Source organism: Paenibacillus sp. FSL H8-0280, assembly GCF_045040665.1.
GTDB lineage: Bacteria > Bacillota > Bacilli > Paenibacillales > Paenibacillaceae > Paenibacillus > Paenibacillus xylanexedens_A.
On sequence record NZ_CP150296.1, the window covers coordinates 6,805,231 to 6,920,573 of the forward strand.

The 115,343-nt window shown below is 46.0% G+C and carries 92 protein-coding genes (1 of these 92 running past the window's edge); 30 read left to right on the forward strand and 62 right to left on the reverse strand.

The features are described from left to right. Positions 1 to 231 carry the 3' portion of a winged helix-turn-helix transcriptional regulator gene (locus MHI12_RS29635; RefSeq protein ID WP_405171085.1) on the forward strand. The gene continues 144 nt to the left of window position 1, outside the view, so 231 of the gene's 375 nt are visible here — the last part of the coding sequence; its start codon lies beyond the left edge, outside the window; the stop codon is at positions 229 to 231. Between the two features lie 132 nt (positions 232 to 363). Here the strand turns inward: MHI12_RS29635 and MHI12_RS29640 are convergent, their stop codons facing one another. Both MHI12_RS29640 and MHI12_RS29645 read right to left on the reverse strand, forming a co-directional pair. Further along, positions 364 to 1,521: a glycerate kinase gene (locus MHI12_RS29640; protein WP_405171086.1), complete on the reverse strand. Its 1,158-nt coding sequence runs from the start codon at positions 1,519 to 1,521 to the stop codon at positions 364 to 366. A 3-nt stretch (positions 1,522 to 1,524) separates the two neighbouring features. Beyond that, complete coding sequence (locus tag MHI12_RS29645) at positions 1,525 to 1,959, reverse strand: Lrp/AsnC family transcriptional regulator (RefSeq protein WP_405171087.1); 435 nt, start codon at positions 1,957 to 1,959, stop codon at positions 1,525 to 1,527. Positions 1,960 to 2,120: 161 nt separating this feature from the next. Here MHI12_RS29645 and MHI12_RS29650 point away from each other — a divergent pair, with 161 nt between their 5' ends. After that, a complete protein-coding gene (locus MHI12_RS29650) occupies positions 2,121 to 2,588 on the forward strand; it encodes a VOC family protein (RefSeq protein ID WP_405171088.1) in 468 nt (155 codons plus the stop codon). 91 nt (positions 2,589 to 2,679) lie between these two features. On the opposite strand, the gene MHI12_RS29655 is transcribed toward MHI12_RS29650, so the two are convergent. Continuing rightward, complete coding sequence (locus tag MHI12_RS29655; RefSeq protein ID WP_076252008.1) at positions 2,680 to 3,234, reverse strand: hypothetical protein; 555 nt, start codon at positions 3,232 to 3,234, stop codon at positions 2,680 to 2,682. A gap of 96 nt (positions 3,235 to 3,330) precedes the next feature. On the opposite strand from MHI12_RS29655, the gene MHI12_RS29660 reads away from it, so the two are divergent. Beyond that, a complete protein-coding gene (locus MHI12_RS29660; RefSeq protein ID WP_405171089.1) occupies positions 3,331 to 4,248 on the forward strand; it encodes a phosphatidate cytidylyltransferase in 918 nt (305 codons plus the stop codon). 354 nt (positions 4,249 to 4,602) lie between these two features. Here MHI12_RS29660 and MHI12_RS29665 read toward each other — a convergent pair whose 3' ends face one another. Then, on the reverse strand, positions 4,603 to 5,181 hold the full coding sequence (locus tag MHI12_RS29665) for a hypothetical protein (RefSeq protein ID WP_405171090.1): 579 nt from the start codon (positions 5,179 to 5,181) through the stop codon (positions 4,603 to 4,605). Between the two features lie 177 nt (positions 5,182 to 5,358). Further along, entirely contained in the window at positions 5,359 to 5,736 is a 378-nt protein-coding gene (locus MHI12_RS29670; RefSeq protein WP_076252012.1) for a LysM peptidoglycan-binding domain-containing protein, read from the reverse strand. A 304-nt stretch (positions 5,737 to 6,040) separates the two neighbouring features. On the opposite strand from MHI12_RS29670, the gene MHI12_RS29675 reads away from it, so the two are divergent. The 3 genes from MHI12_RS29675 to MHI12_RS29685 all read left to right on the forward strand — a co-directional run bounded on the left by MHI12_RS29675 (position 6,041) and on the right by MHI12_RS29685 (position 8,513). Then, the gene (locus MHI12_RS29675) at positions 6,041 to 7,093 is read left to right on the forward strand and encodes a bifunctional transcriptional activator/DNA repair enzyme AdaA (protein ID WP_133386327.1); all 1,053 of its coding nucleotides are present in this window, start codon (positions 6,041 to 6,043) and stop codon (positions 7,091 to 7,093) included. Positions 7,094 to 7,170: 77 nt separating this feature from the next. Continuing rightward, a complete protein-coding gene (locus MHI12_RS29680; protein WP_405171091.1) occupies positions 7,171 to 7,944 on the forward strand; it encodes an isocitrate lyase/phosphoenolpyruvate mutase family protein in 774 nt (257 codons plus the stop codon). Between the two features lie 50 nt (positions 7,945 to 7,994). Continuing rightward, a complete protein-coding gene (locus MHI12_RS29685; RefSeq protein ID WP_405171092.1) occupies positions 7,995 to 8,513 on the forward strand; it encodes a hypothetical protein in 519 nt (172 codons plus the stop codon). Between the two features lie 164 nt (positions 8,514 to 8,677). Here MHI12_RS29685 and MHI12_RS29690 read toward each other — a convergent pair whose 3' ends face one another. The 7 genes from MHI12_RS29690 to MHI12_RS29720 form a co-directional block, all read right to left on the reverse strand. Continuing rightward, positions 8,678 to 9,376 carry a hypothetical protein gene (locus MHI12_RS29690; protein ID WP_341009603.1) on the reverse strand — a complete coding sequence of 233 codons (699 nt, stop codon included), beginning with the start codon at positions 9,374 to 9,376 and terminating at the stop codon, positions 8,678 to 8,680. Continuing rightward, positions 9,373 to 10,248, reverse strand: coding sequence for an ATP-binding cassette domain-containing protein (locus MHI12_RS29695; protein WP_405171093.1), 876 nt, complete (start codon positions 10,246 to 10,248; stop codon positions 9,373 to 9,375). The genes MHI12_RS29690 and MHI12_RS29695 overlap by 4 nt, the downstream gene beginning before the upstream one ends. Next, complete coding sequence (locus MHI12_RS29700; protein ID WP_036611682.1) at positions 10,245 to 10,625, reverse strand: GntR family transcriptional regulator; 381 nt, start codon at positions 10,623 to 10,625, stop codon at positions 10,245 to 10,247. The genes MHI12_RS29695 and MHI12_RS29700 overlap by 4 nt, the downstream gene beginning before the upstream one ends. A 99-nt stretch (positions 10,626 to 10,724) precedes the next feature. Next, positions 10,725 to 10,895, reverse strand: a complete 171-nt coding sequence (locus MHI12_RS29705) for a Spo0E family sporulation regulatory protein-aspartic acid phosphatase (protein ID WP_405171094.1) — start codon at positions 10,893 to 10,895, stop codon at positions 10,725 to 10,727. Positions 10,896 to 11,139: 244 nt separating this feature from the next. Then, positions 11,140 to 12,522: a transcriptional regulator gene (locus MHI12_RS29710; RefSeq protein ID WP_405171095.1), complete on the reverse strand. Its 1,383-nt coding sequence runs from the start codon at positions 12,520 to 12,522 to the stop codon at positions 11,140 to 11,142. Positions 12,523 to 12,794: 272 nt separating this feature from the next. Further along, positions 12,795 to 13,712, reverse strand: a complete 918-nt coding sequence (locus tag MHI12_RS29715; protein ID WP_076213731.1) for an aldo/keto reductase family oxidoreductase — start codon at positions 13,710 to 13,712, stop codon at positions 12,795 to 12,797. 147 nt (positions 13,713 to 13,859) lie between these two features. Continuing rightward, positions 13,860 to 14,750: a diacylglycerol/lipid kinase family protein gene (locus tag MHI12_RS29720; protein WP_405173072.1), complete on the reverse strand. Its 891-nt coding sequence runs from the start codon at positions 14,748 to 14,750 to the stop codon at positions 13,860 to 13,862. Positions 14,751 to 15,129: 379 nt separating this feature from the next. Here MHI12_RS29720 and MHI12_RS29725 point away from each other — a divergent pair, with 379 nt between their 5' ends. The 3 genes from MHI12_RS29725 (at position 15,130) to MHI12_RS29735 (ending at position 19,790) form a co-directional block, all read left to right on the forward strand. Further along, positions 15,130 to 16,647: a leucine-rich repeat domain-containing protein gene (locus tag MHI12_RS29725; RefSeq protein WP_405171096.1), complete on the forward strand. Its 1,518-nt coding sequence runs from the start codon at positions 15,130 to 15,132 to the stop codon at positions 16,645 to 16,647. A gap of 309 nt (positions 16,648 to 16,956) precedes the next feature. Next, on the forward strand, positions 16,957 to 18,297 hold the full coding sequence (locus tag MHI12_RS29730) for a glycoside hydrolase family 30 protein (RefSeq protein WP_405171097.1): 1,341 nt from the start codon (positions 16,957 to 16,959) through the stop codon (positions 18,295 to 18,297). A 320-nt stretch (positions 18,298 to 18,617) separates the two neighbouring features. Next, positions 18,618 to 19,790 (forward strand): MFS transporter, encoded by a 1,173-nt coding sequence (locus MHI12_RS29735; protein ID WP_405171098.1) that lies wholly within the window; start codon positions 18,618 to 18,620, stop codon positions 19,788 to 19,790. A gap of 183 nt (positions 19,791 to 19,973) precedes the next feature. Here the strand turns inward: MHI12_RS29735 and MHI12_RS29740 are convergent, their stop codons facing one another. Next, positions 19,974 to 20,936 (reverse strand): endo-1,4-beta-xylanase, encoded by a 963-nt coding sequence (locus tag MHI12_RS29740; RefSeq protein ID WP_405171099.1) that lies wholly within the window; start codon positions 20,934 to 20,936, stop codon positions 19,974 to 19,976. 261 nt (positions 20,937 to 21,197) lie between these two features. Between MHI12_RS29740 and MHI12_RS29745 the strand changes: the two genes are divergently transcribed. Beyond that, positions 21,198 to 23,492: a 5'-nucleotidase C-terminal domain-containing protein gene (locus MHI12_RS29745; protein ID WP_405171100.1), complete on the forward strand. Its 2,295-nt coding sequence runs from the start codon at positions 21,198 to 21,200 to the stop codon at positions 23,490 to 23,492. Between the two features lie 90 nt (positions 23,493 to 23,582). Here the strand turns inward: MHI12_RS29745 and MHI12_RS29750 are convergent, their stop codons facing one another. Beyond that, positions 23,583 to 24,521, reverse strand: coding sequence for a macrolide 2'-phosphotransferase (locus MHI12_RS29750; RefSeq protein WP_341009614.1), 939 nt, complete (start codon positions 24,519 to 24,521; stop codon positions 23,583 to 23,585). 432 nt (positions 24,522 to 24,953) lie between these two features. Between MHI12_RS29750 and MHI12_RS29755 the strand changes: the two genes are divergently transcribed. Together MHI12_RS29755 and MHI12_RS29760 are read left to right on the forward strand one after the other, a co-directional pair. After that, on the forward strand, positions 24,954 to 25,310 hold the full coding sequence (locus MHI12_RS29755) for a hypothetical protein (RefSeq protein ID WP_405171101.1): 357 nt from the start codon (positions 24,954 to 24,956) through the stop codon (positions 25,308 to 25,310). A gap of 352 nt (positions 25,311 to 25,662) precedes the next feature. After that, a complete protein-coding gene (locus MHI12_RS29760) occupies positions 25,663 to 27,108 on the forward strand; it encodes a DEAD/DEAH box helicase (RefSeq protein ID WP_405171102.1) in 1,446 nt (481 codons plus the stop codon). 54 nt (positions 27,109 to 27,162) lie between these two features. Here the strand turns inward: MHI12_RS29760 and MHI12_RS29765 are convergent, their stop codons facing one another. Continuing rightward, on the reverse strand, positions 27,163 to 28,575 hold the full coding sequence (locus tag MHI12_RS29765) for a DKNYY domain-containing protein (protein WP_405171103.1): 1,413 nt from the start codon (positions 28,573 to 28,575) through the stop codon (positions 27,163 to 27,165). Between the two features lie 245 nt (positions 28,576 to 28,820). Between MHI12_RS29765 and MHI12_RS29770 the strand changes: the two genes are divergently transcribed. Further along, positions 28,821 to 30,689, forward strand: coding sequence for an AbfB domain-containing protein (locus MHI12_RS29770; RefSeq protein ID WP_405171104.1), 1,869 nt, complete (start codon positions 28,821 to 28,823; stop codon positions 30,687 to 30,689). A gap of 138 nt (positions 30,690 to 30,827) precedes the next feature. Here MHI12_RS29770 and MHI12_RS29775 read toward each other — a convergent pair whose 3' ends face one another. Continuing rightward, complete coding sequence (locus tag MHI12_RS29775) at positions 30,828 to 31,442, reverse strand: flavin reductase family protein (protein WP_405171105.1); 615 nt, start codon at positions 31,440 to 31,442, stop codon at positions 30,828 to 30,830. A 148-nt stretch (positions 31,443 to 31,590) separates the two neighbouring features. Here MHI12_RS29775 and MHI12_RS29780 point away from each other — a divergent pair, with 148 nt between their 5' ends. Further along, positions 31,591 to 31,947 carry a winged helix-turn-helix transcriptional regulator gene (locus MHI12_RS29780; protein WP_405171106.1) on the forward strand — a complete coding sequence of 119 codons (357 nt, stop codon included), beginning with the start codon at positions 31,591 to 31,593 and terminating at the stop codon, positions 31,945 to 31,947. Positions 31,948 to 32,017: 70 nt separating this feature from the next. Here MHI12_RS29780 and MHI12_RS29785 read toward each other — a convergent pair whose 3' ends face one another. The 5 genes from MHI12_RS29785 to MHI12_RS29805 form a co-directional block, all read right to left on the reverse strand. Next, positions 32,018 to 39,085 carry an InlB B-repeat-containing protein gene (locus MHI12_RS29785; RefSeq protein WP_405171107.1) on the reverse strand — a complete coding sequence of 2,356 codons (7,068 nt, stop codon included), beginning with the start codon at positions 39,083 to 39,085 and terminating at the stop codon, positions 32,018 to 32,020. Between the two features lie 372 nt (positions 39,086 to 39,457). Beyond that, the gene (minD, locus tag MHI12_RS29790; RefSeq protein WP_405171108.1) at positions 39,458 to 40,264 is read right to left on the reverse strand and encodes a septum site-determining protein MinD; all 807 of its coding nucleotides are present in this window, start codon (positions 40,262 to 40,264) and stop codon (positions 39,458 to 39,460) included. A 409-nt stretch (positions 40,265 to 40,673) separates the two neighbouring features. Then, positions 40,674 to 41,372 (reverse strand): response regulator transcription factor, encoded by a 699-nt coding sequence (locus tag MHI12_RS29795; protein ID WP_036671783.1) that lies wholly within the window; start codon positions 41,370 to 41,372, stop codon positions 40,674 to 40,676. A gap of 4 nt (positions 41,373 to 41,376) precedes the next feature. Next, positions 41,377 to 43,518, reverse strand: coding sequence for an ATP-binding protein (locus MHI12_RS29800; protein WP_405171109.1), 2,142 nt, complete (start codon positions 43,516 to 43,518; stop codon positions 41,377 to 41,379). 259 nt (positions 43,519 to 43,777) lie between these two features. Further along, positions 43,778 to 44,323, reverse strand: a complete 546-nt coding sequence (locus tag MHI12_RS29805; protein ID WP_405171110.1) for a hypothetical protein — start codon at positions 44,321 to 44,323, stop codon at positions 43,778 to 43,780. 85 nt (positions 44,324 to 44,408) lie between these two features. Between MHI12_RS29805 and MHI12_RS29810 the strand changes: the two genes are divergently transcribed. Further along, a complete protein-coding gene (locus MHI12_RS29810; protein WP_405171111.1) occupies positions 44,409 to 45,269 on the forward strand; it encodes a GNAT family N-acetyltransferase in 861 nt (286 codons plus the stop codon). A gap of 51 nt (positions 45,270 to 45,320) precedes the next feature. On the opposite strand, the gene MHI12_RS29815 is transcribed toward MHI12_RS29810, so the two are convergent. The 4 genes from MHI12_RS29815 to MHI12_RS29830 form a co-directional block, all read right to left on the reverse strand. After that, positions 45,321 to 45,866, reverse strand: coding sequence for a hypothetical protein (locus MHI12_RS29815; RefSeq protein ID WP_405171112.1), 546 nt, complete (start codon positions 45,864 to 45,866; stop codon positions 45,321 to 45,323). Positions 45,867 to 46,050: 184 nt separating this feature from the next. After that, on the reverse strand, positions 46,051 to 46,320 hold the full coding sequence (locus MHI12_RS29820; protein ID WP_405171113.1) for a CD3324 family protein: 270 nt from the start codon (positions 46,318 to 46,320) through the stop codon (positions 46,051 to 46,053). A 267-nt stretch (positions 46,321 to 46,587) separates the two neighbouring features. Continuing rightward, positions 46,588 to 47,514 (reverse strand): oxidoreductase, encoded by a 927-nt coding sequence (locus tag MHI12_RS29825; RefSeq protein ID WP_405171114.1) that lies wholly within the window; start codon positions 47,512 to 47,514, stop codon positions 46,588 to 46,590. Between the two features lie 60 nt (positions 47,515 to 47,574). After that, complete coding sequence (locus tag MHI12_RS29830; RefSeq protein WP_405171115.1) at positions 47,575 to 48,483, reverse strand: helix-turn-helix transcriptional regulator; 909 nt, start codon at positions 48,481 to 48,483, stop codon at positions 47,575 to 47,577. 69 nt (positions 48,484 to 48,552) lie between these two features. Here MHI12_RS29830 and MHI12_RS29835 point away from each other — a divergent pair, with 69 nt between their 5' ends. Further along, entirely contained in the window at positions 48,553 to 49,119 is a 567-nt protein-coding gene (locus MHI12_RS29835; RefSeq protein WP_405171116.1) for a dihydrofolate reductase family protein, read from the forward strand. 118 nt (positions 49,120 to 49,237) lie between these two features. Here the strand turns inward: MHI12_RS29835 and MHI12_RS29840 are convergent, their stop codons facing one another. The 6 genes from MHI12_RS29840 to MHI12_RS29865 all read right to left on the reverse strand — a co-directional run bounded on the left by MHI12_RS29840 (position 49,238) and on the right by MHI12_RS29865 (position 57,533). Next, the gene (locus tag MHI12_RS29840) at positions 49,238 to 50,362 is read right to left on the reverse strand and encodes an SGNH/GDSL hydrolase family protein (RefSeq protein WP_405171117.1); all 1,125 of its coding nucleotides are present in this window, start codon (positions 50,360 to 50,362) and stop codon (positions 49,238 to 49,240) included. A gap of 64 nt (positions 50,363 to 50,426) precedes the next feature. Next, positions 50,427 to 50,795, reverse strand: a complete 369-nt coding sequence (locus MHI12_RS29845; RefSeq protein WP_036611747.1) for a DUF4180 domain-containing protein — start codon at positions 50,793 to 50,795, stop codon at positions 50,427 to 50,429. A gap of 86 nt (positions 50,796 to 50,881) precedes the next feature. Continuing rightward, entirely contained in the window at positions 50,882 to 51,775 is an 894-nt protein-coding gene (locus tag MHI12_RS29850; RefSeq protein WP_405171118.1) for a response regulator, read from the reverse strand. Then, positions 51,747 to 53,066, reverse strand: coding sequence for a sensor histidine kinase (locus tag MHI12_RS29855; protein WP_405171119.1), 1,320 nt, complete (start codon positions 53,064 to 53,066; stop codon positions 51,747 to 51,749). Before MHI12_RS29855 ends, MHI12_RS29850 begins: the two co-directional genes overlap by 29 nt. 168 nt (positions 53,067 to 53,234) lie before the next feature. Further along, positions 53,235 to 56,372 (reverse strand): ATP-binding protein, encoded by a 3,138-nt coding sequence (locus MHI12_RS29860; protein ID WP_405171120.1) that lies wholly within the window; start codon positions 56,370 to 56,372, stop codon positions 53,235 to 53,237. A gap of 3 nt (positions 56,373 to 56,375) precedes the next feature. Further along, a complete protein-coding gene (locus tag MHI12_RS29865; protein ID WP_405171121.1) occupies positions 56,376 to 57,533 on the reverse strand; it encodes a response regulator in 1,158 nt (385 codons plus the stop codon). A gap of 175 nt (positions 57,534 to 57,708) precedes the next feature. Here MHI12_RS29865 and MHI12_RS29870 point away from each other — a divergent pair, with 175 nt between their 5' ends. Both MHI12_RS29870 and MHI12_RS29875 read left to right on the forward strand, forming a co-directional pair. Beyond that, positions 57,709 to 58,206 carry a DinB family protein gene (locus MHI12_RS29870; RefSeq protein WP_405171122.1) on the forward strand — a complete coding sequence of 166 codons (498 nt, stop codon included), beginning with the start codon at positions 57,709 to 57,711 and terminating at the stop codon, positions 58,204 to 58,206. 247 nt (positions 58,207 to 58,453) lie between these two features. Then, positions 58,454 to 59,524, forward strand: coding sequence for an SDR family oxidoreductase (locus MHI12_RS29875; RefSeq protein WP_405171123.1), 1,071 nt, complete (start codon positions 58,454 to 58,456; stop codon positions 59,522 to 59,524). Between the two features lie 60 nt (positions 59,525 to 59,584). Here the strand turns inward: MHI12_RS29875 and MHI12_RS29880 are convergent, their stop codons facing one another. The 9 genes from MHI12_RS29880 to MHI12_RS29920 form a co-directional block, all read right to left on the reverse strand. Beyond that, complete coding sequence (locus MHI12_RS29880; protein ID WP_405171124.1) at positions 59,585 to 59,959, reverse strand: winged helix-turn-helix transcriptional regulator; 375 nt, start codon at positions 59,957 to 59,959, stop codon at positions 59,585 to 59,587. A 31-nt stretch (positions 59,960 to 59,990) separates the two neighbouring features. Next, the gene (locus MHI12_RS29885; protein ID WP_405171125.1) at positions 59,991 to 60,410 is read right to left on the reverse strand and encodes a MarR family winged helix-turn-helix transcriptional regulator; all 420 of its coding nucleotides are present in this window, start codon (positions 60,408 to 60,410) and stop codon (positions 59,991 to 59,993) included. Between the two features lie 66 nt (positions 60,411 to 60,476). After that, entirely contained in the window at positions 60,477 to 61,211 is a 735-nt protein-coding gene (locus MHI12_RS29890; protein ID WP_405171126.1) for an SDR family NAD(P)-dependent oxidoreductase, read from the reverse strand. Positions 61,212 to 61,568: 357 nt separating this feature from the next. Next, complete coding sequence (locus tag MHI12_RS29895) at positions 61,569 to 62,534, reverse strand: SMI1/KNR4 family protein (RefSeq protein ID WP_405171127.1); 966 nt, start codon at positions 62,532 to 62,534, stop codon at positions 61,569 to 61,571. Between the two features lie 214 nt (positions 62,535 to 62,748). After that, the gene (locus tag MHI12_RS29900; protein ID WP_405171128.1) at positions 62,749 to 64,374 is read right to left on the reverse strand and encodes a rhamnogalacturonan lyase B N-terminal domain-containing protein; all 1,626 of its coding nucleotides are present in this window, start codon (positions 64,372 to 64,374) and stop codon (positions 62,749 to 62,751) included. Positions 64,375 to 64,726: 352 nt separating this feature from the next. Further along, a complete protein-coding gene (locus MHI12_RS29905) occupies positions 64,727 to 65,599 on the reverse strand; it encodes a GyrI-like domain-containing protein (protein ID WP_405171129.1) in 873 nt (290 codons plus the stop codon). A gap of 179 nt (positions 65,600 to 65,778) precedes the next feature. Next, positions 65,779 to 67,887 carry a cytoplasmic protein gene (locus MHI12_RS29910; protein ID WP_405171130.1) on the reverse strand — a complete coding sequence of 703 codons (2,109 nt, stop codon included), beginning with the start codon at positions 67,885 to 67,887 and terminating at the stop codon, positions 65,779 to 65,781. Between the two features lie 339 nt (positions 67,888 to 68,226). After that, complete coding sequence (locus tag MHI12_RS29915) at positions 68,227 to 72,438, reverse strand: S-layer homology domain-containing protein (protein WP_405171131.1); 4,212 nt, start codon at positions 72,436 to 72,438, stop codon at positions 68,227 to 68,229. A gap of 154 nt (positions 72,439 to 72,592) precedes the next feature. Beyond that, positions 72,593 to 73,729 carry a response regulator gene (locus tag MHI12_RS29920; protein WP_405171132.1) on the reverse strand — a complete coding sequence of 379 codons (1,137 nt, stop codon included), beginning with the start codon at positions 73,727 to 73,729 and terminating at the stop codon, positions 72,593 to 72,595. Positions 73,730 to 73,906: 177 nt separating this feature from the next. Here MHI12_RS29920 and MHI12_RS29925 point away from each other — a divergent pair, with 177 nt between their 5' ends. Next, complete coding sequence (locus MHI12_RS29925) at positions 73,907 to 76,996, forward strand: ATP-binding protein (RefSeq protein ID WP_405171133.1); 3,090 nt, start codon at positions 73,907 to 73,909, stop codon at positions 76,994 to 76,996. A 243-nt stretch (positions 76,997 to 77,239) separates the two neighbouring features. Here MHI12_RS29925 and MHI12_RS29930 read toward each other — a convergent pair whose 3' ends face one another. The 9 genes from MHI12_RS29930 to MHI12_RS29970 form a co-directional block, all read right to left on the reverse strand. Then, positions 77,240 to 78,745, reverse strand: a complete 1,506-nt coding sequence (locus MHI12_RS29930; RefSeq protein WP_405171134.1) for a malate:quinone oxidoreductase — start codon at positions 78,743 to 78,745, stop codon at positions 77,240 to 77,242. A gap of 378 nt (positions 78,746 to 79,123) precedes the next feature. Further along, positions 79,124 to 80,095 (reverse strand): ABC transporter ATP-binding protein, encoded by a 972-nt coding sequence (locus tag MHI12_RS29935; protein ID WP_405171135.1) that lies wholly within the window; start codon positions 80,093 to 80,095, stop codon positions 79,124 to 79,126. Then, a complete protein-coding gene (locus tag MHI12_RS29940; protein ID WP_405171136.1) occupies positions 80,092 to 80,892 on the reverse strand; it encodes an ABC transporter ATP-binding protein in 801 nt (266 codons plus the stop codon). The genes MHI12_RS29935 and MHI12_RS29940 overlap by 4 nt, the downstream gene beginning before the upstream one ends. Then, complete coding sequence (nikC, locus tag MHI12_RS29945) at positions 80,889 to 81,743, reverse strand: nickel transporter permease (RefSeq protein ID WP_405171137.1); 855 nt, start codon at positions 81,741 to 81,743, stop codon at positions 80,889 to 80,891. The genes MHI12_RS29940 and nikC overlap by 4 nt, the downstream gene beginning before the upstream one ends. Next, positions 81,740 to 82,687 (reverse strand): nickel ABC transporter permease, encoded by a 948-nt coding sequence (nikB, locus tag MHI12_RS29950; RefSeq protein ID WP_405171138.1) that lies wholly within the window; start codon positions 82,685 to 82,687, stop codon positions 81,740 to 81,742. The genes nikC and nikB overlap by 4 nt, the downstream gene beginning before the upstream one ends. Beyond that, the gene (nikA, locus tag MHI12_RS29955) at positions 82,687 to 84,237 is read right to left on the reverse strand and encodes a nickel ABC transporter substrate-binding protein (protein ID WP_405171139.1); all 1,551 of its coding nucleotides are present in this window, start codon (positions 84,235 to 84,237) and stop codon (positions 82,687 to 82,689) included. The genes nikB and nikA overlap by 1 nt, the downstream gene beginning before the upstream one ends. 241 nt (positions 84,238 to 84,478) lie before the next feature. After that, positions 84,479 to 84,985, reverse strand: coding sequence for a hypothetical protein (locus MHI12_RS29960; protein WP_405171140.1), 507 nt, complete (start codon positions 84,983 to 84,985; stop codon positions 84,479 to 84,481). 12 nt (positions 84,986 to 84,997) lie between these two features. Further along, positions 84,998 to 86,284, reverse strand: a complete 1,287-nt coding sequence (locus MHI12_RS29965) for a WXG100 family type VII secretion target (RefSeq protein ID WP_405171141.1) — start codon at positions 86,282 to 86,284, stop codon at positions 84,998 to 85,000. A gap of 404 nt (positions 86,285 to 86,688) precedes the next feature. Then, positions 86,689 to 87,030, reverse strand: coding sequence for a DUF3221 domain-containing protein (locus tag MHI12_RS29970; protein ID WP_405171142.1), 342 nt, complete (start codon positions 87,028 to 87,030; stop codon positions 86,689 to 86,691). Between the two features lie 113 nt (positions 87,031 to 87,143). Here MHI12_RS29970 and MHI12_RS29975 point away from each other — a divergent pair, with 113 nt between their 5' ends. The 3 genes from MHI12_RS29975 (at position 87,144) to MHI12_RS29985 (ending at position 89,433) form a co-directional block, all read left to right on the forward strand. Further along, on the forward strand, positions 87,144 to 87,569 hold the full coding sequence (locus MHI12_RS29975; RefSeq protein ID WP_405171143.1) for a hypothetical protein: 426 nt from the start codon (positions 87,144 to 87,146) through the stop codon (positions 87,567 to 87,569). A gap of 232 nt (positions 87,570 to 87,801) precedes the next feature. Next, positions 87,802 to 88,959: a WXG100 family type VII secretion target gene (locus MHI12_RS29980; RefSeq protein WP_405171144.1), complete on the forward strand. Its 1,158-nt coding sequence runs from the start codon at positions 87,802 to 87,804 to the stop codon at positions 88,957 to 88,959. A 15-nt stretch (positions 88,960 to 88,974) separates the two neighbouring features. Then, complete coding sequence (locus MHI12_RS29985) at positions 88,975 to 89,433, forward strand: hypothetical protein (RefSeq protein ID WP_405171145.1); 459 nt, start codon at positions 88,975 to 88,977, stop codon at positions 89,431 to 89,433. Between the two features lie 83 nt (positions 89,434 to 89,516). Here MHI12_RS29985 and MHI12_RS29990 read toward each other — a convergent pair whose 3' ends face one another. Together MHI12_RS29990 and MHI12_RS29995 are read right to left on the reverse strand one after the other, a co-directional pair. Next, positions 89,517 to 90,239 carry an NPCBM/NEW2 domain-containing protein gene (locus MHI12_RS29990; RefSeq protein ID WP_310338756.1) on the reverse strand — a complete coding sequence of 241 codons (723 nt, stop codon included), beginning with the start codon at positions 90,237 to 90,239 and terminating at the stop codon, positions 89,517 to 89,519. Between the two features lie 120 nt (positions 90,240 to 90,359). Further along, the gene (locus MHI12_RS29995) at positions 90,360 to 91,160 is read right to left on the reverse strand and encodes a DNA-binding protein (RefSeq protein ID WP_405171146.1); all 801 of its coding nucleotides are present in this window, start codon (positions 91,158 to 91,160) and stop codon (positions 90,360 to 90,362) included. A gap of 163 nt (positions 91,161 to 91,323) precedes the next feature. Here MHI12_RS29995 and MHI12_RS30000 point away from each other — a divergent pair, with 163 nt between their 5' ends. After that, a complete protein-coding gene (locus tag MHI12_RS30000) occupies positions 91,324 to 91,671 on the forward strand; it encodes a helix-turn-helix domain-containing protein (RefSeq protein ID WP_405171147.1) in 348 nt (115 codons plus the stop codon). 76 nt (positions 91,672 to 91,747) lie between these two features. Here MHI12_RS30000 and MHI12_RS30005 read toward each other — a convergent pair whose 3' ends face one another. From MHI12_RS30005 to MHI12_RS30025, 5 genes are all read right to left on the reverse strand, one after another. Further along, positions 91,748 to 93,442: a diguanylate cyclase gene (locus MHI12_RS30005; protein ID WP_405171148.1), complete on the reverse strand. Its 1,695-nt coding sequence runs from the start codon at positions 93,440 to 93,442 to the stop codon at positions 91,748 to 91,750. Positions 93,443 to 93,778: 336 nt separating this feature from the next. Further along, positions 93,779 to 94,549: an AAC(3) family N-acetyltransferase gene (locus MHI12_RS30010; RefSeq protein ID WP_405171149.1), complete on the reverse strand. Its 771-nt coding sequence runs from the start codon at positions 94,547 to 94,549 to the stop codon at positions 93,779 to 93,781. 164 nt (positions 94,550 to 94,713) lie between these two features. Next, positions 94,714 to 96,132, reverse strand: a complete 1,419-nt coding sequence (araA, locus tag MHI12_RS30015) for an L-arabinose isomerase (RefSeq protein WP_175397017.1) — start codon at positions 96,130 to 96,132, stop codon at positions 94,714 to 94,716. 311 nt (positions 96,133 to 96,443) lie between these two features. Next, a complete protein-coding gene (locus MHI12_RS30020; RefSeq protein ID WP_289390746.1) occupies positions 96,444 to 97,139 on the reverse strand; it encodes an L-ribulose-5-phosphate 4-epimerase in 696 nt (231 codons plus the stop codon). Between the two features lie 213 nt (positions 97,140 to 97,352). Further along, positions 97,353 to 98,978: a xylulokinase gene (locus MHI12_RS30025; RefSeq protein WP_405171150.1), complete on the reverse strand. Its 1,626-nt coding sequence runs from the start codon at positions 98,976 to 98,978 to the stop codon at positions 97,353 to 97,355. Between the two features lie 617 nt (positions 98,979 to 99,595). Here MHI12_RS30025 and MHI12_RS30030 point away from each other — a divergent pair. From MHI12_RS30030 to MHI12_RS30055, 6 genes are all read left to right on the forward strand, one after another. After that, positions 99,596 to 100,687 (forward strand): GntR family transcriptional regulator, encoded by a 1,092-nt coding sequence (locus MHI12_RS30030; RefSeq protein WP_405173073.1) that lies wholly within the window; start codon positions 99,596 to 99,598, stop codon positions 100,685 to 100,687. Between the two features lie 610 nt (positions 100,688 to 101,297). Next, positions 101,298 to 102,596: a PIN-like domain-containing protein gene (locus MHI12_RS30035; RefSeq protein ID WP_405171151.1), complete on the forward strand. Its 1,299-nt coding sequence runs from the start codon at positions 101,298 to 101,300 to the stop codon at positions 102,594 to 102,596. A 317-nt stretch (positions 102,597 to 102,913) separates the two neighbouring features. Beyond that, positions 102,914 to 103,996: an iron-siderophore ABC transporter substrate-binding protein gene (locus MHI12_RS30040; RefSeq protein ID WP_405171152.1), complete on the forward strand. Its 1,083-nt coding sequence runs from the start codon at positions 102,914 to 102,916 to the stop codon at positions 103,994 to 103,996. Continuing rightward, complete coding sequence (locus tag MHI12_RS30045) at positions 103,989 to 105,029, forward strand: FecCD family ABC transporter permease (protein WP_405171153.1); 1,041 nt, start codon at positions 103,989 to 103,991, stop codon at positions 105,027 to 105,029. The genes MHI12_RS30040 and MHI12_RS30045 overlap by 8 nt, the downstream gene beginning before the upstream one ends. Next, complete coding sequence (locus MHI12_RS30050) at positions 105,026 to 106,057, forward strand: FecCD family ABC transporter permease (RefSeq protein WP_405171154.1); 1,032 nt, start codon at positions 105,026 to 105,028, stop codon at positions 106,055 to 106,057. The genes MHI12_RS30045 and MHI12_RS30050 overlap by 4 nt, the downstream gene beginning before the upstream one ends. Next, positions 106,057 to 106,857: an ABC transporter ATP-binding protein gene (locus MHI12_RS30055; protein ID WP_405171155.1), complete on the forward strand. Its 801-nt coding sequence runs from the start codon at positions 106,057 to 106,059 to the stop codon at positions 106,855 to 106,857. The genes MHI12_RS30050 and MHI12_RS30055 overlap by 1 nt, the downstream gene beginning before the upstream one ends. A 275-nt stretch (positions 106,858 to 107,132) precedes the next feature. On the opposite strand, the gene MHI12_RS30060 is transcribed toward MHI12_RS30055, so the two are convergent. The 5 genes from MHI12_RS30060 to MHI12_RS30080 form a co-directional block, all read right to left on the reverse strand. Beyond that, the gene (locus MHI12_RS30060) at positions 107,133 to 108,272 is read right to left on the reverse strand and encodes a 5-methyltetrahydropteroyltriglutamate--homocysteine S-methyltransferase (RefSeq protein ID WP_339298655.1); all 1,140 of its coding nucleotides are present in this window, start codon (positions 108,270 to 108,272) and stop codon (positions 107,133 to 107,135) included. Positions 108,273 to 108,463: 191 nt separating this feature from the next. Then, a complete protein-coding gene (locus tag MHI12_RS30065; protein WP_405171156.1) occupies positions 108,464 to 110,317 on the reverse strand; it encodes a hypothetical protein in 1,854 nt (617 codons plus the stop codon). Between the two features lie 11 nt (positions 110,318 to 110,328). After that, entirely contained in the window at positions 110,329 to 112,620 is a 2,292-nt protein-coding gene (locus tag MHI12_RS30070) for a glycosyltransferase family 2 protein (protein ID WP_405171157.1), read from the reverse strand. Next, positions 112,620 to 113,714 carry a GtrA family protein gene (locus tag MHI12_RS30075; protein WP_405171158.1) on the reverse strand — a complete coding sequence of 365 codons (1,095 nt, stop codon included), beginning with the start codon at positions 113,712 to 113,714 and terminating at the stop codon, positions 112,620 to 112,622. The genes MHI12_RS30070 and MHI12_RS30075 overlap by 1 nt, the downstream gene beginning before the upstream one ends. 163 nt (positions 113,715 to 113,877) lie before the next feature. Continuing rightward, the gene (locus MHI12_RS30080) at positions 113,878 to 114,072 is read right to left on the reverse strand and encodes a hypothetical protein (RefSeq protein WP_405171159.1); all 195 of its coding nucleotides are present in this window, start codon (positions 114,070 to 114,072) and stop codon (positions 113,878 to 113,880) included. A gap of 94 nt (positions 114,073 to 114,166) precedes the next feature. Between MHI12_RS30080 and MHI12_RS30085 the strand changes: the two genes are divergently transcribed. Then, the gene (locus MHI12_RS30085; protein ID WP_405171160.1) at positions 114,167 to 114,889 is read left to right on the forward strand and encodes a YheC/YheD family protein; all 723 of its coding nucleotides are present in this window, start codon (positions 114,167 to 114,169) and stop codon (positions 114,887 to 114,889) included. 84 nt (positions 114,890 to 114,973) lie between these two features. On the opposite strand, the gene MHI12_RS30090 is transcribed toward MHI12_RS30085, so the two are convergent. Then, positions 114,974 to 115,312, reverse strand: coding sequence for a hypothetical protein (locus tag MHI12_RS30090; protein ID WP_315938951.1), 339 nt, complete (start codon positions 115,310 to 115,312; stop codon positions 114,974 to 114,976). Positions 115,313 to 115,343 lie beyond the last annotated feature (31 nt).

Genomic DNA, 115,343 nt, shown 5'->3' on the forward strand with positions numbered 1-115,343 from the left:
GCCCAAGGCACGTTAACGAAACAACTGCGTGAGCTGGAGCAGGATCAAATAATTGTGCGCACGCTCTATGGTGATGTTCCACCAAAGGTAGAATACAGCCTGTCCGAACACGGCCAGACCATCGGTACGTTATTGGACGGCATGTGTGGTTGGGGCAAAAGACATCTAAACTACCTGAACAGCACACAAGGTGCCATCAAGGGTAAAAATAACGCGAACGAAGCAACCTGAACGACAACTATACAATGGAACTTCACAGCAAAAAAAACGAGAGACAGATCACCTGATATCAGGCATATCCGTATCCCGTCTTTGTCACATTACATTTCAATCCAGCCCCATGCGATCCCGAGGGTCGCTGACCTAAGAAAGTAACCCCAGCTTCAGTACTCTTGCAATATTCTCGGCGGTACGTTCCACATTCTCCGGGCCTTCTCGCAATAGTCGATCCAGATCTGCTGCCCCAGGCACAATACCAAATATGGCATCGATGCCTTCCACATAGAGGGTGTCAATCCCTTCGCCAACACAGCCTGCAAGAGCAATCACAGGTTTACCCGCTTCCTTGGCTGCTCGAGCAACACCATAGGGGGTCTTGCCAAATTTCGTTTGGAAGTCGATACCGCCTTCGCCTGTAAATACCACATCCGCAGCAAGCAACTTTTTACGCAACTCAGTATATTCAATGACAATCTCAATCCCTTTACGTAATACAGCCTGTGTAAAAATCAAGAGTCCTGCGCCCAATCCACCAGCCGCTCCCGCTCCTTGTACATCTCGGATATCATTATGAAGTTGCTGTTTCACCACATCTGCATAATGGGATAGATTCGTATCCAGCTGTTCAACCATCTCTGGAGTCGCCCCTTTTTGTGGTCCAAACACCCTTGATGCGCCATGCTCCCCACATAGAGAATTGGTCACATCACAGGCCACAATGAACTCCACTTCCTGCAAACGCTCATCCAGACCAGATACATCAATCTGAGCCAGTTGATCCAAAGCCCCGCCCCCACGTGCAAGCGGACGACCCTCTGCATCCAGAAACTTCGCACCAAGCGCTTCAGCCATACCAGCCCCACCATCGTTGGTCGCGCTACCACCAATGCCAATGATGATCTTGCGTATGCCAAGGTCCAGACATGCGCGAATCAACTCGCCTGTTCCATAGGTTGTCGTCCGGAGCGGGTCCCGGGTGTCCTTGGCAACCAAGTGGATGCCGCTGGCCGACGCCATCTCGATGGCCGCCGTTGTTCCGCCACCCAGAATGCCATACTGTGCAGTGACTGTCTGACCCAATGGTCCGCTGACCTCTTGCTGGTGAAGGACACCGCCGGAAGCGTCCACAAGGGACTGCACCGTACCTTCCCCACCATCTGCCATAGGTACATGAATATAGTGGGCCGTCGGATATATTTTACGCAAACCTTTTTCCATCGCGATACATACTTCTTTCGCTGTCATGCTTTCTTTGAACGAATCCGGTGCCAGAACAAATGTCTTCTCTCTAGTCTCTCTCATATCTTAAAGGAGAACACGGTTTTCCATAATATTTTTCATGCTGATATGGGATTTGGAGGGTCCCAGCTTCACCAGTGAATCCTGGAACTCGGCAAGCTCTTCAATAGACGCCGTCTGTACCTTGATCAGATAGTTATATTCACCGCTAATCCGATAGACATCCGTGACTTCGATGGCCTGTTCACAGAACTGGACCAACTCTTCGCAATACTCTGTTTTGAGTAAAATAAACGTTGTGGTTCCACGGTTTAACCGGGCCAGATTATAGATGGTTGAATAGCCCGTTATTACACCTCTCTCCTCCAGTTTCAGAATTCTTTCCTTAACCGAAGGTTGGGACATGTTAATTTCTTTGCTTATCTGTGCAATGGGGATACGTGCATGATGTTGCAGCAAGCGCATAATCTGCTGATCGATTTCATCTATCATGTGTTCCATTTGTAAGACCTCCGAGTCGTCGACTTATTTAATAAGGTTATTCTAATGAATTAGCTAAAAATAGTTAGATTTCATCTCATTATATCCTTTGATATTGTATGGTTCCAATGCGATATCAACCCTATAATTTAGAATACAATCTGAAAAAGGAGCGATGTAATGTGAGTGTTATTGGACTTGCACATGTAGCCATTCAGGCTCGTAATTACGAAGATACTCTGGCGTTTTATACAAAAGTATTGGGATTCAAGGTCGGTCACTCCTGGAGTTTGCCTTCCTTTCACATTACCGAGGCATGTATGCTGATCTCTCCGGATCAGCGCACCTGTATTGAGGTATTTGACCCAAAAGCCGTCATTCCCGCCGAGGGTGAACCTGCCACCTCTCCTGAAGCGGTCCGGCACGGCGCACTGTTACATTTCGCCTTTTACGTGCATGATGTAGAAGATATCTATCAGCGAGCGCTCGCCCATGGAGCCAAGGCCTACGTTGAACCGGATTGGATATCGCTTGGCGAACCTGCACTTCGGGTTAGAAATGCGCTCGTCCACAGTCCGAATGGTGAAGTGATCGAATTCCTTGAAGAGGTTAATTTTGACCGATCCTCATCCTCACCATCATCTATATGAAGTACACAAACAGCCTGTTGCCTCGTCATTCGTGGCAGCAGGCTATTTCATGGTTCGATTTCCTTGGCAAGCATCAGCACACACACCTACCCTACTCTTGCTCTGCATTCCCCAGCGTATACTCGCTTAATTTCCCTTCATAAACCAGTTGCAATCGTTCACTCTGGCGAAAATCATCCGGTGTCACCAGCGCAGGCAGCTTGTTCCACAGTTTGATTCCCGAACGCTGTAGAATCTCGGCTACAAATTGGGAGCAGAAGTAGGAGTTGCTGAACTCCACCGGCTCCTTGAGCGTAATGCCGATCACGCCGAGCAGATTGTACATATATTTCTGGCGGCTGCGGATGAAGATGTGCAGCACACGTTTCATCTTTTCCACTTCCCGATCCGTCACCTGAAGCTTGTATATGACACATGTGGTATTGGGATACTTGCTGTATGTACCTGTCTGAATATTTTCCTTCACAAACCCGCCATTCAGCGGATTGCTCGGATGCTTGCGGCCGAAGCTGTAAAGCTCGGTTAACTCCCGGTCAAATGAGATCGATGCGTGATTATATGGCGCTCGGGTATAACTCTGAATAACCTTGGTAAACAGCGTTCCTGTATTCGTAAGCAGGATATAGATGGAGCGTTCATCTGTCATAGCAAAATTTCCCCTTATCAAGTTGGTACTATTCCTTCATAATAACATAGGTACCCTATAATGGAATCTTACTTTGAATAAGCAGGTGATTGGTACGTGAGCAGTTCACTCTTTACACTAACGTTAATCTTTACAGCTTTACTTGTGATACATATCGTGTACAAAATTATTGCAAAGCTTCAGCCAAGCAAAGACTATTCAGGCATCGGCCAAAAAATCAAAACCTGGTGGGGCATGTTCGTGATCTTCTGCCTCGCTACCCTCTTCAACCCCATCGTGTCCCTCATCTCCCTCATGGTGCTTGCATTCTTCTCACTCAAAGAATACTTCTCCATGATTCGCAGTACACGCAAAGCCGACCGCAGGCTGTTCCTCTGGGCCTATCTGGCGATTCCGGTTCAGTTTTACTGGATCTACATTGGATGGTATGGCATGTTTATCGTGTTTATTCCACTATATGTGTTCCTGGTGCTGCCCTTGCCACGCCTGATTAACAAAGGTACGGTCGGTTTCCTGCGCAGTGTCAGCTCCACACAATGGGGACTAATGCTGATGGTGTTTGGACTGAGCCACCTGGCCTATTTCCCATTTGCCTCACCGGAGTACGGCTCCAGGCTGGTGCTGTTCTTGGTCGTGTTAACACAGCTTAATGATGTGGTGCACTATCTGGTCTCTCTCTATCTGGGCAAACGAAAAGTGGTGCCTACCGCCAATCCATTTGTCACCTGGGAAGGGTTTGCGTGTGCGTTTATTGTAACGACAGCTACGTCTTATTTCATCCATCCCTACCTGACGCCATTTGATTGGAAATTCTCGCTGTTCATCGGGGTGTTGATCAGTCTGGCCGGATTCTTTGGCAGTCTGACGGTGTCTGTACTGAAGCGCGATCTGTTAATTGGAGATGACAACAAGTTCGATTCGCTCAAAAAAAGCTACCTGAGCCGGGTCGATAGCCTGACCTATACCTCTCCGGTTATGTTCCATGTGGTCCGTTATTTCTTTGACTTTATGTAGCAACTATATAAATTGAACTAAAAAGTAATTTTTACACTTGCCACTCCGATGACAGAACAACCTTCAGATCGCTGTTATCCCCCGATTTTTTAATTACTTTTATAAAGGTGAAAATCAGGGTATAAAGGCGAAGTTTATGCTTCCGAAGCAGCTTTCCTTTAGAAAGCTTTTAGCTCCGCTTCTTCCGATTGTTTCTGTCCTCTACGTTCTCGTGTAAATCTTCAGTTCAATCTTTATAGATGTAGCAACAGATAGATCGGCGATCTTGTAATTATGTATGTCAAAAAAAGCAGCCCAAGCGGCTGCTTTTCCTGTTCAACAGGCTCTGGACGGAGCCTTCATGATATGCCTGCGCTACTTCAACGTAATTTCTTTTTCGGACATGATTTCGTTCCCCTCATCATTCGTGAACACAAACGTGGCTTTACCGCGCTCGCCCTTCATCTCATCCGAATAGATAAATCCGGAGAATTGTCCATTGCCGCTAAAGTAAAATCCCTCTTCACCATTTCCACCATGCTCAATGGCTTCCTGTAGCGAATTTACAATCGTCACCGTGTTAGACGTCCATCGCATCTCCGTTAATGCATAACCCTTCGGAACCTGTTTAATTCCAAAATCAAAGCTATTGCCCTCCATCGGTTTCTCCGACTGGTCAATGACGATATCAATCTGCTCAGACGGTTCAGTGGATTCGGATTGAGCCGTAGGCTTGCCCTCATCACCACTGGTACTGCCTTGGTCATTGTTATTCTTCGCATCCGCATTCGGAACAGAGTTTTCTCCAGCTTCCTCTACGGGTTGCTTCGATTGCGGATAGGCGTGCTCCTGAACCGATTCATTATTATTCTTGGCGCCACAGGCACTAACTAATAGCGAAATACAGAGCACAGACATGCAAAGTACAGATTTCTTTATATTTATTCTCATCATCTAATTCTCCCTTCATCCATCTTCGGCACGTATATCCAACACACCACTTATTAATCACTACACCATATCGTCCCACATGAAGCTCCATTATATGTAAATGATTAATAAATTCAGTATGTAACTGCACCTCGATGAGTAAAAAAAGAACTCTGTTCATGACGTCATGCACTGTTTAACTTATCGATCAAACCCAGGCAAGACCAACACTTGTCCAATCTGAATGGCGTTATGCTCAATTTTGTTCACTTTCTTGATTGCTTCTACATACACACGAGTGTCCATCTGCTGAGGTTTATGTGCCAATGAAATGCCCCACAGTGTATCTCCCTGAGATACAACGATTTGGTCCCCCGACAACAATTGCTCATCCCCGGCAAATGCAGTGAATACAGCACTACATCCTATGATTATAATTAGAGTTATAGTGACGATTTTCATTAGCCAGGTTGGCGTCTTCACACGCTGCATGAATTGATCTTTAACATACATGGTGCGGGACTCGGACGTTTTGGTATAAACGGATTCATAAATACTTTTGTACGTAGAATATCTCATTCTAGTCGACCTCCAGACTTTCATTCCGCTAATCTTTAATTTCATGATTACCTATGTATTTTTCCTATAACAATGAATGATCAATAATTATATTTTTCACTATATAGGTATCTTTGCCTAAGTCTCCCTAACCTGATAGGTCTATACTACCAGTTCACTCTAAACAAATTCTGAACAACCGAATTTCAATGTGATATCCGAATTAATCTATCCAATATTCATGCCTGATTTTCGGCGATGCTTGCTGCAACGTTTTTCTATAATAGGTATAGATAAAGATTCTAAGGAGTAAGGACGTGCCCCCATGATTTCTGCTGATCTGAAGGAACAATATTACGAGGCGCTTGTGGCCAAGGATTCGGAATACGAGGGTTTATTCTATGTTGGAGTCCGAACCACAGGTGTGTTCTGTCGTCCCACATGCCCTGCGCGAAAGCCAAAATTCGAAAACTGCGAATTCTATGAGACGGCTCAACAAGCACTTCTGGCCTCTTATCGCCCTTGCCAGCGCTGTCGCCCGCTCTCTCACCCCAACCAAGTATCCGATGTCGTTCGCATATTAGTGGAAGCTGTGGAGAAAAATCCGGAGAAACGCTGGAAAGGACAGGATTTCAAGGCCCTCTCCATCGATGAATCCACGGCGCGCCGTCAGTTCAAAAAGCGGTTCGGCATGACCTTTGTAGAATATGCTCGCGCTCGCCGCATGGGACTTGCCCTGAAAAACATTCGCTCCGGCCGCACCGTGATTGATAGCCAATTATCTACCGGATATGAATCAAGCAGCGGTTTCCGCGATGCCTTTTCACGGATCATGGGTGCTGCCCCTACACAAGTCGATGAAGGACATATCCTAAAAGCGTCCTGGATTGACACCCGCCTCGGTCCGATGATGGCCATTGCAGATGAGGAGTCGCTATATTTACTGGAATTTGTGGACCGCAGAGGTCTGGAGCGCGAAGTTGAGCGTCTGCGCAAACGAACCAAATCAGCGATTGTACCCGGCACTACAGCTCCCATCCAGTCCATTGAGCGTGAACTAAACGAGTACTTTCAAGGTATTCGGACAGCATTCGACACACCGTTGTTCTGTTTAGGAACACCATTCCAAAAGCGTGTTTGGGACGAGTTGCTGGCCATTCCGGCTGGTGAAACGAGGTCATATCAAGAGATTGCAAATGCACTGGGAAAACCGACTGCTTGCCGAGCTGTGGCACAGGCGAATGGGGCCAATCAGCTTGCGATTGTGATTCCTTGTCACCGTGTAATTAATGCCAGTGGCGAACTGGGTGGATACGGCGGGGGATTAACTCGTAAAAACTGGCTGTTGACTCACGAGAAACAAAAACAGGGTAGCTGAAAAACAGAAGGAAGTAATGAAGTACGTATCAAATGTCCGAAGGAATGCATGATATAACAAAGGAGAGTCAACATAATATGAGTACCTTAGAAGAAAAAGCAGCGTTGTTCCAACAATACCATGTGAAAGGAAAACCACTTGTTCTGGTCAATGTGTGGGATGCCGGAAGCGCACAAGCCATCCAATCCGCTGGAGCAACGGCCATTGCTACCGGAAGCTGGTCCATTGCTGCGGCCCACGGTGAACACGATGGTGAAGCCATGTCATTCCATCTGGTGCTTGCCAATCTCGCACGGATTACAGCGAGTGTGGATCTGCCTGTAACGATCGATATAGAGGGAGGGTATGGGAGGTCTGTGTCAGAAGTGAAGCAAAGTATCCTACAAGTCATCGATCATGGTGCTGTAGGAATCAACATTGAAGATCAACTTCCCGCTGGCTTGGGATTGTACACTGTGGAGGAGCAATGCCCGAGATTGTCCGCCGCCCGGGAAGCTGCGGAGCAGGCAGGCATACCGTTGTTCATTAACGCCCGCACAGATATTTTTCTGCAACATGCCCCTGAACACCATAACCACTCTCTCCTGGAGGAAGCACTTATACGTTCGAGCCATTATGCAGATGCAGGAGCCAGTGGTCTGTTTGTACCCGGTTTGCAGGATCACCAACTGATTCAGGAATTGTGTGAGCGTTCACCGCTGCCAATTAACGTTATGGTTACGTCTCCTGAGCCTTCACCAAAACAGCTTGCCACACTGGGTGTAGCACGTGTAAGCTACGGCCCATATCCCTATCTGCAAGTTATGGAACACCTAAAAGAACTGGGGAGAAACATTTTGTCGGGAAATTAACAGGAGGGCATGTTATAATCACCTCTATTGAACATTTACAGGAGGCAATTATGCTTAACGTGGAACAAAAGCTAGAAGTGCTACAATCGTATCCCCAACTGCAACGCAAAGATGTTTCTCTCGGTCGTGTTAATTTCCACTACGAGGATAGTGCGTATGATAAAAAAATTGTTGCTCTCCATATTCATCCTAACGGTAACGGTTATATCTATGCAGGGCTACTGCCTAACTATGAGACCGATGCTAAAGGATTCGTCAATATTCGTGATTACTCCGAAACAGATCTGCGAACCTTGTTAGATGAAACGATCCAAGCGATGTCTCACAATCCCAACGCAGTTGAATTCGAGGAGCCAGAACAAGTAAAAGCTGTTGCTCCTGCCTTGTCTACAACCTCTACGGGTGGCGGAACATGGGTCGATGAAGATGGACATACGCTGACTTTAAAATACGAAGATGACATGTGGTATGTGTATTCCGGTGATAATCTGGATATGGCTTTTGAAACGCGTAGCGAAGCTGGCGAGTATCTCAAAGACGAAGGATTCAAACCGCAGGCTCAGGCTTAAGGGATGCACCTTCATTTGGAACTGCGTATAAAGATTGTTGAATAGGTAAATCCAATGATTTAGGATGATACAAAAAACACGAGGCGTGTTCGCACTCGTGTTTTTCAGATTTACAGGAAGTTTCGCTTAGATTCCTTGCCCAGTTCCTTTATAACTGTTTCCTGTCAGTCTTTTTTGGATTTCATGGTAAGCGGCGCATTCTTCATCATCGGGTACGTAGATAGAAGTAGCGCACCACCAATACATCCCAGAACGGTGAACAGTGTCATCATATTCACACTCGCAAACCACTTCATCCACTCCCCAAAATCTGCGAAGACAACGATCAGAGTGATCATTAGGCCTACCCCAAAGAACATAATGAAGAAGTTACGCATCCCCAATCGCATCCAACAAACCGTTGGGAAGACAGAGATTCCCAGTACAAGAAAGCCGCACATCAGATCGATCCATAGGTAGGATAAGAAATGATAATCGCTTGAATACAACATGCCTGGTTGATAAAGGGTTACGTTAACAATTCCTTTTTCCTGAAGCAGGTGTATGAGGAAATACGCCACATGCAGAATGACCATGGTGCCTGCAACCATCCATACCGAGTTCATATAGAAGGATTTCATGAATTGAATTCGTGTACTTCCCATACCGATCGCAACCGGAAACAGTGTAATAATTCCCCCGATTGCAAACGCACATATCCCTCCGTACATGGGACCAAACAGTTGCGTAGCATACGAGACATCAAATATGAAGCCAATGGCCAAATATACAACGGTGAGCATTAGAGCGATGGATGAAAATATGGTCAGAAACAAACGCATATCATCGCGAATCAGTCGGTTCGTACCTTTTACTGCGTTCATGGTTTAACCCCCTCTTGATTACGGGTTCTGTTAACCAAATAATCTTGTAATGTCGCTTTCTCAATGGAAAGCCCCTGTGAATGAGCGATATCCTTCCACATTTTCGAGTAGGGCTCATCAATCATCACTTTCACAGTCGATCCCATCTGGGAAGACTCGATAACTTTAACACCTGCTGTGACTCGGTTGATATCGTCAATTCCCCCTGTTAGAAGAACCCCTTTTTCACGCATCTCTTCCATCGGTTGATTTAACAACACCTCTCCGGCTTGCAAAACGAAAAGGGACTCACACAAAGGCTGAATCTCCTCAATATGATGGCTGGATATCAGAATCAGACGCGGGTTATCTTCATAACTTTCCAGTAGCGCATTGTAGAAGAATTTACGCTTCTCAGCATCGAGTCCATTAGTGGGTTCATCCAAAATGGTTATCTTTGCATTACTGGCAAGACCTAATATAATCTGGGCAGCAGTCTTCATGCCTTTCGAAAATTTAATGATCTTTTTCTTCGCCGGTAGTTCGAACACATCGATTAAACGTTCCGCCAAATCCTGATTCCACTGCGGATGAAAATATTGTCCCATTTGAACCATATCACTAACTGTCCAGTTTTTCCCCAGGGGATGATTCTCCTGGATGTAACACAGATGCTCTTGGGCAGCCAGATTATTATAGGGGTCTTGACCCATGATCTGAACGGTTCCACTGTCCGGGCGGTCATGCCCTGCAAGTAACCTCATCAGTGTTGTTTTCCCCGCTCCATTTCTTCCCCAGATCGCACTAATGATTGGCTCACTCTCATGTAGCGTAACCTGGTTCAGAACGGGCGTCTTCTGGTAGCTGTAGTTGACCTGCTCCATATGAATCATAACTCACTCTCCTTATCCTTCTTGCCGCGAATCAGATCAATGATCATGTCTTCATTCATGTGAATCCGTCTGGCTTCTTCAAGTAAAGGCTTGATGTATTCTTCATAAAAATCTTGCTTCCGTTCAACGAGCAATGCTTCTCTTGCTCCCTTTGCAACAAACATTCCAACACCTCGCTGTTTGTATATAATCCCCTTGTCCACGAGTTCCTGCAGTCCTTTGCGGGCTGTAGCCGGATTGATATTGTAGAAGCGTGACAGTTCATTGGTTGAGGGAACCTGTTCTTCCACCTTCAATCTGCCTTCCACAATATCGTCCATAATCATCGTAGCAATCTGATGAAAAATAGGCTGAGATTCATCCAAAGTCGATTTCATGTGCTTCCAACTTTCATACGTATTCATTAGTCAGTTAGTCGGTTAGTTACTCATGTAACTAACTATAGTATACAAAGACGCAAATGTAAATAGGCGAACTTAATTCAATGTCTTTCCTACCTTGGCTCTGTTGTATTGATTAATAAGACCGTCGAGGACTACGGATTGCTGGATCACATCCGGATGAAGCAGACTGCCGTATTCCATATGCATGCGATATAACAACTGTCTGGCATCTTCGATCCGTGATATCAAATCCAGGCGATCCATAGTATCCCTCCTTTTTGTCATATTTTAGTGTATTATGCCAATCATAAGCGCATGTGAGATACGACATACTTATTCTTCCACTTTGATACACAAAAAAAGAACGCTTCTGAAATGAATTCAGAAGCGTCCGTTGGTTCAGGCTTATGTCCCTAAACCGTGATCATTTGTTCGGTAAATTGAAGGGTCTGGATTCTCCACAGTCGGGACAGGTCCAGTAACAGGAGCTACAATGCTCACCACTATACTACATGTAACTATCAGCAAAGCCAGCTTTCTCTTCATTGAGTTTCTGCACCTCACCAATCAAGATTTTGTACTGCTGTATAGCTGTGTCAGACGCATATTCCCTGTATTGCTCAAACAGTCCGACACCTCTAAGCATACCTCGTCCATCGCTAATTTCAATAGAAAATCTCAAGCTGTTCAGTACAAAATCTAATCCCTCCACAAACCTGTCTTTTTTAAGACAATACGTGCCTAATCCAGCTAAAAGACGAACGTAGCGATCATCGGTTACCTGCTTGCTTACTTTCCCAATCCGATTTCTCTGTTCATGATAAGTGAAGTATGGCTCATATTGATTGAGTACATGATCTATGTTCATATCATAACGGTTAGCAGCCGTTACAATATCACAAAGCGCTGGAAATATCTCATTTTCCTTCGTTGAGATATACGCGAGGTAGTCAGGTAATACTTCAAACTGCCCAGCCATTAATTGATATATATAACGATTACCCTCAGCCCATTCCTGAAACTGATGAATAACCACTTTTTCTTCAGGTTCAGGCTCTTTCACCCAACTGTAATCGGAGTATAATGCAACATACTTCAATGCCATTTCATAGTTATTCAAGTGGAAGTGGGCACTTCCACAGGCTAAATACGCATACATAATATAAAAAACGATAGGTCGTTTGGTCTCTTCTTGTTTCCTTCGGCCACTCATCTCATAATGGATGGCTGCTTTCACCTTCAGCTTTTCAGATAGTTCCTGAACTTTGCTCCATCTGTGAAGTGATGCAAATGCATTAATTAGTTCGTTAAGCGCATCCAACTGGTAGCGTTCATCCAGCCGATCCACATAATATTCGAACCGAGATGCAATAATCAGATTCCGGTGCTGGTCATTAGTCAGTCCCAACCGGAACAGTCGATACTGACAGAGTGCAAGCCGCTCGGAATGTTGCATTTTCTCGCTTTCAGCGATATTTTCATATAGAAGAATGGCTGGTTTGAATTTACCCGCTTGGAAGAATTCTTCAGCCACATCAAATAACAAAGGAATATAGGATAGATTATCCATCATCAGACGAATAACCTCTTCAATACAATCCAACTTTTCCAACTCGGCACAGCGATGAAGGAAGGGTCCCAGTCTTCGCCAGTCCGGGGTCGCGTGTACAAAACACTCATCTATGTATAACTCATAGAAGTAACCTTCTTCCAGTCTCATGGCCGAAGTAATACGATCCAACTGCTGCATGGCAATAGGCCGATTTTTATTCAAAATATTGCTGAGCGTACCCGAATTAATCCCTGACGTTTCCGAAAAATGACTAATGGACATCTGTTCACGCTTCAGATAACTTTCCAAGTGATCGCGTATCGTGGTTGTCGACTCCAAACGAACACCACCCTCCAAAATAAAAAACATAAACGGGATTATCGGTATGCAAAAGTAATTATATGTAATTAGAAAGTATCGGTCAATATAATATTTTCAACTAATTTGTATTAAAACCATTTTAATCCTTTTATAAAACGGACAATCCTATCCTTATTTTATATCGGAAACGCGCCTGACATCAAACCTGAAAATAGACAAAAAACACGAGCCATCTACGGGCTCGTGTTCTCAACTGACTCAGCAGTCATCATGCTCACTATAACTTGAATTTAAGGGAGTATATTGCCTGCCGCACGGTAAATTTCATACCACTCTGGACGAGTGAGATGAACATCTCCTGCTTTTACACAGTCTTGCAGACGTTCAATATTCATCGTGCCTGTCACAGGTTGCATCTGCGCAGGGTGACGAAGCAACCATGCGATTGCAATCGTTGTATTGCTCACGTCATACTTCGCAGCAATCTCGTCAATCTTTGCATTCAATTCCGGGAACTTATCGCTACCCAGGAATACACCTTCGAAGAATCCGTACTGGAACGGAGACCACGGCTGAATGGTGATATCATGCAGACGACAGTAATCAAGAATGCTACCGTCACGGTTAACCGCGGCATCGTTCTCCATGTTCACGTTGATGCCACTGTCGATCATCGTCGTATTGGTAATACTCATCTGCAACTGGTTGGCTACCAGTGGCTGTTTCACGTATTTTTTCAACAATTCGATCTGGTTCGGATTCTGGTTGGATACCCCGAAGTGACGCACTTTACCTTCGCGCTCCAGTTGATCAAAGGCTTCCGCCACTTCCTCCGGCTCAACCAATGCATCAGGGCGGTGCAGCAACAGAACGTCAAGATATTCCGTTTTCAGACGTTGCAGGATGCCATCGACTGAATTCAGGATGTGCTCTTTGGAGAAATCAAACATGCCTTTGCGGATACCGCATTTGGATTGAAGAATCATATTTTCACGAACTTGGGGATTCATCTGTACCGCTTCGGCGAAGATCTCCTCACATGTTCCTGTACCATAAATGTCGGCATGGTCAAAGAAATTCGCGCCAACCTCCATTGCAGAACGAACAAAATGTTCGGCTTCCTTACCGTCTAGTGAATTAATCCGCATGCAGCCCACTGCGACTACAGGTACTTCTAGTGCACTGCTGCCCAATTTAATGGTTCTCAAGATGTTTTCCCTCCATATTCGAATATTATCGTGTATCTTACCTTTGATTGTGACATATATCTGCAATCGGTTTCAATAGCTTTATCCTACTTTCATATGGAGAAATGATAGGTTCTTCATTCCAGCCTATAGATCCAAAAGAATAAGTTATACTTCTTCCGGTACAATGACCTCAATATGCCTTGGCAAGACACGGATATGAATCGGCAGGGCAGGACCTTCTTCCCCATCTACATTGGTGCGAATGGCTTCGTCTGAGCGAACATGAACTTCTTTGGCTGTAAAATAGTCCACGTCCTTATGGTCTTTCAGACTACCAAAGAAAAGGGAAGTGCCGAGGGTCAGACTGTTGAACACACTGATATTACGAACAACAAAACAATGTATCAGACCATCGTCCACCTCTGCATCCGGGGACAACTTCTCGAATCCTCCGACCGAATTGGTCAGCGCCGCCAGAAAAAGTGGCGATTCCCCCTCCCAGAACTGTCCGTCATATTCGATGGTTAGATGATTGGCTGGTGTATTCACCAGGTCTTTCAAGCCTTCTTTGAGATATGCGAATGATCCCAACTTCGACTTTTCTTCCGAGGATACGGAGAACAATGCTTCTGCCAAAGAACCTGCAGCCACAACGTTGGCAAACAGGCGATCATTGATTTTCCCCAAATCCACGATATGCGTCTGATTCGAACGTAACTGCCTAATGGCTTCTTCCGGGTCAAGCGAGATATTCAGCGCACGTGCAAAATCATTCACCGTACCTAGCGGTATAACGCCTAATCGGGGACGATGATCCTGATCCATCATGCCGTTAATCGTCTCATGCAGTGTACCGTCGCCTCCGATGGAGATGACCAGATCACAGCCGTCTTTGCAGGCGCTCAGACAGTAGTTGGTGGCATCACCTTCCCCGGCCGTCTCATTAACCACCACCTCATACTGCTGTGACTCCAGAATTTCTCTGACTTGGGACACATACTGCTCGGCCTCTTCCTTACCTGACGATGGATTACTAATGATCATGGCTTGGCGCATACTCACATCTTCCCCTCCAAATTGGCATCTTTACTTCATCTTTACCCGTTTCAAGGGTGGGTTGAATAGGGTCTGCGGGAGATGTTTTATTTTTTTTGATAAACATGTCTCTGAAGAGTGCAGAGCAGGGTTTGTTTCATATAGAATAGAAGTAGTGAAATACCCATTACGAAATTTCTTGTTCCTTTTTCCCGTTGACGGGTTAATAACTATAGATGTGCTTTGAGCCGAACTGCATATATTAAACTCTTCAATTCACACTGAACATTCCATGGGCAGAACAACCTTCCGGTCGCTGTTATCGTGTAAATACTATACTTAAGTAACTCAATCTGTTCGGATTATTTTATAATTCTAAAAATCGGAGGGAATGCATGCAATGAGAAGAATGACGCTACTATTTCTAGTATTCATCCTGAGTCTCGGGGCATCGGGGCAAGCCATGGCTTACACCACTACAGACTTGGGCGAGGGAATCATTGAAGATCCCGCTTTGGAGGACGGACTGAAGCTAATCCTGAACAAACCTCTGGATGTTCCATTGACTTCAACGGATCTGGAGCAGCTTGAGGTGGTGGATCTGAGCAATGCAGGTATTCACAGCCTGACCGGTCTCGAATATGCAACCAACCTGACTCACCTCCGATTATATGGGAATGAGATTGAGGATCTCACACCGCTGGAGCACCTAACCCAGCTTCGCGAGATCGATGTTCGCAATAATTACATTACATCCATAGACGCACTTACTGAATTAAAAGACTTGGGACGGCTCTATATCAGCAACAATTCCATTTCTTCCATAGAGGTTGTACGTGGGTTCAACCGATTACATACGTTCCACGCCAGCGGTAACCAGATTGGCAGTCTTGCGGCCCTCTCGGATGCGGATGCACTGAATTGGCTTGAGATCTCGAACAATACGATTAACGATCTGACACCGCTCATGGGTAAAACCCGGCTCCAACAACTCAATGTAGCAAACAACCAGGTTCAGACGCTGGACGTACTGGCTGAATTGCCAAATACACTGCGGAATCTGAATGTGGCAGGTAATCAAATCACGGATCTGACACCACTGGAGCATATGACACGCCTTCGGACACTTGATATCTCCGGTAACCAAGTACAACACCTCAAGGGGCTTGAGGGACTGACTGGGCTGAAGGAGCTGAATGCAGAATCCAATCAGATCTATGATCTGGAACCTTTACGGCAGCTTTCCAGCCTGGATGTGTTGAAATTATCCAACAACCGGGTGTGGGATCTGACACCGATCGCAGGTTTTACGTTTACCCGTGATCAGTCAGCGACAAATGTTATACAGGATATCTCGGCGTCTACCTCGTTATCCTCCGGTGTTCAGACTTCTGTCTCAGAGGTTGAGCCTGCCGGACTCACAGTGCAGAACAATTATCTGGATGTTGTGAGTGGCAGTCATACGATGCAGCTTCTGAACCGGATGAATGTGCGGGAGCAGAAACGAACGCCGCAGGGCAGCTTTCAGCGTCTGATTGAAGGGTCCACCACCGCCTATGTTGGGGATCGTGCTTATGCACTGGATGCTGCACCTTTTATCGATGAAGGCCGGACCTATGTGCCTCTGCGTTTTGTCTCGGAGCAGTTAAACGCCCGTGTGAACTGGAACAGCGGTACGCGCGAAGCTGTGATCACACAGAATGATAAGACCATCCGCTGGAGCGTGGGTAACAAACAAGTTGTCGTGAATGATTCACTTGCGATAAATGATGCTCCTCTTCTAATGAAAAATGGCAAAGCATTTGTTCCAGTCCGCTTCATTTCAGAGCAATTCAATACCTCTGTTGGTTACATCGGAAGCAGCAAAACAATTCTGATTTTTGAAAATAAACAGCTTGGTGAGAGTGTGCAGCCTTAAGTTGTGTCTCACGTTCATTTTCAGTCATAAGAGAATATGAGAAATATAGCGCAAGTCCCCGTCTGAACAATCAGCGGGGATTTTTTGTGCCATGACAGTTGTGTTATGACATTGGATAATGGCATATGGACATCGCCGATCACAAGTAAATACAGTATAGGATCTGTCTATGCGGATACGAACTCTTGATGCTCTATCTTGGATTAGGGTAAATTTCACACGGTTTAGCACATCTCCTTTTACCGCGGCAGTTGTTATACTGAACGTAATATATATGACAACTGAGGTTCAATTGAGGAGGAAATTCACATGACACTCACGCTCACTGGTTATTCCACAACCCAGCACAACCCGTGGAGAGAGCTATCTTTTGTGCCGACTAATGAAAGCGCTAACTTAAAACTGACGGGTGAACAGCACCAACTTGTGGAAGGGTTTGGCGGATGTTTCAACGAGCTTGGTTATATGGCTCTGTCCCACTTAAATGAGGAGCAGCGCCATGAGGTATTTCACTCTCTCTTCCATCCAGAGGGTGAGCACAAGTTTAACATCTGTCGCCTGCCGATCGGCGCAAGTGATTATGCAGAGCAGTGGTATAGCCACAACGAGGTGGACGGAGATGTGGCCATGGAACATTTTTCAATCGAACGTGATTTCAAATATCTGATTCCTTACATTAAGGAAGCTCTGACTTATAACCCAAACCTGCAATTCTTCGCCTCCCCATGGAGTCCACCAACGTGGATGAAATCGCCGAAAGCCTATAACTATGGCACGCTTCGTTGGGAGAAAGATATTCTGGAGGCCTACGCCCTGTACTTCGTAAAATTTGTACAGGCCTACCGTGAAGCAGGCATTACCATCCATCAGGTGCATGTGCAGAACGAAGTGATTGCAGATCAGAAATTCCCTTCTTGCATGTGGACAGGCGAGCAGCTTCGTGAGTTTATCGCCGATTATCTGGGCCCGGCTTTTGACCAACACGGCCTGGATACGGAAATCTGGCTGGGGACAATCAACGCTCCTGACCCATGGGAGGAATTAATCAAGAAAAAAACAAATGACTTCGACGAGTATGCCGGGCTTGTCCTGAGTGATCCAAAGGCCTATTCCTATATCAAAGGTGTTGGGTATCAATGGGCAGGCAAAAATGCCATTCAACGTACCTCGGCGAGTTATCCGGAGCTGCGTTATATGCAGACCGAGAACGAATGCGGTGATGGCAACAACTCATGGAACTACGCCAAATATGTATATAACCTCTACCAGCATTACTTCAGCAACGGAGTGAACGCGTACATCTACTGGAACATGGTTCTCGAACCCAAAGGCCGCAGCACATGGGGCTGGGAGCAGAACTCCATGATCACCGTAGATCCGGACAATAAGGAGGTTACTCTGAACCCGGAGTATTATGTGATGAAACACTTCGCTCATCATATTGTTCGTGGTGCTCGAAGAGTCGGTCTGTCTGGCGCGTGGAGTGGGAAATCCGTTGCTTTCCGCAACCCGGATAACAGTCTCGTGATTGTCATCAACAATCCATTCCAGGACCGTCGTGACCTGTATCTAACCCTTGAAGAAGGACAGACCCTACACATGAAGCTGGAAGCCGATTCATTCAACAGCATGGTTATCCAACCAAAATAACTAATCCAACACATCGTTAAAAACGCGGACATCAATAGCGTCTGGCCCCAAGAATTCCCCGGGCCGGCGCTATTTTTCATGAGCCAGACCATGCTTATTGTCACCATGAATAATCCTGTAGAACACAAGCCGAAGACGACTTAAAGATATGACGTTTCACCTTTTATATTTACAAATCTATAAATCTAGATATAATGTAATCCAGAGAACTTACTCTCATGTCCATCATATTATAGGAGTTATAGGAGGCAAGGCAGGCTCATTTCGACATAATATATCTACTTTTCTGTATATTTAAATTCATTGGAGGTACGCTTTACATGAAATCACAACAGGTCAATCCACTGCTTATCTTGATGCTGGCACTCGGGGTATTCGGAATTATTACAACAGAAATGGGAATCGTGGGGGTACTGCCTCAGGTTGCGAATAAATTCAACATTACGGCTGCACAGGCAGGTTGGCTGGTCAGTATATTTGCGCTGGTTGTAGCCATTGCAGGCCCTTTTCTCACCTTACTGGCATCCGGGATGAATCGCAAAATCATCCTTTTAGCCGCTGTGCTGATGTTTACCATTTCGAACGTCGTCTATGCCTACGCCACAACATTTGATACCATGCTTATCTTCCGTATCATTCCCGCGTTATTCCATCCCGTCTTCTTTTCCGTAGCCCTGGTCACCAGTGCCCAGCTCGTTCCGGCAGGAAAAAGCAGTCAGGCCGTCGCCAAAGTATTTACCGGAGTTACCGCAGGCTTTGCCTTTGGCGTGCCACTGACATCGTATCTTGCTGAACGCCTATCCCTCGAAATCGCATTTCTGTTTGGAGCGTTGGTCAGTGTAGTCGCTTTGATCGGCATATGGATCTGGTTACCCCCGATGCCCGTGAAGGAAAAGATGTCCTATGGTAAGCAGCTCGGTATTCTCCGCAAACCTGGATTATGGCTGAATGTTGCCGCAGTCATTTTTATATTCGCCGCCATGTTCTCCGTATACAGCTATTTCGCCGAGTATCTTGGACAGGTCACCCAAATGAGTGGATCATGGATCAGTGTCATGCTTACGGTCTTCGGTGTCGTCATGATTATCGGAAATTTGGGGTTTGGACAGTTTCTGCGTAAGAGCATGGTCCACACTGTTCTCATGTTCCCGCTGCTGTATGTAGCAGCTTACGCACTCGTCTATTGGGCCGGTCCTCACTTCATGTGGATGATTATTGTAGTCATCCTCTGGGCATCCGTCCATTCAGGAGGATTAATTGTAAGCCAGACCTGGTTAACCGCTGAAGCGCAGGACGCGCCTGAATTTGGCAACAGCTTGTATGTATCCTTTTCTAACCTCGGTATTACCCTGGGTACTGCTATCGGCGGATGGTTCATCGCAAACCTGGGAATACATCAATTGATCTGGAGCGGAATGATCTTTGCACTGATAGCTTTTGTATTGGTTTGGATTAAAATTAAATTCTTCTCTTCACGATCCTCGGTCGCTTAAATTCCAGGACGGCCCTCATACGGATTCTAGGCTCCCTCCACGATTGATTCACCAAACAAGGAACCAAAAGATTCGCACACCAAATAACGCCATATTGCCATGCTTACCATGTGGGACAGGCGCTATCTGGTGTTATATAATTACCGGATTACAAGGGATGCTCAGACTCATTAATACCCGAGCTTAAGGATTGTTCGCCAGGTAATTTCTCAGCCATTGCATAGCCGGGCGTTCTGTACCGTTGCTATTGACCAAATGGGAGCCGCTCACCCAGGTTTGGTTCTGGTTGTATCCCCACAGGGTTACACCCTTAACAGCAGAGTGTTTCCACAGCACAGGGAATTTTTGCTGATAACGCTGCAATTGTGTATTATCGTCACCTGTCATATCCAGCTCGGATACATAGATTGGCAAGCCTGTCGCTGCAAGCTTGTTCAATACCGTATTCATCGTGCTCACAGAGACGTTGTCCATATTGAAGTAATGCGCCTGGATACCAATACCATCAACCAGACCTCTGTTTTTCAGAAGGTTGATAATCTGGATATATTGGTCCGCTTTAGCCGGATCACCGATAATACCATATTCATTGATCAGCAATTTGGAGTTAGGGAAGGCTTGTCTCGCCTGTTGGAATGACCAGATGACCCAGTCCCAACCCGTTGCCCCATCTCCACCAATGGCATTGCGATAGGATGGTTTCGCATGCAGAGGTTCATTCACCACATCAACAAAGGCAGACTTCGAATACCGCTGTCCTGCGGCTTTAATCCATTGTGTCACTTCAGCCTTCTGATCTGCGGCTGAGAGACTGTTAATCCAATTTGGCTGTTGATTTCCCCATACGAGCGTATGGAATTTGAACGGGAATCCGTTGTTGTTAGCATAGTTGTAGGCCATGTCCGCCTGGCCCCAATTCATTACGTTGCGTGTGCCTTCAACAGCATCCCACTTGGTAGAGTTCTCCGGAGTTACCTGATTCCAATACGGGCTAAAATTCGAAGGAACCTGGCTAGCTATAATATTCCCCAGAAATTTGCTGCCTTTTGCCAAACCAGCACTCACACTACCCACCGCAACAGAAGCAGCGAGAATCCCTACCAATGCCAGTGAGCCAACTGTTTTAAACCACTTAGACTTAATCAATGATTTTCCTCCTTAGTATTCATTTTTTGTTAAGCGCTTACAAAAATCATTTTACTGGATAATTTTGGTTTTTAACACCTGTCAAATTATAGTATTTTATTGCAAAAAAGTAGAATTCAGTGCGTTTTCCGAAGTTATTTATCGATTCACTCTCTTAAATCCAACATAACTCTTACATTGAAGTTTACATTCACCACATGTTTATCTAGTATGAAATGATACATATCTTTACACACACTAGATAACAAGGGAGATTACAACATGCGCAAAATTTCAACGAAACGTTTCGCCGGATGGCCTTTATCTTTCCTCTTATGTGCCTCCATTTTGTTTGCCCCTTTTGCTTCTACTCCAGCTCAGGCTGCTGAGGCAGACAAGGAAACCAAGATCACGTTGCTGGGTACATCGGATATTCATGGTCGATTTATGCCGTGGGACTATGCTCTGGACGGTCCAAACCCAACCGGTAGCATGACACAACTCTACACCATTGTGAAAAAAGTTCGTGCAGAGAATCCCAATACGATCCTGCTGGACGCAGGAGACATGATTCAGGATAACTCGGCTGAGTTGTTCAATGATCAACCTCAATCTCCCATGATGGTTGCAATGAACGAGATGAAATATGACGCATGGGTTATGGGTAACCATGAGTTTAACTTTGGGCTGGATGTACTGGAGAAGATCTCTTCCCAATTCAATGGACAGCCTCTCGTGGGTAACATTTTCAAAGAAAACGGCGACCGTTACATGCCTGCCTATACGATTATCGAGAAAGACGGAATCAAAGTGGGTGTCATTGGAATGAACACACCTATGATTACCGAGTTTGAAAAAGGAACGGATCACCTGGACGGTATCATCGTCAAAGATCCTGTGGAAGAGACCAAGAAGGCCATTGCTGAGCTGAAGGGCAAAGTCGATGTCATGGTTGGACTTATGCATATGGGACTGGATAACGAGAACGGGAACCCGGGAACCGGAGTCACGGATATCGCCAATGCCAACCCGGAGCTGGCTGCCATTTTTTCCGGACACATGCATACCTTGATTGAATCCCAAACGGTTAACGGCGTATTGATCTCCGAACCGAATAAATATGGCTCACATATCTCTCGAATCGATCTGACATTTGAAAAAGACGGCGACAAAGTTGTGCTGAAAAGCAAGGAAGCTCAAGCTCTCGCTGTAAAAGCAGCAGACGGAACATATGAAGTCTCTGATCCTGCGCTGGAAGAGACCTTGCATCCATTCCACGAGTTCGCTCGTGCCGATGCCAACATTGAAGTGGCTGAACTGAAAGGAACGAACCTGGTCCCTGCTGATGAGATTAAGGGTATCCCTGCGGTGCAGATCCAGGAAACACCTTTATCTGACTTTTTCACCGAAGTGATGTTGCACTACAGTGATGCCGATGTGGTCGCGCACCAGATTGATAACGACAAGGCCAAGCTGGATGTAGGCCCGATTAAGAAAAAGGATATTGCGTTCAATTACCAATACACCTTTGGTGAAGTGACCGTATATGAAGTAACCGGACGCGATCTGATGGATTATATGGAGTGGTCTGCGGGGTACTTCAACTCCACACGCTCGGGTGATGTGACGATCAGTTTTGATCCGAAACGACGTGCTTCCAAATACAGCACTGATGATTTCTTCGGCGGCGTGACGTATGAGATTGACCTGACCAAACCATACGGCAGTCGGATTACAAATCTCAAGTACAGCAATGGTACAGTGGTCAAAGAAGATGATACGCTGAAACTCGGTATGAACGCCTACCGGATGGAAGCACTGATTGCCAAAGGTGGCGCCATGGAAGGACGTAAGTTCAAGCAGCTCTGGTCCTCCAAGGATGCTTCGGCATTTGGTGAGATTCAAGGTACGATTCGCAATCTGTCCATCGCCTATCTGAAAGATGTCATGAAAGGTGTCTACGAACCGAAGATTCAACACAACTGGAAAATCACCGGCGTAGACCTGACTGCACCAGAGCGTGCAGATGTGGTGGAGTTAATTAACGATGGTATCATGTCTGTGCCAACAACAGAAGATGGCAAGTACACCAACATTGCCTCCATTAACATTTTGGATGCGGTGACTCAAGAAGAGATTGATACACTATCTGCCAAAGCAGGTGTGAGTGCAGCACAATTCGCAGGCGTGAAAAACAAGGGAGCATTCTATCAACAGCTAAACAAGGCTCGCAAAGCAGTAGGTAGTGGTGAGGGAGCAACTACTCCTACACCTGAGAAGCCGACAACGCCAACAGTACCAAAACCAACACCAACTCCAGGCACGTCGAAACCTGGTAAACCATCCACACCAAGCACGGGTAAACCAGGAACTGTCACCAAAGGCAAACAAGCCAAGGTTACAGCGTCTTACCTGAACGTACGCGCTGGCGCTTCATCCAAAGCGAAGGTCGTTGCTGCGGTACCAAAGGGCACCCTGCTTGAGGTGATCAGTACAGACAAGTATGGCTGGGTAAAAGTGAAGCTGGATGGACGTGTAGCATTTGTATATGGGAAATATGTGAGTATTTTGAAATAGATACAATCGTTACGCACCACGCTTAACGAAAAAAAAAGGGCGATTCTCCCATGGAACTCATGGAAGGGATCGCCCTTTGCTATGTTAAGCTCAACCTCTCTTTACATCCCAGTTCGCAAGCATGCCTCTCGCCATCTCCATGTCCGACTCTTTTCCTGTAATCATTGCAAATTTGGCAACAATTGCAGGATAGGCTGCCCACTGCTCCCGAATATGCTCCAGCATTTGGGGCCATGTTCTTCCCCCTGCCTTCTCATAACGACTCAAAAGTTCACGCAGCCCATCCTCCTGAAAGAGTGCATAGTAGATAACAAAATCCTTACCCGGATCTGCAATCTCCGCTTCCGTCCAATCAATAAGTCCAGTTACTCGCTGGGCATCATCGACAATAATATGCGGCGGATGCAGATCACCATGGATGAACGCCGAGTGCTGCGGCCAATAGCTATTTATAGAAAGCCATACCGTCCACCGTTCAACTAGCCTGGTTGGCACCGTAAAGTTCTGCTTAATCTCCTCTATATTGGCTGCAAATTCTTTACGAGCTTCCATAGGTGTCTTGATCCGCACTCCACCTTTCTTTGCCTTGTCGAGATCGATGTTATGCAGCGTGGCGAGAGTCGTAGCCAGTGTATCCAGGAATGTATCCGATAAGCTCTCCTGAGGGAATCGCCATACATACCCTCCCCCTGTGGGATCCACAACTGCGATCGGATCACCATCAAGTAATGGATACGCAATCAACTCTGGCGTGAAGATCCTCCAATCCGGTACTTGTGCGGGTATATTTCCTCGGACCACATCCAGCACCTTGCGCTCATTCTCGGCTCGCTCCCATACGTCTTCGCGTCGCGGCTGGCGCAGAACCCATCTGCGGCCTTCTTCATCCGTGGCGAATGCTACACGAAAATCCATACCCGACTCGTTGATCTCCAAGGATTCCTCAACGATAAAAAGTCCATTCTGTTTTGCTAAAGATAATAGTTCCTTTTGAATTGCCAAATTTTCATTCAAGTTCGGTTTTGTCATATCAGGTACTCCCCTTTTCCTGGATAAAATAAAAAACACAGACATGTTCGCCTGTGCAGTTCATTTCGGATGTTGGCATACCTGAATGCTCACAAAAAAATAGTAGTACATTAAAGAACCACTTCAAAGAGTGATTCTTTCACGACGACTAGCGGCATACGTGTAAAATGGCAAACCGATCCCGATGAACTGCCCACAGGCGAAAACAGCAAGCGTAAACAGACGTTTTTCGCCACACTATCTCAATCGGGAAAAATTTTGCACACGTATCCCTCCGTTCAATAAGTTACCCATATGCTAACATATTCCAAATTCCAGTTCCAGACTGAATCGAATGATTTAGGTTCTTTTTATTGATATACAGGAACTTCGTCGCCTCAGGTAACGTCCATATTTATAGATGTATTAAAAGGATGAGAGGTGAGCAACCCGATGTCCATTGTACGAAGATTATCCTTATTACCAGTCATCATGATCCTGTTAACCCTTGGATGCGCAGAGAAGTCCGTAGAACAAGGGAAAGAGAAGCCACATGTACGAGGAATTATTACGGATTTTGAGGAAGAAAGAGGTCAGGTACTCATCGACAATAAAGAAGATGGCGGTGTTGATTCAGGACCGATTTGGGTCTCGCTCAGCAAGGACGCCGAACTCATCGTCGGAGGAGAGACTGTCACCGTCTCTTTGGATGAGACACTCGTTGGTCGAAGTGCAGAAGTATGGATCGGTAGATTTATCAATCAATCTTACCCTCCCCAAACCAAGGCTGTAAAAATGGTCATTCATTAACACCAAGCAAACTACGCCGATACATTTCGTTTCACGTGGAACGTTATGATACACATACGAATAGCAACGAACGTTGCTCCCTCAAATCAGAAATCATGAAAACAATTTACACACTTGAAGCATTTACTCCGTTAGCCTGCCTGCATATAGAGTATAATGAAGAGGTATACGATAAATGTACGGTGCAATGCTTGTATGTAAGCATATTGCATAATTCAAGATTTCAAACGCTCCCGTGTACAAAATATAGACGAATAAAACCATTTCGCTCTATATTTTGCTGATTTGAAGTCGCTTTAAGGATTTATGCAATATGCTCCTGTATTCAAAACTAACGCAAAAGAGGTAAACGATGAGCGAGCAACAATTTAAAGATTATGGACTTGGTGAAGAGATCGTAAAAGCACTGGACAGTCTGGGCTATGAGACACCAACCGAGGTTCAAACTAAAGTTATTCCGGTAGCACTAGAGAATCAGGATCTTGTGGTCAAATCACAGACAGGTAGTGGTAAAACAGCTGCTTACGGCATTCCACTTTGCGAGCTGGTGGATTGGAATGAGAATAAGCCACAGGCTTTGATTCTTACACCAACCCGGGAACTGGCTTTGCAGGTTAACGAAGATATTACGAATATCGGCCGCTTTAAGCGTATTAAAGCAACCGCACTATACGGACAGCCCCCTTTTCATATCCAAAAAGCAGAGTTAAAACAAAGAACCCACGTGGCTGTTGGTACACCAGGTCGGGTACTGGATCATATCGAACGAGGCACGCTGCCACTCGAACGGATCGCGTATCTCGTCATTGACGAAGCCGATGAGATGCTGAATATGGGCTTTATTGAGACGGTACAGTCCATCATTCAGAAACTGCCGCAGGAGCGAGTAACGATGTTGTTCTCCGCTACATTCCCTGAGGATGTAGCTAAGCTGTCACGCAAATACATGAACAAACCGGTGGAGATCGAGATCAAGGCAAGTGGACTGACAACAGCCACGATTGAACATGCTGTGATTAACGTACCAGAGGTGAACAAAACCGCACTGCTTCAAGACTTGTTCATTGTGGAAAATCCGGATAGCTGCATTGTGTTCTGCCGTACGCAGGAGAATGTGGACAAACTGTTCCGTGTCATGGCTGACCTTGACTACCCCGCAGATCGTATCCATGGCGGTATGGAGCAGGATGAGCGGATCGAAGTCATGAACGCATTCCGACGGGGACAATTCCGTTATCTGATCGCGACGGATGTAGCCGCACGTGGTATCGATATCACGAATATTACTCATGTCATCAACTACGATATTCCTTTGGAAAAAGAGGGATATGTGCACCGCACAGGCCGTACGGGTCGCGCAGGTAAAACAGGTAAAGCCATTACGTTGATTACACCGAAAGATGGCAGACGTCTGGCGGAGATTGAATCCTATATTGGATTCGAAATCCCTGTCGTGAAGGCTCCTTCCGAGGAAGCTGTAGATCGCCGCAGAGAAGATTTTGAAAAACGATTGAAGATCGTTCCTGAACGTAAAAAGGACAAGCGTGAACAGTTGAACCAACAGATCATGAAGCTGAACTTCAACGGAGGCAAGAAGAAGAAACTTCGCGCCGTAGACTTTGTAGGTACCATCGCCAAGCTTGAAGGGGTTACTGCTGACGATATCGGGATCATTACGATTCTTGATAATGTGACGGATGTAGAGATCCTGAACGGCAAAGGCCCTCTCGTACTGGAGCTCATGCAGAATACAACGATCAAAAAGATGCAGCTCAAGGTTCGTAAAGGTCATAAATAAGGAATTCAAACAGGGATAGTGGACTCTTTTCTAAGTCTACCATCCCTTTTTTCATTACCTCTTCTTTTTCCTCACTGCACCGCCTTCCACCGTATACCGAAATAGCGCATCTTCGGCGCCCCCGATATCATCCGTAACCTGAAACGTTGCTACATCTCCCGCCTTATAAACCCCACCCGTCATAAAACTGAACACCACATGGTCATCTTTGCCCCAATATCGATTCAGCATGACAAATGTACTGCCGTTAACTCCCTTAACTGTGCGGTTTCCATTGGCATTATACAGACCATTCTTGTCTTTCGCGAAGCTCTGGGGATCGGCATCGAATAGATGTGTAAAGCTGGCTCGATCGATATGTTTATTCGGTTTACCCCATAGATACACACGATTGGCATCCACCGCCCAACTGCCGGAAGGCGTTATTAACTCAAACGTCGCTGCGTCTGCCCCCTTAATCATCTGAAGCACATTGTCAGGATGACCGAAAGGCTGACTTGTCCGAACAACCTCGGCACGATACACATGTTGCTGATCCTTGGAAAGTCCAAGATGCCCCGTCCCGGCAAACACTTCAAACTGCTGAGCATCTGCCTCGTCGACACGGTATCCGTTGTAATACACATGTTTGCCATCACGACCAAAGGCTCCACCTAGTGACTGGAACGTATCCGGGTCTGCTCCCTTGAGGATACGCCACTGAAAATAAACCCGTTCCCGGTCCCGTGCAAACTGCTCATCAAGCGGTTCAAAGGTAGACCTGTCCACCCCACGAACAAGGTTTAATACGGCTTTTGCTTTTTGACGATACGTACCGCCCCATTCGGTTCTATAAAAAATGGACGACGCAGTCTCAGCCCAATTCCCTGTGATCTGCTTAGCGCCCTCTGCACTGTGGGCATAATTCGCATGCCACCAGCCATGTACGTCGGAATGATGTTCTTGCAGCCATGCCCTCGCCTCGTCCTTTTCCCCATTCGCATAGCGAAGAGAGCTGGACAGATGGAACAGATGGTCCTTGTCAGTGCAATAGTCTTGATGAGCAATCACATTATTCGTATCAATATCCCCAAAAATATGAAAGTGCGTGCTACTCTTCACATATAAATAACGTTGGTCCTGAGCAAAGTAGGGCGTATCCGGCAACAGCCTGAAGCTGTTCGGATCAGAATCAGGCACGGCCTGATCTTCCAGATAGACATACTGAGAGTCGCAGCAGTAATCTTCATCGATCACACGAAAAGCTTCCGTATCCCGACTGAACAAACTCGCCTTGTTCTTGCGAGCATTGAACCACCATATTCCCTGACGATCACGCAGGTAGGCGAATGTCAGCCATCCCTTTTGATACATAGAGATGACTTCAAAATCCTGAGCAGTAATGCCTCCCTTAATCGGAATGTTCGTTCCATCCTCGTCATTATGCGATATCACCTGAAGGTCTTCATCTACAATAAACTTGTTCATGACGGTCCACCCTCCAACCATGATGTGAATTCAGTCTAGCTTTATTTTACCGTGTGTATCTGATCCTCTCTATATCATCGTACTTGATATTTAGGAACATTTCCTCTGCTCTCACCGCTCAGCCACGATGAAATGAAGGTTTGTTCAGCAATGGATGGATTGTTCACTTGAAAAAGAGTCTAGCCGAACTACAATATAAATGAAAGCGCTACATTTAATTTGATATCTTTCGGGAGGTGTATGTAATGGGTAACAGGAAAGCCGTCTGGTTTCTGGTCTTTGCACTCACGTTCACCCTGTTTGGACTTCATCCTGAACGAACAAGCGCAGCAAGTGTCACAATAACCAATGGCACCGATTGGCTTGATACCGCAGGCAACCCCATCCATGCGAACAGTGGCAACATTCTGCAGGTAGGCTCGACGTATTATCTGTACGGTGAACATGCGGTGGGCGGCAGGTTTGACAGCGTGAACGTCTACACCTCCACTGATCTGAAGAACTGGACTTTCAGCAATGCCATCCTGACGAAAGATTCCGCAACCGAGCTGGCCTCCAGCAAAATTGAACGCCCCAAAGTCATCTATAACGCCTCCACCAACCAGTATGTGCTCTGGGCACACTATGAGAACGGTACGGACTACAACCTCGGGCGTGTAGCGGTCGCAACAAGCAATACCCCGAATGGCAAATTTACCTATGAGGGTAGCTTCCGCCCACTCAATTATGAATCCCGTGACATGACCGTCTTTGTTGATACAGATGGCACCGGTTATCTCGTTACTGCTTCACGCAAAAATGGCGGTGCCAATGATACGATGGCTATTTTCAAAATGAATGCAAGTTACACCGGAATACAATCCTTCGAGGGCTGGTTGTTCGAGAACGCCTACCGTGAAGCACCTGCTGTTGTGAAAAATGGAAACCGTTACTACCTCTTCACCTCCCAAGCCGCTGGCTGGTATCCGAATCAGGGCGCTTATGCTACAGCAACTTCCATGACGGGTCCATGGACTGCGCTTACGCCATATGGCAATCCATCTGCCTTCGGCTCGCAGATTCATGATATTGCCACGATTACAGGTAGCAACACCACATCCTTCATCTACATGGCAGATCGCTGGAATCCGATGAACCTCGGAGAGCACAAACATATCTGGCTGCCACTAACCTTAAATGATTCGAACGGAACAGCATCACTGGAATGGTATACCACATGGAATATTGATGCAGTAACAGGTGTAGTAACACCGCCTGCTCTCGTCAATCATGCACAAGGCAAAACAGCTACCGCCAGCTCCACAGCCTCCGGTTCGTCTGCATCCAACGTCAATGATGGCAACTACCAGACTTCATGGGTGGCTTCCTCCAATAGCTGGCCTGCCTGGTGGCAGGTGGACTTCGGCTCACCGAAGACGATCACCGAGATCGACACGTCCTGGTTTATGTATAAAGGTTCCGAAGGATACTACAAATACAAAATTGAAATTAGCAACGATGGAGTTAATTACTCCACCTTGGATCGCACCAATAATCTGACCTATGGCTTCACCACGGATGCCGTGCATTTCACTGCCCGTTATGTACGGATCAATATGGTGAACGCCGTCTTGTGGAATAATCCGGGGAACTGGTACACCCCAACCCTGCACGAGGTCAAAATGTTGGGCCCTGCAACACCTGAAGCCACAGGTTACAGCCGGTTCAGTTCACACAACGTTCCGGATCGATACATCCGTCATGCCAATTACACCGCTCGCGTGGATGCCAACGTCTCTCCTGTTCTGGATTCACAGTTCCGCGTCGTACCAGGCCTTGCCAGCTCCACAGGAATTTCACTGGAGTCTATTAACTTCCCGGGCTACTTCTTGAAGCGCAACACCAGTAATAAAATTGTACTTGAAGCTTATGCCGACACCTCCGCCTATAAGGGAGATGCTACGTTCCTAAGCAGTCCTGGTTGGGCTGACAGCACCAAAGTATCCCTTCAATCGTACAGTCAGCCCGGATATTACATCCGGCATTATGACTACGTGTTACAGCTCGATGCCATCAACGCATCCAGCAGCTCGACTGTGAAGAGTGATGCCACGTTTGGGCGAACCAATTTCTAAGCAAAATAATTGGAGATGAGGATTAGCCACCTACATCTACAATTTAAATCTCGGGAAAGGCCGTTTTTTCAGGGTTCACAACTGAAGAAGCGGTTCTTTCTGCTGCACCATTTCAGATATAGATGACGTAACCCCATCTCAGACTGAAAATGCAGGTTTAATTAGAGCGTAATCGCCAGCCAGACTGGCTAGTGGCTGCCAGCTCTCTATCGCTATTTTATAATGACCAGCATATGCCTCTGCGTCCACTCGCACGTGCTCTACTTTTCCAAGAACCAGATGATCTGTACCCACTTCAATGATACGATCCAGTGTAAGTTCAAAAGCAATCGGAGATTCGAGCACGGAAGGTATATCTACACATATGCCTGCTTTGGGTGTAACCCCCGCCAGTTCAAACTCATTCTCGTCCGATGCTACATCAGCAGATGATCGCTGCATCGAATCCACCAGTGAAGCCGGGACCATATTGATAACGAATTCCTCCGTCTCTCGAATATTGAGGAGTGTATCCTTCACTGTTCCTTCTCTCTCACCTACACCGGGTCCAATGGATAGGAGCAGAGTCGCCGGATTGCGTGAAGCAACGGTAAAAAAACTGAATGGAGCGAGGTTAAGCACACCCTCCTTGCTTCGCGTAGAGACCCAAGCAATTGGCCGCGGCACCACGGAACCGATCATCAATTTATACATTTCATCGATGGTGATATCACCTGTTGCAAACTCAAATACATTGTCTTTTGCCAATGACACTCCCTCCTTTCTACTCTTTCCCTGAGCAGCTCCTTCGGTTTACAAAGCCCCACGGGAAACATATAGTTGGTATAAGAATATACACTTGTTCACCACAAAAAAAGTACGCACTTTGAAGTGCGTACCTGCATAAAGGAGCTTATTCGTAATGGATAACCCGAGTAAAAACCCAGCGGAAACACTCACCCCATTCGACTACACCCTGTCCATTATCGGCGGAAAGTGGAAGATGAAGATCATGTATCAACTTGCCTTTCATGGAGTCACACGTTACGGCGAACTCAAAAGACGTGTATCCGGGATCACGTACAAGGTATTAACCTCTCAATTGAACGATTTGGAACGTGAAGGTGTGATACAAAGAGTTGAGTATGATCAGACCCCGCCCAAAGTGGAGTATTCCTTAACCCCCCGAGGCAAGAGTCTGATGCCCATTCTGGAGGAAATCTGCAAATGGGGTGTGCATAACGTGCCGGAGACGCAAACGCTGCATGAATTACAGTAAATTACGGAATATATGCAAAAAAGCCTACTCCGATGGGAGTAGGCTCTTCTGCCAGTCTGATCTATCCAAGTTATTTGAAATTAGGATCAAACTTCATCACGTTCATTTTACCTTGTTCCTTATAACTCACATAGATGTTATCGATGCTGTCTATGGTGATGTCTAGCTGAAGAACATCACCAGCGGAGAATCCGGCAGACCCTACGGGTCTCCAATCCAAATTCTCGTATTTCATCACAGTCACCCTGTTGCCATTTGCAGCATCTCGATAAGCAACGTAAGGCGTGCCTTCGCTGTCAAAGGCCATATCCATGCTTACTTCTTGAGATGAACCCACCGAGAATCCGGGAGTGCTCACCTTTTCCCATGCTGTATCTTCTGACGAAGTGGAGTGCGGATATTTCCACATTTCAACACCATTGGAACTGCTAAGATAGATCATATAAGGTACGCCAGATGGATCAAGCGCGGATGCAGCATCCATATTCGGAGTTATTTGATATGGATATAATTTAGGATCCAATTGTTTCCATGACCCATCTACCAGGCTATATCCTGTTGCCACAGGGGTACTAGATGACCTGAATGGAGCAAATAAATACATGCCGTTGTTTGGTAATGGTGCGAGGAAGGCTCTTAGACCTGCGAATGCCTGTAATCTCGCTTCTTGTATCCGTCCCCTATCGCTATAATACCTCCATGACATGAGCATTGACGGTTCCGCAGCATTACCGACTAAAGCACCTCTAAACATCAGAAAAGGATTATCATCCTTATCAAAGGTAATGAAGAAGCTGTCTTGAACTGTATCCACTTTTCTGCTCGTCTTACCATCATTCCAACTGAAGTCAGAGACAGTAGATACTGCTCTCCACCACTTATGTTCATCATTATAATTTTTAAAGCTTACTTTACCTGAGCTATTTTTATAAGCAACATAAAGCTTGTCCTTACTGTCTATTCCGAGCGATATAGCTGAGCTCCCCAATCCTCCCGCTTTTTCAAGATCGCTTTGATTGCCAAAGGACTGCCACTTGCCTCCCTTATATTGCATCACAAATACTTCGTAATTGTCCTTTATATAAGCCACGTAAGGAGTCCCTTGACTGTCGAAAATGACATTGGACTTACTATTCAATTCCAACAAGTCACCTACTTGCAGCCACGATGTCATGGTCCACTTCGCGTACAGGGTGATGTTTGACGTCACCGGCGTCATGAAGTCGTAGACGATCTCCAGCTCGGGATCGCTGTACCAACCTTCAAATCGATACCCTGCCCACTTCAGTGCAGCAGGTGCCACAGCTTTGTCGCCAGTAACCACCGTCTGACTACCTACTGCTGCCCCACCGTTACTGTCAAAGTCCACCGTGCGGCTGTTAAATGTCCACTTCGCGTACAACGTGAGGTTACCCATCACCGATGTCGTGAAGCTGTAGGCTTCATTCAGTCCAGCGTCACTGTACCAACCGTTGAACGTGTAACCATCCCTCGTCGGTACGGCAGGCTCCGTAGCATTACCGCCGGTTTGCATATTCTGTTCAGCCACCAGTGATCCGCCGTTACTGTTGAAGGTGACCGTATATATAGCCGTCCACTTCGCGTACAGCGTAAGGTTATTCATCACAGGTGTCATGAAGCTGTAAGATTCATTCAGACCAGCATCGCTATACCAGCCTTCAAATACATGCCCTGCACGGGTCGGTGCGTCAGGAACTGTTGCCGTGTCACCTTCACTCACGGACAGACTGCTCACCGACGATCCGTTGTTACTGTTGAAGCTCACTGTGTAGCTGTTCTTTGTCCACTTCGCGTACAGCATCACATTCGCCATTACACCTTCTGTGAAACCATAAGGTATCATCAATTCGCTATCGCTATACCAGCCGTCGAACGTATACCCTTCCAGCATCGGAGCGCCAGGAGCAGTAGCCACGGCACCTTCATTCACAGTCTGTTCTGTGACCAACGATCCGCCGTTACTCTCGAAATTTACAGTGTAAGTATTCGGTACATATACCGTCCACTTCGCGTACAATGTCAGGTCTCCCGTTACCACCATAGTCGTGAAATTGTAGGCGTTCATTAGCTCACTATCGCTGTACCAGCCGCTAAACACATAGCCGTCTTTCGTCGGAGGGGCAGGAGCCATAGCCTTGACGCCTTCATTCACTGTTTGGGCATCTACTACCGACCCTTCATTACTCTCGAAGCTTATCGTGTAAGGGATCAGCCACTTCGCATACAGTGTGAGATCCGCCGTCACCGCTGCAGCGAAGTCGTAAGCATTCGTCAACGTGTTATCACTGTACCAACCGCCGAATACATAACCATCTTTCGTCGGTTCAGTCGGCGTACTAATCGTGGCGCCAAACCCTACAGTCTGAGCCGGCACTTCTTCGGACCCACCGTTACTGTCGAAATTTACAGTGTAGTCGTTAATTGCCCACTGAGCGGTAAACTGGACATCTTCAGCAGGCATCGTGGTCGGAGGCGTTGGCGACCAACCCGTAAAGCTATATCCCTGCCATGTCGGAGCGCCTAGACGCAACAGCATCGTCGCTCCGAAAGGAACATTATCCGTTTTATTTGTTGCCCCAGAACCGTTATAATCAACCGTCATTTGGTATACATCACGCTTATAATATACCTTCAACGCCGTTTTGCCGTTGCTCGTGATTAGATCCGTCAGTACCGAAATGCTGTCGTCCCGCACGAAGCCATCATAGGATCTCGGCTTGACATCCGCCAAATTCGCCTCGGTACCCGTAACTCCACGATACGATTCCGTATCTGCAACCGTATAGGTGTCACTTCCGATATTTTGCAGCAAGTACACGACCTGATAAGGCGTACCCTCTCTCCCCGTCCACTTCGCTGTATACGTAGTATCCTCAATCGGCATTGTACTTGGAGCTTCTGGCGACCAACCGGCAAACGTATATCCCTGCCTTGTCGGCACAGGTATACGAGCAGCAATGTTCTTGCCAACGGCTTCCGTTAGCGAGATTTGGGGCGCACCGGCATAACCCCCAGCGAAGGTCATCTTTCGATTCTCCGGATAGTAATTAACTCTTACGACTGTCGAGCCGTCTCCCTTGATTAATACGCCGCTTACCGTTCCGGTCGCATAGCCCTGTTCCTTAAACCTGTCGGAGCTGATTCGAATCTCTGTGTCCGTTGTTCCAGTCCTATTTTCAGTATCCACAGGCGGAGCCTGTATTCTGCTGTTCGGGTCTAGCACATAATACTCAACCGTATACGGCGTATTCTTGTTCGCAATCCAGTGCGCGTACAGTTTCCGATCCTCCGCAGCCATTCGGTTCGGAATCGTGATCTTCGTGCCGCCGGAAGCGGCCGTATACCAGCCGTCAAAGGTGTATCCTGGATATACCGGGGTGACCACGCTGATTGGCGCGTTATAAGGAGCCGCCACAACCTGGGTCACTCCGCTGTTCTGTGGATCCAGCTGAAGGATGTAGTCACCCACTCTGGCAAGCCAGCTTAACTGAATCGTACGCTTGAGTGGCTCGGACATGAACGACGCCGGTGCCCCCTTCCAGGTGATAACCAGATTGCCATCACTCACCTGAATGTTCTTGTCCACCACTTCAATCATCCCGTTTGCTGCGTCATACTTGAAGTTTGGATTGTCCACCTGAATATCGAAATTCGAGCGATTATACGCCTGTTCATCCGTATCGCCTGTCTTCAAATCAAAGGTATTCATCGTGACCCACAACTCCGGTACAGCGATGGATGACGCAGAACCCGCCATGTTCACTTTGAGCGACTTATCCTGTGGATAGGCGAAGTCGTAGACGTTCTGTTCTTCTCCAATCGTATACAGTGGCCACTCTTCATCGACCAGCTCCACTCCACCTGAGAGCGCTCCATCTCCTAATTGAGCGCCGAGTTCGACCTCCAAATAGATGCCAATCTCGACGAACAGGGCACCTAAAGACTTCGTGGTCTTCACCCCGCTAATATTTTTCAATTGATAATAAAAATAGCCCCACAGATTCACATACACACCGGGTTCTACAGCAAGCCCGATACTATTCAACTTGACGCTTCCAACCCCCGCTTTGACCTCCATATGAATACCAGCTCGTAAACCGATCGTCCCCATCACATAGAAGGTAAATTGGTAATCTCCGTCTCCCGGCAAGCTGACCGTATTGCTCGAACCACTGAAACTCAATACGCGCAAGCTAACCGAGTAGCGCTTGGCCATCTTATAGTAGAAATCTGCCCCCACCGTCAGGTTCACCTGGGCGCTGACCACAAACTCCGCTTCAAATTTGACTTCCACAATACCTAAAGCCACGCGTACGCTCTTTTCAAAGAGTTCTTTCTTGATTAACGGAACCCACTCCGTGTCTTGCTCCAACATCTCTTGATACTTTTCCTTCAACGATTCCGCATCTACGGCAGTATCCTGCACACCCGCCATTACCGCTTTAATCTGTGTCGCAATGTCCTGAACCTTGCCCAACCTGCCAGCGTTCTTCTCGCCCACCCAGTCATTCACTGCATCATTTAACTTATCGTGTTCAACGAGAGCTATCTCTGCCGTGATGTTCATTCCGGTATAGCTATAAGCATCCAGATTCGCCGTAATTACATAATCATCAATGTTGTACCAGTAAGGAATCCCCCACTTTTTCAGCCAGTGCCCTTTCATATCCCCATTGATACCGAGGTCTAGGCTCATCTCCTGCACGAATGTACCCGTCATATGGATGACAAGATCGCTGTCTTCATTGATATTGACAACAATATCGGCACCCACTTGTAATGTAGCGCTTACGCCTGAGGTTCGGCCGTCAATATTCTTCAGCCTCGTGCCGAGTGAAGCAACAACGGTCAGCTTCTCCACACTTACCCGGCTCCCTTTACCGGACGCTAGGGAGGACTGAGCCTTGATCTGCTGAATTTCCTTTGTCTCCATGGCGATGTCAGACAGATAATCCGCGGCTTCATTGACGAATCCGCTGTCTCTCGCTTGCTGCTCAATTTGCTCTTCGAGCTGTGCAATCTGTTCTTCCGAAAACAGATCATCGCCGTCAATTGCTTGCTTCTGATAGATGTTGAAGGCATTTTCAATATCTTCAATGGTGGCATCTTCATACGTAATTACGTCCATCTCCGCCTCAGACGTAATCGATGTAATACGTCCATAACCCATGATCTCAATACCTTCTTGATCGAATTGTCCATCATAAAAACCAATAAAGTCGCCCACATCAACAGTGGTCAGCTCATCCAAACCGAAGGGCTTGTACAGGCTGTCACTGTAGTTCATGGCAGTGTGCTCAACCGTGATGGAATGGTTATTGGGAATTCCATCCTTATCTGCTTCTATGCTCACCGGTAGAACATCCGGCTTGAACAACACTTGATTGGCATCTGCGTGATCATAAGTGTAGACACTTCCATCTACCGCCGTGATCTGGACATAGGCCACATCACCATCGTCTTCACCAGTCGTTTCGACTGTGCGCAGTTCGGGACTAACTCCCTCATAGATGGCTACGGTATCACCGACTTGAATTACCGTGCCAGTGCTTCCGGTGTACTTGAACGTTCCACTACTCGCATTCACTTCGGCGAGTGCATTTTCGCCACCTACCGTCGTAGTAACGACTGAAATCTCGGGCGATTCGACATCTGCTCCATTGATCACCATATCCGTGACATCCGTGAACGGAATGTAGATCATGTTCGGATTGAGTGGAATATTCATGACTTCTTTTTTAGCAACGCTAAATACATAAATACTTGTCGTCGCGTCTTGGCCTTGGAAGGACAAACTGTCATCCGTCAACGTAAGTTGATATGTGTTACCTTCAACGAACTTGCCGTTTTCGGCTGCTGACGATACCGTGAAAACTCCGTTCCCGCCAGAGACGGTAACCCCTTCGAATTCGGGATTCGCCGTATCCACGAAGGTCATCCTCTCTTTGACCTGGGATTCCGTTAGACTGCCTGATGAATCCTGCACCTTAATGGTGAAGTTCGGCGCGACATCCAGTACCGAATAGCTTGGTACGCTCTGTACGGCACGATCTATGCTATCGGTATACTTCGCATACAACTTCGTATCCGCAGTCAAGGTAGTGCCACTTGCGAAGATAAGTGAAAGATCACTATCCGCAAACCACCCTTGGAATATATATCCTTCTTTTGTTGGAGCAGGTAGATTATTTAGCACCTGGCCTTTTCGTACCGTCTGCGCAGAAATCACCGTGCCTCCGTTGCTCTCAAACGTGAGCGTATACGCAGTGGAACCCGTGCCTGGGTTACCTCCGTTATCTCCAGGCGTTCCGCCACCACTATTACCGCCGGATGTTGGTGTCACCGGCGATGTCGGTGTTGGTGTTGAAGTAGGCGTCACCGGCGTTTGATTCTGATTTTTCCACGCCTCTACAACCGCGTTGTTGCGCATGAAGAGAACTGCAGCTTCCGCGCGAGTCGCTTGCGCACGCGGATTGAAGTTGCCCTTGGCGTCCCCGGTGAACACACCGGCTTGCCACAGCTTGATGACCGCGTCAGCCGCCCAAGACGATACATCCCCGAGATCGCCCGGCTCTGTCGTGACCGGATTCTCGGTCTGATAAGGGATCTGTTCGCTTTCGAAATACCGCAACGTCATCGTCGCCATTTGCTCCCGAGATACGGTAGCATCCGGCGAATATTTCCGATCCCCCGTGCCATCGGTAATTCCCTTCTTAACCGCCCATTCGACATATGGCGCATACCAGCTGCCCGCCTGTACATCGGCAAAGCTCGAAGTGGAGTACGCCCCGGCATCGACTCCGGCCATCCGTCCAAGTGCCGTTACATACATGGCACGTGTCATTGTCCCCTTAGGAGAGAAGCTACTCGCGTTCGTTCCGCTGAATATGCCCTTCTCCTGCACATGGACGACTGCATCATAGAACCAGTCGGTGGGATTCACATCCTGGAATCCACTGGATGTGGTTACTTTTGTCATCTGCATCGGTAGTTCAGCCGCTACTGCCGATTGCGCTGGTAATAGGGGCACGGCAGAAACTACTAAGCTGATCACCAGCATCCACATCAGGATCTGCCGGCTCACCTTCCATCCCTGTCTTACTTTCTTCACTTTCATTCATCCCTTCTATGTATAGATCAAACTAAAAAGACCATCCAAAATTCGACTTCTTTAAGGTACGATAATGCCAACTTTACAGATTGAATTCGTTCACCGACCTTCCTGATCAGTCGCAGTCGAATTGTGACACCGACACAGCAAATTATGTCGTTTTTTCTTCCGTATTTTATCATGCGAGATAGGGGCGCTTGTGAATTATAAAGAAAACTTTAAGTAAGCAACTACTCGCAAGTGAGGACATCAATGACATCAAAAAATAGCGGCGTAGGGAAGGTAACTCCCACACCACTCTTTCATGAATTCTTTAGCTCGTCTGCAATCCATTCCAGATGATTCTCTTCTCAACGATTCATCTACCAGAATCGACTATTACGAACTGCTCTTCCCCCAACGCAGTCTTGGAGGAAGTGAAAAAACACTAATATGCCTCTTGGGTTTCAATGAGATAAAAGGCTCCTGCTGATTCTTCGCCACATTGTGGGCGATATGCCTGAAGCGCAGCCCGCTTTCGAACTCGGGATTAAGCGCAATCGGGATGCCCTTATGTACGGAACGTATAATTTCTACATCGGCATGGATCACGCCAATCACACCGATATTGAGAATATCGATCATATCCTGCATCTTTACCGTTGCCGAACGGGCTTCCTGTCCGTCGGCCATATTAATGATGAGCTGTGGCGGAGCCGGAATCATATCTTCTAATAATCCGATTACGCGATCCGCGTCCTGAAGCGAAGTACGATGAGGCGTAGTAACGACAATAGCTTCATCTGCTGCCAAAGCCGCATTCCAGAATCCATTTTCAATGCCTGCCGGCGAATCGATCAGCACATAATCATAGCCCCGGGCTATTTGCTGTACAACCTCGCCAAAAACTTGCGGATCATCGTGATGCACCGCGTCGTTACTACAGGAGATAAAGGACAAGGTACTGATTCGCTTATCTTTGACGATCACTTGATGTAAAGCACATTGACCCGTCAGAAAATCAGAAATATGATACCTTACCCTATTACTCAAACCAAGCGGAATATCCAGATTTCTCAATCCAAAATCAGCATCGATCAGGCAAACGTTGCTCCCCGATAAGGCAAGGGCAGTCCCGAGATTAGCCGTGACCGTTGTCTTGCCAACTCCACCTTTCCCTGATGTGATACATATAACTCGTGCCATCGGAGCCACTTCCTTCTCTTCAAGTACTAATGCGGGACAGCAAGACAACCATTTCTTCACGTATTACGTTTGATCCGGCTTGAATGTAACGTCCTCGTAGCTAATAATCAGGTACAATTTGATGAAATATGTCGTTATATCGACCACAGTGATTTTATCATGATGGATTATCCTACTTGAGAAACCTAAAGAAAACTTTAAACCCGTGCGTATTGGATCGTTTAATTCTTCGGAGAGATGGCACATCATTTTGACGAGGATGGAAAAGCGCAGACTGGTGTTGAGGAATTCAATATCTTGAGTCGATTATGAAGCTTAGTGGAAAAAACAAAAAATGGGCCAATAGCGTCAGGTACTGCTCCAACGCCATTTTCCCATTTATAATAGACTACCACCCTTACTGCTATATTCATGCTTGTGACGTACTGTTAGAAACCAGCATATATCCGCTCCCCCGAACCGTAATGATTCGCTCGGGGTCGGCAGGGTCAGACTCAATTTTTTTGCGTAAATTACTGATATGTACAGCAACCGTTCTTGTATCCTCCAGACTTTCCATTCCCCAGATGATTTGAAACAACGTATCAACACTGACGACACGATTTACGTTTTGTGCCATATAGGACAGCAGACTGAATTCTTTTTTCGATAAAGAGATAGATGTACTCCCCATGTTGACAGACTGCGTGTAGAAATCCAGTGTCAAACCCGGTAACTCCAGCAGTTGTTCCCTTCTACCCGTCGACACTCTGCGAAGGTGAGCCTTGATCTTGGCCATGAGCACTCCCGGACTGAACGGCTTGGTCACATAATCGTCCCCACCATAGGATAATGCGCTAATTTTTATTTCGTCTTCCTCTTGACTGCTCAGAAACACAATGGGCGCACTGGTGAGATTACGCGCATTCCTGCACCAGTCAATACCGTTTTCATTAGCCAGCAATATATCCAGTATAATTAAATCCGGCTCAAACGATGCAAGCAGCTCCATCGCTTCTGACCCGCTATGACTGCAGGTGGAGACAAATCCCTCCCTATCACAATACACCTGCACGATCTCGCATATATGAGGATCATCATCAACGATCATGATTTTGTGCGTGTCCATCTCATCACCCCTTTCCTTCAATCACCACACAAGGAAACGTTACATAAAATGTCGCCCCCATCTTGCCGTCGCTCTCCGCTCGAACCATGCCTCCGTGCGCTTGTACGATTTCCCTGCAAATTGCCAGCCCCAGTCCACTGCCCTCTATGCCCATTCCCGGCCGATCATATCTGTAATTACGTTCGAAGATTTGCTCAAGCTGATCGGGAGGAATTCCCATGCCAGAATCCTGTATGCTAATGACTGCATGGGGAGCATGATTCACTTCGTCCACAATTAGCGCAATACGTACCAGCCCTCCGCTGGCAGTGAACTTCATGGCGTTGGATACTAGATTAAATAAGGCCTGTTCTACTCTTTTCGCATCCATCTCGACAACAAGCACATTAGACCGTCTATCCTCAGTATCTCCGATATCCAGTATGAAATCTAATCCTGCGTCGCGCACTACCAACTCATATTGTTCAAAAAAACCATGCAAGAAAGGAATCATCTGAACCGGCTCCATACGGTACGAGACTTGTCCGGTCTCCAAATGAGACAAGAAGGACAACTCCTCGATCATACGGTTAATCCTTATCGTGTTCTCCCGGATGTACTTCAGATATTGCTCATTGCGTTCCGGCTTGACCCTGTCCTGTATAGCTTCTACATATCCAAGCATACTGGATAACGGCATACGCAGATCATGCGTAATATAAGCAAGAAGCTTCTTCCTCCCTTGCTCGGAGTGAAGCAGTCGGTCATACGAGGTTTGTAGATCATCATGTACTATAGATAAAGCCTGTGTTCGCTCCTGAACGGTCTGTTCCAGATTCATATTCATTTCAATCAACTTGTCATTAACGTACTGTAATTCACGTGTAATTCTCTCTTCGTTAGATGCCGTCCTCGTAGATCGCGAAGACAGCAAAATCAGCTGCGCGATCGTAAATATCAATAAGCCAAGCGGAGATGTATTTCCAACTAGCGACCATCCGTTAAAATACAAAAAATCGTTGACAACCGTGACCAAAGTAACCACCGACACCAGCAGGAAGATCAGCGCTCCCTCCATACGTCGCACAGCCGCCTGAACCAGCCCGATCATCAGATAGACCATATGTAGAACAACCATAACACCGATCATCAGCAGAAATTTCGTATATATAATTGCAGGGGTTACCACCACAAGGATACAGAATGCACCAGTTACGATCCGGGTGCCAAGACGAAACCATCGCGACACATAATTCGGAAAAATACAATCAAAATACATGGTGATGATATAACCGCTGAGGCAAAGAATCAGATATTCGATCTTGAACTGCAATTCCCAAGGAAAATGAGGCAACCATTGTGTAAAGATAAGCTCGCCGTTGAACAAGGATCGAATACCAAGCAGTACAGTAAACAGGCCAAAATATAACGGAGCTTTATCCTTACGTCGCAGCATGAACAACAGCAGATTATACAAACCGATCACTAGCAAACTTGCCGTGATGAACATATCCCTGGCAAGATTCAGATTGGTCTTGGTCGTTAGTACGTCACTGCCACCCAGCTCGATATTCTTGGTAATGCCGCCCCGATGATGTTGGAAGTTGGAGACTTGCATGACCAGCTCTAACGTGTCGCTTTCAGGCTGAAAATACACCAGCTTTGTTTCCAGTTGCGGGGTCATGCTGTGCTTGTCCTGACCAACCTCACCAACTTCTGCCAGAAGCTCGCCATTGACCCATAATTTGTACGCATTAAAAATGCTAGGCAGCCGCAGAGCAAGCATCTCATCTCGATCCTCCTCGCTTAGATGAACGACCAGTCCAAAGGTTGCATAGCCTGTACCGCTCAGCCGCTGACCTTCTAACGGGTAGCCCAGCCAAGAGCTTGGAATGTTAATCCAGTGGTCCTGATTTCCTTCCCTTGCCGAACGAACCCGCATATCCTCAGGCGACAGCAGTTCTTGCCAATAGAACGCCCACTTTCCTGTTAATTTTTGCGGATTCGTACTAAGTTGAGCCTGCGTTAAATCCAGAATACCTTCTTCACTTTGGAGCCCAGGAGAGTCCGACGAAGAGAGGACGACGTAGCCTGTAACCAAACCAATAACAGCAGCAATGATATACAACCAAACCTTACGAGAACCGACTCGGAGAATCTCCCTCATGATGAACCCAACCCCATTCTACAAGAGCGCAATAAGTAAGTTGATCATCCAAATAATATCATCAATACAGGAGAATGTACCCTGCAAATTTCTAGCAGGTGTCGATAGCTAACATCGCGATGAGACCCTTTTGACGACGCGCGCTTAGCTGGGTAGGCAACCACAAAAAAGTACGCACTTTGAAGTGCGTACTGATATGAAGGAGCTTATTTAATTCGAGCACAATCGCCATGTGCCAAAATCACAGACACTTCATGAACTATAGAGAACTATTGATGATGTCTGCAAATGCATCCCTATTGTACGTATCATCCTGAATGCGCCATTCTCCCTGATCCTGCAAAAAGGTGATATCACCCGATAACGGAATGGACTTGAACTCCTTGCCGTTCTCGTCTGTAAATTTCAGATCTAGCGTATACTCCACCAGAATCCAGTCGCTCTTGTTATCTTTGATCTTGGTTTGTATATTTTCAGGATGCAGTTTCGCTTGTTCGATGTGTGCAACCTGAAGAGGCAAGACAATATATCGATTAGCCATGTAAGCCTCATAATTCCTGGAGGTCAGGAACGGCTTCATCGTCTCTCCTTTGGCCAATAACCCTTCCATCTCTAACGTATCCTCATAGTCCTTGCCATCCACAGTGAGTTCTGTTGTCTTATACTCCAGTGACATTTCGAGCGCTTGTTGCTGGTGGAGTGACGGGTGACACCCAGTGAAATACATCCATTGGGTGTCATCTTTATCATAGATTGTGTTATAGTCATCGGGAAGTGATTTGGAGGAGATAATGATGATGATCAAAATTACAACTGGACCAACTCTCGAAGGATAGCGCCTGCGGGTCCAATAACTGCGTGTTTCCTTCAACAATGAAGGTGTGAAAGCTATGTCAACTTATCAAGTCGTTCCTATGATCTATGATTCCAAGGAACAGATTGAAGCTATTATTTTACTCGAACAACAATGTAAACAGCTTGATTCCATTCATCTGAAAGCAGACCTTGACCATATTAGCAAAAAAGACGGAGACCATGCACTCCTCTGTTATCGCCACGGTGATTTGGCAGGACTCCTCAGTTGGTATCCATCCGACGGCGTAACGGGGAATATTAATGCCATCGTACACCCAGATTTTCGTCGCCAAGGTGTATTCAGCAGCCTACTGAACAGGGCCATCCTGGATATGAAACCACAGGGAATCAACCAACTCAGTTATCGCGTTCCTCAGGGCTTATCTCCGGGTGTTCATACTGCCCAATCCCTTGGAGCCATTTATGATCGTGCGGAGTACTCGATGCAACTTGTGAATGAGGTTCTTTCGGTTGTGGAACCACCTGAACTAACGTTGTCCGTGGCAGAAGCTGAGGATATGGAGTTTATGGTCACTTGCTCCTCCCAAGCCTTTGGAGATTCGGAGGACTGGACACGCGGGTACTTTATGCAAACAAATGAACCCAGCCGAGTCACCTATATTGCATGGCAAAATCAACTGCCTGTTGGGCTGGTACGGGTCAACTCTATTAATGCAACAACCGCATTTATTCATAACTTCTGTATCTTGCCTGCTTATCAGGGACAGAAATTGGGGCGCACTGCGCTTACCATCCTGGTTGATCTCCTAAGGAAACAAAGTTACACAGATATCCGCTTATCCGTTGTTACCGAGAACAAACGTGCTTTGAATCTGTACCGCAGTGTTGGTTTTGAAGTGAATTCTGAGTATCACTATTTCAACGGAAGTTTATAAAAGGCAAAGGAGAGAGAGTTCGTTTTCCTCATTGGGAGACGGTCTCTCTTTTTATATATTGGAGAATTGAAAAATCAATTTATAACCATCGAACGTTTGCCCGTACATCTCCCGATAGTTACCTTTGGTATAATTATTCACTGTTTTCCGCCAGAAAGATTGGCCAATCTTATTTTTCTCCGATGGATTGGTGAACAACTCCCAGTTTCCTATAAACATTCCGAAGATCGTCGATGCCGCGTGTTCAGCAACGCCTACACCTCGAAACGGCTGCATCAGAAAGAAGTCATGTACAAAGAAATCCGTGCCTTGTGAACAATATGGCGGAGTAGCTATGAACGCAAATCCTGCCGGTATACCATCCACAATCATCAGGAACGGATAAAGACACTCCGGTTTTTCCCACCATATGTTCTGGACGTTATACTGATCCTGCAAAGTTATATAATCAGGACTTGGCTCAAAAATGCCATGTTCGTTCGGGGTATGCTCTCCACCCAGACCATAATGTCCAGATAGGTCATGAAGGTATAGCGGGTACATATTTTTAATCACATACGCCTCGTCTTTATTCGTTAATTTCACTTCTATATTCATATTCACCAACCTTACCAGATGATTTAAGGAGTTAATTCATGAACTCTCAACGCATATCCTTGTACCGTCAAATGAATTGTACGCGTAATTAACAACCTCGAATATGTAAAAAAGCTTTAATAACCATTCTTTATTCTTACAGGAAAAAGCCACATTCGATTGTTCGAACATGGCTTCTATAGTTTCATCCCTTTTTGCAATACACAATTTTCTTGATGCTATCAATGGATAAACAGTATTGGTCCGCAAGCTGATCGATGGTTATTCCGGCAGCAAAAAGCTGGCGGATCTCGTCGTTCCGCTCCCGGACAATCCTTCTGCCACCCGAATTCTCGCCCCACTTCTTGTGGGCATCCTTGGGCCTCGGAATATAGATCAGGCCACCAGAGATATGACGCTGTATTTCTTTGAGTAATTCTTCCGGGAAGATTGTATCCGCATTAATATATTTCACGTTGCTCCACTCCTTAAAAGTTAAAATCTTTAAGGCAGCAGAGTCGTACAATGAACACATTGGATATGCACTACAATGATATGGCGGAAAAGAATTTCAAGCTCTATGCAAACAACCGCCGTTGTTCACCACATGGACTCTGCATAGAGCGGGTCGTTAAATTTATTATGAATCGAATCATGGTAGCCCCCCATTCAATCATATTCGTGCTGAAGAATTTTCAACTATCCATACCATAATAAGGTTTATTTTCCTTCATGGCAAAATCTACACATTAAATCTGTAATATACCCCTGTTAATTCTTCTGATACGCTCCATAGCTTGTTTGAAATGTTAGCGTCATATAATTTTTCGATGATCTTAGCGCTCTTGGGATAGCCCTTAGTGCCGCCCATACCGCTGGGAGCAATATACTCCCCTCCCGTGATCGTCGGATCTGCTGCAGCATATAAGGTAGGTAATGCCCCCATATGTGCCGGTTGACTAATGATTTTCAAAAGACTGCGCATGAATATATTGGCCTGTTTCCCCGAACCGAAGGAAAATAGATTGGTATGCGAAATCCCTGGATGAGCGGCGATACTCATAGAATCAATATGGGCGGAATTAAATTTATTCTGCAACTCTCTCGCAAACATCAGATTGGCTAGCTTGCTTTGACTGTAGAACTTCATGGGATTATATCCTCTGGAGCCATCTAAATTATTAAAATCAATCGCACCATTATGAGCTGCCATACTACTTACAGTGACAACTCTCGATTTCGGAGTAGAGATCAATCGAGGCAATAGTAGACCCGTAAGCGCAAAATGGCCTAGATGATTACTACCAAACTGTAATTCAAAGCCATCTTTCGTCAACTGGAATGGAGGGTTCATAATTCCTGCATTATTAACGAGAATGGACAAAGAATCGTATTGCTCAAGAAAAGCGGCTGCGAACTTACGGATACTAGCTAAATCGCTAAGGTCGAGCTGCATAACGATTACCTCTCCAGCTACATGCACAGACGACTTTATTTTATTAGCTGCCTCTTTACCTTTTTCCAGATTACGAACTGCAAGGATAACTTTTGCGCCTTTTTCAGCCAACGCTAATGCCGTTTCATACCCTAACCCGCCGTTCGAACCTGTCACAATCACTACTTTATCGGATACAGTCGGGATGATGTCTTTAGTCCAAACTTCGCTCATTTGTCTACACACCTTTCCTATCTCTTCCTTGATACCCTAATATCCAGCGTTTGAAAGCTCTTATCCCCCACCATACTGACTTAAACTCCGTTCCAGCATCCCTCTAACCTGCTGTTGCAGTTCGAGCGGAGACACCACCTTCACTTCCGGCCCATAGGAGAGTAACTTTCGCGCTGTAAAAGAAAACTCCTCAGGCGGAACCAGTCCGCGCCATTCGTTATCTTGAACCGACTTGAATAACACATCTGACGCAGCAATCCTCGCTCCAAATTCCGTGAAATGCAGCACCACTTCTTCGCTTGCTCTATCTTCTTTGGCATCTAGCCATTCCTTTAGACTTGGAACAGATTCATCCACCGATTCCATAACAGCCAACTGCTGCATGCGATCCACCCGATACAACAATACCCGATCCCTATTTCGGGCTGGCATGTACCAATGTCCCTGCTCATAGTAGATGCCATAGGGAAAGACCTGGACTTTTTTACGCCCATTGCGGGCATGATACATAAATTCGATTTCTCTCTTTTCTACCGCTGCACTCAATATCTCGGTTGTTAAAGGCTCGGCATGCCCACCGGGGTGCTGGACAAAGGTGATATGCTCTCTCATTCGCATAATCAGATCCTGTACATCTTCGGGCAAAGTAGAAAAGTATTGTTCAGCCAGATGCTCACGCATCGATCCATACGGAAAATCCGGGACTTGCTGTAGGTATTCCAGCATCATAAACAGCCCTAATGCCTCCTGCTGTGTGAGTTGAAGAGGTGGCAAAATCCGATTGGGCAGCACCCGATATCCCCCGTTCACACCAACTTCGGTGTACAAAGGAAAACCCAGCGCCTGCAATGCATCCAGGTCACGCTGGATCGTACGAACCGAAACGTCGAAACGTTCTGCCAGTTCCCGGGCAGTAAACTTCTGTCTGGAATCCATCAGTCGCATGATAGCCAGTTTTCGATGATTCATATGTTCAACATCCTAACTACGTCAACTTTTGTCATAGTTTAAGTGTATCATACATTTTAGAAGGGAGCGATGAACATGTCTAATAACAAAACAATTTTGTACATTGCTATGAGTTTAGATGGATATATTGCAAGACTGGATGGTTCGGTAGATTGGTTATTTGATGTGGAGGGTGACGGAGGAGATAACGGGTATGCCGCCTTCTATCAGACGATCGGTAGCCTTGTTATGGGACGTCATACGTATGAAGAGGTGCTCACACTTTCTGAAGAATTCCCCTATGCGGATCGGCCAACATATGTGCTTTCTCGCTCAGAACAGCCGCCCGCTCCGCATGTACAGTTTACAACCGAGACGGTAGATACGCTCATTCCCCGGTTAAAGCAAACTTCTGATGGAGATGTGTGGATTGTGGGTGGCGGTATATTGGTTCAAGCTGTGTTAGCCAAAAAATTACTGGATGAGATTGAGGTTGCCATCATTCCCAAAATTCTTGGTGAAGGCATCCCCTTATTCCCGGCAGGCACGGTGCCAAGTCAATTTAAAATGCTCCGAACACAGACGCTCGGACAGATCATTTCGATCCGTTATGAGGTACAAAACAGCGACACAACGGATAAACCCTCGAATGCCTAGATAAGTAGAAAAGGAAAAAGACCACTCTTATGATAAAGGGACCTCATAAAGTTAGACACCATCTAACCATTGGGGTACATTTCATGAAAGAGTGGTCTTTCCAATACCATGTATCCAGTTATCCTATCAGTCCTCGTACATATTCCGCTAACACCTCTGCCGTCCTACGGTGAGATAACTCGCCTGGATGGGTGCGCGCACCTACCGTCTCTTCGGTTGTATCCGGAAGCTGGATGATTGAGACCTTAGGATCTCCTGTCCCCTTCGTATACGCATCAACCGCGCGGTAGATGGCAGGCATCATGGGAAAACCAAGCATGCCATAAGCCCATACGAGTTGTGCATCCGGATTGTTTTTCCGAAGTTTGAACAGGAACTGTTCCACCCCTTTCTCAAAAGCAGTCAGATCTTCTTCATGATACGTACCATCTTCATTCAAACGCTGCTTGTACACCTTGCCCGTGTCGGGGTCTTTCCACTCCGGTGACTGAAATGCCCCCCCATCATTGCTACCCAGATTCACGACCACCACTTCCGGTTGCCACGAACCAAAATCATACTGATCTCCTGCGCCTAGCGCACCGTTACGCTCACCAGTAAGCAATCCACAGACCTGCTCGTAATACTCGGGGATGTTCCCCTTTGGATTGTTATCCCAACTTGTCAGCACACCCCAGCCACTTTGCGAGATGACCCGATACTCCGCATTCAATGCCTCTGCTGTCATAAACGTATAATTATGTATGGCGCTGAACCACATCGGAATCCAATCTTCCTCCGCTTTCGCTCCAATTGCACCTTCGCCAGATGTAATACTGTCACCAATGAACTCGATCTTGTACGGTTTTTCCTGCACAGGCAGGAACGCTCCATCCGATTTCACCGCATGAATCTGCAAGGCACAACCCGGGTCACCACTCATCGCTTGAACATCTTTGACGATCCGTACATTCTTCACCACATCTGCGTTCATACCTCGGAATACACAGACCCAATACCTTCCAGCCGTTAACATCTGTCTGCTCACCGGAACACCGTTGATCAGAATGCTGATCCATGACTCATACATGTCATACTGTGACTCTACCTCAACCCATAGTTCGGAGCCCCGTACATTGAGTTCAACTGCACTCCCCGTCCAAAATAACGTCAACGGCGATCGCTCTCCAGTTGTTCTGCCATGCACTTTAAGATTTCCGATCTCAGGCAGAGCATATACCTTTAAATTCTCATTAGATATCACGGTGCAAACCTCCTACGTTTGGCTCAAATTATAAGCAGGCTCTCTACATGCCTCGGATGTACGCTTAACTGATATTATGCAACTTTTGAAGCGCTTCCTCTTTGTTTTTCAAAAAGAAAACATGTTTGCCATTGTTGCACTCATAGATGAAATCTCTCAGGCTCTTGCTGTTATGTCCTTCGAAATCTCCCACAATAGCAAGCTTAACATGATAGTTCACATACTTCTGCAAAATCTCGCCTGCAAGCTTGGTTTTCAGTTCGAAGAACTCTTCCGTGATGTTCGATTTGTCGATAATGAGTTTATCAGCATCATCGCTATACCTTACCGAAGCCATCAAATCCAGTGCATCTTGAGCATTATTGATGACGATGCCATCACTTTCAATAATGGCGACCTTGGAATTGCCTTGTTGATCAATAGTTATGTTCATTTCACTTTCTCCTCTTCTGGACATCGGCTTTGGGTTAAGAGATAACATATCTCAGCTAATATTTAGTTATTTAGTTATTTAGTTATTTAGTTATTCATCTTTTCAATCGTCTCCATGTAGAACACATGCAGGAATTTTTTGATATTAACCTTGCCTTTGTCGCCTGCCTGCTCTTCTTCCATGGCTCTCATCTTCATTCTAACATCCTGGAAGTCGAAGTAGAGGGGAGCATAATGTTCAAACTTATGGTTGCTATAATCGGTGAGTCCAATCGAGGCCATGTTTGTTAACGCGGCAATTACCGTTCTGCGAATGCGCTGTTCCATCGCCTTGCTCTCTTTCTCCACATCTTTGGGCGTAGACTTGTAAGTTTGGGCCACCGCTTCATAGGACTCCTTCAGTGGCGGCCACTCCGCGACCTGCTTCTGATCAATCGCATACTCCATGAGAGCCACAATATCCTTGCTACCACTTTCTCCGATGATCCCCAGATCCATCAGAATGCTTCTTGCCGCATCTCGCACCGTCCGACCTTGGGCAGGGGCCGGCGCTTCCACCAGATTCAATCGAGCCATCGACTGCTTGATCTCCAGCACGTAACGTTCGTACTTCCACTGTTCATTCACTTTGCTGAGCACATGCTCCACTTCCACCCGATTAATCGGTTTATGAATGAAGAATTCAATTCCGTTCTGGTAGGCCGCCCCCACCATCTCCTTGTTCTCCACCTGAGAGATCATAATGAATTTCCCGGTATATCCGCTCTGCCTCAGCTTCGCTACCGTCTCAATTCCGTCCTGATCCGGCATCAGCAGATCAATCAGCACCACATCGGGACGCAGATCCATGATCATCCGTGCTCCTTCTATGCCGCCCTCAGCCATGCCCGCAAGCTCGCCGATACCACAGGATTCGATGATATCATGCAGCATGCTCCGGCTCACCACATCATCATCCACGATCATGATAGAAAGTGTCATCGACATCGCCCCCCTTGATTAGATTCATTTTGGGAATAGTTATAGCAAATGTTGTCCCTGTCTCTCCCGGAGGCGCCGACTCTACCTTAATTTGTCCCGCCAACGACTGAACGATATCACGTACATGGGACAGGCCAATACCCGTCGCGGCAATGCCAACTTCATTGAATTTTGTTGTATAGCCCGGTTCGAAGATAACATCCCGTTTGGCTTCAGGTACGCCTTTTCCATTATCCATCACGACGAAATGCACGTCATCTTCTTGCTCATATACATGAATTCGGACCGTCCCGTCATACTCAATCGCCTCTACCGCATTGGCAATCAGGTTATTCATTACCGTGAGAAGAGGAATGTAATACGGAGACTCACAATCATACTGTTGCTCAATATCGATCTCGACCTGCTTATGCAGCATTTCGCTATATTTTCGGTTTGCTTTGCTGGCAAAGTTCAGCACTTCGGACAAGCTCATGTTAACCGCTTTTTCATTATCATACAGCTTCAGCAGACCCGCGAGAATGCGTTGTGAATCCTTCTTCACTTCATGAATCTGCTGAGCAATACCCAGCGTGCGCTGACTATATTGATTCATGTCCTGCTCCCGGAGATCACGATATAGATCATAGCTGTCAGCTGTAATGCCTTCGATCGTATTCATCGCTTTCTTCAGGTAAAAGACCTCGCCATACAGACCCGAGTTCACACTCAGCATCTGCTCCATTCGCTTCTCCTGCTCTGCATGTAATAGCCTCATCTGCCTCACCGCAATGCTGTTATATAGCCCAATCACAAAGTAACTTCGCAGACCACCTACCACAAGCAGATACAACCATTCCTTCATATAAAAGATATTGGTCCCGCTTAACATTCCGCGAAAAAGCAGCTCAACAAGATTAGAGGAGAAATCGATACATGTAATTAACCCGCCGAGCAGAAGAGGCTGCATCTCATGGAATCGATGCTTGAACTTGCTAAGCCCATAGGCAAAGACCACATAATACACACCTGCCCCCAGGTTGTCCCGCATGCTTTCCAGTATGGAGACGGTCTGTACATGATTGATGAGATCTACCGACTGAAACAGCAAATTCGCGATGCCTGTCAGAATTCCTGTCTTCACATAAGACAGGTGTGGCATGATCATCAGCAGAAATAAAAGGATGCTAACCCCCAGCCCGATTCTGAAGTAATCTTCCCGGAACGGATTGATCTTGAATTGCGCCCCTACCGCAGTGGTAAAGGCAATGGCCGTCATCTGCACATTCTCATTTTTGACCCAATTGCGCATCGATCTTTTCACCCACTATAACAACGTTTAGCGCCCAATGCCGGAATCCGCGCTTCTAATGTTAAATATACTAACATATGAAAGAAGCATTAGAAATAATTAAAATTAGGGAATGAACACGCAAGCAGAACAAAAAGGCCGGAAGTTTTCACTTCTGCGGCCTTTTCCTTATATCTCATCCGGAATATCAAATGATACCATCGTTCCCTCACCCGGCTCACTTACGATCGATAATCCCTGACCATACCGTTGCAGCAATCTGCGGTTTGTATTCACAATGCCTATTCCACCTTTTCCTCCTGGCGTAGCATGTAGCAGCTCTGCAATTTTCTCCGGTTCCATACCTTTGCCATTATCCTTCACCTCAATACGGGTGTAACCCTCATGACGAGTGATGGATAGACATAACGTACCGCCTACATTGCGGCTTAATAGTCCGTGTCTGACGGCATTTTCAATCAAAGGCTGAATTGATAGTGGCGGGAGAAGCAACGGAAGGTCCGGCTCTACGTTTAGTACCACCGACAATCGATCTTCAAATCGTGTTTTTTCAATAAAAAGATAGGCTTCAACGAGTTCCAGCTCATATGATAATTTCACCAGTTCCCCTGTGTTGAGATAGTTGAAGCTGATCCGTAAATAGGATGAAAAAGCATCGCCAAGCTTCCGCATATGCTCTGTATCAATATCACTTAAAACCATAAGTGAATTCAACGTATTAAATAGGAAGTGAGGCTGAATCTGAGCCTGTAAATACGCGGCCTCCATGCGCAGTCGCTCTTGGATAGACTGATTTAGCATGGTCAATGCACGTATCCGATATTTCAGTTCCACCGCATCTACAGGCTTCGTGACATAATCATTGGCCCCCGACGCAAAACCGGTATATATATCCGGCGGCTGGCTTCGTGCAGTCAACAATAACACTGGAAGCTCAGACATCGAGAATTGTTCCCTCACCTTCTTGGTTAACTCATATCCGGACATATTGGGCATCATCACATCCGTAATGAGCAGATCCCACTGACGTGTGCCGAGCAATTCCATCGCTTCCTGACCCGAACCTGCTGTAGTTATATCATATGGTTCCGTCGAAAGAATGCTGACCAACACATCCAGATTCACCGGATCATCATCCACAGCCAGAATGGTAGCTCTCCCCTCTTTTAATAACGGAGCCATCTCTGCTGTCGCCAAGACTTCCGCGTCCCCCGTACCTTGGCGGGGTAACAGGAATCCGCTAGGTGCATCTTCCATCATCTCGGCGGCCTGTTCCCATATCAGGGGAAGTTGTGACTGAGCCTGATCGGCGGCTTCATCCGCGAGTGGTAGATCGAAGCTGAATACCGAGCCCTTTCCGAGTTCCGAGCGTACCGTAAGTGCCCCGCCGTGCAGTTCTACCAGCTCTTTGCAGATGTTCAGTCCAAGCCCGATGCCTTGTCCATCACTGATTCCATACGACCCTTGTTCATATGGGAGGAAAATGCGCATCCGTGTATCCTCATCCATGCCAATGCCTGTATCGGTCACATGAATCAGAGCATGTCCTTCACGAATTTCGGCACTTACGGATATCGTTCCTTCCTCTGTATGTTTAAGCGCGTTATGCAGTAGATTATACAAAATCTGAACAAGCCTTTCTTCATCAGCCATCACCTGAGGGAACGATTCCGGAATCTCCATATGAAGGTGGACTGGTTTGCGTTCTGCCATGAATTGCAGCATGGCGATAATGCCAGGCACAACCGACTGTATGGAAAGAGGACTCTGACGTAACACAATGCGGTGCTCCTTCAGTCGGACTACATCCAGTAGATCACCAAGGAGATGTGACATCCGTCGACCGATCGTAATCAGCAACTCCATATCCTCCAGGCTCCGTTCATCCAACCGGTTTTTCTCTCGGGTGACCACGTTGTGAGCGATGTTAATGATCCCGTGCAGTGGGGTCCGCAGTTCATGTGATGTATTTGCCAAGAACTGATCTTTAATTTTGTCGCCCTTCTGCAGCTCTGTATTCAGCTTCATATTCTCCCTGACATTCCTGAAGTATTTCTTGAACCAATAGGCAGAGAAGCCCGTAATCGCAAAGATGATGTCGATAGGATAATAGACAGTTGTCACATCTTTGGCTGTCTCGGCCACACTCCATATCAGGTTGGATGTAATGCCTCCTGCAGTAAGCAGCAGAAAAACAATATCCCGGTCCGCCTGTTTCCTGAAGATCATCGTTCCAACGATGTATAGGAACCAGACCATGGATACAAGAAAGAATAGGTTAATGACGTTGTAATGGATCATGGCATATGTAATATGAATGGGCACCGCCACAATCACGGCCGTATAGATCAAGGTCATGACAACATGCCACTGTAGCCATGCCTTTCGTACATGAACCATCGTTAATCTCTGGAATAACAGAAGGATACAAGCATTTTGCAGCAACAATGAGATCAATCGAATTTTAATGCCCCAGGTATAATTAATTGGAAGCCATAACATCAATATATTGTCATGACCCATCGTAACCGTGATGCCAACAGATAAAGTTAATACGGCTCCAACCAGCAAGGAACGTTCCTGTCGATTAAATGCGTAAAGAATACAGGCATACATGCCGTGGAGGAGCATAACCAGAAAGGTGAGCATCTGAAAACCAATGGAATACCAACGCGAAAAATCAACAGCTGCCTGTGAACCAAAGCGAACAGGTTTGCTAATTCCGCCCATATACGGGCTGTCGTAATTGGCTACACGAATCAATAGTTCAATGGAGGTTGTTCCTTCCTGATCATAGGTCGCTGTATATGAAGTGCTTCGGGGTATATATGTACTGCTATCCGCGGAGACCTCACCCATACCCCCGTCGTTGTATCCATTCATCTCAACCTCGGAGGAACTTCGAATTCCCTTGAACCAGAAGGTAACAGGTGTCTGAAGCGGATCTGTCAAAATGCGCAAGCGATACGTTCCGTACCCGAACGAACTCTCTTGTTCCTGAATCCCTGCACTACCCCAGTCTCCAGGGACCTGAACAGTCTTCGCACCGCCATTCCTCTTCACAATATCTTGTTGGGTCAGCAACTCATCCGGGTAAAGTTCCCATTCCCCATTCAAGTACATGACAGGGGACTGATCCAGATCCACATCTCTCAAATCAAGCACACCGTTAACAGCGCGATGCTCATCTACTGTGTGGAATAGCTCAGACCATACCGAGCGCATGCCAATTAATACTCCAAAAATGATTAGCATGATGATCAAATATTTGTAACGGTCCATACGTTTCGTTTGAAGTAATTTCATTAATTATTTTTTCATGACTTTGGTTAAACCGAGCTTCCAGTCCTGATACCATTCGGTAATGTCCTCACTGATCGGTATCTCCAAATCTAGCTCCATTCTGGTGGTTAAGAGACGATACTGCTCCTCCACACCGAGATCGTTGTGCATTTCATCATATAACTTCATTAGCATAAAATAACTTTCTTCTTCATCCGGAAGCATGTGCTGGATACGTTGTGTACTCTCGACCACTTTCTCCGCCAGCCCATGCTGCTGGTAATACAGACTTAGTTGTCTCATATGATACAGCCACAGATAGCGTAATCTTTCCCGCTCAGGTTCAGCCCACATGTATTCATAATTGCCAAGATAGGTACCCTTATATAGATGAAGCGCTTGCTCATAGGCATGAACGGTACTTGCGTCTACGACTTTCCATTGCCTGATTTCCCGTTCCCACTGCTCACTATCCAACTGAGCCTCACCCAATTCGAGTCGATAACCTGCCTCCAGGTGTCCACTCTGAATCGTGATCATATTCATATTGCAAGTTTTCAGGGTTTGGCGGACATGATAAATCGCAGTGTAGAGTTGGTGTGCCGTCTTCTCCTCTTCCATTCCTGGCCACAGAAGCTCCAGCAGAACACTGCGATGGATGACCTGGTTCCGGTGGTGAAGCAAGTATGCAAACAGCTCCTGCGCCTTGCTTGTACGCCATTTGGCAACCTGGATATCTTTTCCTGGAAGCTTAAACTGAATCTGATTAAAACAGCAAATTAAAGGTACATTTGTATCCTTTGACTGCTGCTCGCGTTTTACGCTCAGTTTCTCTCTTACGCGGCTTACTGTCTGCTTCAATCGATCCTTTTGGATGGGCTTCATCACATAATCCAAAGCCTGTAATTCGAAAGCATGCACCGCATATTGATCGTAACTGGTCACAAATATAATTTCGGTGCCCGGTGTTGCCGCCTGAATCTGTCTTCCCAGATCCATACCATCCATCTCCGGCATATGAATATCCAGAAATACAACATCAGGACGGTGCTCCACAATACCCGCCACAGCCTCTGTTGGATTCATATATGTAGCGATAATTTCAATGCCGCTTACTTCTTTTTCTAGTGATTTTTGAAGGCCTATCAACGCTAGACGTTCGTCGTCAACCAATATCACTTTCACAGGAGCTTCCTCCTCGACCCTGAGGTCTTGAGATTTATTTTCACTATTATATCATAGGCATTTTAAGTATTTAGGGTTCTTGGTTATCCATTTTTAATTTTTAGCAATTTAATTGTATAATACTAAATAGAAGACAGGTTATCAGATCCGGTCTTGGAAGAGAGGAAGGTACCATATGTCAGATGTTAATCAAAGCTTTGGGCAAACCCTTGTCAAATCATTAGTGGGGGAACGCGGTCATATCCGCATCGCCCGTGCTCTACCCGATATCGATGTCACACTTGCTGCTCGTACGCACGATGCCATGCCATATACGATCTATCAGTTGGTGAAGCACATGCATTATTGGCAGCAATTCATGCTTGAACACTTGGAGGGACGCAAGCCACAGCTCCCTGCTAACGTGAGTGAGAGCTGGCCTGAGGAGAAGGGTCCACAGGACGAAGCCACGTGGAAGGCAGATATTCAGGCATTCTTGGATGGAGTTGATCAAGCCGTAGCCATTGCCGAAAATGTACAATTAGATGATCCACTGCTCTATTTCCCGGGTGAAACTAAAGCAGGACTTCTGCGCAATATCGCATCCCATAACTCGTACCATCTGGGTGAGATTGTTCTGCTGCGTCGCTTCTACGGCGCATGGCCGCCTCCAGGTGGCGGATATCCGGCGTAAACCATATTTACGACAGATCTATTGAACGAATATACAGACACATCTAAGCTGTGAAAGGACGGTTGTTCCTTTTACAGCTTCTTGTGGTTATAGGCAAGTAACATCCATTGAAGTGCAATTATAACGCTCATATCCTGTACCAGGCTCATATATTACTTCAAAGTACGTATATGACTTTGAAGTGCGTACTTCTCATCCTTCTTTTTCTGACCCACAATATGAACAGAAGAAGAGAGGAGCATGTCCATTGAAAACCGAACAATTGGTTACCCGTTACACCGCGCTTGTCATCGGTGCTGGAGGTGTCATTGGAAGAAACCTTATTGATTACCTGATGACACTTCCCGAGTGGAATGTGATTGGTGTATCTCGCCGCGGAGGGGAAGATGCCCCTAGGTTACGTTATATATCAGCTGATTTACTGAACGAAGCAGACACACAAGATAAACTGAGTCATTTAACGACCGTTACGCATATTTTCTACGCCGCGTATCAGGATCGTCCAACTTGGGCCGAATTGGTACAGCCCAACTTGGCCATGCTCGTTAATGTGGTGAATACCATCGAACCGATCGCTCCAAATCTCGAACATATCAGTTTGATGCAAGGATATAAAGTGTACGGCGCACATCTGGGTCCTTTCAAAACACCTGCCAAAGAAACGGACGCACATCATATGCCCCCTGAATTCAATGTCGATCAGCAACAGTTTCTCGAGGATCGGCAACCCGGAAGTAGCTGGACCTGGTCAGCTCTGCGCCCTTCTGTGGTATGTGGATTCGCCCTGGGTAATCCAATGAACCTTGCCATGGTTATTGGCGTATATGCGTCTATCTCCAAGGAGCTTAACTTGCCATTACGATTTCCTGGGAAACTAGGAGCGTATCATTCGCTTCTTGAAATGACTGATGCGACATTGCTGGCTCATGCAACCGTATGGGCAGCAACCGAACCTCGCTGTGCCAATCAGGCATTTAATATCACCAATGGTGATCTGTTTCGCTGGAATGAGCTATGGCCCAAAATCGCTGCGTTTTTCGAATTGGAAACAGCACCTCCACTACCCCTTTCACTTGCAACAGTGATGGCAGATAAAGAAAATCTTTGGAATTCCATGATTGAAAAGTATGGTTTGGTAAACACCCCTTATGATGATGTCTCTTCCTGGGCATTTGGAGACTTTGTCTTCTCGTGGGATTACGATTTCTTCGCAGATGGTTCCAAAGCTCGCCGCTTCGGATTCCATGATTTCATTGACACTGAGACTATGTTTATGGATATTTTCAGAAATCTGCGTGATCGCAAGATCCTTCCGTAAAGTAGATAAAATGCATAATAAGCCGATTCCTGAATTCCAGAATCGGCTAATATAAGTCCCTCAACGGTCAGTAGTAGTTGGCGCCTTAAACAGAATTTTTCCTCGATCACCATATACATTCTCCACGTGTATATCGCCCCACCTACACATCAGATGAAGAATCTCTTTAAGGCTACACCCATACTCTGTTAACTCATACTCCACTTTAGGCGGGACCTGGTGATGGGAAATACGGACAATGATCCCCGCCTCCGTTAGTTCACCAAGTTGCTGAGTCAACACTTTCTGGGTGATCGCAGGGATTAGTTTCATCAGCTCACCATTACGTTTCTTGCCAAAGGTAAGATGGAATAGAATAACAGGCTTCCACTTTCCCCCGATCACTTCAAGAAAAGCTTCCACTGCGGTGTTATATACTTTGAGCGGTTCCTCCATATCACCTTCGGTCTCCCTTCCAAGCTATTGATCAATCTTCCCGATTCATCTTCTCAAAAATATGGACTAGTTGCACTCGATCCTCTTCGTTTAATTTCTGGAATAAATTCTTACGCAGCTTCTGGCCCTCCAATATTGCTCTTCCGAGGACTTCGGCCCCTTTATCCGTAATGTTCAAATAAATAATGCGACGGTCCGCTTCATCTACCATTCTGACGACTAATTCCTTGGCTACCATCTTGTCAGATAAATAACTGAGTGTAGGCGGAGTGAACCCTAACATTTTTGCAATATCCGAAGGTCGGCTTTTTCCATTTTGATGGAGATGGCTGAGTACAAGCACATGAGAAACACCGAGGTCCTCATTGAATGATTTATTCCATTGTATGATCAATTTATTAGTGAAATTATCCATGTTGTGTATAAGCTCAAAAATGTTCTGTTCTTCCATTAGATCCTCCTCGAAAAAATAAACAACAGCCCTAATTCAACTTAAGGGCTGTCATCATTTTACACGCTATTGGGCTGAGTAGCCACCATCGATCACCAGTTCAGAACCGGTAATGTACGAAGAATCATCCGACGCTAGGAACAACGCGGCTTTGGCAATATCGATAGCCTGGCCCAGACGCTGTAAAGGCGTTGCCTGAATTAATCGTTCAAGCAGTTCCTTTGATGTGTTCAAGGATTGGGTCATAGGTGTTTCAATGATCCCAGGAAAAAGAGCATTCACCCGAATACCTTGACGTCCGAAGGTGGTCGCAGCGGCTTTGGATAATGCACGTACCGCGCCTTTAGATGCCGAGTAATGGTTAAAGCCTTGTCCAATCAAAGCGGTGTATGATGAGATATTAACGATGGAACCTTTCTTCTGGGCTGCCATATAAGGAGTGACATGTTTCATGCCAGCGAATGGGCCAAAACCATTAATGGAAAGCATTTTCTGCCAATCCTGTGCATTGATTTCCTCAAATGGTTTCTCCGAAGAAATGCCTGCATTGTTGACCAAAATGTCAATTTTCCCAAAACGTTCATTCACTACTTTCGCCAGTGCCTGCCAATCTTCATCCGAAGATACATTCAACTTCAGTCCGTACACATTCTCTTTTTGACTTGCTCTCTCCAGTGCTTCCTCATTAATGTCTGCAGCAATGACGATGGCGCCTTCCTGCGCAAAAAGATCAACCATGCCCTCCCCGATTCCCGAGGCTCCGCCAGTAATAATAGCTACTTTATTATCTAATTTTCCCATGTAAATTGCTCCTAACGTATTTTATTTATTTGTAAGTAACAAGGGCTACTTTGTCTTTCATTCTTAACATGATGCGTAAGCCCCTTTCTTGAAGAAACCAAAGTATTTAGACATGCAATATTTAGATGACTAATTATTATATGTCTAAATACTAGCAAAGTAACTGCCTTAATGCAACGAGTACAGCTCTATATACTTATTTTGGATATCTTAGCGAAGCTAACGCAGTTGAAAAAAAGCTCGGTTTGAGCGACATTTCCGACTTATCGCGCATAACTAGGCAACAAAAAAACTGCATCCGTCATTACGGATGCAGCCTTTTCAACGTTTCGTATCAAGAGAAGCTCATACCCTTACTTACAGTGAACCTTCAAGGTTTGCAGGTTGATTTTCCTCATTCAACAGACCTTGAATAAAGGTTTCAAAATTGGGCGCAAGCCAAGTAATCTTGTAGCTTTCTTTTTTATCCACATGAACAACCTCGGGCTCACCAGCATTGCCGGATTCACGATAATCCAGCATCACCACCTCCGAATCGGAAGGGCACTCACAGATAACAACACCGATTTCGGGGTAACCCCCCTGCTCGATGATAAATCGGCTGCCAGCTTCACCACCTAACGAATGTGCTTTCTCCCGCCCAATACCCAATATACCCGCGACCTCAACGCGGACCTTCTTGGCAGCCTCTGCTTGGCTAACAGGAAAATGCCTATAGTGGGGAACGCCCCCATTATGTAATTTCATCATGTTAATATAGGAAGTTGGCAGCTTGAACACCAACTGCTCCTCCATTGACTCGATCTGTCCATCGGTAGGCGGGGCCAACACATAACGGTCCGCAGCTTCAGCACTGTCATCCCAAAAACCCGTTGGTTCCATATGGCTAACACTAACAGGTGCGATTGAGATTTCAGAGACTGTAGGAACATTATCCACGGGCTTCTCTACGGATACCTCTGAGGGTTCCTCTGCTGTCTTGCTTCGAATCCATTCCAGAAACTCCAACGTATCTTCATCCTCAGGGTCCAATTCATCCGCTCTTTCAAACGCCTGTAGCGCATGCGCATATTGCTCCAGATAATAATAAGCCAGTCCAATCCGATAATGCCAGAGTGGGTCACCTGTGCCCTCTTTAGCAACCGTCAGGAATTGTTCAACCGCTTCTTCATACTGTTCCAAGTTATTTAGCGCTCGTCCCAAATGGTTAACCAGCTCATAATCCCTTTCTTCCACGGGAATCGCTTGGATTGCATCTACAATTTCCTGAAATTCATCTTCTTCATGCCACTCTTGCAATTGAACCAACAGATCGTCTCTCATTCTCTTTTCCTCCCCGTTCATTCACTCATGATTACGTATTGAAAATTATACCACTATCCGGATCACCATCTCCAGCAAAGCAAAATCCTTAGGGATCTCATGAATCGATATCTTTTCATTTCCGATGACAAAGCTAAAAGAGGTAACCTGAACCTGGTTAAGAAAACCAGGCAGGCTACCTCCTATATTCCTTCCACTATATTGCATTCTTCATTCAATTCAGCAATTCAACACAATCGTAGACCCAACCTGCACTTAACCAGTTACCCAAGTCACTTGAACCGCTGATTGGCGTAATCGTGATGGTATTGGAACCATTCACGAAGTAGGATGCTGGAACATTCCAGCTAAAGGTTGTGTTGTTCCCACGATACGTACCAATGGTGAAGCTACGAGAATTGGGCTGTGAAGATGCAGCAGGATTGGTTAAAGCATGTCCATTAACCGTTACACTCGGTCTGCCATTATTGTAAGCTGCGGTAATACCGATGTTGAGCGTATGAGAAGATGCCGCTTGAGATGCATTCAAATTAAACGTTATTGTGGTTGGAGAATTCTGACCACGGAACTGGATTGCCGGGAATCGATTGGTCGCGCTACCGGTGGCATAGGTGACAGGTCCCCAGCTTGGGTTGCGACTATCGGAAGGGTGACGGATCGGAATCGTCTGTCCATTCAGCAACTCCCGTGGTGTACCATCCCAGTTGCCGATTCGCCAGATGTTAGAGGCTTTACTTGGGTCATTGTTGATTGTACGTGTATTCAGAGTCGTCGTTTGCCCTGCCGTGACATTAACCGTTTCCGTATATACGGCTAGTTCTCCCTTATAAGCTGTCATAGTGTACGTGCCCGCGATCATGCTGTATTTGGCTGCCGCCCCACTTGAAGACGTCCCCACCCAATACTGGGCGTTGCTATTAGCAAACCCAATTGTGTAAGCATACCCTGTATCCATCCCGGAGAGGCCATTAAGTACCACGTTCCCCCTACTGGATACCCAACCCTGCAGATTAAGACCAGACATCCAGCTGAAGTCGGGTACACTTGGCGTACCTCCCGTTGTAAAGATCAAAGCGTACGGCCCATGCAGACCCAGGCGCCAATTCTCCGTCTGTGCATGTCCCGAGTTCATATAGTTATATACTTCCGTCTCGGTTCCACTTTGGAACTGGATGTCGCGGAAGAATGGACCACCAGAGCTTTTTTCCCGATTGCCGTAGGCCATAAATACACCGACGCCATTCCCCGTAACTCCACGAACGGATAGATCTTTGGCCTGATCATTACCATAATATTTGGAGGCACTCTGACCGTTTGCGAAACCAAATACATCCTGACTCTCGATTGCTCCTGTGTTACCTCGATTATTGGAATTCGCTGGAACACCTGTCAACACACTACCATTACCGCGGAAAATGTACCGCAGCTCCCCGATCGAAGGTTGAGCTGTGATATGCGTGGCCATGTATATGATGTTCTCCCCACCACGCGAAGCATAATAGTGAGTCAGTGTGCTTGTGGATACCGTGATTAACACGGTTGATCCTGAAGGAGAAGTATTCCAAGTCACATTGGCGGAGGAGCCCAAACCTGAGCCGATATGTGATCCTCTGTTGCTGTTCAGCTCCGTACCGTTCATTTTGGCTGAGATAATATCCCCATTGGTTTTGTTCACCACATAGACTAATCCTGATCCGGTGTTTACTTCAATTCTGGAGCCGTTATCCGTAACATTAATGGTTGCCGCGTGTCCGGTAGATGCAGGGTATACAACAGCTGTTGCGATCATAACGATGATTAAAAACAAACCAAGCGCCTTTCTCACTATACTTTTGGTCATGAGTAATTTCCTCCTTGGAACTCTTTTGATAAAGCGCTTACATTATAATGTATAATAACTGACACTTCCGTCTCATATCGATATGTCTGCTATGTGAGCCTGTCCATAATCAATGGAATGTTATGTCTGCGTGCGTATAGAATAGAGTCATCACTTCATGTAAATCTGATCTCGCCACCCCCTTTTTAAATCACTCTTCTACATACAAGTATTCTTACAATTCCAATAAAATAATACCATTATATTACATATATTTGCAATGAAAACGGCCCGTATATCTGATTGCAAATTCTGCATACAAAAAACGCAGCTTCAAAAAGCTGCGCCCGCAGATACCAAGCTGGAGACAGTATCATCTCTTCCGAATAGGTATCCATATCTCACTTCTATATTGCTCTACAGTAACATCCTTGTGCTCATTCCATAACATTTCCGGGCCCTCACTCAGCTCATAGTCCGATGAAGGAAACCATTCCGCGTAGATCCGGCCCCACACCTCCTGAAGCGTACCAGGAAACGGACCGACGACAGTAAATACAGCCCACGTCGAAGCAGGAACCTCCAGGTGTTCCAGTCCTTTAGGCGTCTCTTTTGTCGTAGCTGCACCAATGTAATGATCCAGTTCTCCCTGTTCCGCCATACGTCCCTCACTGAAATGGGCTGAAGCACTGATTAAGCCCGTAGGCTGGATGTTCGATAAACCCTTGATCGTATCGATCAGTTCCGGTGTAAGCTGCTGGTACATCGCAGCGATCTCCGGATTCACTCCGTTGAATACGATCGGCACCCTTTTACGAATACCCACGATTCGAAAAGCCTCTTTGTCTTCAATACGATAATTCATTTCGCTTCCTCCTTGAATGGTCAGTTGAAATGTCATCCGTGGGAAGGCTTTAAGAGATGGGCCATGGTTCCGTGCTTCGGAGGGTGTAGTACCATGCATGCTATGAAAAGCACGCGAGAAAGAATCCGGCGAAGTATACCCGTATTTTAGCGCAACATCAATGATTTTGCTGTCACTGTGGCTTAACTCCATGGCTGCAAGTGTCAAGCGGCGACGTCGAATATATTCCGAGAGCGTTACACCACTAAGAAAAGAGAACATGCGTGTAAAATGATACTCCGAGCAGCAGGCAATCCGGGAAATCTCCTTCATGTCCACGACATCCATCAGATGCTCCTCAATATGATTCAAGGCTTCATTTAACCGCCTGAGCGTATCCATATCATCCCTCCCACGTTAATTCAAGCTTAGCAAAGTCATTCTCTTTGCATCCGACATTACCTGCACCATTCTGTAGGCTCTTTGTATTTAAACAGAAAAAAGAGCAGCATCAGCTACTCTTTTCTAACCTTGATATTCACATAGATATTCACATATCACCAGTAGTCAAGTCAAACAGGTCAAACCAGATACTCCGCCATAATCTGCTCGATATCATACGGCGTAACACCTTGATCGACCGAATAGATTGTATCCGCCTGATCTATTGTATCCACCAGCTCTCCTCTAGCTTTGGCATGGAGCATGAACAAGTCATACAGATCAGGTTTGCGTAAAGTCGTTAGTGCTTTACCCATCAGGACCATTCCTTTTTGATTGCCTTCCACATTATTGTAGTAATCCGGATGACTTGTCAGCGCCAGGTCTGTCCAGATGACGGTGCGTTCAACCAGATCCATAATGACAGGGATCGCAATCTGCGTATCCGCGGTAATATCGATTTTGTTCGCTACGGTAGACGGTTCGAAAATCTCGCCAGACCCCGGTTTCTTCCGCATCATCCACCCTACAAAACATTCCGGCAGATCACAATACGGATGACTGGTAAACGAAAGCAGTGTTGCCACCACATATCGTCCACCATAAGCCACGATGGATGGAATATGCAGATCAATAAACTCACTTGCTCCGTTAGGTGCAGTCACGATATCTCCGCTATGGACAGCCTTATAGTTAGAGGATCGCAGATTCGTATAGGAAATATGCTCCACATAGTTCCAGTCCTTATCGTACATCACCGCAGACAAGTCAATGTCCACGCGCCCTGTAGACTTTCCATCCACGTCCCCCTCTTTCCACCAGTTGAAGAAACGAATCGTATCACCCTCTGCCATAGGCACATGGCTTCCACGAACGATGGTATGCAGAGCCTTGCTCGCCGATCTCTGGGAAAAGGGTACCAGATAATCATGAAGCTGCGGATCGACATAGGTCTTCCCAAGCGGGGAAAGGTTTGAGAATCGCTCTACCAGCGCCCGCTCGATTAATTGCACGACATCCTGACATGTGTCTTCATCAATGTCTGGCAGCTCATTCGGAACGGCAAAAGCTTTGGCTACATTGCCTTTTGGGAAAAAGACACGCAGATCCTGCGGTTCGTTACGCCGAGCAAAATGCTGTCTCACCTGCAATAACACCGGGGTAGATACTTGCTCCAGTACCTCACCAAATGCCAGCAGTATATACGCTTCATCTTCGGTCATCCGCAGTAAGTGATCCAGTCTTCTCGCAAATTCACCTGGACGCTGTGACAACAGATCAATCAGACTCCATACATTTCGATATTGGAAGGCAAGTTCCACACTTCCGTTGAAGGTCGAATAAGGCTTATTATTACGCAAAATATCAAAGGCTTCTTCGCATCGCGGATACCGAAGCTTATATTCCGATGGATGCAGAATTTCGCCAAGGCGAATCCAACGATCCTTATAGCGCAGCATATCCTCCGTGCTGGAGCCACATTGCTCCAGCAATCCGAGCAAAAGGCGTCTCTCACGCCGTTTGAATTTTCGGAAGGGAGAAGCCGCAGCCAGGCTGACATCACCATTGGACCACGCGACAGCCAGACGGAGAACATCACTTGCCGTTTTGAAATACGGACCGATTCGGTCGATGTTCGCTTTTTCATGCTTCAACAGCGAGGCAACCACAAAGCCCACATTTTCTTTGAACGGAATCTCGGCGGGTAATAGCGCATCCACGTCTTCCGGGTCTGCATGCTCCAATACCGTGTCGATATCGACCTTGTCTGTTTCCGAGATGGAACCTTTTGCTTCAATGATCTGACGGATGAGCGTCTGGAATGCTTGCTGGTTTCCCAGTCCAATGACTTTCAAGTCCGTCTTCTCCAGCAAAGGCATTCTTTCCACAGATTGTTGATCCGGATAGACCACAGTCAGGTTGGTCAGATAATGAATAATTGCATTAAGATATAACTCGGCCTCATCCGCTTGCATCACCTGCATTGGGAATCCTGCATACATCGGAGTGTACTTCACATGTGCGCCAACCATGACTCTCAGATCAGCCACCAGTTGAATATATGTTGCTTCAAATTGTTCCTTGGACAGCTGCCGCATCGCCTGCATTAGCTCATCCGAGAAGGTGTATCCGAGTGCTTCAATATTTTTGAGGACAGTCGCCAGATATGTCTTCGGCAACTGTTGCTTCCCTTCGTTTGATTCGATAATGAGTTTGTTCGCTCTGCGCAAATAGATTGTATTGTTCATGATAAAAGAGTCCAGGAAAGCCACATCCCTATATAACGTGAAAGGTTAGGGTTAGAAGGAAGGAATGTGATAGCCTGGACGCCTCCTCTCTGAAATAAAATCTTCAGGAGAGCTGCGACCCTATGATCTCCAATGATTGTAGAAGGAAGGATCGCAATAGCCTGAAGGCCAGCGGTTCGAAGTTTGTCACCCGAACCTCTGGTGAACCCATCATCTCAGATTCCACGATCTGCCAACAGGGCGAAAGTATTACGACATGAATTTAAGAATTTAATGAAAAAAGAAAAAAGCCCTTGCCGACCCCCAATGTCAGCAAAGGCTTTTCATTTTAGATTGTGTTTATTGATCAATCAAGTTTGTTACTTTCAACATTCTTGCAATCAATGCAGTGACCTCGGCACGAGTCATCGTGGTCTTCGGACTCAGAACCTCCGGCCCATTACCTTGGATGATTCCAGCTGCAATCAACTGGGCTACATCTTCTTTTGCCCAATTCGATACATTGGCTGCATCACTGTAACGTTCCAGTTCAGCATTCACCTGATCCGGGCTGATTGAAGCTTCCGGTTCAATCAGACGGTAGGCACGAGCAACCATAGCAAATCCTTGCTCACGTGTGATTTCCTGATTACCGTAGAAGTTGCCATTATCGTAACCGCGAACGATACCGAATTCATTCGCAAGGGCTACCGCAGAACGGAACCATGCGGAATCGCTAACGTCAGGGAATAGATTCTGTGGTGCATCCTGACGCATTAAGCCCAGTCCAAGTACAACAATCTCGGCAAACTCGGAACGGGTAACCTGACGGTTCGGTGAGAATGTGTTATCTCCGTTACCTTGCAGATCTAATCTTGCAGCAATGTTGTTCACATCGGTTTTACCCCAATGGGATCTGGCATCTTCAAAATCCTGCGGGTTCCAAATAACTGAGTAGCTTCCACTGCTACGCAAATCATTAATGAGTGCATAGTAACGACTATCGATCTTGGTAACAACCGTTGGTACATGGAAGATGCTACCGTCCGGATTGATGATCACGCCTGTTGTAATCCGGTTCGGGTCGATACCTTCTGGAAGTGCAATATACTTCGGTGCATAACCGTTCAGTTGCCCGGATCGAACCGTTTGTCCATCTTTCGTAAAGGTGAGATCCAGATCAACCGGTTTGACAAGTAGCTCGTATCCTTGGGATGCGGCTCTTGTCTCGGCACTGTCAATCAAAGCATCCGAGGAACGTGCGATATCAACATGGACATCAATATCATTCAACGCTGCATTACCAAGCTGTCTGGACACACCATTCACGTCCATTTTACCGCCAGGTACCGGATAGATTGCCAGCGGATTGCTAATGTTCAATTTGGAACCTTGATCCACTAATTGTCTCAGTGTTTCGAGGGTTAAACCGTCCACCTTCATATCCCCATCATTCGGTGAATGAATGGCAAACTGCTGTCCTGTGCCTTGAGACATGGCAATATTCAGCTTGGCTGGATCAACTTGAACCAACGTTTCTTTGTTGTCAGATGGTTTGGATGCAGCAAACGGTTGATGGCTACCATCCCGAGTTGTTTCCAAATTATCCTTCACGGGTGCCGGCGTTGGTGTCGGTACGGGCGCAGGTGTAGGTGCTGGTGTACTTCCACTATTACCTCCTGTATCTCCACCACCGCCATTGTTGCCTCCATTGTTGTTACCATTGTCACTGGATGCTCTGTTTACGTTGATTTTATATTCTGTAACATGGCCAAGTGAATCTGTGACTTTAACAAGAATCGTATTTCCGCCGACTTGGAGAGGTAGATTCTCACTTGCATTACCACTTGTAACCTCGTTCCATTCTCCATCTCCAACAGCTATTTCAATCTTGGCAAGTGGATCAAGTGCCGTTGGCGTGAGCTGGAATTGATATACGCTATTCGGAACAGAAATGGTGTAGGTATCTTTAGCCGGATCAAAGGCCGGAGACAAGCTTCCCACGGAAGGGATCAACGTTTGCAACGTAGATGCATCTGTACCAATTACCTTGGTAAGTCCCGTTCTAGCGTTAGTCAGATCCTGAAGTGCCTTATCTACCTGCACTTGGGTCGCTGTCGGATCATTCATCACTCGCTCTGCTTCGTTCATCGCATCATCGAGAGTTTCCCAGCTCGCTGGTGTGTACGCTGACTCTTCCAGGCTTTCACCTGTAATTTCAGTTACTTTCGCTTGCAGAGCTGATTTATCTACAACGGGTACAGATGTTGTAGGGATTAGGCCCATTCTTGCATCTGTCAGATCCTGAAGTGCCTTATCTACCTGCGCTTGAGTCGCAGTCAGATCATTCAACACTCGCTCTGCTTCGTTCATTGCATCATCGAGAGTTTCCCAGCTCGCTGGTGTGTACGCTGACTCTTCCAGGCTTTCACCTGTAATTTCAGTTACTTTCGCTTGCAGAGCTGATTTATCTACAACGGGTACAGATGTTGTAGGGATTAGGCCCGTTCTTGCATCTGTCAGATCCAAAAGCGCCTTATCTACCTGCGCTTGAGTCGCAGTCAGATCATTCAACACTCGCTCTGCTTCGTTCATTGCATCATCGAGAGTTTCCCAGCTCGCTGGTGTGTACGCTGACTCTTCCAGGCTTTCACCTGTAATTTCAGTTACTTTCGCTTGCAGAGCTGATTTATCTACAACGGGTACAGATGTTGTAGGGATTAGGCCCGTTCTTGCATCTGTCAGATCCTGAAGTGCCTTATCTACCTGCGCTTGAGTCGCTGTTGGTTCATTCAACACTCGCTCTGCTTCATTCATCGCATCATCGAGAGTTTCCCAGCTTGCTGGCGTATACTCAGATTCCTCTAGATCCTCGCCTGTAACTTCAGTTACTTTGGCTTGCAGCAAGGACTTGTCTACCTTTGTCACAGCATTTTCGCTAAAACTTTGAGCTGGGGCGCCGTTAGTCCCTTTTAGATTACCATCTTCAATATCGTAAGAAACGATCACTGATGCATTGGAAGGGATAATCTGACTCGTTTTTAACTTCAATGTCTTGCTGTTCGCCCCTTTTTCGAAACTGTCAATCGTGATTGGTTGCCCATTGATCTCCAGCTTGAAGCCAGTTAAATTTGCTACATTCGAAAAATCCAGTTCCTTATCGAACGTTACAATAACTTCATCTTCTGTCACAGACACATTACTTACATTGGCGCTTGTGAATTTTGGTGCCCACGCACTGAACGTGAAATACTCTCCATCTTTCAATGCCGCCTTGGCTGTATAATGTGGAACTCCATTTACATCTTTGAGACTCAAATCATAGCCAGATGCTTCTGTAAAATCCTCATTGTCACTTACCAGTAATTGATAACCTGCTGGAACTGACACTGCCGGGATACCAATCTCCACTTCACCCACGTTATTCGTATTCTGCACTTTCCAAACTCTCTGCGCATGATACTGTCCCGGTTTATTAATAGGCTGATCATACGTCAATGACAGACCGTTATCCGCCCATACGAAATATTGCTGATCCGTCAAAATGCTGGAATTATCTGCATTTGTAGCAGCCAGCGTGTTAACACCTACGGCGACTTGTGGCACTCCAGCATTGATGCTTAGGCTTTGTTTTTGATTCAAGCCCTGTGCTTCATCTTTGCCGATTCCTGCAATATTGTGCTTATACTTGGAATCGACAGTCCACACTTCACTTCCGTTAGTTGAAAGATAAGGACTTGCTCCGTTGTTGAGCGTAATGCCATATTTAATGGCTAGATAAGACTCAATTTTTGAAGCATCCATAGCTGTCTGATTGTCATACAAAATAATCTCAGCAACATCAGCTACAAGACCACCCCAGTTATACGTCGCATTACCTCCGTTAGTAGCACCTATAACAGGAGTAAAGTTAATCTCTCCAAAGACCCCGTTCCGACTGAAGCTAGCTTCAACACCATCTACTCGTGCTGTATGATTATTATTACTTACGATATCAAAGTTCACGATCTGAGCTCTACTTCTATCCACCAGATTGAAATAGTCATAAACACCATCGACGCCATTACCTGAGGCAAAATTGTTTCCATATCCACCCATTATAATGACGCCATTGGTTCCTGTAGGCGTAGTCGCTCCGACAAGAGCTCCCCCGTTGTTATTCTTATAAACAGCGTAGCCAGATTGGAATTTAATTGGTTTGTCACCTACCAGCTTTACGGAGCTACTATAGTGGCCCCCACTTGTCGGGTTGCTAAATTTTACGCTGGGGTTAAAGTTAATTCCTCCCGGATTATAACTTGGTGCTGTCTTGCCAGCAGGAATAACCAGGTCAAACCCTACATCGTTAGCTGATTGGTCCTTCCAATCGGTCAGTAAACCTTCCACCGTATCGGCATCCGAGTCTGCTTTCAGCCATAACACAGGTTCAAGACCCGTTCCTCCTGGAACAGGGCCGCTAGCTGCGCTTACTCTCTCTGAACCAATTGAAGAGATGAATGTGCTTAATAACAACATGCTAACTACGGACACTTTAAATCCTTTTTTCCACTTCTTACTGTACAAAAACGACATACTTATCCTCCCTCTTTTACATTTCGCGTAATATCGACCCTCATCGTGCTTATTCTACACAAAGCCCCTTACCAAACTCTTACCAAACCTTTCGCTAGCAAATACAACAAAAAAAACAGCCCTGCAAATGAAGCTGCAAGGCTGTGTATTTCAATCAAATATTCGAATTTTTCCATTGTTGGTACCATAACTCAACTTCCAGACCAGGACGTATACCTGCCTCTTGTTCTAAAGCGATAACCAACTGATTATATTGAGCGACCACAGGATCTTTATTGCCCAATCGATCGTAGGTCTTCATTAAGGCCAGTCCGACTTCCTCCAATGATGGCTCGAATTGCTGTACCCGGTGATATAACGTGAGTGCTTCCGTATTCTGTCCCAGTTCGATGTAATATTGTGCGAGTTGCATGGCATGGTTACGCCAGAGTGCATGCAATCGTTGGCGCTCCAACTCAGCCCATACATAATCGTCCTCGCCATAATATTTGCCTTCATATTGATCTGAGGTCTGCCGATGTTCAGTTATTGTAGACGAAGATAATACAGGCAATCGGGTAAGACGACTCTCCCATTCTTCCGCATCAATCCTAAATTCACCCGTTTCTAATAGATATCCAAACTGTTGATAACGAATGACCATCTTGTCCTCGCCCATGAATTCGTTCATCATGCTGCGTAAGCGATGGATCCCACTGTGCAGATTGGATATACCTCTCCGCTCATCCAACTCTGGCCACAACAGTTCAAGTAGCGTATCCCGCTTAATCGGTTTGTTCCGATGGTGGAGCAAATAGGCGAATAACTCTCTAATCTTGGTTGTTCTGAACTTCATATGTTTTGGCGGCTCATTTGGGTGCACTTGGACTTGGAGCATCCCCAGACAACGGATTAACATGGATGGCCCTTCTGCTATATTCAGACTTGCTGACACCGTTCGGCGTTGATACATTTTCATCGTTTTTTCCAAACGGTCACGCGTTACAGGCTTCATAATATAGTCCAGCACTTCAAGCCCATAGGCCGTCAGTGCATGTTCGTTATATGCGGTTGTGAAAATAACTTCTGTTCCAGGAGAAACCTCATGGATACGTTCGGTCGCCTCAATCCCGTTCATCCCCGGCATTTGAACGTCCATGAAGACGATTTCCGGCAGATGAAGTTTGATCTGATCTATGGCTTCCTGTGCCGTCAGAAAAGAGCCGATAACTTCGCAATCCTCTCTCTCTTGCAACAGTTTGTTTAACCTGCTCAGAGCGAGATATTCATCATCTACCAAAATCACTCTCATATGCACAACTCCTCTGGCTCACTGATCACCCTTTAATCTATAATTTTACCATAAATCCTGACGTGGGATCGCTATCATTTAAATATAGAATCTATGTTCCGGTATTCAAAAAAATGTTCATCTTTGGCAGAGGGCATGCAGGAATTTGAAGTAAACTGTCGAAAACTAAAGTCTGCCATGAAACCAATAACCTATAAAAAGATACCCCGATATGTAGTGCTGTCGATTCTATTCCTGACTATTTTGCTTGGCTTTCGCTGGATATGGTCCGAGACTTTCACTATACCCGCACATCCTGAACCCATTGAAGGCCTGTTAGACCTTCGAGGCTGGGACCTCGCCAACACTTCACCCATATCTCTGGATGGAGAATGGGAGTTTTATCCCCAGACGTTAATCTCTAATCGTGACGCGAAAATAACGGATAACCCATCCACACGGATTCAAGTTCCTGGTGACTGGCGTAATGCCTTACCACAATCCTCATCGTCGTTCGGATATGGGACGTACCGTCTTCGCATACTGTTAGATCCATCTGTGGAGGAAGTGTCTCTCTGGGCTCAGAAAATCCAGACATCATCGATCATCGAGATGAACGGGACCATTGTTGCCGAATTCGGCCAACCTGCCACTCATGCCGAAGCCTATCGACCAGAAAGGACTGCATTTACAACTTCCTATGTGCTTGACGGTTCTACCGAACTCAATCTTTTGGTGCAGACAGCCAATTTTGACGATCCTTATAGCGGAGGGATCACACGCTCTCTCTATTTTGGTTCTCCAGAAGCCATTGGAAGTGAACGAGGACTATCCATTGACTTGCAAAAGATTACATTCGCTATACTGCTTTTGCACAGTCTATACGCTTTTGTCATGTTTCTGTTTATCCGAAAGGAACGAGCTCTGCTGACGTTCTCGATGCTAACACTGGTAGCTGCCCTAACGGTCGCTTCCGACCATGACAATCTGTTATTAAGTTGGATTCCACTCAACTTCACTTGGATCGTTAAGGCCAAAGCGTTGTCCTATCCATTGTTCGCATTCTTTCTTTTACAGATGGCTAGAAGCTTCTCCCATAATCTACAATGGCGTAAACTGTTCCGTATCTATGCCAGCGTGCTTGGCGTTTACTGTTTATTTTTGCTAGTCGCACCAGTGACCCTGATCTATCATGTACTTGAGATTGGGCTCTCTGATTTCCTTTATCTGTTTGCCATCGGCTGGTCTGTGTACCTATTCTTCCGAATGGCAGCCGAGAAACGAAGGGACGCAAGCTTTTTGCTCTTTGCGGCTACTAGCAGCCTATCAAGCGTATTGTGGGGAATTGTGAACTCACATAGCGAAATTACCAACGTGTATTATCCGATCGATGTGATCGCGGCCATGTTCGGCTTCTCCGCCTATTGGTTTAGAAAATACTTCCGCAATTCAAGTGAGATCGAGAAATTGTACGAACAGCTCAAAGAAGAGGATCGCCAGAAGGATCAGTTTCTTGTGAATACGGCTCATGAATTGCGTACACCGCTGCACGGGATTATCAATATCGCCGAGAGCATCGCGGTCCGTGAACGGCGTAAATCAGGTGGGCAGCAGGCAGAAGACATGAAGCTGTTAGTTACCATCGGCCGACGCATGTCCCAACTGGTGGATGACCTCCTTGATGTCATTCGTTTGAAGGAAAAACGTATTACGCTTCAGAAGAAACCTTTATCTCTTGCATCTGTCATTCCAGGCGTGATCGGTATGTTCCGATTCATGGCAGAGGGCAAGCCCCTCCATATGCAGGTGGATATTCCAGAATCACTGCCGTTGATTCAGGCCGATGAGAGAAGACTTGTTCAGGTGCTCTACAACCTGTTGCATAATGCGCTCAAATTTACCGATGAGGGTACCATTACCGTGTCCGTTCGGGAACATGGAGAGTACGTCTTGATTCAAGTTTCAGATACAGGTGTTGGTATGAGTGAGGAGATACAACAGCGAATATTCGAGGCGTATGAACAGGGGACCCCAGAGGCTCGTTTAAGCGGAGGAATCGGCCTCGGTCTCAATATCAGCAGGCAGCTCACCGAACTCCATGGCGGCCAACTCACCGTGCAATCCGTACCTGGGCAAGGATCGACCTTCCAGATCTCACTTCCACGGGAAGACACCGCATCGCTATCGGACCAGACTGAGCAGCAATGGGACGCTCACAGCTTCGATGAAGTTGCGATTGCAGAGCCGCAGCAGCAGACCGTCTCTCAAGATAAGACTGCCGCAAGAATTCTTGCCGTCGATGATGATCCTGTAAACCTGCGAGTACTGATCTCCATGCTTGCGAATGAACCGTATCATATTCAACCCGCGGCCTCGGCGCTTGAGGCACTTGAATTATTGGATAAGGAGCCTTGGGACTTACTGATTGCCGATGTCATGATGCCTCATATGTCCGGTTATGAATTGACCGAGAATGTACGCAAGCGTTATTCGGTATCCGAGCTTCCCATCCTGTTGCTGACGGCCCGTAACGAACCAGCGGATGTATACGCCGGATTCATGGCCGGTGCTACGGACTATGTTACCAAGCCCGTGGATGCCGTTGAGTTAAGGCATCGCATCGGGTCTCTGATCGTACTGAAACAATCCATTGATGAGCGACTGCGCATGGAGGCTGCTTACTTACAAGCACAGATTCAGCCCCATTTTCTTTTTAATACGCTCAATTCAATCATGGTTCTTAGTGAGATGGACACGGAGCGAATGCAGAAACTGGGCGATGCTTTTATCGAGTACCTACAGACCAGCTTTCATTTTGTCAATTCGGAGAAAATGGTTGAGGTCACTCATGAGTTGGATCTCTCCCGCGCCTATCTCTACATTGAGAAAGAACGATTCATGCATCGGTTGAACGTCATCTGGGATATTCCCGATGATCTTGATCTATCCCTGCCGCCACTCACCATTCAACCGCTCATTGAGAATGCTGTTCGACATGGTATTCTCAGCAAAGTTGAGGGTGGAACCGTGCATATCCGGATCATCAACCAAACAGCGTCCACCTTGATTGAGATCAAGGATGACGGTGTGGGGATGCAGCCCGAGCAGATCGAACGAGCACTAGCATGGCCCAAGAAAGGTCCCGGCGGAACTGGAGGCATTGGATTAACCAATACACATCGCCGGTTGACCCAGATGTACGGACAAGGTTTGACCATCGTCAGCTCGCCGGGCCAAGGTACGAAAGTTTCCTTTGTCATCCCTTTGGACCGCAGTATGAGAGCCTGAGCGATAAGATCGTTTTATGACTCTACAGCGGCATATTGTACGATCCATATCCGTTTGCTCTGTGTAAGGTCTACGGGGAAAGCGATGATAGCGGACATGTTCAAGTTCAATTCCAAGCCAGGCTCGAGTTCAAGTTCAGGTTCTGATATACCAAATAAACCAAAAGAGAGCTAAGCACGGGTTTCGACCCGGCTTAGCTCTCTTTTCTATGACTTCATTATGATCTAATACGTAAGCTAAACGTTATACGTGCAGGACATGTTTTTCATCCGATAATCCCAGCGCCTTGGCTGTTGAAGAATGAACCTCTTTGAGGAGATCCAGATTCTCCACAAGGGATATGCCATAAGAAGGAATCATTTCCTTGATCTTTGGCTCCCATGCCTCCATATGCTGCGGGAAGCACCGCTGGAGAATCTCAAGCATGACCTGAACCGCGGTGGATGCACCCGGTGATGCACCTAGCAGAGCCGCAATCGTTCCATCTGCAGACGTGACCACTTCCGTACCAAATTGCAACGTTCCCTTGCCACCTTGAACGGTATCCTTGATCACCTGCACACGCTGCCCCGCCAGAACCATATCCCAATCCTCGCTCTTCGCACCCGGAACAAAGTCACGCAATTCAGCCATGCGTTGTTCTTTAGATAACATCAGTTGTTGGATCAGATATTTGGTCAAAGAGATTTCTTTGACACCTGCTGCGAGCATCGTAAGCAGATTATGCATCTTAACCGACGTAATTAAGTCGGCATTGGAACCCGTCTTCAGGAACTTCGGTGAGAACCCGGCAAACGGCCCGAATAGCAGCGACTTCTTATTGTCGATAAATCGGGTATCCAGATGCGGAACCGACATCGGCGGAGCTCCTACTGAAGCCTTGCCATATACTTTGGCGTGATGCTGTTCCACGACTTTTGGATTTTTGCACACCATAAAGATCCCACTGACCGGGAATCCGCCGATATGTTTACCTTCCGGAATGCCCGTCTTCTGGAGCAAATGCAGACTTCCGCCGCCCGCGCCAATAAAGACGAATTTCGCCTTATGGCGTTCGACTGCACCACTCTTCAGGTTTTTCACGGATAATTCCCATTGTCCATCGCTGGTGCGTTTCATATTCTTCACGCTATGTTGGTAGTGGACGCCCACGTGTTGTTCCTTCAAATGTTTGATCAGCATACGCGTTAAAGCACCAAAGTTAACGTCCGTACCGGAGTCAATTTTGGTCGCTGCAACAGGTTCATTACTGGTACGATCTTTCATCATCAGCGGCATCCATTTCGCCAGCTCTTTCTTGTCATCCGAGAATTCCATGCCTGCGAACAGCGGGTGATTCGACAAGGAGTCATAACGTCTTTTCAAAAACTGGACATTGCTCTCTCCATGTACATAACTCAAATGAGGAATCGGCATAATGAAGTCCCGCGGATTACGAATCAGACGACTATTGACGAGATAGGACCAAAATTGCTTTGAGATCTGAAATTGTTCATTCACTTTAATCGCTTTGCTAATATCTACGGTTCCGTCTGGTCGTTCAACGGTATAGTTAAGTTCGCACAATGCAGCATGCCCGGTTCCGGCATTATTCCATTCGTTGGAGCTTTCCTCTCCTGCAGTGGCTAGCTTTTCGAAAACCTTAATATTCCAGTCTGGTGCCAATTCTTTTAGCAAAGTTCCCAAAGTTGCACTCATAATTCCGGCACCAATCAAGATAACATCTGTACTCGTTTGTCCCTGGCTCATGTCTACCGTCCTTATATCCTATATTTGCCAAAAGGATGTAAGCGTTATCGATTTGGCATTTGCAGCAAGCCCATTCTTGAACGGGATCGCACCTTCTCTGAATGATTATAACCTTGAACTAGTGTATCAATAATATAGAGCAATTTAAATATGCAATTTCAAGATATTTGCTATTCCATCAGTATACGCTAGTTTACATCGGAACGTTAGCCCGGTTATAGGCCTGAAAGATATATTTGTTCAAAACAAAGAAAGGAACCCGGTTTTAGGGGGACTTGGGTGATCAAATGGATGCACTAAAAGCCGCTCTCGAATCTCTTCGTAAGGCGGCTTCATATATAAATTAACGATTACCACCCCCGGCGTCTCCGGGAGTACTCAGAAGATTGAAATCAATTCCTTTGTATAGGGATGGCGTTCTTCAGCGAACAACGCATCTGCACCAAAGCGGTCAACGATCTGACCTTCCCGCATAACGATGATGCGCTGGCTCATGCGATGTACCGCGGCCAAGTCATGCGAGATGAACACGTATGAAAGACCAAGCGATGTCCGCAGATCGGTGAGCAACTGCAAAATGGCTCCTTGCGAGATTACGTCCAGGCTGGCCGTCGGTTCATCCAGAACGACAACGTCCGGTTCAATGCCAATAGCACGTGCAATCGTGACCCGCTGACGCTGTCCACCACTTAGCTCGTGCGGGTATCGTCCAGCCAAATCGCTTGGAAGCTCGACCGCTTCAAGCAGCTTTTGGACGTAAGCGTCCTTCGAAGTGTAGGTAAAGTGGGACAGCTCGGCGTTCCGTCCAAGTTGTTCATACGGATCGATGAGCGAATCGGCAATCTTGAGTTTTGGGTTTAGTGCAGCCATCGGGTTCTGGAAAACAATCTGAATCTTCCGGCGATGAGGTCGTAACCGTCGGCCGCTCAGCAGCGCGATATCCTGTCCGCCCAATGTAATCGAGCCTGTATCTGCATCTTCAATCCGCAGCAGACAGCGGGCGAGCGTACTCTTGCCGCACCCGCTCTCACCAACCAGGCCAAGACACTCGCCGCGGTTTAGGGTGAAGGAAATATCGTTCACCGCCGGTCGGTCTGCACCTGCATACGTTCGGCTAAGATGTTCCACGTGAAGCACATGATTGCTGAGGATACTGGAAGATGAAGCATTGTCTGAAACGGCGGTATTTATATCCGTATCTGTATCCGCAAGATTTGTATCTGTAGTAGTTATGACTGTATTGTCTGTGTCTGCATGGTTTACATTTTTAGCAAAGTCGTGGCTTCGCACAAAAGATCCTTCTTCGGACTGCATGAGTCCACGGCGTTCATCATTTTCCTTTGTCTTCATTCCGTTCCCGCCTCCTTCAATCCCGACTTCAGCGAGCGGCTCAGGACGGGAGCCGCTTCAATCAGCTGGCGCGTATATTCATGCTGAGGATGATCGAGAATGCGATGCTTTCCGCCAGATTCAACGATCTGCCCTTCCTTCATGACAGCCAAACGGCTGGCATAGCGACGTACATGACGCCAATCGTGTGTGATAAACAGAATCGCACAGCCTGTCTCCGCTTGTTTACGTGCCAGCAGTTCCAGTACGCGATGCCCAGACACACTATCTAGCGCGGTCGTTGCCTCGTCTGCAATCAGTAGACGAGGAGACAGCATCAGCGATGTGGCAATCGAGGCCCGCTGAAGCTGTCCACCGCTCAACTGGAACGGATAGCGGCGCAGCAATTCAGCGCCAAGGCCAACCGATTCCAGCGCTTCCTCCGCTCGTTTCTTGCGGATGGCAGAAGACTTTTCCCCATGTACCTTCTGGTATTCATCAAAGTGCCCACCAATGCTACGAAAGGGCGTAAATGCTCCCTGATAGTCTTGAAAAATATATGAGATGCGGCTTCCCCGCAGGGCGCGCATCTCCTTTGGCTTCCGTTCGAGCAGGTTGCTGCCTTCGAACATAACTCGCCCCGACGCATGCAGGTTGGGCGGCAGCAGGCGACCAATTGCTTGCGAGAGCAAGCTTTTGCCACTACCGCTCTGTCCGACCAATGCCATGAATTCACCTTCGCGAACAGCCAGAGAGACTTGATCTACAATCGTACGATCCCGACTGGAGATGCTCAGTTCCTCAATGGAGAGAATCATGGCTGCACCTCCTTCTTCACGTCAAACCGGTCTCGCAGATAGTCGCCCAACATGTTGGCAAACAGCACTACCGAGACAATGGCAAGACCAGGGTAGATCATCAGCTCTGGCCGAGACTGGAAGTAAGGCCGTGAGTCATTCAGCATCGCACCCCATTCAGGTGTTGGCGGCTGTGCGCCAAGGCCGATGTAGGACAACGAAGAGATGAGCAGAATGATTTTGCCCAGATCGAGACTGGCTAACACGAGCACATGGCCTGCGATATGCGGAAGCAGATGTTTTCTCATGATACGACTGTCCGAAAGTCCGTTGGTACGGGCAATTCGAATGTAATCCTTTTGTGACTCCGATAAAACCGTACTTCGAACTAGACGGGCATAGCTGACCCACTTTACGATCACAATCGCCAATACCAGATTACCGATTCCCGCGCCAAGCAAGCCACTTAGCACAATCGCCACGATGGTATCAGGGAAAGCGAGAAAAGCATCAGCGATGCGCATGAACAGCTTATCGACCCAGCCACGTTTGTATCCTGCTATCAGTCCAAAAGGAATACCGATCAGCAGTGCAGCACCGAGTGCCAGCAAGCTATAACCAAGCGTTTGGCCGCCACCAAGCAACAGACGTGTCAGTACATCGCGGCCCAGATGGTCGGTGCCGAACGGATGGAGAGCACTTGCACCCTGCAATCGTCCGCGCAGATCGGTTAAGGTATGATCATGCTTCAGAACTAAAAAGGCATACAAGGAGGCCGCGATGACCAGCAGTGCAAACAGCAGACCAATGATCGCCTGCCAGCTATGTTTTTTAGATTTTGTAGTTGGAATGGGCAGGGGTATGGTTTTCATCGGTGGGCCTCCTTTTCCTTCAGTTTCATTTCGGGATTAAAATAACGATAAGATAGATCAACCGCCGTATTCACGAGGAATACCACAATAGCCATGATCAGAATGTAACCCTGGATCAGTGGATAATCACGCTGACGGATGGCGTCAACGACAAGCTTGCCGATGCCCGGGTAAGCGAACAACACCTCAATCACGACAACTCCGCCAATCAGGCTGCCGAGACTAACGCCGAATACCGTAATGACAGGCGGCAGACTGTGCCGAAACGCGTGAAGCATGAAGATCCGGCCTTCGGATAACCCTCTTGCCCGGGCGGACCGAACAAACTCCTGGCTAAGAGAATCTAGCAGGCTGGAGCGCAAAAGACGCACATAAACGCTGGAGATGGCAAGTCCCAGCGTCAGAGATGGCAGAATAAGTGAGGTGAATCCATCCCGGCCCATGGTCGGCAGATTGCCAAAGCGTACGCCGAACATATCGATCAGGATTAGACCCAGCCAGAAGCTTGGCACCGCCGCACCCACAATGGAGAGCATCCGGCTGCCTCGGTCAATCCAACTGCCACGATGGAGTGCTGATAGCGAGCCGAGCGGGATAGCTATAACAAGCATGACCAGCAGTGCGCCAATCGTCAGTTCAGCCGTAGCCGGCAGCGCACGCATCAGGGTCTGCATAACTGGCTGGCCTGTTGAATACGATACACCGAAGTCGAGACGAACAAAATCGAGCAACCAGTTGCCGAACTGGACAGGAAGCGAATCATTGAAGCCCATTTCCTCGCGTACAGCTTCGACCTGCTCCTGACTAACGGACAGTTCGTCCACGTTCAATATCGTCAGCACGGGATCACCCGGAGCCAGACGAATGAACAGGAAACTCACAAACATAATGAACAACAGAAAGATAAATACCTCAAGGAACTTCCGAAGCAAAATGCGAAACATTACATCACATCCAGCTTATTGGTAATCATGTAATATTCACTGCGAATGGTAACCCAGTTCTTGATCTTCTTGCCATTGTAGGCAACGATCGTACCTGGATGCAGCACGAATGAATTCAATACGTTATCATGCACATAGTTGGCTGCCTTCTCGGCAAGCTCTGCGCGCTTCTCCGGTGCAACTGTGAGATTCAGTTCGTCGATGATCTTGGTCAGCTCTGGATCTTCCGATCCGCTGAAGTTAAGAGCACCCTTCGGATGGTATGTTGCATTCAGGTAATAACCAGCATCTCCACGAGGGGCCGTCAAATTACTGTACGTTGCAATATCCCAGTCGCGATTAGACGCCATATAATCTTCTGGCGTGTCAATCTGACGAATCTGCACGTCGATACCGATCTTCTTCGCATCAGACTGGAACACTTGAGCGATCAGTGGTAGATCGGCACGAGCTGAATATGTCAGCAACGTCAGCTGCAATGGTTTGCCATCCTTGGTCATCACGCCGTTTTGCTGCGTGTACCCTGCTTCGTTGAGATATTTTACAGCGACATCAGCTCCGGATTCCGTTGCTGTATCCGTATAGGTTGGCGCGAATGGCAGCGATGGCAGGAACGGTCCGATAGCAGCTTCGCCGTAGCCGAGCAGGATCGTGTCGACGATACCCTGACGGTCAATCAGCGCGTCCAGCGCACGACGGACATTCAGGTCCTTCATACTCTCCCGCTGCATGTTCATCGTTAGCTGATGCACGCGGAATGTCGATGTGGACTCAACCTTCATGCCGTCCATCGCTTTGAGCGATTCGAGGCTTTCAACTTCCGGACGGTATACGATATCAACCTGCCCAGATTTAAGCGCTAGTGTGCGGGCATTGGCATCTTCATTGAATGAGAACGTGATCGAATCCAGTGGCGATGCTCCGTCCCAATATTCATCATAGCGATCCAGTTCCAGCTTGCTGCCTGGGGTAAACGAAGTCAGTTTGAACGGGCCCGTACCAATGGGCTTGTTCACAATGTCCGGCTCACTCACGTCGATAATCGCCGTGTTGGGGTTCACCAGTTCCGAAGCGAACTCCGGGAACGGCTGAGTTGTAGTGATCTCCAGCTTGTCGACCTCGGCTTCAATCGTATCAATCTTCAGTGCGTTCTGAATCGCTACATTCTCTTCCAGCGCCCGCTCAAGGGACGCTTTAACCGATTCGCCAGTCATCGGCTTGCCGTTCTGGAAGGTCACATCATCTCGCAGGTCGATCGTCCAATGCTGCCCGTCTTCGCTCTCCCAGCTCTCGGCGAGCCATGGAGCAACCGTCAAGTTCTCTTCATCGAGACGAACCAGCGTTTCCGTAATGCCCGCGCGCAGCGGCACATAGCTGGAATCCACATGTGGATCTAGCGAACTGGTGGAGAAGTTATATAGGAAATGAACATTTTTATTATCGGTGGATGGTTGCGCAGCGGGACTGGACTCAGATGATCCGCAGGCGCTCAACAGTCCAGCGCTCAAGGCCAAGGAGACCAGCGCTAGCAGTGGCGTCTTTTTATTCAAGGTAATGCCCCTCTCTCTTAATCGTAATCATTATGATCTAAACAATGAGTATTATCATATCGTAATGATTACGTTTTGACAAGAGTTATGTTGGTGGTGAAACGAGAAAAAATCCGACTCTCGGATAAGAGCGGATTCTTCATGTTTTTTGTTACATAGAACTGGTGTCCACTCATGTCCAAAGAAAAGGACCGTCTCCGATTTAATACAATCAGGACGGTCCATGCAAACTTAACTTCATTTATATCCCTTTATTATCAACTCTCTCTAAAGCAATATCACTGATATCCTGTTCCTCAATATCCAGAGCTCTCCAATAAGTTAATGGATACGCAGCATTACCTACTATCATTTCACCTTGTTTTATCGTGAAGCACCCGCCTCTTTCTATGAATTTTATAATGGGTTCATACAAGTTAATATATTTAATTGCTTGATTTGTGCCTTGATCTGCTAGTTCTGTAATTTCTAAATAACAGTAGCAAATTGCCTTCATATACGGATTTTGAATAATACCAAGACTCGGACAGGCTTGATATACTTTTTCATCTACAGTTTCACCAATAGTTTTAGCGAAACTAAATACGGGGTATCGATCTACTGACGTATCCATCTCATTTAAGAAATGATTGACCCGTCTAAGGTACTCTTTAATTAGAACATGGTATGACTCTAGTGAATTTTTCCCTAAATCTTCAAATGGAATGAACGATAAACGTTCTACAGCTTTATTTAATAAATGCCCCATACAATCCTCCATTTATTTAAACATTTTATTAAAGAAATATTCTTCGTAACCAGGAAATGCATTATTAGGTTGTTTCGGTGCGTTCTCGTGGGCTCCTGGTGGAAATCCATCATATCTCCCTTTTTCGTGATTCCATGATTCTAACGTACGATACTTTTGGCCTTGCGACATAAACTTTCGTTCAGCAAGTTCATGTTCAGCCAATTGCTTGAACCATGTTTTTTGCTCAATAGATAGCTCACCCTTTTGTGCCGTTTTCCATGCATATGCTATTTCATCATCAGCAATAAAGCGTTCCATTTTATACTCTTTACCACCAGGTTGAGGAACTTGATGTTTGCCAAAGAACAAGTGCTTTTTCATGCTTCTTATTTCATTAACGCTCATTCCTGTATTGGAAGCTACAACATCGACATCTTTCATTTTCAATTGTCTTATTGATTCATACTCTGCCTCTGCTGCTTTGTCATAATCTCTCATTCCCGATCCAGTGAACTTCTGACTTGCCTTTGTTCTCTCATTTGAGTCTGTCTGGATCTTCTCTGCCTTCGCCTTAGCAGTCTCAATATGCTGCTTAATCTTCGCCACAGCAGGATTAGAAGCTGGCAATCGATGAGGCCCTTTACCACCCGGCATGCTCCCTCGAACCATCTGAATCGCCATGAATATCTGACTAAACTTCAGAGAGGTCACCATCATCTGAGCATATTTATCTGATACAGGCTCTCCTGTCGTAGGATGAATCCCCATCTCAAACGCCTTGATCTGTAACGCAAAAATATCTTCTCCAGGCGGTTCAACGTTCACAGCTTGCATGCGATTAAAGTCCAGATTTCCCTGATCCCTCTGATAAGCCTGAAGAGCAGCCTGATCAGCAACACCATTCTCGTTGACAGGCATCCATACCCACTTACCAAACATATTGACTTGCGCCATCCGATAGCCCTTATCACCCGAACCTGAATCACCTGTTGATTTGGTCATCATAGCTGCGGCACCGACTGCTCCAAACGCACCACCCAGAATTCCCTTCTGAGTATCTGCATCTTGGAAACGCGTGGCGATATCCTTCAATTCCTTGGATGTATTCACCATACTCTCCAGCGCTTTATCCAGTATAGGTCGTGACTGCTCGAACTCATAGTAAAATCGCTCCTGCGTCGCGCCCATCCACATCATCTGAACGAACATGATCTGTCTCGTCAGTTCACTTCGTATACTCTCCAACTGTTGTCTGGCTTGATTCACCTGATTCGATACGTGATGTAGTTGTTCAGGGGTAACTTTGATTGTACTCATACGTTTCTCCGCTCATTTGAAATAGGATTATCCTATGTTAGCAGAAGTGTGATATGTAAACTATCCAGCTAACATCCTGATTTCACCATGGTAAAAACACAAGCTGTGCTCCTCATCGGTGCTATGGTCCTATATGCATATACCCACCTCAAGGCATATCCTACCAGTTTCAGTAAATACCTTTCCTACTTCATTTCCTCCAACATCACCCGATACCGTCCAATCTGCTCCCCTGTCGCCTCTTCCCGCAATATCCAAAAGTGAAGTTTGAAGTGCGAACTATTTCATACTCTGGAGTGAACTAAACCACATACAAGTTTCTAAGAAAAAAGAAAGAAGAGTGTTGCGCTAAATCAGCGTAGACAACACTCTACATATATTAAATCGATTTAAGTTATCTTGTTTTACTCATTTGCTAACTTAGTATATTTCTTAGCAGTGAGGATCCCGGGATACGATGTCTCTAAAGTATCATAAGTTATTTCTATCTCGTCCCCAACATTAAATTTATACAGGTTTATACCATTAACCCAATATACTTCACTATATTTGTTTGATTGTATTAATTTATTAGTATCTTCCTGAAGATCCTCTGGTACCAAATCACTTATTACAAGAATTCTTTTGTTCGATTGATCAATCTCTTTTACATACCCTTGAACCCGTTGATCATTTGAATTAAAAATGGTACATGCACTCAATATAAATAACAGTGGACATATTAACAACACCTTCATAAATTTCATATGGACACACCTCCACCAGTAACCTCGATGTACTTTAAGGATTAAACAAAATAGAGTTTATGCGGAACATTCCAAATACAAAATTCGTTTAGGGACTAAAGAGGGGGAGTTCCATGAGAAGATATTCATTTATCGTCTTAATGATTGCTACAGTTATGATTCTGATTCTTAGCGGCTGCCAAAGTTCTATGAAGCCCGATCAAGTCGGAGTAAATAAAGTCCCGAAGGAAATACACACCTTCTATCCTGGCGATATTACACAGGTTGATTCTATTGAAATGATGAGTGGTGGTGATGGTACTAAAAAAACAACTACAGATCAAGTGCTGATTCAGGAATGGATTGAAAAGGTACGCGATTTAGAAATTGTAATTGATCCAGATCAAGAAGATGCTACAGGGGTATTGTTCCATGTCACAATGTTTGAGCAGGGAAAAGAAGTGCTGTACATGACACCTACCGATATGAATCACCAGCGAATGCAGCCACAATTGGAATTGGCTGACCGAATGTCGGAACTTTATGATGCCATAGAATAAAGTTTTTTAAAGCATAATTGAGCATTTATACTCAAATAAAACGGAATCAACATTATCATTTCTAATGGCGAGATGCCCCTCCTAACAGTCAGATTATTCCTGGCACAAAAAATACACCTCCGTTTGAGAATTTAAGGAGAATGGGTACAAACAAATAGAACTATAGGTCCTCACAAACAGCATCTAACATGGATTAAAATATAGTATAGATCAAGAACTGAGGATTGAGACGATGACAAAGATACAGATCCCTGTGGATCAAATGACACACACGATTGGCGTGTTTAAGATAGGACACGGGCACTTGCAACAAACACTGACTAGATTAAACGGCCAACTCACTCCCCTACTCGGCGGTTTTGAAGGCGAGACAGCCGAACGCTTTGCCCACTTATACCGTTATGCAGAGAAAAACCTGAATACCACGCTGGAGTTGCTGCATACAATATCTCTTCGTTTGGAACAGATTCGGGAACGTTTTGTCGATACCGATTCTACTATGGTTAACATCTCTGCGTTACTACAGTATCAGGCCAATCCGGGCACACCTCGTACCAATGATCTTGTTTGCGGCCCTAACGATCCCCCTCCTAAACGTAGCGTTGAGGAACATGTGGATGCCTTTTTCAATCAGGCCGGAGAAAACATATTAGCGATTGGGGACTCTGCCCTGCAACTAGGTAAAGACCTTATCGAACATCCATTAGATACTGCGGGTAACTTCTTGTATGATAATACCATTGGTACCGTTACCGACATAGGGAGTGGAATCGCCTTTAGTTGGAACTATGCGTGGGATAACGGAGATACCCGAGAACAGGCAGAAAAGCATATTGCAGCTGAGTTCGATAAAATGAAGCAAGAAGGCGGAGCAGAGTACGCAGCAAATATCACAACTTCTATGCTCCTCGGAATCTTCGGTAGAAAAGTCGGGATCAAGTCCATTGATGGCAAACAGCATCACTCGCCCCATACGGATTCTGGTGGGGGGGATAATAGAAATAAAGAACTTGAGCGTGAGTCATCCAATGATAATTCAGCCTCTTATACAGGAACGCCTGCTGTACACCAAGAAATGTTGGATAAGTCTGCAAAGTACCGAGATGACCTTAACTATGACTGCTCAGAGATAGCGGAAGACCTAGCCAATGCAGCCAATGGCAAAGGAGAGATAATCACACTACGTTCTTCAGAGAAGTATGGAAGTATAGAAGTCTACGAATATGGAGTAAAGGAAAAGTTTGATTACCATACCGTATATTCTGATGGAAAATATGTCTATGATCCCAGATATAGCGATAACCCTATACCTAAAGATGTTTATTTAAAAAATATAGGAACACAAAATGATGGTAGCCTAAAGGTTTCAATTAAGAGTCTCGATGAATGAGGAGAGAGTTACGTAATGAACATTTACACTATGGATAAAAAAGATGTTGATCCGTCTAATTTAGTAGCATACAGTTTATCCAAACTATCTACTTACGAATGGGTAAGATACAATATGTACGCCGAAGAGGATATCTATAATAGAGTCCCTGGATTTCACTTCAGATTTCATAATGCAGGAGATTTGTATAATGAATTAACAGATTGTATAGAAGTTTTTCAGGGAGAGTTACAATGGAAGTTGTATCTTGGTCTTGAGACTCGAAACCAAAATTACAGTTTGGAACCATTAGAAGCATATCAGGCAAGATTAACAGATGAATATAAGAAAAATCATAACCTAAAGGAGATTTTAGGCGAAAAATATAACGAGATATGCGAAAAAGCTATCAGTGATATACCATCTTTAAGTGATCATGTTGAGAACTGGTTTAATTTAGAAAATAAAAAGCCCATTCTTCCTGATCGTGACTAAGTATAGATCCGGATTAAAGCAAGGGCCTGTCTACGATCTTATCGGATCGAAAGGCAGGCCTCTTCGTATTATTATGACAAATGTTACTTAATAAGCTTAGCGTCGCCTAGAACGACATCAATATGTTCTGTATTATCTCGAGCAGATTCAAAGATAATCTGAAGCTTTAAAACTCCAGTAACATCGACAGTAATGTTTTCTGGTATATCTCCGCCCTTCATATCATCTTTTCTGAATAATTCTGCACCATCACCTTTAATTACGATAGATCCGGTATTAACTGAATTTCGTGTATAATCATCAATTCCTATATCAGTAGTTAACTTTTTATATCCACCGTTAAGATTATAATCTACAGAAACCTTGTGATCTCCAGATGACCATGATTGATCCAAAATTGCTCCAATTCCATGTAAATACTTTTGACCAGCTATGGTGAATTTTAAACCAGCAGGACTCTCCCAATTTTTAAAACTAACTCGACTAACAATACCATCTATTCTAGCGTAGGAAACTTCATCTAAATACTTAAATGTTCCAGATTTAGTACCGAATGAAGCTGTTTTGCTCTTTCCGTCATACGTGAAGGATTCCCCCATAGTTTGAGCTGCTGTTTTAGCAGGTACGTACAAATTACCATTATAAACGATTGATTGGGTCGTGCTCTTATGTACTCCGTTGAACATCATCTTAACGTTCTCCATAACTACACTAATCTTAGTATTAGTTCCTGCAAAAGCTGTTGCTCCTGTTAATAATGAACCTATTAATACACCTATAACTAAACCTTTAACTTTGTCTTTCATGTCTTCTCTCCTTTTTGGGTATTATTGAATTTTTGATAAGCATTCCAATAATACCCAAAAAGGAGACTGTTGTATATAGTATTGTTGTTAGATGAGATACTAGCTTTATTCGTTCTTCTATCACATCCCCTCCAACATCACCCGATACCGCCCAATCTGCTCCACCGTCGCCTCTTCCCGCAATGATTCCAACAATGCCGTGCACCTTATGAAATACCGATCCATTCCAAGCTTATGCGCTAACCTGATTGCCTGCAAAATGAACTCCACGGCCCCCTGTGGTCTTCCCATCCACTGTTCATACAAAGCCCGCTGATAAAAGTAATGGTACATATCATCGTTGTTTGAAGAATTCATTTCTCTGCCAACACCCTGTATCTGATCCTCGAACACATGTAATACCCGATCAATCTGCCATCTATGCCGCACTGCTGCTTCCGTAATCACTTTCAGACCCGCTAACCATTCCTCAGGATGCTCAAGCAAAAAGTTCACAAACTCCTCCAGCAGTTGCACCTGCCCGGCTTCAATCTCAAGAGCATACCGATTCACCTGTGCCTTATGTTTGAACTCCTGCGCCACTTGCATGCCTACCTCATCCAAATCCTCCATCCATCCCAGTTCTGCATATTGAACGATACATGCTCGCGCCTGATCTACCTGCCCCATCTTCTGGTGAGCCATGCCCCGCATTAGGTGACTGAACCCGTAATAGTAGACCAAGGGCCGCTCGATGTGTATATGTGGTGCAGGCACTCCCTTTGATTGATACTCCTGCCGCTCTTCATGGATAGACTCAACACATTGATATAACATGTCCGCCCTCTCCATCACCTTGTTCCAATTTTCAAAAGCCACAGCCATCTCCAACATTTCAACAATGATGTCCGGTTTGAGTGATTTTAGGATAGATTTTCGCAAAGATAACCCTCCTTAATTATTCATTTTCTTATAATTGTATAGATAAATGAAAAGAAAGCAATATAAATTGTACTTATAAGTACTTTTATTTAAGTATACAGTTTGCACATATTAGTCTGTAAGGATTCTATAACCTCTTCTAACCTTAAGTGGAGGTGATCAAATGAGTTTACCAGAGGACGTAGGAAATCGAATACGTGAGTTAAGAAAGGCAAAAGGCTGGACACAAGAACAATTAGCTGAAGCAGCAGGTCTTCATTACAGCTATATTGGTGGAGTTGAACGGGGAGATCGCAACATTTCTTTGGAGACTCTTGAGAAAATAATCAATGGATTGCAGGTCACTGCTGAAGAAATCTTTAAATTCAAAGAAGACTCTGAGTACAAAAGAGCCTTGGATGAACATATAACTTTAATAAGCGGCAAAAGTGCAGATAAAATCGTATCATTGACCAAAATTAGCAAAGAAGTTTTAAATGCTATCGAAAAATCACATAAAAATTCCGATTAAATATATCTGTATCAACATCATTCTTTAATACCAAAAAAGAGTGGAGCACGTCTCCACTCTTCTCTTATTTCTCTTTTCAAATAACTTCCCGCTCAAACTCCGCAAACTCCACTCTGTTCCGCCCATTCTGCTTCGCCTGATACAGTGCCTTATCCACCGCAGCGAACAGTTGAGTCAAATACCCCTCCGGATTGTCCGGTACATGCACAACTTCAAAGTCCTCAAAGGACAGAATACCAATACTGATCGTAATCGACACCTGCATAATCTCGTGATCCACCCTAATGCGGTTGGACTCCACAGCTGTTCTTACGCGCTCCGCGATTTGGTTCGCCAAGTCATGCTCCGTATGCGGAAGGTAGATCATGAACTCTTCTCCGCCATAGCGCGTCAGGATATCGGTACTGCGAATGGATTGTTTGACCGCCTCCGCCGTACGAACAAGCACCTCATCCCCAATGACATGCCCATAGCGATCATTGATCGCTTTGAAGTAGTCGATATCGAGCAACAGGAGTGAAAATGGTGTTTTGTATTGAATATTGGTAATGACCTCATGATTCAGGTGTTGGGTCAGATAACGACGGTTGTAACAGTTGGTTAAACTGTCCGTCAGAGCCAGTTCCTCCAGTTTGCGATTGGCCTCGGATAACTCCTGACGGATCAAGTCTAGTGCCTGATTGCGCTCCTGAAGCGTTACGTTCTGGCGATTCATCTCTTTCACGTAGAAACGCTCCTGCGAGACATCCTGGAACGTGAGAATATGACCAATCGGCACAAGCGCCGAATCCACAATCGGAGACGACTGCAAGATAAAGTGCCGGATATTGTTGTCCCGCTCCACGATTACTTCAATGTGGGAGAGGGTGTTTTCTTTTTTCTTGTAGTGATTCACGAACTCCCGACAGCTGCCCACAACATGAACAGACTCCAGAAAGGCTTCCATATCAAAAGAATCCCCCACATGCAGATCCATAAAGGATCGTGAGGCTTTGTTCGCTTCAACAATGACTTCATTCTCATCCAGTACCAGGATGCCATATGGAATGGTATTGATTACGTCCTCATGGGCGATGGAGACCAGATCGAACACATTGTATCTTTTGATCACATAGACAAAGAACAGATCAGACAGAAAGATTCCCAGCGAAGTCATGCCAGGAATGATCGGCAACCACCGGGCTAGAACGACATTCAGAATCGCATCAATCGTTGCAAACACAGCCAAGACCAGGATGCCCCACAGGGTTATTCTCACCTGTTTTTTGATCATGGCAGACGTCTGCGATGAATACACCGCCCGGAACAGAACGACGAGGGACGCCAAGAAATAGCTCACCAGAATACCCATTACAACCCAGAACCAAGGGCCGTAAGCCCGCTCGATATACCCGCCCTCCAGTGGAATGACGAACTCGTTCCATGGATTTGCGACCACACCTATAGCCCCGATCACCGCTGGGACAAATAACAGGAAGGTTCCTTTGGCACTCAACCGCTCCGCATAACCGGTAATAAAGATCGTCAGTAGAAGCCACCCGCTTCCAAGCAGAGCGACCGCGACGAAAGATAATGTCACATAGAACAACTGCAGACCGGAATCATCCGTGAGCGTACTCGCAAATTGGCAGAAAGGCCAGAGCATCATCAACCCGTGGAATAAAAAGTACACCTTATGTAAGTTCGTAATTCTAACCGTAGCAAACACATATACACCTACACCGAACAATAGGACAAATAAAAAGAGATCATACCATACTAATGGGTTCACGAATCTTCTCCTTCTTAGATGCTACAATGACAACGTGGTTGTTCATGATTCTATGTGATACTTATATAAAACTTCAATAAACACCTATACAATTCTGCTACGCCAAACTTATTGGTTAATTTAACCATATCTTATCACACCACCATAAGGGTGAGTAGCCCATACACTGGAAGTCCGACCAACCTCTGATCGAAATGCTGATCTATTTCTGATTATTTATGAATGCTTTTGAAGGTTTAGAGTACAAACAGGAGAGGAAGATCATCTGCTCGGGAGTTATTCAGCTATCATCAAGTGGTCGATATCGAGCCATCCGGCTACCGGACGGCCCTTGTATCATTCGGTTACTGCATGTAGAGGGAGATTGTCCGTGAATAGATCGGGGTTATGCTTGAGCATCTCCGTAATTACCTCTGCTGTCTTAGCCGCATCACACACTCTTACGACCGCATCACCGAGCTTTCCTTTACGCATCGCACCTTCGCGAATCAGTACCTCATCTACTTTCCAGAAATGCTCCGACCATGGTAACCCACAATGTCTGCGGGATGGTACTGAAATCTGACTTCCATCTGGTAAAACCGTATACAGCATCTCATACTCGTCCGTCATTCTACCAGGGATGTCCACCCACTCTTCGACCCCGTGGATAAATGTATTCCGCTTCAAGTCAACGCCTACTAACAAGATCGTCGCTTTTCGATCTAACAGTTTCCCCCATGCTGAGCCTCTCGCACACGGTGTATCGAAGAGATGATCGTCCTTCGTAAATGCCTCTGCATCCCTTCCCAGTGCCGCTACCGAGTGTGTAGGGTGCCACGAACGAACTACGCCCGGACGTTTACGAAATAGTTCAGGAAGAATACCCACACAACAGGAAGAAGTTTCCACGTGGAACACTGGGTTATCTGCATTAATGGTAGACCACGTATGCGTGGGAAGCACCAACAATCCCTCTTTCATATACTCGCTAAAGGCATCCAACACCGTGTCTGCCCCACCTTCAACCTCGCCCAAACTCTTCATTGAAGAGTGCATAAGCAACGTACCTTGGCGATCCAAACCAAGCTGCTCCAGTTGCTGCATCAAGCTTTCTTTTGTGTACATATCCTTCTCTTACCTCCTTCATTTCTAATCCCTTTTCGATGAAAAATTAAATTCTTGCTCAGTTTCACATCATGCTTCTCAGCATAACAAACAAAGGGCCGAGGGTTAACCCCCGGCCACAGAGAAAAATTGGTTAAGTTCACGCAGTAGCTACCGCTCAACTTTTACTTAATAATAACGTACTCCAGATTCACCAGCTTCGCATACGTCACGATCTGATCTGTCGTCAGGTTCAAGGATACAACTGTATGGTGACCACCACCATTTTCGATCCATGCTTTTACCCCGTCCTGGAAGTTTGGCTTCACGCTCCACAGAACACGTGCTACCGGCAGGTTAGGTGCTGGAACGGTTGGTTCAAATGCGGATACTTCATTGATCAACAGTTTGTAATGTGTACCGAAGTCTGCCATGGATACCACGACACCTTCGCCTGCTTTGCCATCAAATACAAGACGCGCCGGATCTTCACGATCGCCAATACCCAGTGGGGACACGATGATTCTTGGTTTCGTGCTAGCCAGTGTAGGATCTACTTCAAGCATGTGGGATTGCAGGATTGCTTCCTGTCCAGCAGCCATCTCGTAGGTGTAATCTTCCATGAAGCCCGTGTTTTCGTTATGGGCCATGATTTTCAGTAAACGATCCAGCGCAGCTGTTTTCCAGTCACCCTCACCGGCAAATCCGTACCCTTGAGCCATCAGGCGTTGTACAGCCAGACCCGGGAGTTGTTTCATACCATGCAGATCTTCGAAGTTTGTAGTGAAGGCGCTGTAACCACCTTCGTCCAGGAAACGTTTGATCGCAATTTCATAACTCGCTTGCACACGTACACTAGCTTCCCAAGCTTCCTTGCTGTTCGTGCCATAATCGAATTCGTAGAGGTCTCCATACTGAGCAATCAAATCATCGATTTCCTGCTCTGTTACAGCGTTCACGTATTGAACGAGGTCGCCAATGCCGAAGTAATCAACGGTCCATCCGAATTGGATCTGTGCTTCCACTTTATCACCTTCGGTTACGCCCACGTTACGCATGTTATCACCGAAGCGCGCTACTTTGATGTTAAAGCTTTCATTATAAGCTACCGCTACGTCCATCCAGTCTGCAACCTGCTGTTGCACTTCTGGGCGCTCCCAGTAGCCAACAACGATTTTATTTTGTTTTCTCAGACGGGCATTGATGAAACCATATTCGCGGTCACCGTGAGCGGCTTGGTTCAGGTTCATGAAGTCCATATCAATGGTTGCCCAAGGAATGCTTTCGTTAAATTGAGTTGCCAAGTGCAGCAAAGGTTTTTGCAGCAATTTTGTACCACGAATCCACATTTTCGCCGGGGAGAAGGTATGCATCCATGTGATGACACCTGCTACTTCGTCGCGATAGTTGACTTCCTTCATGATGCTCGTGATTTTATCTGCGGATACCGCCAGATCTTGCAATACAAGCGGGTACGGCAGTACGCCGCTGGCATTAAGGGCATCCGTAATTTTCTGTGCGTTAGCTTTTACTTCGCCCAGTGCTTCTTCTCCGTACAAATGCTGTGAACCGACCACAAACCAGAATTCTTTTGCTGCTGACATATAATCATCCTCATTTCATTATTTTATAGTTGAACCAATGGGTTTACACTAGAACACTGCGATTGCAGTACCATCTTCCGATCGCTGGTTATCCCCGGATTTTTTGATTCCCTTTTTGCAAAGGGAAAATACTGTGATAAACGCGAAGTATATCCTTCCGAAGTAGCTTTCTTGCAGAAAGCTTTTAGCTTCGCTTCTTCAGATTGGTTCTGCACTCTCCGTTATCGTGTAAAAAGTATAGTTGAACAAGTCATTCCCACACTAAACCACTTGGAAGCCAGAACATGCTTCCAGTCACTGTTATAACCTAATCACTTTTGTCCGTAATACGCGTCTTTTCCGTGTTTTCGCAGATAGTGTTTATCCAAAATGCCTTGTGGCAGTTCTTTGGCAAAGTTATTCAATTGCCGCGCGTACAGGTTCATTTTGCACACTTCCTCCAGCACGACACTGTTCACCACCGCAGACTTGGCATCTTTCCCCCACGTAAACGGCGCATGCCCATGGAGCAATACTGCTGGAACAGCCATAACATCAATCCCGCGCTGTTCAAACGTTTCAATAATGACGCGTCCTGTCTCCTCTTCGTATCCGCGATCAACCTCGTCCTGGTTCAGGAAACGTGCACAAGGCACCGCCCCATAGAACGTGTCTGCATGCGTGGTACCCATCACAGGTACGTCCAGTCCGGCTTGTGCCCAGATGGTCGCCCATGTGGAGTGCGTGTGCACGATGCCGCCAATCTCCGAGTAATGCTTATATAGTACGGCATGTGTTGCGGTGTCCGAGGAAGGTCGCATCTCACCCTCCACCACATTACCGTCCAGATCAACTACAACCATGTCGCTTGCTTTCATCACATCGTAGCTAACGCCACTTGGTTTGATGACGAACAGACCGCTTTCGCGATCGATTGCACTGACGTTACCCCAAGTGAATTTTACAAGTCCGTGCTTTGGCAGTTCCAGATTCGCCTGGAATACCTCTTCCTTCAGTTGTTCTAACATGTTATTCCCTCCCGTTCTCTAATAGTGCGTGTTCAAAAAGTCGGTTTTCAGTACCGAGAAGATGGGATGAAGCTAGAAATGGAGTAGCGGAGCGTAGATAGAGCTACGTGAGCAACCGCAATGTTTCCGAAGGAAACATACTTCGTAAGCCCCTACTTATTTCGGCTGAATTCCATATTCGATGTTGATGATGCCACTAGGCATCCTTCGTAATCAAAAGCGGTCTTTTTGAACATCCTCTACCAGATGATCTACAGCTGATTGCTCAATTGTGAGTCCACTCCGATAGCGTTCGATAAATGCTTCAAACCCTTTCACATCCGATGCATCCGGCGCCACTTCGACTCCCTCAACATCGTTAAAGACTTTCTGCTCCAGGAACACATCCAGGCTCTCCTCTTGATCCTTGTTGATCATGTACGAAGCCAGAAGTGCCATGCCCCATGCGCCGCCTTCACCAGCGGTAGACATTACCGACACCGGTACGTTCATTGCAGCAGCTACAATTCGTTGTCCGACCACAGGGGTCTTGAATAGGCCACCGTGAGCCAAAATGCTATCAATGGCTACATTCTCTTCCTCCGTCAAAATGTCCATACCCAGCTTAAGTGCACCGAAGGCACTGAACAGATGTGTCCGCATGAAGTTTGCCAGATTGAAGTTGCTTTCCGGGGAGCGGACGAACAATGGACGGCCTTTCTCAAGTCCCGTAATGTTCTCACCTGAATAGTAACCGTAGCTGAGCAAGCCACCACCATCTGGGTCTGCCTCCAAAGCCTTGTTGAACAACACGCTAAACAACTTGCCGTTATCCACTTCATATCCCATCGCTTGAGAGAATTCACGGAACAGTCCCACCCATGCATTGATATCACTGGAACAGTTGTTGGCATGTACCATTCCTACTGGGCTACCATCCGGTGTGGTGACCATATCAATCTCGGGATACACTTTGGATAATTCCTTCTCCAGTACGATCATCGCAAATACGGATGTGCCGACGGAGATGTTCCCCGTACGTTTCTTCACGCTATTCGTTGCCACCATACCCGTTCCGGCATCGCCCTCTGGCGGGCAGAGCGGAATGCCTGCTTGCAGATCATGCGAAGGGTCGAGCAACTTGGCTCCCGCTTCCGTCAATGCACCTGCATTTTCACCAGCGAGATATACCTTGGGCAGAAGGTCCTCGACTTTCCACGGATAACCTTTGCCTGCGATCTGTTCGTCGAACTGTTGGATCATGGATGGGTGATAGTTATGTGTAGACTCGTCAATTGGGAAAATGCCTGATGCATCGCCGATCCCAATCGCCTTATTGCCTGTCAGCAACCAGTGGATGTATCCAGCCAAAGTTGTCAGGTGATCGATCTGTGGCACATGCACCTCTTCGTTCAAAATCGCTTGATACAAGTGGGCAATGCTCCAGCGTTCCGGAATATTGAATTGCAGAAGTTCCGTTAGCTCTCTTGCGGCTGCTCCCGTCGTAGCGTTACGCCATGTGCGGAAAGGGACCAACAGTTCACCCGCGCTATCCAAAGCGATATATCCGTGCATCATGGCCGAGAATCCGATAGAACCGACCGTTCGCAGCGTAATTCCGTATTTCTGTTCTACATCTTGCTTCATCTCACGATAAGCCGTTTGCAGACCTGTGATGATATCCTCCTGGTTGTACGTCCAATATCCATCTTTCAGGAGGTTCTCCCATTCATAACTGCCTGAAGCAATGGTTTCAAAACGCTCGTCAATCAACACAGCCTTAATCCGCGTTGATCCAAATTCTATTCCGAGCGAAGTAGCGCCCTTGGTAATGGCTTCTTTCAAGTCCAATTGACTCATAATCACGTGTATCCCCTCTCCGGTCGCGATTTCACATCCCAAAGGATGCATATATAAGGTGAAGCTTTTACTTATGACAATAGCTAATAATGAATTTTGTATAAGAGGTGGTTCAAAAAGTCCGCTTTTGATTACGAATCATGCCTAGCGGCAACATCAGCATCGAAGTTGAAATTCAGCCGAAATGTCCGTTGCTCACGTAGTTTCCCTACGCTCCGCTACTCCATTTCTATCTTCGTTCCATCTTCTCGGTACTGAAAAGCAGATTTTTTGAACACGTACTATAGATGCTTCCTGTTGTGTTTTCAAAGAATGCGCTTTCCTTTTCTGACAGCCTTAGTATATTTTTTGTACGTACATTTGTCAATAATATATAATAGTTATACTTACAAAGAGCACATATCGTGCTCTATATGATCAATAAAAAGACTTAAATGGCTATAAATCGGCTATGCTGTAAGGTACACCTCTTTCTAAAAAGACCTGATATGTACGGTTTATTTCAAAAATTGTGCTGTTTTATATGCATTCAAACTGAATCATGCTAAAATATGTACGTACAACTATTTGAACAACAACGTTGATATAGATGAGTAACGATGAAAGAAGTGGACTATTTGAAGCCAAAATATCAGGTCATCATTGATGATATAAAGAGCCATATCCTCTCGGGGACATATAGCATAGGTGAACAGATCCCTACGGAGTCGGCATTACAGGACAGCTACAACGTAAGCCGCCAGACGGTGCGGAAGGCTATTTTGGAGTTATCGAACGAAGGATTTTTACGAAGCGAAAAAGGTTCAGGAACCTACGTTAGCAATCAGTACCGATCACGCTCAGGCGGCCATACGTCGAAGAAAACAATCGGTGTGATCACGACATACATCTCGGATTACATCTTTCCGTCCATTATACGCGGCATCGAGAGTCGTCTGAATGAGGACAACTACTCGTTACTGCTGGCCAGCACCAATAATGATGTGGCACAGGAGAAAAAAGCACTCGAAATGATGCTCTCCTACGGCGTGGATGGCCTGATTGTCGAACCGACCAAAAGTAATCTCTACAATCCCAACATTGCGTACTACCTGTCCTTCAAAGAGCAGGATGTGCCGTTTACGATGATTAATGCGTTCTATGAAGAGTTGGAGGTTCCGTTCTTCTGTCTGGATGACGTGCAATCCAGCTATCTTGCCACTCGGGAATTGATCGCCAAAGGCCACACCCAGATTGGCATTATTGCCAAAATGGATGATTTACAAGGCAAGTACCGGATGAAGGGATACATCAAGGCACTGGGTGAAGCGAAGTTACGGTTCCATCCTGAGCAAGTGCTTTCCTTTGATACCGCGTCGAAACCAGAACTTTCCTCCAATGTAGCAACGTATCTGGACGAAAACAGGGATGCGCTCACTGCGATCGTCTGTTACAACGATGAGGTGGGACTGGAGGTCGTGCACGCCTGCAGGCAACTCGGCATCTCGATCCCGGATGAGTTATCCATCATTGGACAGGACAATTCGTACATCGCCAAGAACGCCAACATAAGGCTAACAACACTAACCCATCCCCAAGAGCAAATGGGCCGCGATGCTGCCGACTGGGTGATCAAGAATCTGCAAGGCAAAAAAGATCTGCCAACGAACACCTACTATCAGCCAGTGCTGGTTGAGGGGGAGACGGTGAAGGAGATCGTAGTGGAATAATATTGTCAAAGGGAAACGATTATTTTGTAAAAACTATCGTTTTCTCTAGTTGCCATTCTTCACCCCATGAAAAGACTTTCTAATTATCTATTAATCTTTTGAAATCTCCAAAGACTTATATGTGTTTATTATGCTGTCTTGAGATTTAAAACATACAAAAAAATTTTAACAACAATAATAATAACGCGATTGGAAGTCAGTGCTATAAATCGCTTTATTTACCCTGAGATAAATATAGTAAATTATCTGCCCTCACAAAGGTTCAAAAAAAATCTCACATAAAAAAATTTTATTAATTTTGCATATATAAGGAATTTTAGGTCAAATGCATCAGCTTATTAACGAAGACTAGTTATTATCAGACCAATATTCACATCTCTTTTATCTACAAGATATAAAAACGTCACTTACAAAAAATTCCGTATTCAGAGTTAATAACCCTATAAACCCTTGCTCTGCAGCAAAAAGTTTTCTCCCCATAAAGAATTGGTTGCACTAATTTTTCATGTTTCACTAAGCTATCTCCAATAGGAGTCTGAAATAATAAAAACTAATCTATACACGCCTCGGGTTATATAGTAAAATTTACCTACATTTATTAAGATGAGGTGTGATTATTGAAGTGCAAATAAACGAGATAGAGCAATACTTTAAGCCTTCAACAGAACGCGAAAAAATAATTTGGAAAGATTGTGTATTTGTATTTGATACATCGGCCTTGTTGGAATTTTACTACTTTCCGAAATCATCACAACAAGAGATTTTCAATAGTACATTCGAAAAAATAAGTGGAAGGTTATGGATTCCACAACATGTTAAATTCGAATACTTAAAAAACAGAGAAAACACTTTGAAGAAACCTATAGAGGAAAAGTATCAGAAGCTAGAGAGTGAGCAAATAAAAACTATCTCAAATAATATAAAGGATATTAGAAAAAAAATTACCGATTTTGCTAATCATACAAAGAAACAAGATATACATCCCTATATTGATAATACAATAACTTCAACCTTTGAAAACGCGTTTCAGGACTTTGAGAAGTTATTTTTAGAGTTTAAGTCAAAGGTTGAATTGGAATTTAAAATTAGAGAAGATGAAATAAATGCTTTTGCAATACACGATACTGTATTTGAATCGCTAAATTCATATTTTGAAGTAGGTAAAGAATATAGTTACCCACAACTACTTCAAATAATTGAAGAGGGTGAGCTTCGCTATAGAAATCAAATTCCCCCCGGCTATAAAGATGGTCCAAAAAAAGAAGGAATTCAAAAATACGGTGATTTAATTATTTGGAAGCAAATTATCGATTTTGCAAGTCAAAAGGGGAAACCAATAGTATTTATCACAAATGACGTTAAGGATGATTGGTGCTACCATTATAAAAGAAGCAATGAAACAAGAATCGATCGACCAAGAGAAGATCTCGTTAGGGAAATTCGGGACAGCGCCGGAGTAGATTTTTTGATGTATACGTTCTCACAATTTCTTTATTCTGCAAGAGAACTATTAGGTACAAAAATCAATCAAGAAGTAATTGAAGAGGCAAAATCAACTAATCTAACAAACAATCATGCGCGTGTTAGATACGACGGATACTATAGAACATTATCAGATGACTATGACAGTGATGATAATGAAGAAGATATTACTGAGTACGAGTACTACTATTATTTTTATGAAGATGGGCGCTTAGAAACTAAGGGTGGTATTGATGACGAATTGACATCTGGTCGTTATATAATCGAAAATGATCAAATTAAAATCTATATCAAATACCCTAAAGCTGATGTCGAAATGATTGGATCAATTTCTGAAGATTTCATTAAACTAAAATGGTCAAATGGCAGTTCCACTGGTAGTGAACGTGGCTTCTTTTATACAAAAGAACATTCAAAAAATTTCTAGTGATTGATTGAAACCATGATACTTTCAATTTCATTGAAAGTATCATGGTTTTTTTATATTGATAAGTTCATATAATTCAAACAGATTATCACTTTTTTTGTAAAAGTTATGTATGATTAATAGTTTTATATGATTAATATATCTTTTTTTCATTGACACTGCCTTTAATAAAAAGATATATTTATTGATGTTGATAATCATTATCATATGTATAAAACGTTTTATATATCTATTTTTATACATCTCAATGGATGTAACTGATCAATCAGGATGTTAAGCACTACCAAATACATTTTAGATTCAGGAAGGGGAAACAAATGAATACAAAGAGAAAGTTTCCATTAACGGCGTTACTGATTTCACTGATCTTTATCCTGGCATTGGTAGGTTGTGGCAACCAAACAGCTGAGCCAGCAGCAACTCCTGCTGCAAGTGATTCGGCAGCTCCAGCTACAGAAACACCAGCCGCTACAGTTGAGAATGCCGGATATCCAATTACGATCAAGCATGCACTGGGCGAAACGGTTATTGAGAAAAAGCCTGAGCGTGTAGCTACTGTACAATGGGCCAACCAAGATGTCGTTCTCGCACTTGGACAAGTTCCTGTAGGTTTCTCGGCAGCTAACTTTGGTGTTCAGGATGACAGCGGACTGTTGCCTTGGACAGCTAAGAAACTTGATGAACTCGGTGTAACCGACCCTAACGTTTTCCAAGATACAGACGGACTTGATTTTGAAGCGATTTCCGATTCCAATCCAGATGTTATTCTTGCAGCATACTCCGGTATCACTCAGGAAGACTACGATCTTCTTAGTGAAATTGCTCCGGTTGTAGCTTACCCAACGGCTCCATGGGCAACGACATGGCGCGAGCAGGTTACTTTCAATGCGAAAGGTATGGGTATGGAAGCAGAAGGCGAGCAACTGATCAAAGATACAGAGGCCATGGTCAACGAAAAATTAGCCGCGTATCCTCAGATCAAAGACAAAAAAGTGGTTTGGGTTAACTTCTCCGCTGAAGACATGTCCAAACTTCATATCTATACACCTGTCGATTCTCGTGTATCTTTCCTGGGTGAGCTGGGATTGGTTGTCCCAGAGAGTATCACAAGCCAAATTACAGACCCTAACAGCTACTCCCTGAGCTTAAGTGCAGAGAATGCTGAAGCCCTTAATGATGCAGATATTATTGTTGGATACGGAAATGCTGAGTTGCTGAAAGCCATTCAGGCTGATCCGTTGCTGGGTAAAATCCCTGCGGTTAAACGTGGTTCTGTAGCGTTCATTGAAGCAGATACACCTTTGGTTGCTGCTGGAACGCCAAACCCATTGTCCATTTCCTACACGATCGATGATTACCTGAAATTAATTAGTGGAGCCATCGATAAAATCAATGAATAGTACATCGCTTTCGAACGATAATCGAATACGAGCACATGTCCCCAAGAACTTCATCTTGGTGTTAGTCATTTGTTTCATCCTGCTCGCTGCAACTCTGATTGCCTCACTGGTCTTTGGCTCTAGACCCGTGAGGTTTCATGAGTTAATCGACGGATTATTCCACCCGGAAGTAGACTCTTATGGGGCAAACATCGTGCGCAAACGAATCTCCCGAACAGTATTCAGCTTGTTATGCGGGGTAGCACTCGGCGTATCAGGAGCACTGATGCAAGCCGTTACCCGGAACCCACTTGCCGACCCAAGTATATTGGGTGTCAATACAGGGGCATCTCTGTTTGTGGTTATGGGTATTGCATTCCTGAACATCAGCAGCGCCAATCAATATATCTGGCTGGCACTGGCCGGAGCTGCAATAACGGCTGTGTTCGTATTCGGAATCGGCTCAATGGGGCGTGGCGGAGCCACGCCCATTAAGCTTGTTTTGGCCGGAGCGGCCATCAGCGCCGCGCTCTCCTCACTCGTCACCGCCATTATGATCCCTCGTTCGTATGTCATGGACCAGTTCAGGTTCTGGCAAGTGGGCAGCGTAGGATCGGCAACCTGGAGTGGAATCAGTACGTTCATCCCGTTCCTGGTCATTGGGGTACTTATTGCGTTTCTTACGGCTCCGGCACTAAATGCGCTGGCGCTGGGTGACGATGTTGCAACAGGACTCGGTGTTCGCACAGGAACACTTCGATTCATTGCGGCTCTTGCAGGGGTTTTATTATGCGGAGCAGCTACTGCTCTTGCTGGACCGATTGGTTTCATCGGATTGTTATCCACCCACGTCATACGCCTTATACTGGGGCCCGACTTACGTTTTGTCATACCGATGTCAGCCATAGCTGGAGCGATCATTCTAACGATATCCGATGTCGGTGGCAGACTCATCAGCAACCCTGGAGAGCTTGAAGTCGGAGTTGTTACCGCATTTATAGGTGCTCCAATATTAATCATCCTTGCGATGCGATCGAAAGTGCGTTCATTATGAGAGATCAAGCGATTGAATTTATTATGGCGGGCAGACATCATCGACGTCGCCGCTGGATACTTGTCACCAGTCTTCTTGCCATACTTGCATGTGCTCTTTGCTGCACCATGCTTTTGCTTGGCAACACAATCTATCCGGTTAAAGATGTCATCAGCTCCCTTTCGGGAGAGAAGATCAAAGGTGTGTCTTTTGCCGTAAATACGATACGTCTACCAAGAATGCTTACAGGTCTCTTTGCCGGATTTGCCTTCGGTATTGCAGGTTATACCTTCCAGACCATGTTGCGGAACCCGCTGGCGAATCCAAATGTCATCGGGATCACGTCAGGTTCAAGCGCTGCGGCTGTGTTCTGTATCGTTGTGCTTCATGCAAGCGGAGCCATTGTTTCCCTGGCTTCAGTGATTGCAGGTCTGGCTACGGTGTTGTTCATATATGTACTCTCCAGAGGAAAAGTATTCTCCATCGGAAGGTTAATACTTATCGGGATCGGTATTCAAGCCATGCTTGATGCGGTAATCTCCTATCTCCTACTGGTTAGTTCTGAAAAGGATATCCCTGCCGCAATCCGATGGCTCACAGGTAGTCTGAACGGTTCTCAGATGAGTGCACTACCACCTCTCGTGATTACCGTACTGATCTGCTCACCCATCATCATGATGCTGGGCAAACACCTCAGTATATTGGAACTCGGAGAACAATCGGCGTTCTCACTAGGTGTAGACACGGACAAGACCAGAATTGCACTTATTGTCAGTTCAGTCTGCATGGTTGCCATCGCTACGGCGACTACAGGCCCGATTGCCTTTGTCTCCTTCCTTGCGGGACCTATTGCGAAGAGACTCGTAGGTGTTGGTTCTTCGAACATTATCCCAGCAGGTCTGGTTGGCGTTAATCTGGTTCTAGCCTCAGATCTCATCGGACAGTTTGCTTTTGAGTACAGATTCCCCGTAGGCGTCATTACCGGATTACTCGGAGCACCGTATCTGATCTTCCTGTTAATCCGAATGAATCGTAAGGGGGAGTTATAATGAAACCGACACATGTATTTGAAGCGAAACAACTCGTTGCGGGATATGAAAATAAAACGATTATCCACGGTGTGGACATTGTTATACCGAGTAACCAAATAAGCGTCATTATTGGCTCTAATGGTTGCGGTAAGTCTACCCTTTTAAAAACCATGGCCAGGCTCATTAAGCCTACATCCGGTAGCATTACGCTGGACGGCAAAGCCATTAGCAAGATCCCGCCCAAACAATTGGCTCGTGTGATCGGGTTACTCCCGCAGTCTCCCATTGTTCCAGAGGGTATTTCAGTAGCGGATCTAGTTGGCCGCGGAAGGTTTCCACACCAATCCTTGTTCAGTGGCTGGACCAAGAAGGATTATGAGGCTGTAGCCGAAGCCATGACCATTATGAACATTACCGAGTTTGCCAATCACAATATTGATGAGCTTTCAGGCGGTCAGCGTCAGCGCGTCTGGATTGCCATGGCGCTGGCGCAACAGACGGATATCCTCTTTCTCGATGAGCCGACGACCTTCTTGGACATCACGTATCAAGTCGAGATTCTGGACCTGCTTACCGAGCTGAACCGCAAACATGGAACGACTATTGTGATGGTACTGCACGATATCAACTTATCGGCACGGTATGCAGATCATATCTTTGCGCTTCACACCGGAAAACTTGTGGCTGAAGGCAAGCCCGCAGAGGTGATAACCGCCCCACAGGTCAAAGATATTTTCGGATTGGAATGTACGGTTATTGAAGACCCCGTCTCGGGATCACCGATGGTGGTGCCTAAAGGGCGATATCATGCGAGATAGACAAATAGCGGCAGTTGCGACAAAGTTCCCTTTGTCCTAACTGTCGCTATTTTATTTCGTCCACCACACCTCTTCCTCAGACATGCCGATTCCCTGAACCATTATTCTTATCTCTACCCATTGCTTCACTCTCTTGGCTGTTATGGGCTCCGATCAAACATCCACTCAAAAGTGAGGGTACACCAAAAAGCCATACGGATGATGGTCCGTACGGCTTTTTAGCGATTTTTCTTATACGTAAACACATGCGTAAATGATGAATGACGCTGCGAAGGTTACTTCCAGAGCTCTTCAGCAATTTCCTTAATGAAGGCAAGCTTGCGCCATTGTTGTTCCTCGGTCAGATGGTTGCCTTCTTCCGTAGAAGCGAAGCCGCATTGCGGGCTCAGGCAGATTCGATCCAGATCAACATATTGTGTAGCTTCCTCAATCCGTTTCAGGATATCTTCCTTGTTCTCCAACTCTCCGAATTTGGAAGAGAAGAGGCCAAGTACAACCTGCTGATTGTCCTTCAGGAACCGAAGAGGCTTGAAGTCTCCAGCCCGTTCTGTATCAAACTCCAGATAGAATCCAGAGTAGTTATCGATGCTCAGAAGTGTCTGCGCAATCGGCTCGTAACCGCCACCGACTCCTGCAAACGTTGAAACATAATTACCGCGGCAGACATGAGTGGTTACCACGAGGTCTTCCGGCAGGCCTGATACCACATCTTCATTCAGTTTTGCGAGTTCGTTTGCGTACTCTTCCACATTAACGCCAATCTGCTCCATCACTGTGATGAACTGTTGGTCACACAATGCACCCCATGTGCAATCATCAATTTGGATGCTGCGGCAGCCGGCTTCATAGAAAGCCAGGATGGATGCTTTGTACGCCCCAGCAATGTCCGAGAGAAGCTCTTGGCGGTTCGGATAGATGGCCTGTGTGCTTTCTTTATTATCTGCCCGGTCCAATTCGAATAGGAACTGGGCTGCTGCTGGAATGGATTGACGGGCAACAACGTCTTCCCCAGCCGCTTCTTTCAAGAAGGCATAGTGCGCTACAAATGGATGACTGCTATAGCTGATTTTGCCGCTAAGACGGGCTGTTTCCGGTCTGGATGTCGCACCGTTAAATCGGTAGCCTTCCTCAATGATCGTCCGCTCTACACCATCCAGTCCCCAGAAGAAGTCCAGATGCCACCAAGAGCGGCGGAATTCGCCGTCCGTTACAGCCTGAAGTCCAACCTCTTTTTGCTTCTGTACAAGTTTCACAATCTCGGCATTCTCCACTTCATTCAACTGTTCCGTGGTAATTTCGCCGTTCTGGTATTTTAATCGGGCATCTTTCAACGCACTCGGGCGTAGGAAACTGCCCACAATATCATATCGAAATGGAGTGACTGTTCGTTGTTTAGGTTCTGTTTGTAGGCTCATAGTTTAATCTCCCCGTTTATCATTATAGAATTAAATATAACATATCCGATCGGAATAGCTGTTCTACAAAAGAGTTATAGCCCGCTATAGGTATAAGCTATAGCGGGCTATATTTAAGGAGACTCTATATACAATCATGTATCAATCTTATCTGACCGGGTACCTGGAACAGGATCTCAACCTCTATGATCTCAAGTCAACGTAAGAACGATCTGATCCCCGGAACGGGTGATTTTGTAGATCCCCTCTTGCATGTCGATGCCATAATGCTTTTTCAGCAACCACTTGGCGTTGAGATCCGTCTCGACGACCACTAGATAATCGTAGCCGCTCAGAAGGTTGTCCATATTATCCTCATAGAACAACACAATCCCGTCCACATGAGGAGCATACAAGAAATACTTCCCTACATATTGCATGTAATAGTTCGTGACCTGTTGGTCCCTGTCTGAGGCGTAGAAGAGATATCTATTATTATCCACCTGCCCACCTGAGTACCACCGATCACCAGTAACCGCATGAATCTTGTAAGGGAGCGTTGTATCATAGCTTTGGGAGATAGACACGATACCATTGTATTCGGACAAAAGGATAGTGGCAGCAACCGCCATACAGCCGATAATTCCTTTTTGATAATGACCCTTCGTCTTGACCGTCTTAAAGGATTGATAATCAGGCACTTCACCGATCCGATAGTGGAATGAACGCTCTAGGTCGATCGCAGCGCATAATACCAGCCCACCGGCAAACAGCACCACGATACTCGATGCATAACGCTCAAAGCCTGCCAGGACAATGGCTTCATCCAATGGCATGGAGAAGAGATACAGTGCCAGAATACCCGCATAGTACAGTAACAGAACAACGTCCAAAGCAATTAATGCTTTCCACAAGTTCCACTTCTTCTTGAGCACAACAACGGCGAATACCGAAGCTCCGATCGCGATAAGCTGGAAAAGTAAAATGCCGAGCACAGGCCTGGACGTGATATCTATGCTTGATTTCAGGAAGAGCGTGAGAATCTCCCATTTCTGTTCTCCCGTCTTGCCCGCTTTGATCACCGCGGCTGTTCCCTCGAACTTGTTATTAATGCCTTGGAACACCGTCGCCATTCGCCAGCTCCAGCCGAAATACGGAAGTAGTGAACCACCAATGGTACCCAGCACAGCCAGTCCGACTTTCCAGTCCGAGCGTTGCCCATTTCTCAACCATGTATACACCAGGAAGATCAGGCCGATCGCGGCGAAAATAATACCCGTGCTTTTGATGATGGTCAGCAATCCGGCAAGCGGAAGAACAACAATACATGCCTTTTTGATCTCATTCCGATATTGGTAAATCACCGCCAGGATCGCGAGTGCGTAGATCGGAAGCAAGAAATCCACGAGGAGATTGGTGATCCGAATCGTCAGATTGAAAAAAGAAAGCGTAGATAACCCGAGTCCGAGAAAAGCGTACAGAAGAAAACGTTTCTTCTCTGAAACAATGCCAAACATGGCATAAAAACATGAAAAGATAAGCAGACCTTGTGCCAAAAGCATCACGGACTGGGAATGCCCCATGAAGCGACAGACATAATAAATAAATGACGAAGTCCCAAGCGGATAGTTTTTAAAATCAATCAAGTTGGAGTCTGGCGTCGGAAAGGCATTTGTACTCAACATCTGCTTCAATACAATAGCCCAGTGCGAGAAATTATCGTAGTGTGTCAATTGATTTTGGAACAGAATCAGCAAAAAGATGAACGTTCCGCCCAGAAAAGAAAACTGAAATAACGAGAACAATACATTCGGCTTGGTCCCTCGTCGGACAGCTCGAACCAGCGTACCTCTAACAAACACCAAGCCTAGTATCAACACGATAATACTTCCTATAAAGAGCTGACCTGCCAAGCCAGCGAAATATACGATGCAGGCAATCGAGGAAAACACAAATACAGGGATAAACTCCCACCGTAGTGCAAGTGTCTTCCTAACAAACTGCATATAACCAACAAAGGAGATTATCAATAAAACTCCCATCACAAAATGAAGCACAATGAGCATCTTTATCTCTCCTAACCCTCTCTGGTGGAACGATCGGAATGTGGCTGAATCAAATCAGTCAACAATTGGTCGATCAGGCCCTTCTCTACAATATCATCGATATTCTCCACCGAGAGGAGCACTTCGCGCTCACGGGCTGTCGTTTTTCCCGTATGTTGCAGAATGACTTCAATATTACTCTTCGTATAAAAAGTAACCACCGCTCCCGAAGCAATATCCCCATGGAAACCCGTCGCGGAAAAGAAACGATAATTGAAGCTGCGCAGTGTACAGCTAGCACCATTGGTGAAATGAACTGGAAGCTGAAGGGAAAGCCGCGGCATTTTTCGCTGATCCGATCTGGGTTGAACAATACGTTTTTTCACATTACGTAACATATCGTCATAAGCCGTATCCCACAGATTCATCTGCTCTGGCAATGAGTGTTTACGGTCGTAGATGATTTGCATATATTGGCGGTTATCATGTTCATCGACCGGCTGAACCGTTGCCGAGTAACGCCAGCCCTCTCCATCCTGTTTCACATAAACGATGACTGCATCGAGTTTGGCCTCATACCGGTCGGTTTTGACGACCAAAGAGATGATTTTCTGTTCAGCCAAATAAATGGGATAAGGGACATAGAAGGCAATACCTTGTTCAGATACATCCACCGTCTTGGCCTGATAACGCAGATTGTTGGCTTGGTCGTGAATCGTGACATCTTCCTCCGCCCGAATCCGTTCTGTCTCCCGATACGCACGGCGGCCGATCATGAAGAACAGGGCGTAACATAGTGCGATCATGTTATGAATCAGCCAGAAAATAATGATACTGCTGAAGAACAGCGCAATGCCGTACTTGCCATTGACATACCGAATCACGGCTGCAATGGAAAGCAACAGCAGGAAGATATGCGGAAGTGCATATAACAGAGCAGACATCCATTGTCGACCGCTCGCTCTGCTTTTGTTGGTAACTTTGAACTCTTTCTCACGAATACCCAATGTCTCCAGGAGAACCGGCCAGATCAGATAAGGCATAAATATGGTATCGATAACCTGACTCCAGCGCTGATTCCGAATATTGCTGGACAGATATCGCATGGATACACTATAGAAGAAATAAGATGGAAGCCAGAATATTAAGATTTGCCAGAAGGTTGTATTCACAATCTGGAAGTCGAACAACGCAAACAAAATAGGTGCCAAAATGAAAATCAAGCGGTTAAAGAAGGACCACCAGTATAAGAAACTGCTTAAGTAGGTCACTCTCGTCCAGAAAGGGAGCTTGCCAGATAAAGGTGCACGCGTATTCTGCAGGCTCTGAATGATACCCCGTGCCCAACGAATTCGTTGCTTAATCATGCTCTTCACTGTTGTTGTTGTCTGCCCGGCAGCTTGAACCTCTTGAGTCGCATAGGTAATATAACCTTCCTGCTGCAAGCGGATGCTTGTCTCAAAGTCCTCGGTGATTGTATTGAGCGGAAAACCTCCGATGTCTTCCATACCCTGCCGGGAAATGATCGTATTACTTCCTGTATATGCTACCGCATTGGAGGCATTACGTAGGATGTTTACTTCTCTGGAGAAGAAATCCTGTTCATTAGGGATGCCTTGCTCTGCATACAGGTTAAACTGGAAGAGATCCGGATTGTAGAAGCTCTGCGGGGTCTGTACCAGACCAAGCTTGAACTTAGGGTCCATTTCATCCTCTCGGCGAAGACGCCATTCCCCGTTCTCCTTAATAAACGTAGAGAGCAGGAAATAGGGTACCGTTTTCATCAGGAAGGTGTGCTGTGGAATCATATCTGCATCAAACGTTGCAATGAGCGGAGACGAACTTTTGCTTAGAGCATTGTTCAGATTACCTGATTTGGCATGCTTATTGCCGGGGAACCCCAGATATCCCACGCCAAACTGTCTGGCAAGCTCCTCCACCTCTGGTCTTGCTCCATCGTCACAGAGATAAATATGAACCTTCTGTTTGTCCGGATAATCCATGAATGTACAGGCATTAACGGTTTTATATAACAGATCTACAGGCTCATTATGGGTAGCGATAAATACATCCACATCCGGATAATAATCCGGCGGAACGATTGGAAAGTCGAGCTGTGTACGTTCTTTTTGCATCTTTTGAAAGAATAATTCAAAGGTTGTCAGTACGGTGACCGTTTCAGCAACAATCAACAGCATACCAAAAATGACGTTCAGAACGCCCTCACCCCATGGCAACGTAAAGAACGTACGCCACACCAAATAAATCGACATCAGGATCATCGTGATGACAAAAAAGATATTCTGCCTTTTTTCGTTTTGCACTATAACTGCTTCCTCCTTGCTGCAAATACCCATCTTCGCTGCAATTGGAAACTGAGCAGGAACAGCAAGGCATCACAGACGAATTTCGCCAATTTCTCATCTACGAAGAGAACGGTATGGAATATATATACGCCGGTACTGGATAGCAAGATCACCACTCCGCATAACGTCAGATAGCGCCATAGACTTCCCTGGCTATCCTCTTTGCGGAATACAAAGTGTCTGTTCAGTACGTAGTTGACTACAATGGAAATAATTCTGGCAATCACCGTTGCGAGTAGAATTCTTAGATAGTGCTGCTCACCCAACACAGGCCGCAACGCGTCGATCAAAAACCAGGCAATGCCCAAATCAACAACAGAACTAGCTACAGAGGAAGAGATAAAGCGGAAGAAATTCGAGAACAATACACCCATGACCCGTGCACTATCCTGAACTGCTTTAAAATGTGTTCCTGCATTGCCATTCTCATAAATGACTTGAATCGGCATGGTATGAATCGGAATGCCCGATTGAATACAAGAAATAAGCATCTGCAGTTCATATTCGAATCGAGTCCCGCGAACATCCTGCATAAACGCAAGTAGCCCGGGACCGAAGGCACGGAGGCCGGTCTGGGTATCTGATAACTTTTTTCCATATAACATAGCAAAGATAAAGGAGGTCATCCGATTGCCTAACAGGGACTTTGGCGGTATGTTCCCCTCACTGAAGTTCCTTACCCCGAGCACCAACGAATCTGGATGAAGCCTTGCTTCTTGGGCTATACGGTAGACATCCTCAGCCGCGTGCTGTCCGTCTGAATCAGCGGTTACAACGAAGGAAGATGCATCGAATTGCTGAGCAATATACTGAAATCCGGTCTTAAGTGCCGCACCCTTCCCCTGATTTTCCGCATGTGTTAGCAGAGCACAACCATTCTCACGAAGCTCCTCGAAAATCGACTGGTAGGCCTCACCCGATCCGTCGTCCACAATAACAATATTGGTCAAGCCATACTCTCGCAATTGCCGTACATAGGTTGGAAGTCTCTCATCCGGTTCAAGTGATGGAATGAGGATGATCGCTTCGCCGTTTTGTTTACCTATAATCATCCTGATAAGCCTCAATTCGACATATTTCAACATTTTTTTTGAATATTGTGAGTATAACATCGAAAAGGCATACAGTAAACGAATAATCTGTATATATATTGGTAAAAAAGTCGCGCTTTTTATAAGCTAATTTATAGGTAAAAAGCACTAGTATAAGGTTAATCTAGCACTGCTCGAACAATTGCACATTTGGCTCTTGTTTCAGTACATGTACCAGCACGGCATGCAGTTGTCCACGGTTGTGATAGAGGTGTACCTTCGTATCCAGAAGCCACTCGAAGCGTGAATGAACGCCTCCCCAGAATGCAGTCATTTCTCGCAAAAGTTCATCTTCTGTCTCCATCGACCGATTGGACATGCATCGACTTACAAATCTGGACGAATGGCCACTTATGCGGATCACGAATTTGAATTAGAATTACCGTAGACGATTGAAAAAGGCTGTGATTCCAATGTTATTCGAAAGAGACAAATGGTTGCAGTATGGCATTCTGCGCGATGAGCCCTCTCTCGCTGAACGTTTGCCAGAAACACAGTTGCTTGAGAAGGATACGCTAACGAAGATGCTTCTTCAGTATCCCAGCGTTGTACTGAAACCTCGTAATGGCAGTTACGGAAGGGGTATCCTGTTCATTAAACGAAGCGGTGCAAAGGCTTATCGTATTCAAAATGAAAATAACACAGTCACCATGAGAGACAACGAGCAGTTACTCGAATGGTTCGAACAAACAATCAAAAGTGATGAATATATTGTCCAAAAGCGTCTGCAGCTTGCTCAAATCAAACACAGACCGTTCGACATTCGGATCATGGTTCAGCGCAAAAAGGGTTCCTCGTCCACTTGGAACGTGACCGGTTCCTATGCTAAAGTCGCAGCGCAAGGATACCAAGTCACCAATGTGAATAACCGCCCCATTCCAGTTCTTAAAGCACTGAGACTATCTCGAATTGGAGATCGGCGCTTACTTGTCAGAGCGGAACAAGTTTCACGATTAGCTGCCAAACGATTGGGAGAGCATTACCCTATGCTTAGACAAGTCGGGTTCGATATAGCCATCGACAAGAAACGGCGAATTTGGATTATCGAAGGCAATTATCAACCAGCCTTACGGCCTTTCCGACTTTTGAAAGATTCCTCGATGCACCGCAGAATATTATGGTACAAAGAACATTAAAGCAAAAGAAGACGACCAGCCTTTTACTCATGGCCAGTCGTCTCTTCCTGTTTAGTACCTGTTCTTGATATTAACCCTCTTCGGTTATTTCCGGCATTTTCTAATCGCACTTGTAACACGTGTCACTCGGAACTGATTTACCCCTACCTGTATAATGGCGAACTGGCTGTACGAAGTACCAGAAGAGGTATACGGTTCAGCCTCAATATTTCCACTCGGTGTTCTAACCGTTGCTGTGATTCTAGTTACCAAGCAGACTCCACGGCTTGAAGCTCTCCAAGTCTCGTCACGCTGAACACTATATCTATCGTTGCTACAAAAAATGGATGCATACTCCACTACTCCACTCGCATTAAACGAAGTCGAGTTATAGATCTGAACAGGGTCATAACCACTAGGTGCTCCAGGTCTTCTATTTCCCATTCTCAAAACCTCCTTTTTATTGATAATCTAT

Excerpts from the sequence above, each read along its gene's own strand:
- MHI12_RS30055 (WP_405171155.1), top strand. The coding sequence starts at position 106,057 with ATGAAACCGACACATGTATTTGAAGCGAAACAACTCGTTGCGGGATAT.
- MHI12_RS29685 (WP_405171092.1), top strand. The coding sequence starts at position 7,995 with ATGCTTAACGTGGAACAAAAGCTAGAAGTGCTACAATCGTATCCCCAA.
- MHI12_RS29855 (WP_405171119.1), bottom strand. The coding sequence starts at position 53,066 with ATGCGCAATTGGGTCAAAAATGAGAATGTGCAGATGACGGCCATTGCC.
- MHI12_RS29850 (WP_405171118.1), bottom strand. The coding sequence starts at position 51,775 with ATGACACTTTCTATCATGATCGTGGATGATGATGTGGTGAGCCGGAGC.
- MHI12_RS29930 (WP_405171134.1), bottom strand. The coding sequence starts at position 78,745 with ATGAGCCAGGGACAAACGAGTACAGATGTTATCTTGATTGGTGCCGGA.
- MHI12_RS29795 (WP_036671783.1), bottom strand. The coding sequence starts at position 41,372 with ATGGACACGCACAAAATCATGATCGTTGATGATGATCCTCATATATGC.
- MHI12_RS29990 (WP_310338756.1), bottom strand. The coding sequence starts at position 90,239 with ATGAAAGACAAAGTTAAAGGTTTAGTTATAGGTGTATTAATAGGTTCA.
- MHI12_RS29895 (WP_405171127.1), bottom strand. The coding sequence starts at position 62,534 with ATGAGAGACGATCTGTTGGTTCAATTGCAAGAGTGGCATGAAGAAGAT.
- MHI12_RS29920 (WP_405171132.1), bottom strand. The coding sequence starts at position 73,729 with ATGAGAGTGATTTTGGTAGATGATGAATATCTCGCTCTGAGCAGGTTA.
- MHI12_RS29695 (WP_405171093.1), bottom strand. The coding sequence starts at position 10,248 with ATGATTCATATGGAGCAGGTCAACTACAGCTACCAGAAGACGCCCGTT.
- MHI12_RS30080 (WP_405171159.1), bottom strand. The coding sequence starts at position 114,072 with ATGTCCAATCGGTCGATGGAGACAGAAGATGAACTTTTGCGAGAAATG.
- MHI12_RS29675 (WP_133386327.1), top strand. The coding sequence starts at position 6,041 with ATGATTTCTGCTGATCTGAAGGAACAATATTACGAGGCGCTTGTGGCC.
- MHI12_RS29900 (WP_405171128.1), bottom strand. The coding sequence starts at position 64,374 with ATGACCAAAAGTATAGTGAGAAAGGCGCTTGGTTTGTTTTTAATCATC.
- MHI12_RS29835 (WP_405171116.1), top strand. The coding sequence starts at position 48,553 with ATGAACATGTCTAATAACAAAACAATTTTGTACATTGCTATGAGTTTA.
- MHI12_RS29960 (WP_405171140.1), bottom strand. The coding sequence starts at position 84,985 with ATGGGGCATTTATTAAATAAAGCTGTAGAACGTTTATCGTTCATTCCA.
- MHI12_RS30090 (WP_315938951.1), bottom strand. The coding sequence starts at position 115,312 with ATGGGAAATAGAAGACCTGGAGCACCTAGTGGTTATGACCCTGTTCAG.
- MHI12_RS29970 (WP_405171142.1), bottom strand. The coding sequence starts at position 87,030 with ATGAAATTTATGAAGGTGTTGTTAATATGTCCACTGTTATTTATATTG.
- nikC (WP_405171137.1), bottom strand. The coding sequence starts at position 81,743 with ATGAAAACCATACCCCTGCCCATTCCAACTACAAAATCTAAAAAACAT.
- MHI12_RS30085 (WP_405171160.1), top strand. The coding sequence starts at position 114,167 with ATGTTATTCGAAAGAGACAAATGGTTGCAGTATGGCATTCTGCGCGAT.
- MHI12_RS30000 (WP_405171147.1), top strand. The coding sequence starts at position 91,324 with ATGAGTTTACCAGAGGACGTAGGAAATCGAATACGTGAGTTAAGAAAG.
- MHI12_RS29925 (WP_405171133.1), top strand. The coding sequence starts at position 73,907 with ATGAAACCAATAACCTATAAAAAGATACCCCGATATGTAGTGCTGTCG.
- MHI12_RS29770 (WP_405171104.1), top strand. The coding sequence starts at position 28,821 with ATGGGTAACAGGAAAGCCGTCTGGTTTCTGGTCTTTGCACTCACGTTC.
- MHI12_RS29735 (WP_405171098.1), top strand. The coding sequence starts at position 18,618 with ATGAAATCACAACAGGTCAATCCACTGCTTATCTTGATGCTGGCACTC.
- MHI12_RS29720 (WP_405173072.1), bottom strand. The coding sequence starts at position 14,750 with ATGCGCCAAGCCATGATCATTAGTAATCCATCGTCAGGTAAGGAAGAG.
- MHI12_RS29965 (WP_405171141.1), bottom strand. The coding sequence starts at position 86,284 with ATGAGTACAATCAAAGTTACCCCTGAACAACTACATCACGTATCGAAT.
- MHI12_RS29690 (WP_341009603.1), bottom strand. The coding sequence starts at position 9,376 with ATGAACGCAGTAAAAGGTACGAACCGACTGATTCGCGATGATATGCGT.
- MHI12_RS30045 (WP_405171153.1), top strand. The coding sequence starts at position 103,989 with ATGAATAGTACATCGCTTTCGAACGATAATCGAATACGAGCACATGTC.
- MHI12_RS29915 (WP_405171131.1), bottom strand. The coding sequence starts at position 72,438 with ATGTCGTTTTTGTACAGTAAGAAGTGGAAAAAAGGATTTAAAGTGTCC.
- MHI12_RS29765 (WP_405171103.1), bottom strand. The coding sequence starts at position 28,575 with ATGAACAAGTTTATTGTAGATGAAGACCTTCAGGTGATATCGCATAAT.
- MHI12_RS29645 (WP_405171087.1), bottom strand. The coding sequence starts at position 1,959 with ATGGAACACATGATAGATGAAATCGATCAGCAGATTATGCGCTTGCTG.
- MHI12_RS29670 (WP_076252012.1), bottom strand. The coding sequence starts at position 5,736 with ATGAGATATTCTACGTACAAAAGTATTTATGAATCCGTTTATACCAAA.
- araA (WP_175397017.1), bottom strand. The coding sequence starts at position 96,132 with ATGTCAGCAGCAAAAGAATTCTGGTTTGTGGTCGGTTCACAGCATTTG.
- MHI12_RS29880 (WP_405171124.1), bottom strand. The coding sequence starts at position 59,959 with ATGGAGGAACCGCTCAAAGTATATAACACCGCAGTGGAAGCTTTTCTT.
- MHI12_RS29680 (WP_405171091.1), top strand. The coding sequence starts at position 7,171 with ATGAGTACCTTAGAAGAAAAAGCAGCGTTGTTCCAACAATACCATGTG.
- MHI12_RS30025 (WP_405171150.1), bottom strand. The coding sequence starts at position 98,978 with ATGAGTCAATTGGACTTGAAAGAAGCCATTACCAAGGGCGCTACTTCG.
- MHI12_RS29780 (WP_405171106.1), top strand. The coding sequence starts at position 31,591 with ATGGATAACCCGAGTAAAAACCCAGCGGAAACACTCACCCCATTCGAC.
- MHI12_RS29665 (WP_405171090.1), bottom strand. The coding sequence starts at position 5,181 with ATGATGAGAATAAATATAAAGAAATCTGTACTTTGCATGTCTGTGCTC.
- MHI12_RS29730 (WP_405171097.1), top strand. The coding sequence starts at position 16,957 with ATGACACTCACGCTCACTGGTTATTCCACAACCCAGCACAACCCGTGG.
- MHI12_RS29810 (WP_405171111.1), top strand. The coding sequence starts at position 44,409 with ATGTCAACTTATCAAGTCGTTCCTATGATCTATGATTCCAAGGAACAG.
- nikB (WP_405171138.1), bottom strand. The coding sequence starts at position 82,687 with ATGTTTCGCATTTTGCTTCGGAAGTTCCTTGAGGTATTTATCTTTCTG.
- MHI12_RS30040 (WP_405171152.1), top strand. The coding sequence starts at position 102,914 with ATGAATACAAAGAGAAAGTTTCCATTAACGGCGTTACTGATTTCACTG.
- MHI12_RS29750 (WP_341009614.1), bottom strand. The coding sequence starts at position 24,521 with ATGACAAAACCGAACTTGAATGAAAATTTGGCAATTCAAAAGGAACTA.
- MHI12_RS29760 (WP_405171102.1), top strand. The coding sequence starts at position 25,663 with ATGAGCGAGCAACAATTTAAAGATTATGGACTTGGTGAAGAGATCGTA.
- minD (WP_405171108.1), bottom strand. The coding sequence starts at position 40,264 with ATGGCACGAGTTATATGTATCACATCAGGGAAAGGTGGAGTTGGCAAG.
- MHI12_RS29815 (WP_405171112.1), bottom strand. The coding sequence starts at position 45,866 with ATGAATATAGAAGTGAAATTAACGAATAAAGACGAGGCGTATGTGATT.
- MHI12_RS29830 (WP_405171115.1), bottom strand. The coding sequence starts at position 48,483 with ATGAATCATCGAAAACTGGCTATCATGCGACTGATGGATTCCAGACAG.
- MHI12_RS29845 (WP_036611747.1), bottom strand. The coding sequence starts at position 50,795 with ATGAACATAACTATTGATCAACAAGGCAATTCCAAGGTCGCCATTATT.
- MHI12_RS29825 (WP_405171114.1), bottom strand. The coding sequence starts at position 47,514 with ATGAGCGAAGTTTGGACTAAAGACATCATCCCGACTGTATCCGATAAA.
- MHI12_RS30065 (WP_405171156.1), bottom strand. The coding sequence starts at position 110,317 with ATGCTCATTGTGCTTCATTTTGTGATGGGAGTTTTATTGATAATCTCC.
- MHI12_RS29905 (WP_405171129.1), bottom strand. The coding sequence starts at position 65,599 with ATGGATACGCTCAGGCGGTTAAATGAAGCCTTGAATCATATTGAGGAG.
- MHI12_RS29640 (WP_405171086.1), bottom strand. The coding sequence starts at position 1,521 with ATGAGAGAGACTAGAGAGAAGACATTTGTTCTGGCACCGGATTCGTTC.
- MHI12_RS29860 (WP_405171120.1), bottom strand. The coding sequence starts at position 56,372 with ATGAAATTACTTCAAACGAAACGTATGGACCGTTACAAATATTTGATC.
- MHI12_RS29975 (WP_405171143.1), top strand. The coding sequence starts at position 87,144 with ATGAGAAGATATTCATTTATCGTCTTAATGATTGCTACAGTTATGATT.
- MHI12_RS29785 (WP_405171107.1), bottom strand. The coding sequence starts at position 39,085 with ATGAAAGTGAAGAAAGTAAGACAGGGATGGAAGGTGAGCCGGCAGATC.
- MHI12_RS29705 (WP_405171094.1), bottom strand. The coding sequence starts at position 10,895 with ATGGATCGCCTGGATTTGATATCACGGATCGAAGATGCCAGACAGTTG.
- MHI12_RS30060 (WP_339298655.1), bottom strand. The coding sequence starts at position 108,272 with ATGAGCCTACAAACAGAACCTAAACAACGAACAGTCACTCCATTTCGA.
- MHI12_RS29885 (WP_405171125.1), bottom strand. The coding sequence starts at position 60,410 with ATGGAAGAACAGAACATTTTTGAGCTTATACACAACATGGATAATTTC.
- MHI12_RS30020 (WP_289390746.1), bottom strand. The coding sequence starts at position 97,139 with ATGTTAGAACAACTGAAGGAAGAGGTATTCCAGGCGAATCTGGAACTG.
- MHI12_RS30075 (WP_405171158.1), bottom strand. The coding sequence starts at position 113,714 with ATGATTATAGGTAAACAAAACGGCGAAGCGATCATCCTCATTCCATCA.
- MHI12_RS29655 (WP_076252008.1), bottom strand. The coding sequence starts at position 3,234 with ATGACAGATGAACGCTCCATCTATATCCTGCTTACGAATACAGGAACG.
- MHI12_RS29755 (WP_405171101.1), top strand. The coding sequence starts at position 24,954 with ATGTCCATTGTACGAAGATTATCCTTATTACCAGTCATCATGATCCTG.
- MHI12_RS29985 (WP_405171145.1), top strand. The coding sequence starts at position 88,975 with ATGAACATTTACACTATGGATAAAAAAGATGTTGATCCGTCTAATTTA.
- MHI12_RS30050 (WP_405171154.1), top strand. The coding sequence starts at position 105,026 with ATGAGAGATCAAGCGATTGAATTTATTATGGCGGGCAGACATCATCGA.
- MHI12_RS29940 (WP_405171136.1), bottom strand. The coding sequence starts at position 80,892 with ATGATTCTCTCCATTGAGGAACTGAGCATCTCCAGTCGGGATCGTACG.
- MHI12_RS29980 (WP_405171144.1), top strand. The coding sequence starts at position 87,802 with ATGACAAAGATACAGATCCCTGTGGATCAAATGACACACACGATTGGC.
- MHI12_RS29725 (WP_405171096.1), top strand. The coding sequence starts at position 15,130 with ATGAGAAGAATGACGCTACTATTTCTAGTATTCATCCTGAGTCTCGGG.
- MHI12_RS29700 (WP_036611682.1), bottom strand. The coding sequence starts at position 10,625 with ATGAAATCGACTTTGGATGAATCTCAGCCTATTTTTCATCAGATTGCT.
- MHI12_RS29935 (WP_405171135.1), bottom strand. The coding sequence starts at position 80,095 with ATGAAGACAAAGGAAAATGATGAACGCCGTGGACTCATGCAGTCCGAA.
- MHI12_RS30010 (WP_405171149.1), bottom strand. The coding sequence starts at position 94,549 with ATGTACACAAAAGAAAGCTTGATGCAGCAACTGGAGCAGCTTGGTTTG.
- MHI12_RS29910 (WP_405171130.1), bottom strand. The coding sequence starts at position 67,887 with ATGAACAATACAATCTATTTGCGCAGAGCGAACAAACTCATTATCGAA.
- MHI12_RS29870 (WP_405171122.1), top strand. The coding sequence starts at position 57,709 with ATGTCAGATGTTAATCAAAGCTTTGGGCAAACCCTTGTCAAATCATTA.
- MHI12_RS29890 (WP_405171126.1), bottom strand. The coding sequence starts at position 61,211 with ATGGGAAAATTAGATAATAAAGTAGCTATTATTACTGGCGGAGCCTCG.
- MHI12_RS29745 (WP_405171100.1), top strand. The coding sequence starts at position 21,198 with ATGCGCAAAATTTCAACGAAACGTTTCGCCGGATGGCCTTTATCTTTC.
- MHI12_RS29800 (WP_405171109.1), bottom strand. The coding sequence starts at position 43,518 with ATGAGGGAGATTCTCCGAGTCGGTTCTCGTAAGGTTTGGTTGTATATC.